Origin of the sequence: Pseudomonas sp. NBRC 111132 (assembly GCF_001320565.1) — a bacterium.
GTDB classification, from domain to species: Bacteria; Pseudomonadota; Gammaproteobacteria; order Pseudomonadales; family Pseudomonadaceae; genus Aquipseudomonas; species Aquipseudomonas putida_P.
This window is the reverse complement of sequence record NZ_BCBI01000015.1, coordinates 1-110,557: the sequence shown is the minus strand read 5'-3', so window position 1 is coordinate 110,557 and position 110,557 is coordinate 1. Positions and strand designations below refer to the sequence as shown.

Here is a 110,557-nt window from a genome sequence, read left to right as displayed (position 1 = left end):
ACAAATGGCTGAACGTACGCATCAGCGTACGCGCCAATCACGATGGCACGGGCCCTGAAATCGCCAGCTTCGACAGCATGGAACCGATGGTGCCGTTCATGCTCAATGGCACCTACAATCCCGGCCAGCTAGTGATCGTACGGGAGATCCTCAACGGCACCGACAACTATGACACGGCGGTGTTTTCGGGGGTTGCCACCGATTACAGCGTGGTGGTCGATGGCAACGCGGTGATCGTCACCGACCTGGTGGCCGGGCGCGATGGTGTCGACCACCTGACCGGTATCGAGCGGCTGCAGTTCTCTGACCGCTCGCAGGCCTCCGGCGTGGGTACCGCCGTGAACGCCGGCCCGACGGGGCACCTGGTGATTCTTGACGATGCTACCGGGGTGCGTGACGACACACCGGTCACTGGCCAACTGCTGCGGGTAACACCGTTGGCGGTGCATGATGCCGACAACGTGAGCGCGGCTAACCTGACCGGCGCAGTCAACGGCCCTGTGGCGTATTACTGGCAAGTCGAGAACCTGCCAGGCTCGGGGGTGTATGAAGACATCACCTTTGTTGCCGCTGGCGAAGTTTCGCGGGCCATTGGCACGACCTACCGGGTCACGGACGATGTGGCGGGCCTGAGCATCCGTGTACGTGCGGTGTACCAGGACGCCAAGGGCACACTGGAAATCGTCGATTCGTCGCCCAACAGCGCGCCAAGCGCCGGGCCAGCCGTGACCGGGCTGCTGGTGCAGAACCAGACGCTCACCGCCAACCCGGCGACCATCGTCGATGCCGATGGCCTGAGCAACCCACAGTTCACCTTCCAGTGGCAGGCCAACCGGGGTGTGGGCTGGGTCAACATTGCCGGTGCCATCAGCAGCACCTTTGTCCTGACCCAGGCGCAAGTGGGGCAGAACATGCGGGTGGTGGTCAGCTACGTGGATGACTTCGGCGTGCACGAAAGTGTCGCCTCCGACATCCTCGACCCGGTGGCCAACGTCAACGATGCACCGACCGGTGCCGTGCTGATCAGCGACACCACGCCAGACCAGGGCCAGACACTTACCGCGCTCACGGGCGGTATCGCCGACCTCGATGGTTTAGGTGCCTTCAGCTTCCAGTGGCAGCAAGGCACGGGCGGCACCTTCGCCAACATTGCCGGCGCCACTGCGGCCACCTTTACGCCGGGCTTCGCCCAGGGAAACCAGCAGTTGCGGGTGATCGTGCGTTACACCGATGGCTTTGGCACCCTGGAGTCGCTGACCTCGGCGGCCACCGCAGCAGTGACCGTGCCGCCAGGCGTGGTGCTGACAGGTACCAACGCTGCCAACACCCTGACCGGTGGTGCGGGCAACGACGTGATTTCGGGCCTGGGCGGCAATGACATCCTCAATGGCCTGGCCGGTGCCGACCAGCTGTTCGGGGGTGTCGGCAATGACACCCTCAACGGGGGGGACGACGCAGACCTGCTCAACGGTGAAGATGGCAACGACATCCTCAACGGCGGGCTGGGTGCGGATGTGATGAACGGCGGTGCCGGTAACGATACCTTCGTGGTCGATAACGTCGGTGACACGGTAACCGAAGCACTGAACGGTGGTACCGACCTGGTTCAGACCAGCCTGGCCAGCTACACCTTGGGCGCCAACGTCGAAAACCTGACCTACACCGGCAGCAGTGCCTTCACCGGTACCGGGAACGCGCTGGCAAACACCATCACCGGTGGCGCCGGCAACGACCTGCTCAACGGCGGTGCGGGTGCCGACCGCCTGGTGGGTGGCGTGGGCAACGACACCTATGTGGTGGATAATGCCGGCGACGTCGTGGTCGAAGCCACTGGGGCAGGGACTGACCTGGTGCGTACCACGTTGGCCAGCTACACCATGGCCGCCAACGTCGAGAACCTCACCTACACCGGGGTGGGTAACTTCAGCGGCACTGGTAACGGCCTGGCCAACATCATCAACGGCGCGGCGGGCAATGACACGCTCGCCGGCGACGGTGGCAACGACATCCTCAACGGCAACGCTGGCAATGACACCCTCAACGGCGACGCCGGCAACGATCAGCTGTTCGGCGGCCTGGGTGCCGACCGCCTGAACGGTGGTGGTGGCGATGACAGCCTCGATGGTGGCGATGGCAACGACACGCTGCTGGGGGATGCGGGCAACGACACGTTGCTGGGTGGTGCTGGCGATGACAGCCTGGACGGTGGCAACGGCAACGACTCGTTGCAGGGCGGCGATGGCAACGACACGCTGTTCGGTGATGTCGGCACCGACACCTTGATCGGGGGGGCCGGTAACGACTTCCTCAACGGTGCGGGCGGTAACGATACGGTGGTGGGTGGTGCCGGCAACGACACCATGATGGCAACCGACGGCAACGACGTGTTCCAGTTCGCGGCCGGCTTCGGCAACGACCTGATCATCAACTTCGATGCCATTGCGGCGGGTGGCCAGGATCGGCTGGACATCACCGCCCTCAACATCACCGCGGCTACCTTTGCCGCCAGCGTTACCATCGCCGATGTGGGTGCCGATACGCTGGTCAGCATCGGCGCTGCCGACTCCATCCGCCTGGTGGGGGTGGCGGATGCGACCACGGTGACTGCTGCGGACTTCATCCTGGCGGGTTGAGGGCCTGAAGGCAAAGCTGTTGGTGTCAAATGCCGGGGGCCGCACAGCGGCCCCCGGCTCATTGCCCCACCAGTTCTCCCAGCAACCGCTGCTTGTACCCCTGCAACACCTGGCTATCGCGCTGGCGCGGGTGCGGCAGGTCGATACGCAGGTCCTCGCGAATGCGCCCTGGGTGTGCATCCATGACGATCACCCGGTCGCCCAGGTACAACGCTTCTTCGATGTCGTGGGTCACCATGATCACCGTGCAGCGCTCCTGTACCCAAATGCGCTGCAACTCCTGTTGCAAGCGCACTCGGGTCAGTGCATCCAGGGCGCCAAGCGGTTCGTCCAGCAACAGCACCTTGGGTTTGTTCACCAAGGCACGGGCAATCGCCGCGCGTTGGGCCATGCCGCCGGACAACTGGTGCGGGTAGGCCTGCTCGTAACCACTCAGGCCCACCAGGTCGATGTGCTCGGCCACCAGGCGGTTCTTCTCCAGCGCCGGTAGCGCATGGTTTTTCAAGGCCAGGGCAATGTTTTGCTGCAGGGTCATCCAAGGGAACAGGCGGTGGTCCTGGAACACGATGCCGCGCTCCAGGCCTGGCCCGCGCACGGGTTGCTGGTCCAGCAGGATCTGCCCCTGGTAGTCCTGATCGAGCCCGACAATCAGCCGCAGCAGGGTGGATTTGCCACAGCCACTGGCGCCGAGGATGCTGACGAATTCGCCAGGGCGAATGGCCAGGTCGATGCCTTCGAGCACCGGTACCGGCTTGCCTTTGAGCGGGTACGCTTTGTTCAGGCCGCGAATGGTCAGCGCGCCAGTGCTGGCGGTGGTGGGTAAAGCGTGGGCGATGGCGTTCATGGTTGGGCCTTTCAATGGTTGGTGCGCCAGCGCAGCAGGCGGCGGGTGAGCAGGGTGCACAGCCAGGACATCAGGTAGCCACTCAGGCCGATGCACAGCACGCAGACCACGATGATCTCCATGCGTGCGGTGGCTTCGGCATTCATCATCAGGCTGCCAAGGCCGGCGCCAGCGGACAGGAACAGTTCGCTGCCCACCGAAGTTACCCAGGCGAAGGCCAAGGCCTGCAGTACCCCGGCGGCAATGCCAGGCAGAGCCGCCGGCAGCAGGATCAACCACAGTTGCTGCCAACGGCTGAGCATCAGTACCTGCGCGGCTTCTCGGTGCTGGGCAGTGACCTGGCGCAGGCTTTCGAAGGTGTTCAGCACCATGGGGTACAACGCCGCCAGGCTGACGATCAACAGCTTGGCGCCTTCTCCATTACCGAGCCACAAGGCAATCAGCGGGATCCAGCCCAGCATCGGTACCTGGCGCAGGGCATGGAACAGCGGCGCGATCAGGCGGTTGGCCGGTGCGGACAGGGCCATCAGTGCCCCCAGGCCGACACCGCCGACAATGCCGATGGCCAGGCCGCTGCAGGTGCGCAGCAGGCTCGCCCACAGGTTGACCAGCAATTCACCGCTGCCCAGCAGCTCGGTCAGTGCCGTGCCCACTTGGGCCAGTGGCACGAAGGCATAGGCACCGGCCGCCCCCTGGCGCGAGGCATATTCCCATGCACCGAGCAGCAACAGCGGTAACACCAGGCCACGTATGTTCTGCAGTTTCATCTCATCCTCCTCAGCGGTTTTGCCAGGCAGAAAGGCGCCGTTCCACACGGCGCAAGGTGAAATCCAGGGCAAAGCCGATCAGCCCGGTCAGTACCACGCCGACCATCACCACATCGATGCGTAGCATCTGCCGGCCCATCTCGATCATCTGCCCCAGGCCGCTGTCGGCCGCCAGCAGTTCGCAGGCCACCAGCACCACCCAGGCGCGGGTCAGGGCCACGCGAATACCGGTGACGATGGCCGGCACAGCAGCGGGCAGGGCAATCCGACCTACCAGCGTGGGCCAGCGCAAGCGGTACACCGCTGCCACTTCGAAATGACTGCGCGGGATCGCGCGGATGCCTTCGCAGGTGGCCAGTGCCACAGGGAAGAACGCAGTCTTGGCGACGATGACCACCTTGAAGGTTTCGTCGACGCCGAACAGCAGCACGAACATCGGGATCAGCGCGATGCTGGGCACCTGGCGCAAGGTATGGAACAGTGGGGCGCAGTAGGCCTCCACGGTTTTCGACAGGGCCAGCGCCGCGCCAAAGGCAAGGCCTGCCAGGGCACCACCGGTAAAGCCCAGGGCCAGCCGCGACAGGCTGCCGGCCAGGTGTTCCTGAAGCTCGCCGGTGGCCAGCAGGTCGGTGAGGCTGTGCCATACCTCCAGTGGCGGGATCAGCAGGTTGGCCGGAAACAGCCCGGCGTTGGCCACCGCCGCCCAGAGGGTGAGCAGGGCCAGGGGTGAGATGAACCAGGAAAGGGACGAGAGCACGCGCATGGCTGGCCTTGGATAAACAGAGGATACCGGGGTATCGCAAGAGCTGTGCCAGGCGGAGAAAGCCCCGGATTGCGAGGCTGAAGGTCGAGTGTGGTGCTTGAGCAGCAGCGATATGCTGCTTGAGCAGCAGTCATTCAGCAGTATCGGTGCTGGCTTCTTCGCGGGCTTGCCGGCGAAGAAGCCAGCGCGGTATCAGATCAGAAATCGTAACTCACACTGGTGTAGTAGAACGCCCCCTGCGCCCCCTCCGGACTGGTGATGGAGTATTTCGGTACGCCATACAGCTGTGCGCCCTTGAGCTTGTCCGGGTGGCTGTCGAACAGGTTGATCGCACCCGCCGACAAGGTCAGGCCCAGGTCGAAACGGTATGACACGTCAAGGTCGGTCACCCACTGCGGGCTGAAGGTCTGGTCCAGCGTCGGGTTGGCAGCGTTGCGGTTCTTCCACTCGCCATAGCGGCGCTGGGCCACGGTGACGCTCCAGCCGTCATACAGCCAGTTGGCGCTGAGGGTCAGCTTGTCCTTGGGCGTACCGTCCTCGATCAGGCCCTGGGTGTTGCGGCCGATGATCTGGTTGCCGGGGATGCCGCCCACGTCGTCCAGGCCGGTGATGCGGGTATTGTTGCGCGCGTAGCCGCCGTTTAAGTCCAACCGGCCCCAGCCGGTCAGGTCCAGTTGGTAGTGGCCGGCCAGCTCGAAGCCATCGGTGCGGGTGTCGGCGATGTTGCTGTAGAACGCCGCGCTCTGGATGTTTGCGTAGGGCGTACCGGCGAAGATCGGGCCGACCACCGACGCCGGCAACTGGTCGGACAAGGTGATGCGGTTGTCGATGTCGATGCGGTAGGCATCGAGTGTGACCGACGCGTTTGGCAGTGGCCGCCAGACCAGGCCCACGGAGAAGTTGGTCGACTCTTCCGGCTTCAGCGCCTTGCCGCCAAGCAAGGCGGCCTCGGGGCTGTCGGCGCGCAGGGTGCGTTGCTGCACCTCGACCCAGTTGCCGCTGCCCGGCGGTTGTTCCACCACCTGCACGCTGAACGACGACAGCCCGCTTTGCACCAGTGAAGGCGCGCGGTAGCCGGTGCTGGCGCTGGCCCGCGCGGCAATCTGCGGGGTGAAGTCGTAGCGCAGCGACAACTTGCCGTTGGTGGTGTCGCCAAAGTCCGAATAGTGCTCGCTGCGCACCGCCACACCGGCCTGGAATTTCTCGGTGACCTGGGCTTCGACATCGAAGTAGGCGCCGATCACCCGGCGGTCCAGCGACACCGCATCGACCTGGGTGATGCCCGAGTAGTAGCCGGGGATACGCCGGCCGGTGACAGGGTCGATCGTGTTGAACAATGGCCCATTGGACCAGCCGGCGGCGTCGCCCTCGCTGAGGTCGTAGTTTTCCTGGCGCCAGGCCAGCCCGCCGGACACGGTCAGCGGCTTGAACAGCCAGGCGTTGGCGAAGTCGCGGGTCCAGTCCAGGGTCAGGTTGGTCTGGTCGGCTTCGCGGCGGCCGGTGTAGATGGTCGACGGGCTGGCGGTGCCCCAGCTGGGGTTGATGGCGTCGTGGTCGGTGGAGTCGACGCGGTTGTCGCCGTAGTTCAGCGCCAGGTCGAAGTTGCCCAGGGTTTCGTTTTCAAAACGCAGGCCGCCGGTGACGGCAAAGTCTTCCAGGCCGTAGCGGGTGACTGGCAGGCGGCCGTCCGGGTAGCGCGCCAGGGCTACGCTGCCGTAGTTGTTGCGCAACGTGGTCGGCGGGTCGAAGAAGTTCTCGGCGTCGGTGTTCTTGTGCGCATAGGTGGCGAAGCCATAGGCACTCAAGCCTTCGCTCAAACCCATTTCAGCGTTGGCGGTAAAGTTGTACTGGTCCGAGACATTGCCCGAGCCCCAGCGCCAGTTGCGGTAGCGGTTGTTCTGCTCGCGCGGGGTGTCGATGCTGGTGGAGCCTGGGTAGAACAGGCGGTTGTCGTCGCGGGTGTCGCTGGCCGGGTCCTGGCTGCCCGCGTCGAATGCCAGGGTCAGGAAACCGTCGTTGGGCAGGGCAAAGCCCTTCCAGCCGCTGAGTTTGCGCTGCAGACCGTCGCCTTTCTTGTAGCCACCGAAGCGGTAGCCGGCGTTGCCGCCTTCGTCGCGCTCCTTGAGCACGATGTTGATCACCCCGGCGATGGCGTCCGAACCGTATTGCGCAGCGGCGCCGTCGCGCAGGATTTCCACCCGTTCGATGGCCGACAGCGGGATCAGGCTGAGGTCCACTGCTGCCGCACCACGGGCGTTGACCAGGCCCTGGCGGGTGACGTTGGCGCTGGTATGGCGGCGCTTGCCGTTGACCAGTACCAGTACCTGGTCCGAGGCCAGGCCGCGCAGCGAGGCGCCTTGGGCAATGGAACCAGCAAAGGCGCCTTGGGGCGACTGCGGGAAACTGAACGAGGGTGACAGCGCGGTAAGCGCTGCGGACAGGTCGCTGGCGCCGGTTTCCTGAAGTTTTTCACCGCTCAGCACATCGACTGGCGCGGCGCTTTGCAGGGCGGTGACGTCGCTGCGATGGGTGCCGACCACGACCACGGTGTCGAGGCGGTCGTTGGGTTCGGCGGCGAATGCGGGCATGGCGAGGCCGGCGATGGCCAGGGCGATGGCGCTGGCCAGGGGGGTGTGGTGGGGCATGGGTAATCCTTCTATACGGCGTGATGCCTTGGGGCTGCTGCGCAGCCCATCGCGACGCGAGGCCGCTCCTACAGAGGGAGCGCGGGCTCCTTGTGGCAGCAGCCCAATGGTTTTCAATCAGAAGCGGCTGGTAACGCTGAGCCCGACGGTGCGCGGGTCGCCGTAGGTGATCACGTACTGCCCGGCAGTGCCGTTGGGCCGGCCATGCACCTGGTAGCGGCGGTCGGTGAGGTTGTTGACGAAGCCCGTCACGCTCAGCTTGTCGTCATGGCTGAACCAGCTCAGCCGCGCGTTGGCCAGGGTGTAGTGGGGCTGGCTGAGGGTTTCGTCGGCGCTGCTCTGGCGGTCGGCCAGGAAATACTCTTTGTCGCGGAAACTCACGTCGCCACCGGCCACCAGCTTGCCGCCGACCTCCAGCGGGATGGTGTAGTCGGCACCCAGCGACACCACGTTGCGTGGCGAGCGCACGAAGCTGTTGCCGCTGTAGTCGCCGGTTACCGCGCCGGTGGTGGGGTTGGTGTTCTTGAAATCGGTGTACTCGGTGTCCAGGAACGACACCGCCGCGCGCAGGTGCAGGCGCTCGGTCGGCTGGCCCTCGACCTCCAGCTCCGCGCCCTTGACCTTGCCTTTGGCGCCGTTGGTCAGTGCGGTGGTGAGTACGCCGCTGTTCACTGTCAGCAGGTTCACCTGGATGTCGGAGTAGTCGTAGTAGAAGAGGTTGGCGTTGACGGTCAGGCGACGGTCGAACCACTCCGACTTCAGCCCCAGTTCGTAGGCATCCAGTTCTTCCGGGTCGACCGTGGTCAACTGCGCCAGGCTGGTCGACAGCCCGGTGTTGAAGCCACCCGAACGGAAGCCGTGGGCGTAGCGGAAGAACACCCGCAGGTTGTCGTTGATGCGGTACTCGGGGGTCAGGTCGTAGGTCCAGGCTTCCCAGGTCTTGTCTTCCTGACGGTTGCCGTTGGTGCCTACGCCGCCCAGTGGAATCAGCGGGCCGTTGGCCGTGGCGCGGGTCAACTGCACCAGGTCCAGGTCGATGTCCTTTTTCTCCTGGGTCCAGCGCAGGCCGCCGGTCACGCTGAAGTCATCGGTGAAGTCATAGGTCAAGTTGCCGAACAGCGCGTAGCTGTCGGTGCGGTGATCGTAGCCCAGGTCGCGGAACGCGGTAGTGCCCACCTGGTTCGAGCCGGTACCGTTGGGCGTGGGGCCGGGGGTGACGATGCGCTGGGCAGAACTGTCCAGGTCTTCATGGAAGTAGTGGGCGCCCACCAACCAGTGCAGTGGGCGGTCTTCCGGCGAGGCCAGGCGCAGCTCCTGCGACCACTGGCGGTAGCTGTTGTCGGTGATGGCCGCGCCGTTGACCTCGTAGGGGGTGTAGTCGGCATCGCTGGTGGAGCGGTTGCGGATGTAGTCGTAGGCGCTGATCGAGGTCAGCGTGTAGTCGCCCAGGTACCAGTTGAAGGTCAGCGAGGCGCCGTCGTGGTCCAGGCGGTAGTCTTCGTTGACGTTCAGCGAAATGTCGCGACCCTGCGGGCGTTCGTAACCGACGTTGTAGTAGCGGCCCACCGGCAGCGAACCATTGCTGCCGTCGCCTTTGAACTGGCGGCTGTGCAGCTTGAGCAGGGCGTCCAGGTCGGGGTTGAGCTGGGCCAGGAACTGCAGGCGGATGGCCTTTTTGTTCACGTCGCCATAAGTGTTGCCGTCGAAGTCGTTGTTCTGGAAACCGTCGCGTTCTTCGGAATACAGCGCTACTCGCCCGGCCAGTTTTTCATCCACCAGCGCACCACCAATGGCACCGGTGACGATGCGCTCGTTCTTGCTGCCAAAGCCGACCGTGCCATAGCCATCGGTGTCGAACGTCGGCTTTTTCGAGATCACGTTCACTGCACCGGCAGTGGTGTTCTTGCCATACAGGGTGCCTTGCGGCCCACGCAGGATCTCGATGCGTTCCAGGTCGAACAACGGCCCGCCACCGGCGATGGGGGCGTTGAGGTACACGTCATCGGCGTAGATGCCCACTGGGTAGACCGTTGCCGCACCGGTGTCGCCGGTGCCCAGGCCACGGATGTACCAGCGCGGGCGGCCGTCGCCGTCGGGGTTCTTGGCCGAGGCGTTGGGCACGAAGGTGGTGATGTCGCCCATCGAGCGCACACCGTCGGCAGTGATGCTGGTGCCTTTGATGGCCGATACGGCGACCGGGACTTCCTGCAAGGTCTGTTCGCGATGCTGGGCGGTGACGGTGACAGTTTCCAGGGCTGGTTCGTTTTTATTGTTTTCGTCGGCGGCGATAGCCTGGCTGCCGGTGCCGGCCAACAGCAGCGCGAGGCTGATCTGGCGGGCCAGTGGATGACGTTGGTGCATGGTGAATCTCCCCGTATGTAAAGCGTTGTTGGGGAGAGCTAGAGCAGGGACTGTGCCATGTTGTTAAGTTATTGATGTATAAAGATTTTATTTGAATTATTGGGCTGTGTTGCAGATTGGGCAGCAGTGGGGTGCTGGGCGAGTGCTGCTGGGGCAGCAGTGGTGGGGCTCAGATTGTCGGGGCCGCTTAGCGGCCCCAAAATCTCAAACTGCCAACCGCGACGTCGAACCGATCACACTCTCCAGCACGCGAAAATCAATCCACTCCCGCACATCGAAGCGCCGGGGTATGAACCCCCACCTGAACAGAAACTCGGTAAAGTCCTGCAACGCCCCGATCGAGCGGCTGTCCAGCGTTGTGCGCAAGCGCCGATGCGCATCGTCGCCATAGGCCGCCGCCACCCAGTACTCGCTGGTGTTCAGCTCACGCGCCAGAAAGCGCCGGGTCTCCTCCGGGTTGGCCCAGGCCCATTGCTCGGTGCGCAGCACCGTGTCGACCAGCGTGCGGCTGGCATCGAAATGGTTCTCCAGCAAGTGCCGGTCCACGGTCAGTGTACGCGGGGTGCCGTTGTTGCTGCGGATCAGCGGGTCGGGGTGGCTGCCGGTATCCACCACCACGCGCAGCCCAAACTCATGGGCCAGGTGCACGGCATGCGCGCCCTTGAGGAAGATGGCGTCGATATCGCCCCGTAGCAGGCCGATCAGCTCGTTGTTGCGGCGGCTGAAGCGGCTGGTGTCAAGGCTCACTTCGGCGCCATACAGGTGCTGCTTGGCGTCGTCGCTGTAGGTGCCACCGTAGGGGTAGTCGACCAATTCGACATCGGTCACGGCCAGGCCTTCGAGCTTCAGGGCGTTTTCCAGCCCGCGCAGGGCCTGGGCACGGGTGAAATCGATCTGCACGTTGGCCCACTTGGGTATGCCGAAGCGACGGTTTTTCAGGTCGCGGATGCTGCGTACGCCGCTTTCTTCGGTGGTGAGGATCAGCTGCACCTCATCACTCCACGACAGCCCCAGCACGCGGGTATCGACGCCGCTGGCGTAGGCCCAGATCGCCGGGATGTTGCCGCCGTGGCGCACCGAGTTCTGCAGGTGGTGGTCGTAATGGGCCTCGCGTACCTCGCGTTCGCTGGATTCGCGCAGCGACTGGATGTTGGTGCCGAACGGCGCAAAGGCCTCAGCCAGGCGCCCCGACTGCACGGCAATGCCGAGGCCGGTGGGCACCGGGCTGTGGGTGTACCAGAGGGTTTCCAGGGGCTTGGTCATGGGGTAACGGGTTTCCTTTCCATGGAGGTGGGGGCCAGCAGCTGGTCCAGTGGTTGCTGGGCGATCCAGTCGCGCACCTCGAAGCGCGCCGGGATGAAGCGCCAGCGTTCGAGGAACTCGACAAAGTCCTGCAAGGCGGTAATGGCCTGATCGTCCAGGCGGGTGCTCAGGCGCAGGTGGGCGTCAATGCCGTAGGCCACTTGCACCCAGTACTCGCTGCTGTTGGTTTCCCGCGCCAGGTAGCGGCGGGTTTCATCCGGGTGCTGATGGGCCCAGCGCTCGGCGCGCAGCACCGAGCCAAGAAGCGTGTGCACCACCTGCGGGTGCTGCGCCAGCAGGTGGCTGTCCACCGCCAGGGTGCGCGGTGTGCCATTGTTGCTGCGGATCAGCGGGTCGGGGTGGCTGCCGGTGTCGATCACCGTGCGCAGGGCAAAGGCGTGGGCCAGTTGCACGGCGCTGGCACCTTTGAGGAAGATCGCGTCCACCTCGCCGCGCAGCAGGCCGGCCAGCTCCAGGTTACGGCCTTCGCTCTGGGTGCTGGATACCGGAGTGCCGGCCACGTTGCGCACTGGGCGGTCGCTGAAGGTGCCGTCGTAGCGGTAGTTGACCAACGCTACGCCGCCCACTTGCAGCCCTTCGAGTTTCAAGGCGTTTTCCAGGCCGCGCAGGGCCTGGGCACGGGTGAAGTCGATTTGCGCCGCAGCCCAGTCGGGCAGGCCGAAGCGCCTGCCCTTGAGGTCTTTGACGGTGTGGATGCCGCTGTCTGGTCGGGTCAGGATCAACTGCGCCTCATCGGCCCACGACAGGCCGATCACGCGGGTATCGCGGCCCTGGGCGCGGGCCCAGATGGCCGGGATGCTGCCGCCATGACGTACCGAGTTCAGCAGGCTGTGGTCAAAGTGCGATTCACGCACGGCCTGCTGCTCGGCTTCGCGCAGCGACTGCACCTGGGTGCCAAGGCTGGCCAGGTCCTCCTGCAGCCAGCCTTGCTGCACGGCAATGCCAAGGCCGGTGGGCACCGGACAACGGGTGTACCACAAGGTATCGAGGGGTTGGCTCATGTTCGGGCTCCGGTCGGGGTCAGGCGCTGGCCTGCAAAAGGGTAGGGGTGGCCTGTTGCACCAGCGGCAGCACTTCCTGGCCGATGCGCAGGGCTTCTTCCAGGTGCGGGTTGGCGGCGAGGATGAAGGTGCTGAAACCGGCATCGCGGTATTCGGCCAGGCGCTCGGCGATGTTCTGGTGGCTGCCCACCAGGCCCACGGTTGGGCCAGGCTTGGCCTTGGCGAAGCCGGCCCACAGGTTGCGTGCCAGGATTAGTTCGTCGAAACCCTGCAAGCCCTGGTGATACGCGGCCTGGCGCGCGCCGCCGACCGAGTCGGAGCCGGTGATGAAGTTTTTCGCCGTGCTGCTGGCCTTGCCTTCCAGGCGCTCGAACTGCTGGCGCAGCTCGCGCCAGGCCTGCTCTTCGGTTTCGCGGGCGAACAGGTCGACGCGCAGGCCGAAGCGCACCGTGCGACCCTGTTTGTCGGCCAGCTCGCGTACCCGTTCGATATGCGGCTTGAGCTTGTCGATCGGTTCAGCCCAGTTCAGGTACACGTCGGCATGGCGCGCGGCCACGTTCAACGCGGCATCGGAAAAGCCGGAGAAGTACACGCCTGGTTTGCGTTCGTGTTGCAGGCCTGGTGGCAGGCTGCCGTTTTCCAGGCGGTAGATGTCGCCATCGTAGGAGAACGAGTCTTGCGTCCACAGGCCTTGGATCACGTCGAGAAATTCGCCCGTGCGCTTGTAGCGCAGGTCGTGTTCGAGGAAGTCGCCATTGGCGCGTTGGCTGGCCGGGTTGCCGCCGGTGATGATGTTCCAGTCCAGCCGCCCTCCGCTGAGGTTTTGCAGAATGGCCGCCTGCTGGGCGGCATAGGCGGGCAGGGTCCAGGTGGCCTGAAAGGCGATCAAAAAGCGGATACGGCGGGTTTCGCGGGCCAGCGCGGCGGCGGCAATCCACGGCTCCGGGCCGGTGGGCAGCAGCGCCCCCTCGAAGCCGGCCAGCTCGGCGGCCTTGGCCACCTGGGCGATGTAGTCGATGTAGGTAAAGCCGTCGGCCTGGCCATCGGGCAGGCGACCGGGGGCGATGTTGCCGGGGCGGTGTACAGGGTTGCCACGGTTGTGGCGGTCGGTGGACAGCTGCGGGCCGTCGGTGCCCAAGGGCAGGCGCCAGAAGAATTCGGTGGTCATGGGGGCTCCTGAAGGGGGAGAGTGTACGGATGGAGAGGGTGGTGCAACGGCTGTGCCATGCGTGGCGCATGGCCTGTGGGGCGGGGGATTGAGGCGCTAGCGGGGAGAGGGGTGCTGCTGTGGCAGCAGTGCGCCAGCAATGGATGCTGGGGTAGCAGCACGAGTGCAAATCAACCTGTAGGAGCGGCCTTGTGTCGCGATTGGGCGCGCAGCGGCCCCAGATCTCCAGCTTTGCCGCGAAGATTGCCGGGGCCGCTTTGCGGCCCATCGCGACACAAGGCCGCTCCTACAGGGATAGCGTTAATGCGCAGCTTCGGTTGCAACCTCCCCGGCGCTGCGCAGATAGGCTTCGTACAGCGCTGCATAAGCACCGCTACGCCCGATCAGATCGGCATGCGCCCCTTGCTCCACCACCCGCCCATGCTTCACCACGGCAATCCGGTCGGCATCGCGGATGGTCGCCAGGCGATGGGCGATGATGATTGCGGTACGCCCTTGGCACAGTCGGCGCAGGGCGCGCTGGATACGCCGCTCGGTGTGCACGTCCACCGCCGAGGTGGCTTCGTCGAGCACCAGCACCGCCGGGTCGGCCAAGTACGCCCGCACCAGGCACACCAACTGCCGCTGGCCATGGCTCAGGTGCGCGCCCAGTGGGCCGACTTCGGTGTGGTAGCGCTGCGGCAGGCGTTCCAGCACTTCGTCGGCACCCAGCTCGCGGGCGGCGGCCACCAACTGCGCGTCGTCGGCGTCGGGCGCGGCCAGGCGCAGGTTGTCGAGGATGCTGCCACTGAACAGCACGTTGTCCTGCAACACCACGCCCACGTTGCGCCGCAGATCGTGCTGGGCCAGTGCGCGCAGGTCGATGCCATCGAGCCTGATGGCGCCTTGCTGCACTTCGTAGAAGCGCGTCAGCAGCTGCACCAGCGTGCTCTTGCCATGCCCGGAGGGGCCGACGATGGCCAGCACCTCACCGGCGCGGATATGCAGGTCGAGCCCATCGATCACAGGCCGGGGGCTGTTGGGTGCGTAAGCAAAACCGACGCTGTCGAAGTCCACCTGGCCGCGCGCACGGGCCAGCGCCTGCGGTACCCGTGGGTCGAGCACCTGCGGGCGGGTGTCGAGCAGCAGGAAGATGCGCTGGGCCGAGGCACTGCCGGTGGCATAGCGCTCGAACAGGTCCGACAGCTCCTGCAATGGCCCAAGGAACAGGAACACGTAGAACAGGCTTTCGGCCACCTGGCCCACACTCACCTTGCCCTCGGCCAGGCCATGGGCGCCGACCAGCAGCAGTACCGCCATGCCGGTGGTGCTCAGCAATGCGGTGAACGGGGCGAACCAGCCGGCGCGCAGGCTGCCGCGAATCAGCGCTTGGTTGAAGTCCTCCAGCAGGCGCCGGTAACGCGCCTGGTTGCGCTGCTCTTGCCCGCACTGCTGGATCAGCCGCACCCCGCTGACGCTTTCTACCAGGTGCGCGGTGAAGCGGCTGCGTTGTTCGGCCACCTTGGCCCAGTTGCGTTGCGACACGCGCTTGAAACGCCAGGTGGCCACGGCCAGCAGCGGCACTGTGGCGGCCAGGCTGTAGAAGAAACTGGGCTCGATGCGCCACAGCATCACCGCCGCCAGGCCGCAGCGCAGCAAGGCACCCAGCAGCTCCGGCGGACCTTGCACCAGCAGCGGCTCCAGCGCATCCACGTCACGGTCGGCGCGGGAAATGATGCGCCCGGCGCGGGTCTGGTCGAAATAGCTCACCGACAGCGCCTGCACATGGGCAAACACCTTCACCCGCAGCGCGTTCAGCACGCCGATGGCAGCGCGTCCGGCAACGAACTGCGACACCCCGGCCAGCAGAAAACGCCCCAGCCAGCTCGCCGCCAGCCCCAGGCCCAACCACAGCACCAGGCGCTCATCCAGCAGCCAGTGGTCGGCGCTGGGCACCAGGCCATTGTCCAGCAGTTCGCGCACGAACCACGGGCGCAGGAACACGGTGAACACCAGCAGCAGTTCGATGCCGATCACTGCCAGGATCTGCCCGCGAACAGGCCGTAGCAGCGGCAGCAGGCGGTGGAACATGCCACGGTCCAGCGCCTGCCGGGCCAGGCGTTGCTCGGTGTCGATATCGCTGGCAGGGGTGTGCTGCACATCAGTCATGGTCGATCCCCAGCAGGTCGCGGTAATGGGCGTTGTGCGTGCTCAGTTCGGCATGGCTACCGGAGGCACCGATGCGGCCGTTTTCCAGCATCAGCACGCGGTCGGCCAGCAGCAGGGTGGACAGGCGGCTGGTGATCAGCAGCAAGGTCGGGCCTTGGCCACTTGTGCTGTGCAGGCGGCGGATGTTGTGCAGTACCTGGCGTTCGCCCAGTGCATCCAAGGCGCTGGTGGCGTCGTCCAGGCAGAGGATATCGGGTGCCCCAAGCAGCGCGCGGGCCAGGCACAGGCGTTGGCGCTGGCCGCCGGACAGGGTCACGCCACGGTCGCCCAGCGGGGTGTCCAGGCCGTGTGGCAGGCGCTCCAGCACATCCTCGGCGGCGGCCAGGCGCAAGGCTTCACGCAACTGCGCGTCGCTGGCCTGCGGTGCGGCCATGCGCAAGTTGGCGGCCAGGCTGTCAGAGAACAGAAAGCTCTCCTGCGGCAGTACCTGCACGCGGTGGCGCAGGTCGGCCAGGTCAAGGTCGCGCAGGTCATGCCAACCGGTACTGTCACTACCGACCTGCACGCTACCGCTTTGCACATCGGCCAGGCGTGGCAGCAGGCTGGCCAGCAGGCTTTTGCCGGTGCCGGTGGCGCCGACCAGCGCCACCACTTCGCCGGGTCGCAGGGTCAGCGAGCAGTCGTGCAGGATGTGCCGGCCCGCTTCTGCAGCACTGACGTGTACCTGGTTGAGCTTCAGCCCCAACGGCCCGGCGGGCAGGGCGGCATGGCCGCCAATGATGGCCGGGCGCTCGTCCAGCAACTGCCAGATGCGTTCGGCGCTGGCGCGGGCATCGGCAAACGTCTGCATCACCCGGCCAATGCCTTCGATACGGAACACCAGCGTGGTCGCCACCAGCAGCGAGGTGACCAACTCGCCGATGCCCAGCGTGCCGGCTGCCACGCGCTGGGCACCATAGACCAGGATCCACACATGCCCCAGCGCCACCACCGCCTGCGGCAGCGGAATGCGCGAGCTGGCGTAGGCGAGGGCGGTGCGAGCATGGCCGGTGAACACCTCGACCTGGCTGGCAAAACGGGCGATGCGCTGCTTTTCCAGGCCGAAGGCCTTGATTACCCGCACCCCACCAATGCCTTCGGCCAGGTCCTGGCTGACCTGGTCGTAGGCGGCGCCCACGGCACGGTCGAGGGTGACCAGGCGGTCGGTCTGTACCACGAACAGCCACAGCCCGGCACCGGTCAGCAACAAGGGCACCAGGCCCAACAGCGGGTCGTACCAGCTCAACAGGCCAACGGCGGCGATCACCACCAGCGGCGTTTCGATGATCTGCCGCCAGAAGGTGATCAGCGCGTCGCGCACCTTGTCGGCATCGCGGGTGGTGCGGGTAACCAGTTCACCCATGCCGTGGCGCCAGTGGTAGCCCAGGTGCAGGTACTGCACCTGGCTGAGGATGCGCTCACGCAGGCGCGTGAGCAGGGCTTGGCTGAGTACCAGTGACAACACGGCGGCGGCGTATTGCAACAGGCCGCGCCCCAGGGCAATGGCCAGCAGCAGCCACAGCCAGTGCCAGGCTATGCTGGCGTCCAGGCTGCCATCGGCCAGGCGCTGTACGGCGCGGCCGCTGCTGACATCGTCGACCGCGTGGCCGATCAGCCACTGTTGCCAGGCCAAGCCGAGGTTGCCGGCAATGTACAAGGCTGTGACCAAGGCGAAGCGCCAAGGCATTTCGCGATAGATGGCCAAGGCCCGAAGAAGAGGGTGGTTCATGTAAATGCTCGATCAGAATGCGACGCCGCCCCTTGTAGGAGCGGCCTTGTGTCGCGATAGGGGCGCAAAGCGCCCCCCGCCCAAACCCCATTTCAGCGGCGTGTAGCGCCCTGGTTCTCCTTGGCATTGAGCACAGCCGTGTACTCCCCGGGATCCGCCCCGTTCAGGTAGTAGTTGCCGACGTTGTGCAGGCGCCAGCGGATCGGGTCGTGGGTGGTGTGCACCCGGGCATTGCGCCAGAAGCGGTCGAGGTTCCACTTGCTGAGCGAAGCGCTGGCCCCCAGCAGCGAGAACAGGTCGCTGGAAATTTTCAGCGACGCCGCATCGGAATGCGCACGGGCGGTAGCCACCGACAAGATCAGCTCATCCTGCAACGCCTTGTTCTGCGGATCGCGCTCGTGTTCGTCGAACACCCGCGCCGCTTCGCGCAGCACCGACTCGGCGCCGCGTAGCGCCACGGCATACTCGCCGACCTGGCGAATCACATGCGGCTCGTCACTGGCGCGCTCGACGCCGCTTTCCACCCAGGCGCGGGCATGTTCGCGCAGGTACTCGACCGCCGCCTGCAATGCGCCTGCGGCGATGCCGGTGTCGATGGCCGCGTGGAGGATCTGCGGGAAGGTCAGACCGGTGCGTTTCATCGGCCCGCTGCGGCGGGTCAGGTAGCGTTCGTCGAGCACGATATCGTCGAACTTCACCGTGCCGCTCACCGAGTTTTGCTGCCCGAAGGCCTGCCAGTCATCGACCAGGGTCAAGCCGGGGGTGTCGCGGTGCAGCAGCACACCGACGCCGCCGTCTTCGCTGGCGGCAGTCAGCGAGATCCACTCGGCCAGGTAGGAGCCGGTGGAGTAGAACTTGCTGCCGTTGAGTACCCACTGGCCGTCGGCGCGGCGCTCGACGCGGGTCTTGAGGGCGAACTTGTTCTTGCCGCCGATTTCGGCCAGGGCATTGCCGAAGCGCTTGCCAGCCAGCACGTCGGCAATCAGCCGGTCGCGTACTTCATCCGGGTAGCCGGTGAAGATGCCACGCAGCATCACGTTGTGAATCTGCAGCAGTTGGCCGACGCCGCCGTCGGCGGTGGAAACCAGGCGCACGGTTTCGACCACGGTCTGCACCGAGGCACCCAGGCCGCCGAATTCGGCCGGCACGGCGATGGCGGTCAGGCCGCTGCTGGATAACAGCTCGGCTTGGCGGTGGGGGAGCTGGCCGTTGTTGCGCGGGTCGGCGGCCAGCTCGGCGATTTGTGCAGCAACCTGGCGGGCGGCTTCGATGGCTTGAGCTTCGCTGGTGAGGCGGCGGGCGGGGGAGGGTTCTATGGCGCTCATGAAGAGGTCTCGGGTAGGTCTGAAGGGGCCAGTGCGCCTTGGCGCGGTCCCAAGCCCTTGAGCAATATCTTTGCCACCCCCTCTTCAAGCCCCATCCTGCGCGGTCTCTACAACTTTTTGCTGCCCCAGCAGCAGCCGCCTTGCTGATCTGGCAGCACCCCACCCGCAATCTTGCTCCCAATCCAGCACCATGCGCCCTGTCACAACAGCCAGCCCCGCGTAAATCAAGGCTTCTAGCGGTTGGCACGCACACTGCAATGGTGCTTGCACGACGCCCAAGGAGCCTCCCCATGACCCTCGCAACCCCCACCGCAAAACGCCTGGCGGACGACCCGTCCGCCCTGGAGCGCATCTGGTTCACCCGCTGCCCCGTGCCTACCGCCTCTGGCATCGCCTACAAGCTCGGCTGGCTGGAACAAGAGTTCGCCCCCGACGGCCTGCCGGTCTCGACCTTGCAGGAGGCCCGCCAGCTGGGCCATCACCATTACGATCACCAGCTGCCTGGGCTGCTGCGCGAAGGCGGCAACGTACCGGCGTTGGCGGCGCGCGCTGCAGGCTCGCCCAGCCGGCTGATCGGCCTGACCTGGATCGAGGAATGGCAAACCATTCTGGTCCGCCCAGACTCCGGTATTCGCAGCGCCGCCGACCTGCGCGGCAAACGCCTGGCCCTGCCGGCCTGGGGCGACAGCCGCCCCGGCAGCATCGCTCGGGCCATGAGCCTGCACGGCTACAAAGGCGCCCTGGCTTCGGCTGGCCTGCACCTGGATGACGTGCAGTTGGTGGAAGTGGCTCTGCTTGACCAGGCCGACGCCGCCACCCCGCAGTTGGGCCTGCAACGGCTGTGGTCGGGGCTGGAGTACCTGGCGCGCGGTGACGTCGATGCGGTGTACGTGAAGGGCGCGGCAGCGGCTGATGCGGCACGCCGGTTGGGCCTGGTGGTCGGCGTCGACCTCGACCTGCTGCCCGACCCACGCCACCGCATCAACAACGGCACACCGCGCCCGATCACCGTGCACCAGCGCCTGCTCGACAACCATTTTGACCTGGTGGTGCGCTTCCTTGCTCAGACCTTGCGTGCTGCCGAATGGGCAGCCGGCAACCGTGCCGCGCTCAATCGCATCCTCGAAGAAGAAACCCGCGCTGGCAGCCAAGGCGTGGCTGACGCCTACCGTGGCGATTTCCACACCACCCTGGCGCCAGACCTGTCCGAGCAGCGCCTGGCCTTCCTTGGCACACAAAAAGACTTCCTCTACCTGCACGGCTTCCTCGAAGCCGACTTCGCCATCGCCGACTGGGTCGACCCGCGGCCCCTGCAAGCTGCCCATGAACTGCTGGCCCAGCGCCGCGCCTGACCTGACCGGAGATTGAACATGACCGTACTGATCAACGAACGCCCCATCACTGCCGAACTGCAAACCTTCATCGACCAGGTGGTGGCCGAAGCGCAAGCGGCCTTCAGCGTCTTTCGCGAAACCAACACCATCACAGCCAATGGCACGGTCGGCTTTATCGAGCGGGTGCCCGGTGAAGAACTGCTGGTAGCGGTCAACTACGGCGGCCCGTGGAACCACCACAAGCCACTGCAGGCCACGGTGACCGACTTTTCCGGCAACGTCATCGTCGGCAAGGGCAAAGGTGGCCTGGGCCGTTACACCAAGCTGTTCCAGACCCACGCCGACATCACCACCGTGTCACACGTGCACAGCCCGTACCTCGGCGCCTGGGCCCAGACCCACCGTACCTTGCCGTTCCATTATGTGCCGGTGCAGCGCTACCAACTGGCCCGCGAGCTGCCGGTGTACATCGACCGGCGCCAGGCCGAGGTGGACTTCATTCTCGACAAGATCGCCGAGAACCCGTTCAACCTGGCGATCCTGGAAGCCAACGGCGGCGCCACGGTGTGGGGCAAGCAGGGGTTGCGGGCCACGGCGGAGTTCATCCTGTTGCTGGAGGAGGGCGCGCAGATTCAGCTGTTGGCGGACGCCTTGGGTGGGTCGCGGCCTTATGGGCCGGGGGTGCTGACCCAGCAGTGGAAGATGAGCGGGTTGTATGAGCGCGCTACCGAGCTGGGCTTGGTGCCTGGCATCGATCGACGTAGCTGAGCAGATCGCTGGGGGCGCTGCGCGCCCCTGTCGCGACACAAGGCCGCTCTTACCTGAAACAAGGACTCACCCCATGGCAGTAAAGATCCTCTGGTACCTCACCACCCCCGACGGCCCCTATCCCTGGGAGCCCGAAGGCCGCTGGCACACCGATTTCGAGCACCTCAAGCAGTTGGCCATCGCCGCTGACCGCCTGGGCTACTATGGCTCGCTGCTCGGCTCCAGCCCCAACGAAAGCCTGGCTGTGTCGGCAGCGCTGATCGACGCCACCCATCGCCTGCGCTTCCTGGTCGCCCAGCACCCCGGCGAGCTGTCGCCAGCAGTGTTGGCCAAATGGGCACTCACCTTCGACCAGTTTTCCAACGGCCGTCTGCTGTTCAACGTGGTCAACGGCAACGACGCTGGCCTGGCCACCTTGGGCGTGCATTATCCGCACGATGAGCGCTACGACTTCAGTCTGGAGTATTGGCGCGCCTTCCAACGTTTCTACGCCGGAGACACCGCGGGTTACGACGGCCGTTACGTCAAGCTTTCACCCCGTTCGCCAGCCGCCGCCGATCACCCGCTGGGCGGCTGGCACCCACCGAAGCAAACGCCTGGCATCCCGCTGTGGGGCGCTGGTACGTCGGCGCCGGGCGTGGCCCATTCGGTGCAACTGCTCGATGTCTACCTGAGCTTCGCCGACACCCCGCAAAAGCTCGGCGACAAGTTTCGCCGGGTGGCGGCCGAGGCGGCGAAGATCGGCCGTGAGCTGACCTACGGCACCCGCCTGCAGGTGATCGTGCGCGAGACCGAAGAAGAAGCCTGGGCCCACGCCGAGCGCCTGTTGCAGCGCACCTCGCTGGCCACCGCGCGTGCTGCCATCGAGCGCCAGCTGCCGCCGGGGCAAACCTTCGACAGCTACGTCAGCGACGACCCGCGCATTCAGCGCAACCTCGACAGCATCCGCGCCGGGCGCCTGCCCACGGCCCGCGAACTGGAGATCTACCCCAATGTCTGGCTAGGCCCCAGCCTGTTTGGCTTCAACATCCTCGGCCCGGCCGCCGGCACCTACCTGGTTGGCAGCGCCGAGCAGGTCGCCGAGCGCATTCGTGAGTACGAGGCCCAGGGCACGTCGGCATTCATCCTCTCGGGTTTCCCGCTGATCGATGAAGCGCACCGGGTGGCTGACCTGCTGTTCCCGCTGCTGGACCTGGACCATGGCTTCGAGGTGCCGCGCCTGGCTGCGGCCGGCAAGCCGCCCGTGGCACAACCGGCGTAAGGAGAGGGTGATGAGCGAGCTGTTTTCGCGCCGGGTGTTTCTCGGCAACAGCCTGGCCGTTGGCGGCAGCCTGCTGCTTGGCGGCGGGTTGCTCAGCGGCTGCGACAGCGGCGCGCCAGCAGCCGCCAGCGCGGTGCCGACGGGCACGCCGGTGCGTGGCGGGCGACTGCGGGTGGGCATTATCGACGGTGACCAGGCCGGTAACCTCGATGCGCACAAACCGGTGGGTGGCGGCATCATCCGCGGCTGGGCGTTGTACGCCAAGTGCTGGGAATGGAATGCCGATGTCAGCACGCGCCTGGCACTGGCCGAGTTCGCCGAGCCGAACGCCGATGCCAGTGCCTGGACCATCCGGCTGAAGCCTGGGCTGGAATTTCACCACGGCAAAAGTATCACCGCCGATGACATGCTGTTCTCGATCCTGCGCCTGACCGACCCGCAACTGGCCTCGCCATTTGCCGGGCTGGTCGGCGCCATCGATCGGCAGGCTTTGCGCAAGCTGGACGCGCGCACCCTCGAAATTCGCTTCAAGCAGGGGCAAAGCTTCTACCCCCTGGACGAAACCTTGATCAGCTTCGGCGGCATCGTGCCCACTGACTACCACCCGGTGACCAACCCGGTCGGTGCCGGCCCGTACCGGCTGAAAAGCTTCATCCCCGGCCAGCGCTCGCTCTACACCCGCTTCGAAAACTACTACAAGCCCAACCGTCCCTATGCGGATGAGCTGGAAATCATCGAATTCAAGGACCAGGTCTCGCGGGCCGCAGCGCTGCGTGCCGGGCAGATCGACGTGGCCAGTGGTGTGCAGGCCGAGCACAGTGCGTTGCTCAAGGCCGACCCACGGCTGCGGCTGTATGCCTCGCCGACCACCTCGTTCACCGGCTTCAACCTGAACATGGCCAAGGCGCCGTTTCAGGATGTGCGGGTGCGCCAGGCGTTCCGCCTGCTGGCCGACCGCCAGGAGTTGGTGGCGCGTGGCCTGAATGGTTTTGGGCGGGTGGCCAATGACCTGTATTCGCCCCATGACCCCACCTTCAACCATGCCATCGCCCAGCGCCCCTACGACCTGGACCAGGCCCGTTCGCTGCTGCGTCAGGCCGGGCAGAGCGATTTGCGTGTCGAACTGACAACCACGCCGGGGGCCGGTGTCAACGCCGCGCTGGTGTTCGCTCAGCAGGCTTTGAAAGCCGGGGTGCAGGTGAAGGTCAATCAGGTGGATGGGTCCGTCTTCAATGGCCCGCAGCGTGAGCAATGGCAGCTGTCGCCGGGCTCGACTCCGGCCCGCGGCTTTCTCGCATCGGCGTTGCACAACGATGCACCGCAGGCCATCTACAACCGCAGCAATTTCCACGACCCGCGCTTTACCGACCTGTTCCAGCAAGCCCTGGCCCAGCCTGACTTGGCATTGCGCAAGGCCTTGGTGCATGAAGCCCAAACCATCCAGCACGAACGTGGTGGGTTGCTGGTCTGGGGCTTTTCCGACGTGCTCGATGCCGCGTCGGCCAAGGTGGGCGGGCTCACCCCGGAACAGACCACCTTCGCCTCCTGGCGTTTTGACGAACTCTGGTTGAACCCCAATGCCTGATACACGACACACGCCCCGCACACCGGCATGGCTGGCCTGGTTCATCGGCCGACTGGGCTATGGCCTGCTCACCGCGTGGGTGATCACCCTGGTGGTGTTCGTCGCCACCCAGGCGCTGCCCTCGGACCCGGCGCGGGTGATTCTTGGCCCGGATGCGCCGCTGGACAGTATCCTCACCCTGCAACGCCAACTGGGCCTCGACCAGCCGATCCTGGTGCAGTACCTGCGCTGGCTGGGCGCCGCATTGGGCGGCGATCTGGGCATTTCGCTGGACTCCCAGGTACCCGTGGCGCAGCTGCTGTTTGGCCGGTTGGGCCATACCCTGGCCTTGTTGGCCGGGGTGCTGGCGCTGGTGGTGCCGATGGCGCTGCTGCTGGGCGTGAGCCTGGCCCTGCGCCGCGATAGCCGGCTGGACCGCTGGGGGTTGTCGGCGTTGATTCTGCTCAAGGCCACGCCGGGCTTTTTGCTGGCCATCGGCCTGGTGCTGGTGTTTTCCATGCCGGGCATGGGCTGGCTGCCGGCGGTGTCGATCCTTGACCCGCAGTTGCCGTTGTGGCGGCAATGGCAATCGTTGGTGCTGCCGGTAGTGGCCCTGAGCCTGTCGGCACTGCCGTATCTGACGCGCATGGTGCGTGCCTCGATGATCGAGGCGCTGGAGTCCGAGTACGTGATCGCCGCCCGTCTGCGCGGCATCCCCGAGCGGCGCATCGTCTGGCGGCACACGTTGCCCAATGCCCTGACCCCGGCGATCCAGGGCGTGGCGCTGACCCTGCGCACGCTGGTCGGCGGCGCCCTGCTGGCAGAGGTGATCTTCAGTTACCCAGGTATAGGTACGGCGTTGAACGCAGCGATCCAGATGCGCGACCTGCCGATGATCCAGGGCATGGTGCTGGTCATCACCCTGGCGGTGGTGCTGATCAACCTGCTGGCCGATCTGTTGACCGTATTGCTTACCCCCAAGCTGCGTACCGCGCGCCGGGTGCGGATGATCCGCCGTATCCGCCGCGGTATCCGCCCGTGGTGGCGACGCGCGCGCAGCACCCCTGCCCAGGAGGCGACCCATGACTGAATCCCGTTGGCTGGCCGACCCGCAGGTACGGCGTGGCGCCGTGATCACCTTGTTGGTGGCGCTGTTGGCCGCGTTCGGCCCCTGGCTGGCGCCGCATGCTCATACGGCGATGGTGGGGCCGGTGTACGGCCCGCCGGCCGCCGGAGCGCCGCTGGGGCATGATTTTCTTGGCCATGACCTGTTATCGAGGCTGCTCAGTGGCGGGTTATCGGTACTGTGGATGTCGGTTGCCGCAGCCACCTTGGCATTACTGGTCGGTGGCAGCCTGGGCTTGCTGGCCGGGTTCTCGCACCGGCGCCTGGACCAGGCGATCAGTTGGGCGGCGGATGTGTCGCTGGCGTTTCCCGACCTGATCCTGGTGCTGCTGATCGTGTCCATGCTCGGCAGGGCGCCGTGGCTGATCGTGTTGACCGTAGCCATTGCCTTCACCCCAGGCGTCATCCGCCTGGCGCGCGGCAGCGCGGTGGCGGTAGCCGGGCAGGAGTTTGTCGAGGCTGCGCAGATGATGGGTTACCCGCGTTGGCGCATCCTCTTTCAGGAAATCCTGCCGAATATTCTTACGCCCCTGCTGGTGCACTTCGGCAACATGCTGACCTGGGCGGTGGGCATGCTGTCGGGCTTGAGTTTTCTGGGCTACGGGGTGGCACCGCCTGCTGCCGACTGGGGGCTGATGATCAATGAAAACCAGGCCGGCTTGCTGGTGCAGCCGTGGGCCGTGCTGGCTCCGGCGTTACTGATCGGCGTGTTTGCCTATGGCACCAATATCCTCGCCGAGGGCATTGGCCGGGTCAGCGCACGGGTCGGGGAGAAACAGTCATGAATGCGCCTTTGAAGGTCGACAGCGACGTGTTGCAAGTCAGCGAGCTGCGGGTGGAACTGGCTGGGCAGGTCGAGGTGTTGGCCGAGGTTTCCTTCAGCCTGGCGGCAGGGGAGATTGTCGGCCTGGTCGGCGAGTCCGGCTCAGGCAAGACCACCTTGGCCACGGCATTGTTGCAGCATGCCCGGCAGGGCGCGCGCATTGTTGGCGGGCAGGTGGTGGTGGCAGGGCAGTCGGTGCTGGCACTCGAAGGCGAAGCCTTGCGCCTGGCCCGTGGCGGGCTGGTCGGCTACGTGGCCCAGGACCCAGCCACGGCGCTGAACCCGGCGTTGCGCCTGGGGGCCTTGCTGCGTGAAACGCTGCTGGCGCACCAGCCCAAGCTGTCGCGCGACGCTGTGCGTCAGCGCATCGGCGAAACCCTGGTGGAGGTGGGCCTGCCCGATGACGACGCCTTCCTGCGGCGCTTCCCGCACCAACTGTCTGGCGGGCAGCAACAGCGGGTGATGCTGGCGCTGGCGTTCGTCCTGCGGCCCCGGTTGATCGTGCTCGACGAGCCTACTACCGCACTGGACGTCACCACCCAGGCCCATGTGTTGCAGACCCTCAAGCGCCTGTGCCGTGAACACGGTGTGGCGGCGCTTTACGTCACCCACGACCTGGCCGTGGTGCGTGAGCTGGTGGACCGGGTCATGGTGATGTACGCCGGGCGGCTGGTGGAGGTGGCCGGGCGCGAGGCGCTGTTCTGCAACCCTGCGCACCCTTACACCCGTGCCTTGCTCGCGGCTATCCCCGACGTTGCCCGGCGTCAGCCGCTGCAGGCGATTGCCGGGCATGCGCCGGCACCCGGGCAGCGCCCGCATGGCTGTGCGTTTGCGCCGCGCTGCGACCGGCATCGTGCCGAGTGTTCGGTGATCGAACAGTCGTTGCTGACGCTCGACGGCAAGCATCAGGTCGCCTGCCTGGTGCCGCACCAAGAACCGCTGCCCCTTGCGGGGGCGGCTGTCGAGGTTGAATCGGTGCCGAACGAAGCCGTGTTGCTAGAGGTTCGGGAGCTGGATGTCGCTTACGATCGCCAGGTGCTGTTCGATGTTTCATTGCGTGTGGGGCAAGGGGAGTGCCTGGCGCTGGTGGGCGAATCGGGTTCGGGCAAGACCAGCCTGGCCAGGGCCATTGCCGGGCTGGGCGAGAACGTTCAGGGGCAAATGCGTTACGCCGGCGAGCCTTTGGCGTTTGCCGCACGCGAGCGTGATGCCCGTTTGCGTCACCAGATTCAGTATGTGTTCCAGAATCCTTATCGGGCCTTGAACCCAAGGCAGACGGTCGGGCAAACGCTCAGCGCGCCGTTGGCGCACTTTTTCGGTGTGCGTGGTGGTGAGGCGCGGCGTCGGGTCGAGGCGGTGTTGGAACGGGTGTCGTTGCCGGCTCGGGTGGCGGATTTGTACCCGCATAGCTTGTCTGGTGGTGAACGGCAACGTGTGGCGATTGCCCGAGCGTTGATCTGCGAGCCAAGGCTGCTGGTTTGTGACGAGATTACCTCGGCGCTGGATGTGTCGGTGCAGGCGTCGATTCTGGCCTTGCTACAGCGTTTGCAGGGGGAGGGGCTGACCTTGTTGTTCGTCACCCATGACCTTGGGGTGGTGCGGGCGATTGCCGACCGGGTGCTGGTGTTGCGACAGGGGCGGGTGGTGGAGCAGGGGAGTGCCGAGCAGGTGCTTGGGAGGCCGGTTGATGCGTATACCCGGACGCTGGTGGAGCATTCGCCTCGGTTGCGTGTTGGCTTCTAGGTTCATGGCTTGGGGTGTTTGGTGCCTGTGAGATCGAGCGCCGCGCGGGCGGCGCTCGATCTCACAGGTGCTGCATACCCCAAGCCATGAACCCAGAAGCCAACACGCAACCCCAACCCATACACCCCATCCTCACCCCACAAACCGCGCCTGCCGCCGCCGCACTTCCTCGCGCACCGCCGGAATCACCCAGCGCCCGTAATCCACCGTGTCATACAGCGGGTCATAACCGCGGTTGAGAAAAGTGGTCACCCCTAGGTCGACATAATCGAGCAACGCCTGGGCCACCGTTTCCGGCGTGCCCACCAGCGCAGTGGTATCGCCATAGGCACCCACTGCGGTCGCCGTCGGCATCCACAACGCCCGATCATGCCGGTCGGCGCGGGCGGCGGCAGCGAGCAGGCGCTCGGAACCGGTGCCTTTGATGCGCTTCTGCCACGGGCTGTCTGCCGCAAACTGCGGGTTGGCTTTGATCTGCGCGAGGATCTGTTCGGCGCGCTGCCAGGCCTGTTCTTCGGTGGCAGCCAAAATCAGCCGCACCGACAGACTAACCCTGGGTGCGGCTACGCCTGCGGCGGCCGCGGCCGCCTTGAGTTTGCCGATCTGCTCGGCAACACCGCTCAGCGGCTCACCCCACAGGGCATACAAATCCGCATGCTTGACGGCGATCTGGTAGGCGATATCGGACGAGCCACCGAAGGAAATCGGGATATGCGGCTGCTGCAACGGTTTGACCGGTGAAAAAGCACCTTTGATGTTGAAGTAGCGGCCCTCGAAGTCGAACGGTTCCTCGGCGGTCCAGGTGCGGCGGACAATCTCGAGGTACTCGTCGGCACGCCGGTAGCGCTCGGTCTTGTCCAGCAGGGTGTCACCTTCTTGCGGCTCGGCGGTAATACCGGTAATTGCGTGCAGGCGGATGCGCCCGCCGCCGGTGGTATGGTCCAGGGTGGCGAATGCCCGTGCGGCCACCGTTGGCGCTGTCAGGGCCGGGCGGTGGGCGATCATGAAACCCAGGCGTTCGGTGTGCGCGGCCGCATAGGCGGCAATCTGCAGGCTGTCGGCGCTGCCTGGGCCGCTGGCGATCAGCACCCGGTCGAACCCGGCATGCTCATGGGCGCGGGCGTGGTGACGAATGAACGGCAGGTCGAAGTCCGCTGTGCGCACGCCACGGGTCTCGGACCACTGGCGGGGGAAGATCATGCCGACGAATTCAATGGACATGGCTGAGGCCTTTCAGGTTGAGGGTGATCAGAACTGGTAATCGACCTGGGCCAGCAGCGTGCGGCCCGGCATCGGTTGCAGGAAAGTGTTGGTGGAACCTGCCAGGCCACTGACGAAATTCAGCTCGTCGGTGACGTTGAGCATGCGCACCGTTACGCCCCACTGGGGCTGGCGGTAGTACACGGCAAGGTCGAGGTTGTATTCGTCCGGCACTTTCACCGTCTTGCTCAGGTTCAGGTACCAACTGCTGGTCCACCAGCCGGAAAGCTCGACGCCAAACCCCGAATCGAAGCGGTAGTCGACATAGCCGCCGGCGTTGTATTCGGGGATCTGCACGGCATCGAACTTGCCGGACGGGCGCTGGTTGAGGCTGTTGTTGTCGCCGAATACGGTGCCGTTGTCGGGGATGAACCCCGCCGAGGCAAACCCCGCTTGGCTGGTGAACTCGTTGTAGGCACTGATGCGGCTGAGGTTGAGGCCGCCGCGCAGGTGCTGGTCCTGGTAGCGCAGGGTTGCTTCCCAGCCTTTGACGATCAGCCGGGCAATGTTGTTGTTGCTATCCGGCGACTGGTCGCGGGCTTGCCGGTAGGCCGCCAGGGTCAGGAACAGCTGGTCGGGCACTGCCTCCACCTTCAAGCCCACCTCATGCAACACGCTCAGGCTCTCGAAGGCCAGCGGGTTGAGCTGGTTGGCCCCGCTGCCACTGCCCCAGCCCAGGCCGTTGGTGAAGAAGCCGGTGTTCACCGCCAGCGAGCGATCGAAGGTGTAATACAGTGTGCTGTTGTCCGTGGGTTTGAAATAGGGGCTGACCTGCACCGAAAACAACCGGTAGTTGTTCGCGTCCTTGCGCGGGTTGCCGCCGGGCAGCACGAATGGGTTTTCGATGCGTGCGTCTATCCAGCTGCGGCTGGCGCCGACGTTCAGGCCTACACGCTCGCCCAGGCGCAGGTTGTGCTGGCTGAACAGGGTCTTGGTGGTCCAGGTGCTGTCTGCGGTGTACGGCGCCACCGATTCGGCATACAGGCCGTGCCCTGCCGGGTACATGGCGGGCAGGTTGAGCCAGCCGTAATAGCTGGAGAATTGCGGCACACCGGGTTGGCCGATCCAGGCAGCGTTGCCGCCAGCTGGGTTGCGGCCGCTCAGGCCGAGCAGGTCGCCGGGGTTCTTCAAGGTCGGGTCGAGGGTCAGGTCATAGGCGTTGATGGTACTGCCGAAGCTGTTGTTGGCGGCGATTGACTCGTTGCGCTCGCGCCGATAGATCAGCCCGGTGTTGCTGTCGTCGATCAGGGTCAGGTCGCCCAACTGCCACTGGCCGCGCGCGCGGAACTCGAAGCGGTTGTCGAAGATGTCGTCCTTGCCCTGCACCTGGAACGCGCCCACGGCGTCGGTGGTGTCGGTGGAGTGTTGGTAGAAGGTGCTGTTGGCCAGGGTGATCGACGAGGTCAGGTCGCCTTCGACGCGCAGTTGCGTGGTGAAGCGCCGCGAGCGGTTTTCGTCTTGCGCGCGCTGGCCGGTCTGCGATGACAGCGAAGTCAGGCCGTTACCTGCAAGCGAGGGGTCGTAGACCCAACCACGCAGGCTGCCGGGGTTGGCCTGGGTGTTGGGCGAGGCGCCCTGGAAACTGCCGTTGACCACCGCGTACTGGCCCTGGGCATTGCGCTGGCGTTGTACCCAACCGAGGACTTGGGCATCGGCGGCGCCAGAGGACAGCACCGGCGACCACAAGGTATTGCCATTCTGAATGATCGGCGTGGCGCGGCCGGCGTAGTACTTGCCGTGGTCGACCAGGCCCTGGCTGGCGCGGTTCCAGCCGTGGGTGATGTTGTAGTCGTAGTAGTCGTCGTAGGCGGCGTTCCAGTCCACCCGCAGGTTGTCATTGCGCCAGGCGAGGGCGCCGTAGAAAGCGTCGAAGTTGTTCTCGACGTTGTCGTAGAAGTCTTCCTGACGCTGGCGGGTAATGCTTACCCGGTAGGCCAGGTTGTCGCTCAGCGGGCCGGTGTTGTCGATGCTGAACTTGGTGGCATCGCGGGACTCGCCATCGGGGATCCAGCTGCCGATCTCGCCGCTGAGCTTGGTACGAAAGCGGTTGAAATCGGGCTTCTTGCTCAGGTAATTGACGTAGCCGCCACTGCCGCTGACCGAGCCGTAGGTGACCGACGATGGGCCGGCGACGATGTCGGCGCCTTCGTAGGCGTTGAAATTGGCCGGGTGACGTACACCGTAGGCGCGCTGGCCGTCCTGGAACACCTCGGTGTTCTGCCCGCGCATCTGCGGGGCGATACCGGCGTTCTGGCCACCGCCGCGGGTGATGCCGGGGGCGTATTTGACCAGGTCGTCGGAGCTGCGGATCGGGTCGTTGGCCAGTTGTTCGGCGTTGATCTGGGTGACTGAGCGCGGGGTGTCCAGCACCTTGGCTTCCAGGCCGCCATAGATCGAAGCGGGCGGACGGGTGGGCAGGGCGTCGTCGTCGGTTTGTTCGGCCTGCACGGTGACGGTTTGCAGTTGGGTGTCTTCGGCGAAGGCCATGGGTGTGCTGGTGGCCAGGATGGCCAGCGCCAGGGCGCTAGGCTGGAATTTTGGGTGCAGCAAGGTAACGCGGGGCATTGGCTGGGCCTCGTTCAAGAGTAGGAATGTGGGAGAAACGAGGGCGCAGCCGCGCCTGCGGTTGGTATTGGGTACACGCGGTCCCTGTAGGAGCGGCCTTGTGTCGCGATAGGGCCGCAAAGCGGCCCCGGCAATCTATGTATCGACGCTGAAATCCTGGGGCCGCCTTGCGGCCCTATCGCGACACAAGGCCGCTCCTACAAAAGGCAGACCGCGTAGTAACAGGGTCAGGTTTTCAGCCACAGGCTCTCGAACCGCCAGGTACTGAACAGCGACTGCTCTGCCTGCGCGCCACCCACGCGGGTGCTGACACTGTCGAGCAGGTCGGCAAAGCCCCAGATCAACATGCCGCCGCGTTCGTATTGAATGCGTTGCGCCTGGTGCACCAGGTTCTTGCGCTTCTCCAGGTCTGGCTGGGCCATGGCGGCGAGAAAGGCCTGACTGAATTCGGGGTCGTTGAAGTGGGTCTTGTTGGCCACGGCGAATGGCGCATCGGTGTGAATCGCGCTGGCCAGGAACGGCGCACCGATGCTGCCACCGGTACTCAAGGTCCAGTCATCGCGCTGCGGCCCTTGGAAGGTGGCCAGGTCGACCTGGCGCACATTGAGGGTCACACCGATACGCCGGGCCTGCTCGGCCAGCACCAGGGCCGAAGCCAGCCCCGGCCCTGGCGTGGTCACCAACTCCACCTGCAACTGTTCATGGCCGGCTTCGCGCAGCAACTGGGCTGCGCGCTGCGGGTCATGAGGGCGTGGGCCGATGCTGTGGTCGAAGGTGGGGTCGAACGGTGCATACAGGTCGTTGGCCACCCGGCCTTGGCCATTGAGCGCACGGCGCACCAGCTCGTCACGGTCGGCCAGCAGGCGGAATGCCTCGCGCACGCGCGGGTCGTCGAACGGCGCCTTGGCGGTGTTCATGTCGAACGACAGCCAGTTGCCGCTCACCGACTTCAGCAGGCGCAGCCGTGGGTCGGCTTGCAGCACCTGCAGGTGTTCGGTGGACATGACGTTGGCCATGTCGATCTGCCCGGCCCGCAATGCCGCCAGGCGGCCGGTCTGGTCCTTGAAGTCGATGATCTCCAGTTCATCGGCATAAGGCTTGCCGGGTTTGTAGTAGTTGTCGAAGCGGGTGAACAGTGAGCGCTGACCTGGGGTGAAGCTTTTCAGTTTGTAAGGCCCGGCGCCGACCGGGTTGGTGACTGGGTGGTAGTCCACCGGCACGATGCCGCCGAAGTTGACCCAGGTCTCCGGCAGCGGCAGGTAGCTGCGCCCTTCGCGAAAGCCCAGGCGCACGGTACGGTCGTCCAGCTTGACCAGGTTGTCGCGGTCCACCCAGTGCAGCAGCGCCGCGTAGGGCGAGGCCAGCTGCGGGTCGGTGAGGCGGCGGATGGAGAAGATCAGGTCGTCGGCGTCGATGGTCTTGCCGTGGTGGAACTCCAGCCCCGGCTTCAGGCGCAAGGTCCAGCTGCTGGCATCGGCATTGGGCTCGGCGAACTCGGCCAGGGCCAGGCGCGGCTGCATCTGCTCGTCCCATTCCCACAGCTTGCTGTACAGGGCAAAGCCACGCACGATGCCGCTGCCGATGGGCTTGTGGGCGTCGAGGTTGCCGCTCTGGTTGCCGTCGATGATGCCCAGGCGCAGGCGCCCGCCATGGCGTGGCTGGTCGGCCACGGCATGGGTTGGGCCGTCGGCGGGGCCGCAGCCGGCCAGCAACCCGCCGGCCAGCACGCCGGCGTGGCCAAGGAAACTGCGCCGGCTCAGTGGGTAACCGTCCCTGGCCATGGCGTCAGGCTCCGTTGCTGGCGTGCAGTTGCACGGGTTCGGCTACAGGGCGGGCAAGGGCTGCGCGCTGGTCACGAAAGTGCGGCAGGATGTGCTCGCCGATGCGGTAGGCTTCTTCCAGGTGCGGGTAGCCGGCCAGGAAGAACAGATCGATGCCTATGCCGTGGTACTCGCGGATGCGCGCCACTACGTTGGCGTAGCTGCCTACCAGCGCGCAGCCGGGCGGGATGCCGATGTAGCCGAAGCCGGTCCACACATTGGGGTGGATGAAGAAGTCGTCGAAGGCCTGTTGCTCGTCCTTGTCGTTGTAGTCGTGCTCATAGCTCAGTTTGCGTGCCGTGCGCAGGCCCGCATGGGCAGCGCGAGCCTTGACCGTGCCCTTGGCCACGCCTTCGTCGAAGAAGCGCTTGGCCTCGGTCAGTGCCGCCTCTTCGGTATCGCGAGCGATCACGTCGATGGACAGGCCAAAGCGAATATCGGTGCGGCCCCACTACAGCGCGCGGGCGCGGATATCGGCGATCAGCGCGGCAATCTCGTCCGGGTGCTCGGCGCGCATCAGGTAGAAGTCGGCGTGCTTGGCCGCGAATTCGCGCGCTGCCACCGACGAACCTGCCGTGCAGATCAGCGGCAGCTCGGCTTTTTTCAGCGGGCCGCGCAGGCCACCGCCCTCGGCGCGGTAGTAGGTGCCTTGGTAGTGGAACTGCTCGTTGTGCCAATAGCCGCGCACCATGTCCATGAACTCGGTGGCGCGGGCGTAGCGCTGGTCATGGTCTTCGAAGTCACCGACCTGGCGCTGGATGGCATCCGAACCGCCATTGATGATGTTCCAAACCAGGCGATTGCCAGTGGCGCGTTGGTAGGTCGCGGCCTGCTGCACGGCCACCCATGGGGTGTAGTGATAGGGCTGGAAGGCGGTGACGAATTTCAGCGTGCGGGTTTCACGGGCCAGCAGCGAGCACACCGTCCACGGCTCTTCGCCGGTGGGGGCATTGACCATCAGCGCGCCGCCAAAACCGTTTATTTCAGCGGCGCGGGCGATTTGGCCGAGGTAGTCGATGTAGGTGAAGTGATCACCCACGGCAAACCCCGACACCGCACCGGTGCTGGGCCCGCCCGCATGCCAGTCGCCGCGGTTGCGCGGGTCGCCGGGAAGGAACTGGGTTTCGCCATGCAGGGGCAGGCGGGTGAAGAATTCGATGCTCATGGGCTGGCCTCCTTACTGGACGCTTGGGCTGCAATTAGGGGTGACCGGTTGGCCGCTGATGACCTGGCGGGCGAAGGGGATGGAGTCCTTCAACGAGGCATTCACCGTTTCACTGTGGCCCAGGCCTTTGTACAGGTGGCCCTGCACCACCGAGCCTGCCTTGCAGGCGTCCTGCATCAGCGCTACCTGGGTGGCGGCGGCGGGGGTCTTGTCCTCGGCGCCGGTGCCGATGAAGATCGGCTGGGCCAGCTTCAAGGTCGGGTACGACACCTGCGCCAGCCAGGGCTTGAGCTTGTCGCCCTGGTAGTCCTTCTTGGCATTGGCCGGGGTCAGGCCGGTGCCGACCACGTCGCTGACCAGTGCTGACAGGCAACTGGTGCGCGCCTGCTCGAACAGTGGCAGGGCCTTGTCGGTGTAGAAGTCGCGCGGGTCGATGCTCGGGTCATACTGCTGCGCGGCAAGCAGCGTGTAGAAGCCGTAGGCCAGGGCCGGGTCGACCTTGTTCTGGTCCTGTTCGCCGACATTTTTCGAACCCACGGTGTAGATCACCCCTGTGCCGATACTGCCCTTGACGCCCAGCTTGGGCGCATAGGTTGCCGCATAGGCCCCGGCGGCAAAGGCCCCGGCCCCCCCTTGCGACTGGCCAATGATCAACACCTTGTCGGCCAGCCCCGGTACGCCGGCGACCACGGCCTTGGCCGCATCGAGAATGCCGTAAGCGGCCATGCGGTTGTTCAGCAATGGGTGGCCGCCCGGTACACCCAGGCCCTGGTAGTCGGTGGCGACGATGGCATAGCCTTCATCCAGCCAGCGGTTGAGGTATTGCACGTCGCGGTAGCTGCGCCCGGCCCAGGACGGCGCGCAGATATCCGCCACGCCAACGGTGCCATGGCCCCAGCTGGCGACCGGCCAACCGCCCGCGGGTGCCTTGCCTTTGGGGATGAACAGCGCACCAGAAACCACGATTGGCGTCTTGCCGTCGATACCGTCCAGCGAGGTGTACAGGATGCGTTGTGCGTTGGCCGCATTGGGCAGGCTCAGCGCCTGCTCGAGCGGTTCGCTGCGCAGCAGTTTGCCGGGCGTGGCGGGGATGGCCTTGGTCCAGGTGTAGAAGGCCGACACGCGGCCATCGCCCTGTTGCGGGTCAGGTTTTGGCGCGTAGGTTTCGGCGGCCATGGCGCCGATGGACAGGGCCAGGGCGCTGAGGCCGAAGACGAGCGAAGCAGGCAGTTTCATGGGAAAGGCTCTCAAGGTTGTTGGCTGATCTGGGCGTCGAGGGACGGCCAGTAATGGGTCAGTTGCAAGTCGATCAAGGCCTGGCGGGTAAAGCCCGTGGCCAGGTCGCTGGTAATGTCGTAGGGCGTGCGAATCAGCCGGTTGGCCAGTGCGTACTGGCCCAGGGCGTCGTAATGGGTTTTAAGCTGCGCATCGCTTTTTGGCGCCCAGCGCGCTTGCCAGGCCACGGGGTCGTCCTGGTCGTCACGGCGTAGCACGCTTTCACTGACCCCCGCGCGCGATGACAGCGCGTAGTAGGCGTCGCGGTTCTGTTCCTGGGAAATCCACCAGGCCGCGCGCACCCAGGCGGTGGCCACCAGTTGCGTCAGGTCGGCGTGTTGCTGCACGAAGCGGTCGGTGCCCCACAGGTCCGAGACCAGCCGCCAATCATTGGCGCCTTGCTTGGTCGACCAGAGAATGCGCGCCACGCCTTTGTCTTCCAGGGCATAGGCTTCGTTGAGCAACACGGCGGCATCGACCTTGCCGGCGGAAACCGCAGCGGCGCCCACTTGCGGGTTGAGGTTGGCGATCTTGAAATCACTCAGTTTCAGGCCTTGGCTTTCGAGGAAGTTGCTGAAGGCGAACTCCCACGGGCGACCACGGTGCAGGGCCAGGCGTTTGCCCTTGAGGTCCTGGATGCTGCGCACAGTGGAATTGCTCGGCACCACCAGGTAGATGTTGTTGCCGCTACCGCCCGGCACCACCAGCTTGCCCGGCACCTGGCCAGACCCGGCGATGACCGAAGGCAGGTCGCCACGCACGGCAAAGTCCAGGCTGTCGTTGCTGAAGCCTTCGTTGATCTGTGGCCCGGCGCCGGCATGGGGCAGGGCGGTCCATTGCAGTTTCACGCCGCGGGCGGCCAGTTGCTGTTCCAGCCAGCCTTCCTCGATCACCCGGCCGGGGATGCCGCCGAACACCGGCGCCCCGCCCTGGGTGAAGGCGACGATGGCAATGCGCACCGCCGCCGGTGGCTCGGCTGCCAGCGCAGCCAGGCTGAGGAACAGGCCGCCCAACAGAGCAAGGGCATGACGCCAGGGATTGTTCATGTGCAGCTCCAGGCAAAGGTTCTACAGGCCAGGAGCGAAATGCATGCCAGCCCTTCGAAAATTGGCTGCAGACCATGCGTGGTGGGGCTTTCAGCCAGGGTTAGGCTGCGTGCGGCGGGCCGGGCCTGCTGGCCGGCGGGCAGGCGAGTGCTGGCGGGTTGCTGCTGTGGCAGCAATGGGCTGCTGAAAAATCGAATATTTCTAATTCGAATATATAAATATTAATTAATAATTTTTTGATCTAATTTGTTTCATGCACTATTGGCCTGCGCGTCTACTGCCAGGAATGCCCCTATGTCGCTGATCACCCACCCCAATGCCCGCGAGCTGACCAAGTCGGTACGTGCCACCGTGCTCGTGTTCAAGGACCCGCGCTCCCAGGAGCTGCTCAGCCGCATCGAGCGCCTGGCGCCCAGCGAGGCCAACACCCTGATCATCGGCGAAACCGGCACCGGCAAAGAGCTGGTCGCCCGTCACATCCACCACCTAAGCCGCCGCGGGCGTGAGCCATTCGTGGCGGTTAACTGCGGTGCCTTTGCCGAAACCCTGGTGGAAAGCGAGCTGTTCGGCCACGAAAAAGGCGCGTTCACCGGCGCCACCAGCAACAAGGCCGGCTGGTTCGAAGCAGCCAACGGCGGCACGCTGTTCCTCGATGAAATTGGCGACTTGCCGCTGAACATGCAGGTGAAGTTGTTGCGGGTGCTGCAGGAGCGTGAAGTGGTGCGCCTGGGCTCACGCACGCCGATCCCGATCAACGTGCGGCTGGTGGCAGCGACCAACGTGAACCTGGCTGATGCAGTGGTGGCGGGGCATTTTCGTGAAGACCTGTTCTACCGCCTGCATGTCGCCACGATTCGCTTGCCGCCGCTGCGAGAGCGACCGGGGGACATCCTGCCGCTCGCGGAATTCTTCATCGAGGAGCATTGCCGACGCCTGGGGTATGAGCGTGCCTCGTTGAGCCCGGATGCCGAACGCAAATTGCTGGCGCATAGCTGGCCGGGCAACATCCGCGAGCTGGAAAACGCCATTCACCATGCGTTGCTGGTGTGCCGGTATCAGGTGGTGGCACCGGCGGACCTGCACCTGGTCGATATGCGGCCACAGGTAGCGGCGCCGGTTGCACATGCCTACTTGCCGACAGCCAGCGCGGCACCACCTGACCTGGAAAGTGCGTTGCTGGCGTTGTTCGAGCAGAATGTGCCGAACCTGTATGAGCATATCGAGGAGACAGTGTTCAGGGCGGCGTATCGATACTGCCACGGCAACCAGTTGCAGACGGGGCGCTTGCTGAACATCAGCCGTAACATTGTGCGGGCGCGGCTGGAAAAGATTGGCGAACTGTCGAAGGCATGAGGTGCCTGTGTTGGGGCTGCCGCGCACTTATCGCGGGCAAGCCCGCTCCCGCAATTTCGGCGGCGTACCCAGCTACCAGCGATAGGTCAGGTCGGCGGTTACGGTGCGCCCCGTTCCCAACAGGCAGGCTACGGTGGCGAAGCAGCCGGCCACGTAGTACTTGTCGGTCAGGTTTTTCACATTGAGCTGCGCCGACAAGCCCTGCAGGCCGTTGTTGGCCTTGCCGAAGTCGTAAGACAGCATGGCATCGACCAAGGTGTAGCCAGGCACTTCGAAAGTGTTCTGCGCATCGCCAGAGGTGGCGCCGGTGTAGCGCACGCCAAGGCCGCCGCCAAGCCCGGCCAATGGCCCGCCCTGCAGGGTGTAGTCGACCCACAGCGAGGCCAGATGACGTGGGACCCGCACCGGCGCATTTCCCTTGTTGCTGACGCCCAGCGCGTTCGGGTTGTCCTTGGTTACCTCGACATCGTTGTAGGTATACGCGGTGATCAGGTTCAGCCCCGGCAGCGGTTTGGCTACGCCTTCCAGCTCCACCCCGCGCGAGGTCACTTCACCCTGCTGCACGCTGAAGCCCGGGTGCTCGACATCGGTCGTGGCCACGTTCTGCCGGCGTAGGTCGAAGGCTGCCACGGTGATGTAGTTTTCGCTGCCTGGCGGTTGGTACTTGATGCCCACTTCGTATTGCTTGGCTGTTTCCGGTTCGAACGGGGAACCATCGAAACTGTTGCCACTGGCCAGTTTGAACGACTCGCTGTAGCTCACGTAGGGGAACAGGCCCATGTCGAAGCTGTAGCCGAACGACGCGCGGGCAGTGGTGGCCTCGTCGGTGATCACCTGGTGGCTGCCATTGATGCGATTGGTGCTGTCCTGGCGCGCCCAGTCGTGACGCATGCCAAGGGTGGCGACCCAGTTGTCGAGGTGCAATTGGTCCTGCAGGTACAGCCCGACCTGGCGGTCGTCGCGGGCGGTGGACAACAGTGAGGTGTAGCGGGAAGTGTCGATCGTTACACCGCGCACCGGGTTGTAGATGTTGATCGATGGCGCGTCGCCGTGCTGCACGTCCTGGCTGCGGTGGCCGCGCAGGTAGTCGGCACCCAGCAACAGGTCATGGCGCAATGGGCCGGTGTTGAAATTGGCCAGCAGCTGGTTGTCCAGGGTGTAGTTGTCGCTGTTGTAATCGCGCAGCTCGTAATAGCGGGCCAGGGTGTTGCCATTGATCACACCGCTGTTGCGAAACAGTTGATCCTGATAGCCGTGCATGTGGCTGTAGCGCAAGTTCTGGCGGAAGCTGAAGGTGTCGTTGATGCGATGGCTCAGCTCATAGCCCAGGTTGTTCATCTCTGACTGCTCGCGGTCGAAGCCCGGCTCGTTCAGCGAGCGGTGGCGGGGTACGCGGCCGTTGGGGTTGGAGCCGTCGAACAGGGAGTAGGCCATGTTCGAGGTGAACAGGTTGGTGTTTTTCTGGTACGACGCCAGCAGGGTCAGGCTGGTGTCTTCATTCGGTGCCCAGGTCAGGCTGGGCGCGACGTACTGGCGGTCGTCCTTGATACCGTCGATTTCGTTGTCGGCATCACGGCCGAGCATCACCAGGCGGTAGGCCAGGGTGCCCTGGCTGTCGAGCAGGTCGCCGACATCCAGGCTCAGTTGCTGGCGGTCGTGATTGCCGAGCGACAGACCGACTTCACGGTGGGCGGCAAACAATGGTTTTTTCGAGACCAGGTTGATCATGCCGCCAGGCTCGCCCTGGCCGTAGATAACCGACGCCGGCCCTTTGAGTACCTCGATGCGCTCCAGGCCAAACGGCTCCGGCGCGTAATAGCCAATGTTGTTGTTGCGCAGGCCGTCGGTGTAGGCATTGCTGTTGATCTGTTGGAAACCACGCACCATCAAGGTGTTGTCGGTGGGGTTGTTGCCAGCGACGTTGGCGTGCACGCCAGCGGTGTAGCTCAAGGCTTCGGTAACGGTCTGTGCACCTTGGGCCTTGATCCGGTCACGGGTCACCACCGACACCGAGGCGGGGGTTTCCAGCAGCGCGCTGTCGGTCTTGCTGGCGCTGCTGGCGCGGGTGGCCAGGTAGCCGTTCACGGCACCGTAGGCGCTGTCGCGATAGGCATCGACGCTGGTGGGCGCCAGTTGCAGGCCCGCACCTTGTGCCGCAGGTTGCAGCCGATACTGGCGTTCGCCGCTGGGCACGGCGATCAGGCCACTGCCCAGCAACATGCGTTCCAGGGCCTGTTCGGGGGTGAATTCGCCTTGCAGCGGTGCGCTGGCCTTGCCTTGGCTGAGCACGCCATCGCCGACAATGTAGATACCGGCCGCACTGGCCAGGCGGTTGAGCTGCTGGGCCAGCGGGCCGGATGGCAGGTCGTAGCGGCGCGGGCTGTCGTCGGCCATCACCGGGGTGGCGATCAGCAACGGCAGAGCCAGCAGCAGAGGGCGCAAGGTAAACGGGAGCAGGGGCATGGGTGTTCCTTGTGGGGGCAGATGAAGCTGGGTGTTCATCTGCTAATCCGAACGAGCCGGGTAAAACCGGAACACCCCTGCGCAAAAAAACGGTGGGTTCAGCGTGGCTCGATGCTGTACCACCAAGGCAAGGTCTTGCGCACCTTGATCGGCAGGGCGCTTTCGAGCATGGCCAGGGTGCGTTCCGGGTCATTGGCTGGGAAGTTGCCCATCACCCGCAGCGCCTGCACTTGTGGAGCAACACCGAGATGACCGGGCAGGTAGGCACGCAGTTGTTCGCTGAACTCGCCAAGGCTGATGTCGTTGGCCAACAGACGGCCATCGCGCCAGGCCTGGCGCGACTCGTCCACCGCACGGGGCGGTTGTGCGCCATGGCGGTCGAAATCCGCTTGCCATCCTGCCGCAACCACCAGGCTGCCTGCGCCATCTGCGGGGTGAAGGCGCACGGCACCGTCGAACACGCTCAGGCGTGCGGCCTGGTCGCGTTGCCAGACGCTGAAGCGGGTGCCCAACGCTTGCAGGCGGCCGTAACGGGTGTCGATCACGAATGGCCGGCTGTCATGGGCGGTTTCTACCAGTACTTCACCGGCCAGCAGCTCCAGGCGGCGCAGGTTGGCGCGGTAGTCGATGTTCAATGCGGTGGCACTGTTCAGCCACAGTTGGCCGCCGTCCGGCAGGCGCAGGCTGCGCACTTCGCCGGTGCCGGTGCGCTGGTCGGCGCTGAGTGCCTGCAGCTGTCGCCTGGCGGCAGGTAGGCGCCAGCCGGCCAAGGCCAGCAGGCTGCCGCCGCACAGCAAACCGAGCAGTCCAACTGCGCGACGGCGGTCGAGGTCGGTGCGGCGCACGCTGCCCAGTGCCTGCAGTGAGGCGTCGGCCTGTAGTTTCAGCGGTGAGAAACGCTGACTGATGCGTTGCACATGGTCCCATGCCACCTGGTTGGCGTGTGCAGTCCCGAGCCATTTCTGCCAGCGCAACTGCAATTGCAGGTCTTGCGGGGCTGCAAGCAACTGCGCATACCAGTTGGCGGCTGCCTGCAAGGTGGCGTGGTCCGGGCGCTCGCTGGCGTTCATGGCAGGTCCAGTTCCAGCAGCAGGCACTGGTACATCGCCTGGGCCATGTACTTGGTCACGCTGCGTTCGGAAACCTGCAGCTGCCTGGCGATTTCCCGGTAGCCCAGGCCCTGTACGTGGGCCAGCAGAAAGGCCTGGCAGACCTTGTCCGGCAATCGCGCGAGCATTCGCTGCACCTGCTCGAGTGCCTCGAACACCAGTGCACGCTCTTCCTCGCTGGGTGCCAAGGGTTCGGGCAGGGCGGCCAAGGCCTCCAGCCAAGCCTGCTGCAGGTGCTGACGGCGCCAGAAATCGATGCACAGATGGCGGGTGACGGTGCTCAGGTAGGCGCGCGCGTGCTGCTCGGTCTGGAATTGCTGCGGCTTGCTCAGCAGGCGCACGAACACGTCATGGGCCAGGTCGGCGGCATCACTGGCATTGCCCAGGCGCTTGTGCAGCCAACCGCGAATCCAGCCGTGGTGGTTGGTGTAATAGGTGTGAATCTGCTGGCTGTAAGCGGGGTCGAGACGCGACATCGGGGCATCCTTACGCTATGCGACAAGGTCTCATATGAGAATTTTTCGCAATGGTAGGCCAGGGCTGATGAACACGGCAACACTATCTGATGGCGAGATACGATTGCTAAGCCCTGCAAGACTCGGGTTAAATGAGAGTCATTATTAAAGACGTTCTGATCGGTTCAACCCATGCCCTGCGCTGACCCTTCCCTGCAAAAAGCCGTGCACACACTTTACGAGGACCATCATTCCTGGCTGTGCGGGTGGCTGCGCGGCAAGCTCGGTTGTGTGGAGCATGCCGCCGACCTGGCCCAGGACACTTTCATCCGGGTGCTGACCCTGCGCAAGGCCGCTGAGCTGCGACAGCCACGGGCCTATTTGAGCAGCGTGGCCCGCAGCCTGATGATTGACATGTTCCGGCGACGGGCACTGGAGCAGGCTTACCTGGAAACCCTGGCGACACGGCCCGAGCTGGTAGAGGTTTCGCCCGAGGCGCGCCTGCTGATCATCGAGACCTTGATGGAGATCGATCGCCTGCTCGACGGCCTGGGCACACGCACTCGCGAAATCTTCCTGATGGCCCAGCTCGATGGCTTGAGCTATGTGGAAATCGCAAGGCGCCTGAATGTGTCGCTTACCACCGTCAAAAAGCATGCAGTGCGGGCGCTGACCCATTGCCTGCTGCTGGCTGAGGCGTGACCGGTGACAGGTGCAGACCCCTTGGATCGCAACACGCTGGAGGCTGCCGCACGCTGGTACGTCGAGCTGCGCTGCGAGGCTGACGAGGCCACGCGAGCGGCACATCGGCGCTGGCTGCTGAGTGACCCGCGGCACCAGCAGGCCTGGGAGCGCCTGGGGCGTTTGCAGGGCACGCTGCAGCAGGTTGCGCCGGGTATCGCGCGGCCCATGTTGAACAGTGCCAGGGCCAAACGGCGTGAGGTGCTCAAAGTACTGTCGGTGCTGCTGATGGCGGGCGCGGCAGGTGGGCTGGCATTGCGCGAAGGTGGCGTTGCCAGCTTGATGGCTGACTTGAGCACTGGCGTTGGCAAGCGCCGTTCATTGCAACTGGACGACGGCAGCCAACTGCAGTTGAACACCGACACGGCTGTCAACGTTCGCTATACCGCCGACATTCGCGCACTTGAATTGCTCAAGGGTGAAATCCTGGTGCAAACCGTGCCGGATGCATTGTCTCGCCCGTTCATCGTGCACACCAGGCAGGGCAGTGTCCGCGCGCTAGGAACACGCTTTACGGTGCGCTGCGACAGCGAGACCAGCCGGGTTTGCGTGCTGGAACATGCCGTGGAAGTTCGCAGCGCACGTGGCGCGGCGGTGGTGCGGGTAGGCGCAGGCCAGCAATTGGCATTTCGCCTGGAAGAGATCGGTGCCCTGACACCGGCTGCGGCCATGGCAGACGCCTGGGCCCGTGAAATGTTGGTCGTGGATGACTGGCGCCTTGCCGATGTTGTCAGCGAGCTGCAGCGGTATCGCCCTGGGTACCTGGGCTGTGATGCGGCCGTCAATGATTTGCGGTTGTCCGGGGCGTTTCATTTGAGCGATATCGACAGTGTCCTGGAAAACCTCACCACCACGTTACCTGTGCGTATTCGTCGCTTCAGCCGCTACTGGACGCGTGTCGAGGCGGCCTGAAGCCTGTCCTTGTTTTTTTGTCAGCAGGGTTATCGATTTTCGTTCTCGTTCGACTTGTAGGTAGACGCGCACCAAGCGCACTGAAAAAACTGCCGCAGGGCGAAAGGAAACCGCATGCTCGCTGTCAACGATTGCAACCGTACTCTCCCGATCAACTCGACCCAAGCCAGCCTGGCGCGGGCCGTGCATCGCGCGCTGTTCAGCGTGGCGTTGGCGACACCGCTGGCAGCGGCGATGATCGCCCAACCTGCCGTTGCCCAAACCCAGGCTGAAGCGCTCTTCGACATACCCGCTGGCGCACTTGGCACGGCACTGACGCAATTTGCCTCGGCGGCCGGTGTGACGGTGTCGTTCGAGCCGTCATCGGTACAGGGGCTGCAGTCGCCCGGCCTGCATGGCCGCTACAGCGCCGACGCCGGCCTGCGCCAGGTGCTGGCCGGCAGCCGGTTGCAGGTGCTGAAGCAGGGCAGTGGCAGCTACTCGCTGCTGCCCATGGTGGGTGATGATTCCACCTTGCAGCTCGATACCACCAGCGTTACCGGCACGGCCGTTGAGTCCGCCTATGGGCCGGTAAGCGGCTACGTCGCCAGCCGCAGCGCGACCGGCACCAAGACCGACACGCCGATTCTGGAAATCCCCCAGGCCATCAACGTGATCACCGCCGACCAGGTGCAGGCGCAAGGGGCGCGCAACCTGACCCAGGCGCTGCGCTATACCCCGGGCCTGGCCACCGGCGGCTTCACCGACCGCAACAGCATTGCCGACGAAATCACCAGCCGTGGCTTTGCCCCGACCCCGTTGTATCTGGACGGCGCCTACTTGCCGTACGCCGGCAGCCTGGGCGGTGCCCCCCAGATCGACCCCTACACGCTGGAGCGTATCGAGGTGCTCAAAGGCCCATCGTCGGTGCTGTACGGGCAAAACCAGCCGGGCGGGCTGATCAACATGGTCTCCAAGCGCCCGACCCGCGAGCAACGTAGCCAGGTAAAGCTGGGCGCCGGTAGCTACAACCGGGTCAACGGTGCCTTCGATACCAGCGGCCCGCTGGACGAGCAGAAGGTCTTCACCTATCGCCTGGTCGGCGTTGCCGACAAAGGCAACGAATTGGTCGCCCATGCCCACAGCGAGCGCTTGCTACTGGCACCCAGCCTGACCTGGGCGCCGAATGAAGACACCTCGCTGACGTTGCTCGCTCAGGTTCAGCGTGACGATGGCTTGCCCGACTACCAGACGCTGCCGATGATCGGTTCGCTCAAGCGTGGCCCGACAGGCCAGCATATCGACCGGGACTTCTTCTCGGGCGACTCGCATTACAACGATTACAAACGCAACCAGTACATTTTCGGCTACGACTTCAACCACCGCTTCAGTGACGAGCTGGCATTTCGCTCTACCGCGCGCTACACCGATGTCCGTGACCGCTACAAAGGCTTTTACCTGCGCAGTTTCGTGACAGAGGGCGATGGGGTGGACTACACCCGCGCCAACCGGGTGAAGCTCGACTGGCGCCAGCACAATATTTCGTACACCGTCGATAACAACCTGGAATACAAGTTCAATACAGGCGCCTTGCAGCACACCGCGCTGGCAGGCGTGGACTACCGTCACTTCACGCGCAAGTACGATGGCTATAACGCCTACAACGTGCTGCCCGTCGATCTCTATGGCAAGAACAACTTCGACACCAGCAGCATCACCCCGGTACTGGATACCCGTTGGGACAATACCGTGCGCCAGACCGGGGTTTACCTGCAGGACCAGATCAAGCTGGACAACTGGATCCTGACCGTAGGCGGGCGCCAGGACTGGGCCGAAATCGACAACAAAGACTTGTTGGCGCACAGCATTGCTTCCCAGCGTGACAGCAAGTTCACCGGGCGCATCGGCCTCACCTATGTCACCGAGTTTGGCCTGGCACCCTATGTCAGCTATTCCCAGTCGTTCTTGCCAACCTTGGGCACGGCGGCCCCAGAGCGTGGCGGCAAGGCGTTCGAGCCCACTGAGGGCGAGCAATACGAAGTGGGGCTGAAGTATCAGCCGTTCGAGGGCACCTTGTTCACGGCCTCGGTGTTTCAGGTGAAGCAGAAAAACGTGCTGACCGGCGATACCGAGTACCCGCAGTACGAGTCGCAAAATGGCGAGGTGCGTTCGCGTGGGGTGGAGCTGGAGCTCAAATCCAGCATCGAGAACGTTGATGTCCTGGCCGCTGCCACCTACATCGACTCGTTCTATACCAAGAGTACCTATGGCGACCAGGGCAACCGCAACGAGTCGCAGGCCCCGGTGTCTGCCTCGCTGTGGGTGGACTATCACTTCACCCAGGCCATGCTCAATGGCCTGACCTTTGGCGCCGGTGCCCGTTACACCGGCCGCAAGCCGGGCAACTCGGCCAATACCTTCGATGTGCCGGCTTATGCCGTGTATGACGCTACCGTCAGCTACGACCTGGGCAAACTCGACCCAAGCCTGCGTGGCCTGCAGGCCAGCGTGAATGTGCAGAACATCTTCGACCGCGAGTACGTATCGGACTGCAACTACGCATTTGGCTGCTACTACGGGCAGGAGCGGGTAGCTTCGGTAGAGATGACCTACGACTGGTGATCAAGCCCCGGCGCCACGCGTTATACTCCGCGCCATTTGCCTATGGCCGGAGTACGCTATGCGCCAGGTTTTGCTCATCGTCGATGTCCAATCCACCTTCAGCCCACCCGAGTGGCTGGTCGATGGCCTGCGGCGTTTGTCGGCCAACATCCCCACCATTGCCTCGGTCGAGTTGCATGATGAACAGGTCACGCCGTTCGAGCGCCAGCTCGGCTGGCACCCGGCCGCCGAGGACGAAAGCCTGGTCGAGGCCGACCAGGTATTCGTCAAGCATGGCTACGGGCAACGTGCCGAGGCGATTGAGTACATTCGGCAATTGGGTGTGGAACGGGTGCTGGTGTGTGGGTTGCAGACCGAAACCTGTGTGCTGGCCGCAGGCTTCGCCCTGTTCGACGCAGGGTTGATGCCAACGCTGGTGACAGACATGACGGTAGGGTCTTCGCTGGACCGCTCGGGCAAGCTCGGTATCGACCTGTGGAAGCACCATTTTCGGCAGGTCACCACCTCATCCGAAGTACTGGCCGAACTGGCCATGCAAGGGTAGTGCATGTAGTCACTTTGCCATCATGCGGTGACAATGCGTATCATTGTCGATTGTAAACCGCTGATCGAGAAGGATCTCCATGCTGAAAATGCTCCGTCTGGCAGCTGTTCTGCTGCCTGTAACCCTGGCCTGGTGTAGCCATGCCCACGCCTTCACCGACGGCACCGACCGTTCCGTCACCCTGGAGAAGATCGCGCAGACGTTCGTGGTACAGAAAGACGGCAGCTTCCGTCTGGATGTCGACAGCGTCATGCTGATCAACGAAGACCGCGCCATCAAGACCAATGCCCAGCACCCGTTGAGCTACAACCGGTCACTGGAAACGCTGGAAGTGGTCGAGGCTTATACGCAAAAGCCCGACGGGCGCAAAGTGCAGGTGGATGCCGCGCACATCAAGGAGCAGCAAGAGCAGGCGTCTGCCCAGGCACCGATGTTCCAGGACTCGGTCAACAAGGTGGTCATCTTCCCCGAGGTTGCGGTGGGTGACCGGCTGGTGCTGCGTTATCAACGTAACCGCTCTACGCCATTGTTCCCTGGGCAGTTCGAAGACATCACCGTGCCGCAGTTCTACCCGGTCGGGCAGTTTTCGCTGACCTACGAGATGCCCCAGGGCATGCCGCTGCAGGCCGATGCCCGTGGTTTCAAGGCGTCGCCGCCTGCCACGAGTGATGGCCGTACAGTGTATCGCTGGGACTATGTACCGGGGGCGCGGGCGCGGATCGAGACGGGGGCGGTGTCGTACCTGGATTACGGCCACTACCTGGCAGTGTCGACGTTCTTAGGGTTCAAGGACTTCGCCCAGGCCTATCAGACCAGGGCCACGGTCGAGGTCACCCCTCAGATCAGCGAGCTGGCGAAGCGCCTGACCGCCGGTGTGCCCACAGCCCGGGAAAAGGCCCTGACCCTCAGTGATTGGGTGCGCCAAAATATCCGCTATGTGGCGGTGTATGTCGGTGCTGGCGGGGTGGTGCCGCATGCCGCGCAAACCGTGCTGGACAACCGCTACGGCGACTGCAAGGACCATGTTGCGCTGCTGGAGGCGCTGCTGAGCGCGGCAGGTATCAGGAGCACACCGGCGCTGGTGAACCAGGGCAACGCCTATGTGTTCCCCAAAGTGCCGACCTTGGGTGTACTGAACCATGTGATCACCTATGTGCCGAGCCTGGACTTGTACCTGGACTCGACCGACCCGTCGATCGCGGCGGGTTACCTGCCGTTGACCGTGCTGAACAAGCGCGTGCTGCTGACGGCCACCGGCGAGTTCGGCAAAACCCCGGCCATGCAGCTGAACCAGGTTTCCAGTGATTTGCTGTTCAAGGTCAAGGCCGATGGTGCCGCCGACTTCACCAACGTTTCCACGGTGAAGGGCTGGGCCAGCGAGATGAGCCGCTTTGGCTTGCAACTGATGAAACCGGCAGACCGCGACATGCTGGTGGAAAAAGTGCTGGCCGCCTACGGCCAGCGCGGCAGTGGTTCGTTCAAGGTCGCGCCGCCCGTGGGCAATGGCGATTTTGTCAGCACCGTCGACGGGCGCACGGAAAACCTGGTCAACCTGCCAGGGCCGGTGGGCGTGGCGACCCTGACCAGCCTGGCGGGCGGTATCTCGCAGAATGTGTACAGCTTCACCCTGGAAAAGGACCGCAACCAGAGCTTTGTGTGCATTTCCAACGACACGGTGGAAACGTCGCGCTTCGAGTTCCCGGCCCAGGTCAACGTGCTGGCGATCCCCAAGCCTGTGAAGGTGCACGATGGCAATGTCGACTACAGCGCGCGTTACACCCAGGATGGCAATGCGGTGGTGGTGGAGCGGCATTTCAAGTTCAGCCGACCGGATGTGGTTTGCACGCCAGAAGACTTCACGGCCATGAAACCGGCCCTGGAGGCGATGATTCGCGACCTGCAGAGCCAGATCATCGTGCAGGCGGGGTAAATGGAAGAGGTGCAATTCGCCCTTACCATTTGCCCAGTGCCTGGTCTGTGACCCAGTCTATGAACGCCCGCACCTGCGGGCGTTTCAGTGCTTGCTGGTGGGCCACGGCATAGTAGGCGAACCGCGCCGGCCATGGCCTGTCCACCGCTACCACCAGCCTGCCGCTGCGCAGGTCTTCTTGCGCGTGGTGGTCCTGCACCAGCGCAATACCTTGCCCAGCCAGCGCCGCACGCAACAGCAGCAGGTCTTCATCGAAGCTCGGGCCGCGGCTGCAGCGGCCATCCACGGTGCAACCATGCGCCTGCAGCCACAAGGGCCAGTCGGCACGTTCGCCATCTTGCAGCAACGGATAATACAGGCAGTCCGCGGGGGCTTCGATCGCTGGCCCGCTGGCCAGCAGCGCAGGGCTTGCCACCGGCAACAGCACAGGTGCCATCAGGGCGATGCTCTGCAGCCCAGGGTAATGCCCCAGGCCATGACGCAGCGCCACATCGACGCGGTCGCGTTGCAAGTCCACCAGCTTCGCTGACGCCTCTACCCGCACCTCGATGTCCGGGTGGCGGGCATTGAAATCGCCCAGGCGCGGTACCAGCCAGGTCGCGGCGAAGGCAGGCACGGTGCTGACGGTCAGGGTGGGCGTGCGGGCCACGGTTTGCAGTTCGGCCAAGGCGCTTTCGATCTGCCCGAAGCCGCGTGACAAGCCCGGATACAGCGTGGTGCCGGCGTCGGTCAGTTGCACGCCCTGTCGGGTGCGTACCAGCAGCGTGACGCCCAGGCGCTCCTCGAGCAGGCGTATCTGCTGGCTAATCGCGCCCGGCGTCACCCCCATATGCTCGGCGGCGGCTTTCAAGGTGCCAAGACGGGCTGTTTCGGAGAACGCGCGCAAGGCAAGCAAGGGCAAGACGGCGCCCATGGGCTGCTCCTGTGTTTAGAAAATCTAAAGTTATATGGCAGAACATATCGTTTCTTATTCCAACCAGTGGTGAATAGGATAACGCTCGGATCAACTGCCAAACATTAGTTTTTCTGAGGGATTGATAGAATGTCCGTTTACGATCCGACGTTGTCGGCTGTTACTCGCGGCGCCGATGCCAGCGCGTTTGCCAACCACCCCGGTTACTGCCGTATGTTCGCCCCCCAGCGGCTGACGCTGGGCGTGTTCCTGCCATTGCGCGCCTACCAGGGCGACATGCATGTATTGCTGGGCCAGGCTGAACAGGTGCGGGCCATTGACCGGCTGGGCTTCGCTGCCGTGTGGGTGCGCGACGTGCCATTGTTCGACCCATCGTTCGGTGATGCTGGGCAGGTGTTCGACCCATTCGCCTACCTGGCCTTCCTGGCCGCTCAGACCCAACGCGTAGCACTGGCCACCGGTAGTGCCATTTTCACCTTGCGTCACCCCATCGACCTGGCAAAAGCAGCGGCGACACTGGACTGCCTGTCGGGCGGGCGGCTGGTGCTGGGTATTGCCTCGGGTGACCGCGCCGTTGAGTTCCCCGCTTATGGCCTGGCCCATGAAGCGCGCGGCGAGCGTTTTGCCCTGGCGGTGGACTATGTGCGCCGATTGCTGGCGGGGCACACGTCGATCGACTCGCCTCTGGGGTTGGTGCGCGATGCCCAGCTGTTGCCCAGGCCGCTGAGTGGGCGTATTCCGTTGGTGGTTACCGGCCGTTCGCAACAAAGCCTGGAGTGGCTGGGCGAGTATGCCGACGGCTGGCTGAGCTACCCGGACGCCAGCCACGATGCCATGGGGCGCACGCGCCTGGCCGAGAAGGTCCGCGCCTGGCGTGCCGCAATCCCTGGCGGCGGCTTCCGCCCGCACTTGACCAACGAGTGGATTGACCTGGTCGATGACCCGCATTTTCCACGCACACCCGTGCAGGGCGGCTACGTGTTGAAAACCGGGCGTCAGGGGCTGATCGACTTGCTAGGCGAGTGGCAGGCGGCAGGGGTCAACCATGCCGCGCTGGGCATTCACAAGGCGCAACGGCCTGTGGCAGATATCCTCCAGGAGCTGGCGCAAGAGGTGCTACCGCTATTCCCCAGCCTGCCGGGGCCGCAGCCAATGTGTCAGGACTGGTAGATGCCCGGCGGGCTGGGCGCTGAGTCGCAGACCGGTCAGAAATCCCAGCGGGTGGTGACCATCAGGTTGCGTGGTTCGCCATAGTAGGTCGTATCGAAGTTGCCCAGCCCGGTCAGGTAGACCTTGTCGAACACGTTGTTGGCGTTGACCGTAAAACTCAGGTGCTCGTTGTACTGGTAGCGGGCCATCAAGTCGACCAGGGTGTAGCCGCCTTGCTTGATGCGGGTGTAGTCATTGGCGACCGGGCTGTAGATGTTGCCATAGAAGCCGCTTTGCCACCTCAGCCCGCCGCCTACGGTCACCGGATCGAGTACACCAGGCAGGCGGTAGGTATTGAACAGCCGCACTACGTGTTCAGGCTTGGTGGTTGCCAACGGGAAGCCGAATATCCGCTGGTCGTCGGCATCGCGGGTACGGGCATAGGTATAGCCGGCGGTGATGTTCCAGCCGGGCGCCAGTTCGCCGGCCAGTTCCAGTTCGACACCTTTGGTGGTTGCACCGTCGATAGCTTTGTAGATGCCTTCGTTGGTTACCGGGTTGGTGCCGACGTTGGAGGCGACGTTATCTTGCTCGATGCGGAAGAACGCCAGGGTGCCGTTCAGCCGGCCATCGAACCAGGCGGCCTTGAAACCTGCTTCATAACCATCGCCTTCCACCGGTGCCAAGGTCGCGCCGTTGATGTCCTTGTACACTTGCGGCTGGTAAATGGAGGTGTAGCTGGCATAGGCCGAGTAGGTGTCGTCCAGGTCGTAGACCACGCCCGCGTAGGGGGTGACCACACCGTGTTCCTTGTAGCTCGCGTGGGTGTCGCTCAGCGAAGACGTTGGGTAATAGTCTTCATCATCGTTGTACTTGAAGGTGCTGACGCGGGTGCCAAGGATGACCGAAAGCTTGTCGGTCGGCCGCAGGCGGGTGGCCACATAGGCGCCGTTCTGGCTTTGCGTGGTGGTGTAGTCGCCGTTTTTCGGGAAGTGCTGCTCGGGCAGTTTGCCGTTCCAGTCGAAGATGGAACCGGGCACCCTCTCGAATGCGCTGCCGTCGTAGGTATCACCGGTCTGCCGCGAATGCGAGGTCATGAAGCCTGCCACCAGGTCATGCTCGCGGCCGAACAGGGTGAACGGCCCGGATACATTCAAGTCTGCGGTGTTTTGCACGCGGTGGCCTTCCCAGCGCCCCCAATACAGGAACATCCCTTCGCCGGTGACCGGGTCCGGGTTGCCGCCGCTGGCAGAAGCCAGGCGTGTGTCGTGATCGCTGATCATGTGGTTGAGGCTGAATTTGACCTTCCAGTCATTGACCAGGGCCTGCTCCAGCGAGCTGAAGTAGGTGGTGGACTGGAAGTCGCGACGGCTCCAGTCGGCTGCCGGGTTGTGTGCGCGCGAAAAGTCGGTGCGGCTGCCGTCGGAGAAGTACGTCGGGTTGCCGGTCCAGGACGACCCGCGCGGGGTAGTGGCCTGGTTGTCGATGCCGAATGTCAGCAGCGTGTCGGGTGTCAGGTCGGCTTCGACAATGCCGTAGTAGACGTCCTTTTTCTGCTTGTAGTGGTCCAGGTACGACTTGCGGTCCTGGTAGGCACCCACCAGGCGGCCGCGCACGCTACCGCTGTCGTTGAGCGAACCGGAAATGTCACCTTCGGTGCGGTAGTTGTCCCAGGAGCCGGCGCTGGCGGTGATCGACGCCTTGAAGTCGTGAGTGGGCTTCTTGCGCACCAGGTTGACCGTGGCAGATGGGTCGCCAGAGCCGGTCATCAGGCCGGTCGCGCCCTTGATGACTTCGATACGGTCATAGGCGGCCATGTCGACATGGGTTACGCCCTCGTCGTAGACCCCGTCATAGATGGTGTTGATGCCATCGTACTGGTAATTGGTGATGGCAAAGCCGCGTGCGGAGTACTCCATGCGTTCGCTGTCATAAGCCTGGACTGACACCCCAGGCGTGTTGCGCAGCACGTCGCCGATGTCTTGCGAGCCGTGGTCGTCCATGACCTGGCGAGTGATCACGCTGACCGACTGCGGTGTCTCACGCAGGGTCAGTGGCAGCTTGGTTGCAGTGGTAGAACCACCGGTGGTGTACGCACCGGTACCCTCGGTGACGTTACCCAGCCCCAGGGCATCGACGCGGCTGGGTGCCAACTCCACCACATCGCCCTCGCCGGTGTTCAACAGCAGCGAATAGCGCCCGTCACTTTCCTGTATGGCTTGCAACCCGGTACCGCCCAGCAGCATTCGCAAGGCCTGCTCTACGCCATAGCGCCCGTCGAGTGCCGGCGAACGTTTACCGCGCGTCAAGTGCGTGTCGAACGACAGCACGATGCCGGACTGCGCAGCGAACTGAGTCAGTGTTTCGCCTAAGTCACCCTGCGGCAGGTGGTAATCATGGGCTTGGCTGGCACAGGCGGCGCCGGGCCCACCGAGCAGGGCAGCCAGCATCAGGCAGGTGCGCAGGCCTGGCGCAGTGAAAGGCCTGGGGTTGAAGCGGCGGGTCATGTTTGCGTTTCTCATGTAGGTAAGTGTCGGGTTACCTATGAGTCGGATAAGCCGCAGCAAAGTGATCAGGTAGGGCGAGTTTATTTACACCGCCGTGACCGTTACCCAGTAGCGTGTGCGCGCTTGCACCTGCACCGGCAGGGACGTGGCCAGTGCCCGCAGAATCTGGTCGGTATCACTCAGCTTGTAGGTGCCGCTGATGCGTAGGCCTGCCACCGACTGCGCGCAGCGCAGCCAGCCCGGGCGGTAGCGTGAAAGGTTGGCGATGAACGTGTCCAGGCGCTGATCGTTGGCAATCAGCAAACCCTGGCCCCAGGCATCAGCTGCCAGCGCGACAGCTTCCACCGAGGAGAAGCCCTGTTCGTTGAACTGGCAACGCTGGCCGCTCGCTAGCTGAAGGGTTTGGCCCGAAGCCAGCTTCACCTGTGCCTGCTGGGCGAACACCTCAAGGCTGCTGCTGTCTTCGAACAGCCGCACGGCAAAGCGGCTTTCGCCGGCCTCGATGGTGCCGTTACGGGTAACGACTTTACAGGTCTGGCGTGCCGGCACCGTTACCATCAACTCACCTTGGCGCAGGCGCAGCCACGGCGCTTCGCGCAGGTCACCTACATCCGTTGCCGAGGCAGTGTTGAGGACCACCGCAGTGCCATTGTTCAGCAGTAGCGAACGCTGTTCGCCTACGCCGGTACGCACGTCTGCCAGCCACGCAGACTGCTTCACCTCCCGGTAGCCACCCAGGCTCAGAGCACCGCCGCCCAGAAGCACCAAGCCGGCCTTGACCACCCGCCGCCGGCTGGCGTGCCGGCCGTGTGCCGCCAGCGCCAGCACGCGTGCCGAAGCGGGGTTTTCGCTTGCTGCCATGCGCGTTTGCAGCCGCTCGGCCTGCTGCCAGGCCCAGCTATTGACGGGTGTCGCATTCAGCCACAGCTGCCAGGCTGAATAGTCACTGGCCTGCACGTCACCGCTGTTGAGCTGGCTGAACCAGTGCGCAGCCTGGCGCAACGAAGCCCGCTGCTCGGCATCCAGGTGCACGCTCACAGGCCTAGGCCAAGGCTGTAGATCATGCAGTGCTCGGCCGCTTTGGCAACGTAACGGCGCACACTGACTTCGGAAATGCCCAGCTGCGCGGCGATTTGCTTGTAGGGCATGCCATCGATCTGCGAAAGCAGAAATGCCTCGCGCACCTTGGGCCCGAGCGAGGCCAGCATGGCGTCGAGTTCGAACAGGGTTTGCAGCAGGGCCAGGCGTTGCTCGGGGGAGATGTCCAGTGCTTCGGGTTGCTCGGCGAGCACCTGCAGCCAGGCCCGTTCCAGGTGCACGCGGCGCAGGTGGTCGATCATCAGACGGCGTGCGATGGTTGCCAGGTAACCTTTGGGTTCGCGCACGGCTTCGAGTTTTACCGCAGCGTCGGCGGCAGACATGACGCGCACGAACACATCCTGAACGAGGTCTGCGGCCAGGTGGCTGCAGTTGACTCGCGGTTTAAGCCAGTTATGCAGCCATTTGCTCTGGGCCCGGTATAGCTGGCTGACTTGGGAAGTGAACGCTACGTCCGGGGTACTCATCCATGCCGCCTGAAAATGCTTGCAAATGTTAATGGTTCGCATTTTAGGCAGAGTGTTTCAGGCTTTGCAATCACTGCTCCTGTGCCGGCAAGTCAGCTCAGGCTGAGGTGGCGCGCTCGGCAGGGTCTGCTCCGCGCGCCGGGTTGTGCTTGTTTCTGCGGGTAAACAGCAGACGTATCATGGTATTCCAGCAATAGGCCACCAGCACCCCACCAGCGAGTGCCAGGGCCACCTCGAACAGCGGGTGCCTGGACACATGGTCCGCCACGGACTGGAACTGGAAATGCGTCAGGTAGATAAACAAGGTTGAAGAGGCGATCACGGCGCCTGCCCGGGCAACCAGGGCCGGGACCGGCACCGAGCGAAACCAGATCAGCGCCAGCATCGCCGGCAGGGCGATGTCGACATAGCGCGTGAACGCTTCCCAGCCAACACCGGCCACCGCCATCAGGTCCAGCTCGCCGACCACCAGCACGGCTACTGCGCTGGCCACCCATTTACGCGCGGTGGTGTCGGCGTGGTGCACGGCCATGCCCAGCACCATCACCGCCAGGAAGTGCTGCGGTACCCGGTGGAGCAGGGCACTGGCGTCGAATACGAACTGGTTGATGAGCACATCCAGCGCCACCAGCGCACAGGCCGCGATGATCAGGCAGCGGAACGGGTCGGCCACGACGACCCGGCGCACGCGCCTGATCGACAGCAGCAGGCCAATGATCACGATCATCTGCACCAGCACTTCGATGTACCAGTAGTTGAACAGGCTGACCTCGCTGGCCGGGAACCAGTTGGACACCAGCAGCAGCGATTGCCAGTGCAACCGGTCGAACACCAGCTGGATCAGTGCTGTGTACAACAGCGTCGGCACCACGATGGCTGCCAACGACCTGAGCAGCGTGCGTGCATCACCACGTGCTTCGATGGCCTTGAGCTGAAAGCGTGCCAGGCTGATGCCGGAAACCAGGAACAATACCGAGGTTTCACCGACGATCAGCCAGTGGTCGAATTCGCTCAGGTGGCCAACCACAATCAGGATGATGGCGAGCATGCGCACGAACACCGGCATTTCCATCACCCGCCACGCGCCCTTGGGCGGCGCGCTCAGCTCGGCCAGTTGGCACACTGGCAGGGTTTCCCAGCGCTCTGGCAGGTGGCCGATCAGCGCTTCCAACACCCGCGAGGCCTGCACGAAAGATATCGAGTCGCCACCCAGCTCGACAAAGCTCAACCTGGCGTCCAGGCGCGGCACCTGGAGAATGCGTGCCCAGGCCGTGCTGAGCTTTTCGGCCAGCGGGGACAACATTTGGTTGGCACTGTCGTCGAAGGGGGCAGGCAGGGCGCGTTTGTCGACCTTGCCGTTGGGCGTGAGCGGTAGGGCATCCAGGAACACGAACAGCGCCGGCACCATATAGTCCGGCAACTGGCCGGCGAGCGCCTGGCGCAGCTCGTCAGCCCGGGTAGCCTGCTGTGCGACGCAATAGGCAACCAGGCGGGTCGCCCCGCCATCCTGGTTGGCCACCACCACGCATTGCCCGATGTGTGGTTGACGGGTGATGGCGTTCTCGATTTCCGCCAGCTCGATGCGATGGCCGCGGATTTTCACCTGGCTGTCACCGCGCCCCAGAAAACTGGCGCTGCCATCGGCCAGGTAGGTGCCCAGGTCACCGGTGCGATAACAGCGGTCGCTTGCACTGCCGGTGAACGGGTTGGCGATGAACTTGGCCTCGGTCAGTGCCGGGTCGTTCCAGTAGCCCAGCGACAGGTACGGGCTGCGGATCAGGATTTCGCCGGTTTCACCTTCGCTGACCAACTGGTTGGCCGGGTTGACCACCAGCAACTGCGCATCGGCAATGCCTTTGCCCAAGGGTACGCGGGCATCGACCGCCTCCGGTTCGAGGGTATGGAAAGCCATGGCTTGCGGGGTTTCGGTGGTGCCGTAGAAGTTCACATTGACGGCATTCGGTGCGATGGCGCGCACCTGCTGGTACTGCGCCGGGCTGAGCGCATCACCGCCCCAGAACAGGTAGCGCAGTTGGCCGAGCACCTGGCTATTCATGTGTGCGCCGGTTTCGATCAGCTTGCCCAGTGGTGGGGTGAGGTGGATCACGCTCACGCCGTGCTGGTGAATCCAGCTGGCCAGCCGTGAGGGGTCGGTCAAGGTCGACTGGGCCGGGCAGGCGAGGGTCGCGCCGATCGACAGTGGCGTGAACACGTCGCGGTACACCGGGTCATGACCCAGGCCGGAAAGCAGCGAGAAGGTGTCAGCTTGGGTGAAGCCATGCTGTTGCACATGCCAGTCGATGAAGTGCACCAACGGCGCGTGGTGGGTGACGATGCCCTTGGGCTCGCCGGTGCTGCCCGAGGTGAAGGTGATGTAGGCCGGTTGCTCGGGGCTGACAGCGGGCAGCGCGACAGGTTGGCGAGGGAAGGCTTGCTGTGCTGCAGTGGGGGCTTCTGGCACCGCAGCGACAATGAACTGGCCGGCGTCCACGGTTGCCTCGCCGCAGCGCAGGACCACGGCAGGCTTCAGGGTGCTGACGATTTGCTTGATGCGCACGGCGGGGTAGGCGGCGTCGGCCACGGTGAAGGCCAGGCCGGCGCGCAGGCAGCCGAGCATGGCGTACACCAGCGCAGCGCTTCGGCTGGCGACGATGACCACACGATCGGCGCCGCTGGCAGCGTTTTCTACCAAAAATGCGGCAATGCCCTGACTGATCTGCTCCAGTTGGGTGTAGCTGCAGGTGGTGTGCTGGGCAATGATGGCAGTGGCATCCGGGCAGCGGCTGGCTTGCTTGAGAAAAGCCTGATGAATCGGCTGCTCGGCACGGTACTCCAGGCGCAGCGTCGGGTTCGGGCGCAGGTCCGGCATGATGGGTGAAGGCTCCGCATGAACGTTGGGGCTGGCTGGTAGCACAACGCTAGTGCAGGGTGGCCGATGGCGCCAATGATTGGAGGCTGCCTTGCGATAGCCGGGTTGGCACGACACTGATTTCGCAGCCAGTCCTAGTGCCCTGTGGGAGCGGGTTTACCCGCGAAGAATCCAACGCGGTGCCTGGCACCGGCTGTGCCGGTGTTCGCGGGTAAACCCGCTCCCACAGAGTGGACTGCCCCTGCTAAATCAATCGGTACTTGTTTGCAAAGCCCGAGGCCGCTGGCTGCGCTGTTCATCATCGGCGCTGGCCGCCGCCTGCAGGCAAAAATCGAACACCACCCGCGCCACTCCGTCCGCAAGCTGTTCAACCTCACCCACCAGCCCGTCACGGGTGGCATGGGCAAAGTCATCCCACAAATATTCGTCCCCCGCCAGGTTGATCTGCGTGGTCAGGTGCCGATACCCCGGTGCGCTGATGAAAAAGTGGATATGCGCGGGCCGCTGGCCATGGCGGCCCAACTGGTCCAGGCAGGCTTGGGTCGGCCCGTCGGCCGGGCAGCCATAGCCGCTGGGTACGATGCTGCGGGCGCGATAGCGGCCCTGGGCATCCGTGCGGATACGCCGGCGCAGGTTGTACTCGGCCTGGCTGGTGTCGAAGTAGGAGTACAGCCCCTGGGTATTGGCGTGCCACACATCGACGATGGCCCCGGCCAGCGGTTTGCCGTGCACGTCCAGCACCTGGCCTTCGAGCAGCATTGGCTGGCCCAGGTCGTGGCCATCGTCCAGCCGAGCTTCGCCTTCGCACAGCGGCGCGCCAGCCACGTACAACGGGCCTTCGATGGTGCGCGGTGTACCGCCGGCATAGCCGGCCTGGCGATCGCGGGCATCGCTGAGCAGGTCGAGGAAGTGCTCCAGGCCAAGCCCCGCCATCAGCAGGCCCGCTTCGTTGCGCCCGCCTAGGCGATTGAGGTAGTCCACCGCTAGCCAGAATTCGTCGTCGCTGATCGCCAGGTCTTCGATCAGCCTGGCGCTGTCCTGCAGGATGCGCAGCACGACCTGCTTCAGGCGTGGGTTGCCCTGGTCGTTGCCTATGCCTGCGGCCTTGGCGAAAAAGGCCTGCACGTCGGGGGAATGGGATATCGCTACAGTCATGGTTGCCTCACCGGTCGTTGTTGTTATTGCGGTGCAAAGGCTTGAGCAAATGCAATGCCAGGTTGGTAACACGCTGAAATCAGGCAGTTTTGTTGTTCAGGCGGGGGTGAAAGCGGGCGCAGGCTCGATCATTTGATCAACCTGCGCCAGTGTCATTGCGCAAATGCTCAAGGCTTGTCGGGGGCTTTCTTCAGCCGATAGGCAAGGGCAGGGCGGGTTACGCCGAGCAGGCGCGCGGCTTCAGAAACATTCTGCCCGCAGCGCTGCATGGCTTCCTGCATCAGCGCGTCTTCGACGGCATCCAGGCCAGTACCGCTGTCGAGAATCTGCGCCACCCAGCCAGGCGCAGCCTGGTCACTGGCCGCGACCAGCCGGCCATCGCTACCCAGGCCGATGCTGTCGATAGCCGGCGGCTCATGCGGGAACAGCGCGTCCAGGCCGATGCTCTGGTTCTCGTCGGTGATGATCACGCCGCGCTCCATCAGGTTTTCCAGCTCGCGGATGTTGCCTGGCCAGTCGTATTGCAAGCACACCTGCAGCGCTCGGTCGCTCAGACCACGGGTTTTCTTGCCGTAGCTTTGGTGCAGGCGGCCGAGAAAGTGCTCGATCAGCAGCGGGATGTCTTCGCGGCGCTCACGCAGCGCCGGAATGTGCACGGGGAACACGTTCAGCCGGTAGAACAGGTCGGCACGGAAACGCCCGTCCTTGACCGCCTGTTCGAGGTTCTCGTGGGTGGCAGCGATCACCCGCACGTCCACCGGCCGCGTACGGCTGTCGCCCACCCGCTCCAGTTCGCCCTCCTGCAGCACGCGCAGCAGGCTGGCCTGGGCTCGCGGGGTTAACTCGACGATCTCGTCCAGGAACAGCGTGCCGCCGTTGGCCCGCTCGAAGCGCCCCATGCGAGCCTGCTGGGCGCCGGTGTAGGCGCCTTTCTCGACGCCGAACAGCTCGGCTTCGATCAGGTCTGGCGGGATGGTCGCGCAGTTCAGCGCGACGAATGCCGCGCCGGCACGCTCACTGCGCAGGTGCAGGCTGCGGGCGATCACTTCCTTGCCCACCCCGGCTTCACCCAGCAGCAATACCGAGGCCTTGCCTGGGGCGACCTTGTCGGTGAGCGCGCAGCAGCGCCGGTAAACCGCCGACTGGCCAATGCCGTAGAACTGCCCTGACTCGTATTGCAGGCGCTGGCGCAGGTTGGCTACCTGCACCTGCAGCGATTGCAGCTCGTCGATTACCGGGTCGCTCTGGAAGTAGCGCAGGAAGGTCTCGGCATCGTCCCATTGCTCCACCGGCTTGCCGATGATGCGGCACTCGCTACCACCGCAGCCACGGCAGCTGACTTCCTTGTACAGCACCTGACGGCCAAGGAAGAACGAGCTGTAGCTGATGGCGTAGCCGAGCAGCATCCAGCACACCGGCTGCTCGGAATGCAGGCCTTCTGACTGGCAGTTTTCCACCTCGAAGGAATCCTGCCACTCGATGTCGGCGTAGAAGTGGCCGTTGTCCAGGTCGATTTCCAGTTGCTGCGGGCGCACCTTGACCATGCCTTTGAGCGAGTGCAACTGCGGGCCGATGAAGAACATTTCCACCGGGTTGCCGTTGGGCCGCAGCTTGCGGGCAAGCTCGGCGTCCTTCAGGCCTGACTGGTAGCCCAGGCGTAGGAAGAAGCCTTTGGCCCGTTCTTCGCCGAGCATTTCGATCAGCTCGCGACGCATGCTGGCCATGGTCGCAGCTTGCACCAGCAGCATGCGTTGTTCGTCCAGCCAGATCTTGCCTTCGGTGCCTTCGAACCGTACCCGCTCGGTCAGGTCTTTCAGCGCCGGTGCAGGTTCAGGCGCCCTGTACTGGGTAATCATTCGCTTGCGCCCCTTGCTTGTAGTTGTATGGGGATTTGGCGTGCACCCGCTCAGGCTGGGCGGGTTTATCGGTCACGCCGAAACGACCTCGGTGTTGCAGGCAAGGCCCGGGTCGCTCTCTTTTCTAAACCGCCTGAAAGCCGCGCAAAAGTCAATCGCTGGCCGCATTGGCCATTTGCTCCATCCGCCTTGGCCCGATTGAGCAAATGATCAAACGAGCAGGCTTCTGTGTGCGGGCAGGGCCACGTCCGGTTAGCGTCAGTAGAAATTAAAACTCATAAAAAACAATGAGTTGAATGAATTTTTATTTGATTTGAAAGTGCCTGGCACAGCCGTTGCTCTAGCCCTTGGCACGTCCAGCCGGAGCACCAGCGCATGACCTCAGCCACCCCTTCTTTCGAACAGATGCCGCGCTACGTCCGCGTACGCAGCGAACCGGATGCGGCCTTTGTCGAGTTCGACTTCGCCATCGGTTACCCGGACCTGTTCGTCGAACTGGTCCTGCCGCGCACTGCCTTCGCCAGCTTCTGCGCCAGCAACCGAGTGCGCCACATGGATGCCGCGATGGCCGCTGCCGTCGATGCCGACATGCAGAAGTGGCGCTATGGCGAAAGCCGCGACGCGGACGAGTGAAGCGCCGCTTGCCGGCGCATTGCATCCCCACAACAACAAGTACAGGACGCCTTGCATGAGTATCGAGATCAAGACGGCCACGGTCGAGCCGATCCGCCAGACCTTCAGCCACACCCGCCGCCGTTTCGGTGACAAGCCGGCCAGCCGTTATCAGGAAGCCAGCTTCGACATCGAAGCCGCCAGCAACTTCCACTACCGCCCGCTGTGGCAGCCCGACAAGCTGCTCAACGACCCCAGCCGCACTGCCGTGCAAATGGCCGACTGGTACGCCGTCAGCGACCCGCGCCAGTATTACTACGGCACCTACGTGCAGGCCCGGGCCCGCATGCAGGAAAACGCCGAGCACAGTTTTGCCTTCTGCGAAAAACGCGAACTGCTGACCAGCCTGCCTGCCGAAACCCGCGCCCTGATCGCGCGCCTGTTGCTACCGCTGCGCCATGCCGAACTGGGCGCCAACATGAACAACAGTGGCATTGCCGCCGACGCGTTCGGCACCAGCGTCACCCAGATGCACATGTTCCACGCCATGGACCGCCTGGCCATTGCCCAATATCTGTCGCGCATGGGGCTGTTGCTGGAGGACGACGGCCTGGCACTGCTGGCCGAAGCCAAGCAGCGCTGGCTGGACGAGCCAGCCTGGCAAGGGCTGCGCCGTTACGTGGAGGACAGCCTGGTGCTGCGCGATTGGTTCGAACTGAGCCTGGCGCAGAACCTGGTCAGCGATGGCCTGCTGTACCCGCTGTTGTTCGAGCACTACGACGCGCAACTGGTGGCCGCCGGGGCAGGGCAGCTGGGCATGCTCACCGAGTTCATGCGCCTGTGGTTCGCCGAGAGCCAGCGCTGGGTCGATGCCCTGGTCAAGACCGTGGTTGCCGAAAGCCCGCACAACCGTCAGTTGATCGAGGGCTGGGTCAGCCAATGGCGCGGCCGCGCCGTGCAAGCGCTGCTGCCACTGGCCGAGGCCGGCCCCGGCCGCGACGCGCTGGATGCCTGTGACAGTGCCTTCGGCGCACGCCTGAAAAAACTCGGCCTCAGTGGAGATGCCGCATGACTTCCCTCGTTTATATCGCCTTCCAGGACAACGACAGCGCCCGCTACATCGTCGAGGCCATCACCCAGGACAACCCCCATGCCCAGGTGCAGCACCAGCCGGCGATGATCCGCGTGCAGGCCGAAGGGCGCCTGGAAATTCACCGCGCCACGGTGGAAGACAAGCTTGGCCGTGAATGGGACGTGCAGGAAATGCTGATCGACGTGATCACCCTCGGCGGCAACGTCGAGGAAGACGAAGACTGCTTCGCCCTGCACTGGAACTGATCCGCACAACGACAAGAACAAGGGAGACCACCATGGCCGCCAAGCGCCTCAACCAGAAAGACAAGTACCGCTGCCTGACCCGTGACCTGGGCTGGGAGCCGAGCTACCAGAGCAAGGAAGACATCTACCCCTACGAGCGGTTCGAAGGCATCAAGATCACCGACTGGGACAAGTGGGAAGACCCGTTCCGCCTGACCATGGACGCCTACTGGAAGTACCAGGCCGAAAAAGAAAAGAAGCTGTACGCCATCTTCGATGCCTTTGCCCAGAACAACGGCCACCAGAACATTTCCGACGCCCGTTATGTCAACGCCCTGAAGTTGTTCCTGAGTGGCGTCACACCCCTGGAGTACCAGGCCTATCAGGGCTTTGCCCGGGTTGGCCGGCACTTTGGCGGTGCCGGCGCACGGGTGGCCTGCCAGATGCAGGCCATCGACGAGCTGCGCCACGTGCAGACCCAGGTGCACGCCATGAGCCACTACAACAAGCACTTCAACGGCCTGCATGACTTTGCCCACATGCACGACCGGGTGTGGTTCCTGTCGGTGCCCAAGTCGTTCTTCGAGGATGCCCGCACGGCGGGCCCGTTCGAGTTCCTTACCGCCATTTCGTTCTCGTTCGAGTACGTGCTGACCAACCTGCTGTTCGTGCCATTCATGTCGGGTGCGGCATTCAACGGCGACATGGCCACGGTCACCTTCGGTTTCTCGGCGCAGTCCGATGAAGCCCGGCACATGACCCTGGGCCTGGAGGTGATCAAGTTCCTGCTGGAGCAGCACGAGGACAACGTGCCTATCGTGCAACGCTGGATCGACAAGTGGTTCTGGCGCGGCTACCGGCTGCTGACCTTGGTCGGCATGATGATGGACTACATGCTGCCAAACAAAGTGATGTCCTGGGCCGAAGCCTGGGAGGTGTATTTCGAGGAGGCCGGCGGCGCGCTGTTCAAGGACCTGGAACGCTATGGCATTCGCCCGCCGAAATACGTCGAGCAGACCACCATCGGCAAAGAGCACATCAGCCACCAGGCCTGGTCGATCTTCTACCAGTACAGCCAGGCCACCAACTTCCACACCTGGATCCCTACCGACGAAGAACTGGACTGGCTGTCGGCCAAGTACCCGGACACCTTCGACCGCTACTACCGCCCGCGCTACGAGCATTGGCGCGAATTGCAGGCGCGCGGTGAGCGCTTCTACAACCCGACGCTGCCGATGCTGTGCCAGATCTGCCAGATCCCGCTGGCCTTCACCGAGCCGGATGCGCCGACGCAACTGAGCCACCGTAGCCTGGTGCACGAGGGCGAGCGCTACCACTTCTGCTCCGATGGTTGCTGCGACATCTTCGCCTTCGAGCCGGACAAGTACGTGCAGGCCTGGTTGCCGGTGCACCAGATCCTGCAGGGCAACTGCGGGGGCGGCGATGTCGAGTCGGTGGTGCGCGACTACTACAACATCACCCCCGGCCAGGACAACTTCGAGTACCAGGGCTCGCCCGAACAGCAGCGCTGGCAGGCGCTGCAGGGTGCCGAACGCAAGGTTGTCTGAAGTGCCGATCTGCCAGGGCGCGCTTGTTGCGCCCTGGTTTTCACAAGAACAAGAGGACCAACGCCATGCCCGTGACCGCCATCGGCCGCTACACCGCCCAACCCCTGGACTGCCAGGCCAATTTCCACGGCGCCCAGCTGGTGTACCTGTGCTGGGAAAACCACCTGCTGTTCTGCGCACCGTTCACCTTGCCGGTGGACCCGGCGCTGCCTTTTGCCGCCTTCATCGAACAGGTGGTCAAGCCGGCCATTGCCCTGCACCCGGATGCTGCACAGGTCGATTTTGCCGCCGCCCGCTGGCGCCTTGACGAGCAGCCGTTCACGCCTGACCTGGCCCGTGGCCTGGCCGCCAACGGTGTTGCCCACAAAAGCCTGCTGCACCTGCACACCCCCGGCCTCGAAGGCCTGGGCGGCAGCCACAACTGAGGAATGCCGCCATGAGCTATCAAGTCACCATCGAACCTACCGGTGAGCAGATCGAAGTGGAGGAGGGCCAGACCATCCTGGAAGCCGCCCTGCGCCAGGGCGTCTGGCTGCCGTTTGCCTGTGGCCACGGCACTTGTGCCACCTGCAAATGCCAGGTGCTGGAAGGCGAAGTCGACCTCGGCGCTGCATCGTCCTTCGCCCTGATGGACATGGAACGCGACGAGGGCAAGGTGCTGGCCTGCTGCGCCATCCCGCAGAGTGACCTGGTGATCGAGGCCGACATCGATGTCGACCCGGACTTCGCCGGCCTGCCGGTGCAGGACTACCGTGCGGTGGTCACCCAGCTGGTGGAACTGTCGCCGACCATTCGCGGCGTGCACCTCAAGCTCGACCGGCCGATGGCCTTCCAGGCCGGGCAGTACGTGAACTTGCAGCTGCCAGGTATCGAAGGCTCCCGTGCGTTTTCCCTGGCCAACCCGCCCCAGCAGGCCGACGAGGTGGAACTGCACGTGCGTCTGGTAGAAGGCGGCGTGGCCACCGGGTACATCCACCAGCAGCTCAAGGTGGGCGATGCGCTGGCGCTGTCCGGCCCTTACGGGCAGTTCTTCGTGCGCGGCTCACAGCCGGGTGACCTGATTTTCATCGCTGGCGGCTCGGGGCTTTCCAGCCCGCAGTCGATGATTCTTGACTTGCTGGCGCGTGGCGATACCCGGCGCATCACACTGTTCCAGGGCGCCCGTACTCGAGCTGAACTGTACAACCGCGAGCTGTTCGAGGCGCTGGCCGAGCGCCATGCCAACTTCAGCTACGTGCCTGCTCTTAGCCAGGCTGCTGAGGACGAGCAGTGGCAAGGTGTGCGCGGCTATGTGCACGACGCGGCCAGGCAGCATTTCGATGGCCGCTTCAACGGTCACAAGGCCTACCTGTGCGGCCCGCCACCCATGATCGATGCGGCCATCACCTGCCTGATGCAAGGCCGCCTGTTCGAACGCGACATCTTCATGGAGCGCTTCTACAGCGCTGCCGATGGTGCTGCCGAAGGCCAGCGTTCGGCCCTGTTCAAACGCATCTGAACACCTTCAAGCCCGGCGCCCCGAACGCGGGGGGCCGGCGTGCACCCGACCGATAACAACAACAAAGGTTGACCCGATGAACCCGACCCTAGCGAACCTGCTTCGCCTTGCCGTGTGTGCCTCGTTGTTCGGCGCCGCCAACTTGACCCATGCCACCGAAGGGGGTGGCACCTCGTATCCACTGGGGGCCGAGAACTACATGTCCGGCGCCATGCCGCCACCGGGCTTCTATGGCCAGCTGTTCGTCAACCACTATGAAGCAGACAACCTGCGTGGCAACGACGGGCGCAAACTGCCGGTGGACTTTCGTGTGCGGGCCAATGCCATCGTGCCGCGGCTGATCTGGGTGAGTGACTACACCCTACTGGGCGGTAGCCTGGCGCTGCATGCCATCGTGCCGCTGGTGGACGTCAAGGTCTCGCTCAATGGCCAGTCACAGCACAACAGTGGCCTGGGTGACGTGATCTTCGGCCCGGCACTGGGCTTTCACCACAGCGACAAGTTCCACAGCATCCTGGCCTTCGACATGATTGCCCCCACCGGCCGCTACGACAAAAACGACCTGGCCAACCCAGGGCGCAACTACTGGGTGTTCGAGCCGGTGTATGCGATGAGCTATGTCGACCCGGCGGGGCTCAACCTGGATGCCAAGGTGATGTACGACTTCAACCGGCGCAACCCAGCCACCGATTACCGCTCGGGGCAGGAATTTCATGTGGATTATGCCGTGGGGTGGGGGCTTGGGAATGGTTGGGTGCTGGGGGTAGGGGGGTACTACTATCGGCAGACGACTGACGACAACCTGGATGGCGAGCGCATCGAAGACAACAAAGGCCGCAGCTTTGCCATCGGGCCGTCGATCAAGTACAGCGGCAAGGATGGCTGGTTCGTGACGGCCAAGTGGTCGAAGGAAACCGAAGTGCGCAACCGCGCCCAAGGCGATGCCTACTGGTTGAAGTTGACCTTGCCCTTCTAAGCCTGCGTGGTCCCTGTAGGAGCGGCCTTGTGTCGCGATCGGGCTGCGCAGCAGCCCCTCGGTTTCTGCCGCGCTGCAGAGCGTGCTGGGGCTGCTGCGCAGCCCGATCGCGACACAAGGCCGCTCCTACAAACAACGCAGGTCGCTGGGCGTCAGGCCACATCCACCAGCACAATCTCGCTGTCTTCGATAGCGGTCACGCGCAGTACTGCTTCCTGCTCGATTGCCACGCCGTCGCGCGCCTTGGCCCGCAACCCGTTGACCTCGACCAGCCCCTTGGCCGGCACCAGGTAACCCCGGCGTGCGGCATCGAAGCGGTATTCGGCGGTTTCACCCGCACGCAAGGTGGCCGCCACCAACCGTGCATCGGTGCGAATCTGCAGGCTGTCTTCATCACCGGCACGGCCGCTGGCCAGGGTCACGAAGCCTTCGCCACGTTCGCCTTTGGGGAACGGCCGGCTACCCCACTGCGGTGCTTCACCGGTGCGCTCCGGCACGATCCAGATCTGGAAAATGCGCGTATCGACGTCTTCCAGGTTGTACTCGCTGTGCACGATACCGGTGCCGGCACTCATCACCTGCACATCACCGGCTTCGGTACGGCCCTTGTTGCCCAGGCTGTCCTGGTGGCTGATCGCGCCTTCACGTACATAGGTGATGATTTCCATGTCGCGGTGCGGATGCGGCGGGAAGCCACTGCCGGCTGCAATCAGGTCGTCGTTCCATACCCGCAGGTTGCCCCAGTGCATGCGTGCTGGGTCGTAGTACTCGGCGAAGGAGAAGTGGTGGTGGGCGTCAAGCCAGCCATGGTTGGCGTGGCCGAGGCTTTCGAAGGGTCGCAGTTGCAGCATGATCGTGCTCCTTGAAACAGTGGAATGACGCCATGATGCGCTAAAGAAACATCGAAAATAAGCGTAAATATCGGCTTAAAACAATCTATTTATTGGATTGAATATGCTGCCAAGCGTTATGCGCTTCATCGCCTAATCCACTGATCTGCAAGCATTCGCTGGCGATTTTCCGTCGATGCGGCGAACATGCTCGTTGTTTTGATTTTCAACGGAGTGACCGTGGCCCACGAGCAACCCCAGGCCCTCGCCGACCTTACCCCTCCTGCCCAGTTGCCCTGGTTTCGCCGCCTGGTCGCCCGCCTGCTGGGGCGTGGCCTGACCCGCTTGCAGGCCCAGCACCGTGACTCCTGGTCCCTCGGCCACGCCACTGGCTATGAGGCTGGTCGCCAGGTGCTGGTGATTCGCGATTCGCGCCCCGACACAACCGCTGTGCCTGGCCAGGACGACAACCTGTTCGACGACTGGCGCCTGCCGTTGACAGCCGAGCTGAAGAAGCGCTTCAAGGCGGATGTCGCCCAGCGCCTGCCTACCGAGGCGCAGCCCAGCGCCGCGCAATGGAAGCTGATCTTCAGTGACACCCCTTCCACCTGCGTGGTGGCAGGCGCCGGGGCAGGCAAGTCCACATCGTTGGTGCTGCGCATCCTGCTGTTACGCCATTACCTGGGCTATGAGCTGGATGCAATGACCGTGGTGACCTTCACCCGCGAGTCGCGTAAGGACTTCATCAAGCGCCTGTTGCAGGTCTTCGCCCTGTGGCAGATCAACCTGCAACCGGTGCAGGCCCGCGAGCTGGTGCGCACCTTCCATTCGCGCATCCTGCCGCTGGTGCGCAGCCTGCCGGGCTTCGGCCAGGTGCGAGCATTCGAAACACTGGGCAACGAGATGCCTGCAGGGCGTGAAGCCGAGGCTGACAGCAACCCGTTCGATCTGCGCCTGAACGACGCCCAGCGCCAGCAGCTCAACCAGTGCTACAGCAGCTTGCTGGGCGAGAGCCCGCGTTTTGCCGAGCTGGTAGGCTTGTTGCGCAGCGAAGCGTTGCAGCTCAAACCGCTGGACCCGAACAACCCCGACGTGCAGAAGCGCGCCCAGGTAACCCAATTGGCGGCCCAGCGCGACGATGAACTGTGCGACGTGATCGAGGACCTGTGGTTCGCTGCCGGTGCCTGGCCGATCAAGGGCATCGAACCCTGCCGCGAAACCGTCGATATCCGTGGCAGCCGCTTTCATGTGCATGGCCGTCTGCAAGGCCAGGGGCCGTTGGTGGTGCTGGGCTTCGACCCGGCGGAAAGCGCGCAGTACCAGCGCCCTGGCGCCAAGCTGGCAGTGCGTGCGGAGTGGGCGGTCAAGCGCACGCTGTTGCAGGCTTTCTGCGACAGGCCACTGATCTGGCTGGACAACTACGCCATGGCCCGGCGCCTGGCCGCATCGTTGGCAGGCGATGCGGTGGCTGGCCCCGGCTTCGAGTACAAGGTCAAGGGTGAATTGGCCCCGGCGCCACTGCTGGATGCATTCGTCAGCGCGGCCAACTTCATCGAGAACCTTGGCCTGGACGTTAACAACGCGGTGGCGGCCATGAGCTTCCCGTCCGGCGACAGTGATGCACGGTTCTTCGAAGCCCTGGCGCTGTATTGGAAAGCGCTGGAAATGCACCTGCTGGACCAGTCGCCGCCGGTGATGAGCTACAACCGCATGTTCGCGCTGTTCGGCGAAAACAACCCGGAAAACCTGCAACTGCTGCCCGACCCGTTGCTGCGGCCATTGGCGCACCTGATGATCGACGAGTTCCAGGATGTGTCGCCGCAGATCGTCAGTTGGCTGCGTGCCAGCCTCGCCGAAATCCGCCGACGCGGCCCGGCCATGCATACTGGGCGCCACGCCCAGCATTCGTCGCTGCTGTGCGTGGGTGACGACTGGCAGTCGATCTACGGCTGGCGTGGCAGTTCGCCCAAGTATTTCATGGAGTTCACCAAGGCCTTCCCGTCACCGGCCAACACGCGGGTGATGCTGGTGGACAACTATCGCTGCCAGCAGCAGGTGATCGACGCGGCCGAGCACCTGGTCAAAGGCACCCCGGCGATTGCCGGCAAGAAAGCCCGTGCCAGTGGCCCGGCGGCCGAGCTGCCCGGCTCGCCGGTCAAGGTGTTCGACCGTGACGAGGCCGCCCTGGGCGAAACGCTGATCGAGCATTACCAGCGCGGTGAGACGGTCATGATGCTGTACCGCAAAGGCAGCGACAGGGCCTTGATGGCCGAGCACCTGCAAGGCGTATTGCACGCCGACGCGGCGCTGCCGGCCGAACAGCGTCGGCTGCGCCAACTGACTTACCACAGTGCCAAGGGCCTGCAGGCCGATGCGGTGTTCATGCTGGGTGACTGCCAGTACCTGACCAGCTCGCCGTACAAGAATCAGGTGTATCGCCAAGCCGGCTTGGGCAAGGCTGGTGATGCGCAGCCGTTCGATACGGCGCAGAAGGAAGAGGTGCAACGCCTGGCCTATGTGGCGGTGACCCGCGCGGTGCAGCACTGCTACTGGCATGTGGAGGCCGCCAACGGCGATGCCGCGGTGGCCCCACGGGCGTCGAGCCAAGTGGATGGCAGGCAGGCCTTTTTCGAAGACCTGCGCGGGCAGTAGGGCGCTATCTGTTCGGGTCTTGCAGGCGGGTAAGCGTTTCGAGCAACGCTTCGCGCTGCTGCTCACGCCCGGCGTTCAGGCGCCGGCTGGCCAGGTCGTAAGCCTGGCTGCCAAGGTCCATTCTTTGCAATTGACCACTGCCGTCCAACGCTGGCGCGGGCAGCGCCTCGCCGATGGCTTGCAATACCGTACCATCCAGCGAAGTGACGGCTTCGTTTTCAGCGTCCAGGCAATAGTCCAGGTACTGCATGCCTTGGTACCACCGCTCATCCAGCGTGGCGAACTGGCTGGCGAAGTGCTGGGCAAGGTAACGTTGCCAGCTGGGCTGCCGCGCAACCCATGCCCTGCGCTCTGTGGCGGTTTGGTCGAATTGCCGGACGGCGTGTTCGACATTGCTTTCCACCCGTGTCGAAATCATCGCTTCGCGGCGATACAGCATGCCTTGGCTGGTTTCTGGAAAGTCGAGTGGCACTGCCAGTGACTGGCGCAAGGCCAGGCGTATTTCGATCAGGTCCGTCCCGCCAGTGAGCAGGGCGTTGTCACTCAGCTCGTCGAGGCTGTCCAGCGCAGGCACATCAATCCTTGCGGGCTGTGCCTGGGCAGGTAGCCGCTCCAGCTCCAGCAAGCGTGCCTGGCGCGCCAGGCGAGCGAGCTGGATCCGTTCGCCCAGCGCGTTGACCATTTCCCGGCGATAGAGGGTTCTGAAAAAGTTGAACAGGTAGGCGGGGCGCTCTGCTTCCTGGGCCAGTTGGCTGAACACCTGTGCTTCAATTTCGAGGGCGCTGAACGCATCGGTACCGGCGTCGCCACAGGTGGGCGGGTAGTCTTGCGCGACATTGTCCAGATGGGTGCGCAGCGCCTCATCCTGCCCGGCCTGTTCGAGCAACCGCCAGACCTGGTTACTCAGCCCGCGCAAATCCTGCTCGGCTTGCTGCGAGCGAGTCACGCGTTCGATGACATCGCGTAAATGTCGGTTTGCATCGCCCTCGAACAATTCGTTCCAAAGCTGTGTCTGTTCTGGGCTGGCATCCACGAGCCAGAACTCCTCGCTGATATCCGACAGTTGATCGTCGCTGTGCACTTCGACGCCGGCCGCGCGTAGCCGGCGGTTGCTGTTGGCATCCAGGTCGTTTTCGTTGAAGTCCCACAAGGCATCGCGGTTTGCACGCAGGGCATCGGCAAAGGGGCTGGTCAGCAACTGGTTAAGGTCCGGCACCTCGGCGATCGGGTTGTAGCTCAGGCTGAGGTGGCGCAATTGCAGGTCGGCCTGCGCCATCAGTGATGTGAGGCCGCGCGGCCACTCATGCAGGCTGCAGTTGCGCAGTTGCAGGTTGGTCAGGCGGGTCAGACCGGTCAGGTCGGGGGCCTGACCCAGCGGGTTGTTGGTCAAGCGTAGGCCGCGCAATTGGTGCAGGCCGGTGAATCGTGCTGCCAAGGCATCACTCAGCGTAATGTGGTTGTACTCCAGATCAATGTATTCGAGGGGAAGCTGTGCAAGGGTCTGCAGGTCGGCTTCGCTTAGCTGCAGCCTGTTCAGACGCAGGCTCAGCCGGCGCAGGCGGGTCAGGCCGGTCAGGTGTTGGCGCATTCCGTCGGTCAGGCTGCCCAACTGGTTGTTGCCCAGGTCCAGCTCTTCCAGTTGCGGGGTGGACGCCAGTGCACGGAACAGGCCGTCGAAATCGAGCTCTGGGCTTTGCGCCAGGCGCAGGGCGCGCAACGAGGGGAAGCTCTGGAAGAAGTCTGCAGGTAACTGACGGATGCCGATAGCACGAATGTTCAGGGTGGTGATGTGATCGAAGCGCGCCGGCAGTGATGGCAGGGCGTCGACTTCCAGGCCTTGCAGTGTCAGGCTGTCGGGGTCGTCACGGCGCCAGGCGGCATTGAACAGGTCGCGTACCTCGTTGCGTGCGTTGCGCTGGTTCTCGTTGCCTTGACTCGCCCAGTCACGCAGCGTGTTGTCGAGGCTGTTGCGCTCGGTTTCCAGCGCCCTGATCTGCGCCGCTACGTCACCGCGCTGGCGCAGTTGGCCGAGCAAGGTATTGCGCTCGCTTGAACTCAGGCTGGGGTACAGTGCCCGCAATCGTCTATTTGCCGTATTGGTCCAAGGCAGCCTTCCACTGAGTGGGTAGCCAAGGCGGCCATCGGCCAGGCGCATCGGCGAACGGTAGCCCGGCCTGATGGGTTGCTGCCCGATCAGCCGTGCCGCATGCGCCCGGTTGGCAATCGCCACCTCATACCGTTGGTGAGGATCAAGCTCAGGGTGTTCGGCCTTGAGTGCGGCATCCAGCACTTCACTGTCGGCAGTGGCCAGGTCAGGGCGATACAGCCCCAGCAAGGCCCTGCTCAAGCGGGCATGTGCCTGAAGCCGCCGGGCCTCTTCGGCGACGCGCAAAGGCACCCTGCCTTGGGCCAGGCGTAGGCGCTCACTGGCGCAGGTCCTGGCCATGAGCTGCCGGATGGCGCGCCCCGGCAGCCCCGGAAACTGCCTGGCCAGGGGGTGGGCTCGTTCGGCAGGGCTGAGCTGATCCCGTGCGCTAAGGCGGTCGAGTGCATCGGCCAGCAAGGCAGGCGGTTGCTGTGCGGCAACCTGGGTTTGGCGAAGTTCGTCGCCTTGCACACCGGAGCACGCTAGCGCTGCCTTCAGCGCTTCGTCAGTCAGGCCGTCACTGATTGGCCCTAAGCGGCGCAACAAATACAGGTCATCCCATTCCAGCGGCGTTTCATGTTCTGCGCGCCATGCGCCTGCACCGTATTCGCGCACTACCGGCCGATAAGCCTGTGGGGCCAGTGGGTGGGGGATGCGCCACTGGCCCCGCTCATACACCTGTTCGTAGACAACACCATCGATGCGAATGTAGTGGCGCCCGTCTACCGTGTAACGGCCTTGTGCGTCGGGCTCAAGGTGTTCGGCAATCGATACCGGGCTTGCACGGTCCTTCAACGTGGGGTTCCACAGGTAGTCGTTGCCATCCTTGACGATGCTCTGCATGGCATCGACGAATCCTGAGGCCTTCAGCGCTACGGTGGCGCCGCCCATGGCAGCCACTGTGACAATGTTCAGCAACACCGACTCAAGCTGGGCCACAACCGCTTCATTGTCACCTTCCTCCCACGCTGAAATGCCCTCGAACACGCTGCCCATGATCTGCGCGGCGCCGATGGTCAGCATGATCGGGTTCAGGCAGGGTACGACCATGGCGGCGACATTCAGCACGGTCATGCCCAGGTCCAGCCAGTATTCGATGTTCTGCAAGCGTACCCTGGCGTCAACATCTTCTGTGGGAACCGCCACCTGGCGAGCATCGGCCCGCAGACGTACAAGATGGCGGGATTCCAGCTGTGCCCAAGGGACATCTGGCAAGGTGCTGTCGATGGACTCCAGATGTATCGACTTGCGAGGTTGCCGCTGCGCTCCCTGGTCGGCGTTGCTGTAAAGGGCGCGCTCAAGCTGCTCGTTCAACGCTGCCTGTTGCGATTGCAGCGCCAGGGCGACGAAGCGCTTGCGGTAGTCGTCCTGCAGCAGTTGCTGGCGCAGGTACTTGCGTGCATCGCCCAGCGAGGCAAATTCCCTGAGCGCATCGCCATCTGCCGGGTTGTAGAGAAATACCGGGTCATGGGTGCGGTTTTGCGTGGGCGCGATGAACAGCAGTTCGTGGATCGGGATGCCAAACAATTGCAGCTGCCAGCAACGCAGGGGGCGGCCCTGATAGGTGGGGTCGGCGTTTTCGGCACCGAGGCCATGCAGCGCGAAAGCGCTGGCGTGGCTGAGGTGGCCTTTGCAGGCCGCAATACGGGTTTGCACGCGGAACTCGTCACGCCGTGCGGTGATGGCCAGTGACTGCAGCTCGGCTTTGTTTGCACCGCCGTAGACCTGGTCAAGGTGCTGCTGGTAGCGCTGGCCCAGGTCAAGCGCACGGCACTGGTCGATGAACCCCGCCACCGACATCCCTGCGATTGGCCTGATGTCCTGGCGGCCGTGCTGCAGGCGGCTGAAACGGGTGGTATCGGCAGTTCCTTCGAAATTGTGCAGGGCCGCTTCGAGCAGGCTGCGATACTGCGGGTCACCTTTGGGTACGATCTCGCCCAGCTCACCTGGTACTACAGGGCCACTCGGTATCCCGTCCGGTTGCCTGACGGCGGTGGCTTGATAAACGTATTGCGCCTGAGTGACCGGGGTGTCGATGCCCAGCTGCTTTTGCAGCAGTGGGGCGCAGAACGCAGTGACGCCCTGCAAGTTGCTCAGCGCAGCCTGCAGGGCCCTGCTGCTGGCGTCGCGAGTGGCGATGGCGCGCTGCACGGCCTGACGGGTGAGTGGGTCTGCCTGGCTGTACCAAGGGTAAGCATTGCCTTCGGCATCCTGATAGTCCTTGCGCAAGCGCGCCAGGATGCGACTGGCGTGTTCGCTGTGCAGCGCCTTGCTCCAGCCGGGCAGGGACTGTGTCATTTGCGCGTGGTGGTAAGGGGTGTGGCTCATGTCGTAGCTCCGTGGTCGGTCGCCGCTATGGAGCCGCAGGCGCAGGCGCGAGGTGCGGTAGATAATTGCCTGCCCGAGTCGGTGATGCACATGCGGTTGTCGGCGAGGGGCCAGCAGGTGAGCCGTGGCTGGGCCAAGGTGGTGTGCCGGCCTGACGAGTACGCGCCAGGCACCAGTCAGGGAGAGAGAGCATGCGTTCGCCGTTCAGTCCCAAGGACCATTTACTGGACCTCGACGGTATCGAGATTGCTGTGCGCTGTTGGGGCCCGGAAGAGGGGATACCGGTACTGGCCCTGCATGGCTGGCTGGACAACGCCGCCTCGTTCGAGCGCCTGGCACCGATGCTCGATGGTTGCTTCGTGGTGGCGCCCGACCTGGTCGGCCATGGCCGTTCCGACCATCGTCGTCATGACAGTGGCTATTACCTGTGGGAACACGCCCAGGACATGCTGGCTGTGGTCGACAGCCTGGGCCTGGCGCAGTTTCATGTGCTGGCCCATGGCATGGGCACTGGCGTAGCGTCGCTGCTGGCGGCCATGACCAGTGGCGTTGCCAGCATGACCTTCCTCGACGGCATGGGTGCACCGTTCACGGTGGCCGAGGATGACCGCGTGCAGCACCTGGCACGGGCCTACCGGCTCAAGCGCATGGTACAGCGCAGCCAGTTGCCGGGTTTTGCCGAGCCGGACGCGGGCCGCTTCGACGACCTGGACACCGCCCTGGCGCAACGCCGCGAACGCCTGGACACCGAGCTGTCGGAGGGTGCCGCACGGCTGTTGGCGTTGCGCGACCTGCTGCAACTGGGCGATGGCTATTGCTGGCGCCACGATCCACGGCTGGTGCTGCCCGAACCCATGCCGCTGACCGAGCGCGAAGCCTGCGACCTGCTCAGCCAGATCCGCTGCCCGTTGTACCTGCTGTTTGGCCGCCAGGGCGCATTCACTGGTGAGGCCTTTATCCGGCGTCAGGCCGCCTTGCCCAGCCAGGCGAAGGTTTCCTGGCACCCGGGCGGGCACCACTTCCACCTGGACGCCCCGGACCGTGCGCTGGTCGACCAACTGCTGCGTATCTTGACGCGCCATGAAGGGGGCGTGCTGCAACGGTTGGTTAACGAGTAGCTGATTCTGGCCACGCCGGGCGAAGCTGGGCTATGGTGGCGACGGTACTCGCACACACGGCATAAGGAGCCCGGCATGCGACCGTTCGCTATCAAGCACATAGACCATCTTGTTCTGCGGGTCCGTGACCTGCCGCGCAGTGTTGCCTTCTACACCGAGCTGCTGGGCTGCAATGTCAGCCGGGTGCGCGAAGACCTGGGCATGGTGCACCTGGCCACGGGCACAGCGATGATCGACCTGGTGACCCTGGACGGCCCGCTGGGCCAGCCAGGCGGGGCGGCACCGGGGGTGGAGGGGCGCAACCTGCATCACTTCTGCCTGCGGATCGAGCCGTTCGACGAGGCCGCACTGACGGCCTACCTGGAGGCCGCCGGGGTAACGGTAGAGCCTGCGGAAAAGCGTTATGGCGCCGAAGGCGAAGGGCTCTCGCTGTACTGCTACGACCCGGATGGCAACCAGGTCGAGTTGAAGGGGCCGGTGGCGGAGGCGGTATGAGCGGCCTGCACATTCGCGAGCACTGGATCGACACCGCGTCAGGCAAGCTGTTCGCCCAGCAGTGGGTGCCGCTGCAGGCACAGGGGGCGCCTATCGTCCTGTTGCACGATTCGCTGGGTTGCGTGGCCTTGTGGCGCGACTTCCCGGCGCAGCTGGCGCAGGCTACCGGGCACCAGGTGATCGCTTACGACCGCTTGGGCTTCGGTCGTTCCGACGCACACCCCGGCAGGTTACGCCTGGGCTTTGTCGAGAACGAGGCGCAGCAGGGCTTCACGGCCCTGCGCGAGTACTTTGACATAGCTGATTTCATTGTCTTCGGTCACAGCGTTGGCGGCGGAATGGCCGTGGCCTGCGCTGCGGCATTCGCCAGCCAGTGCATGGGGTTGATCACCGAGTCGGCGCAGGCCTTTGTCGAAGCCCGCACACTTGAAGGCATTCGGTCAGCGGACCAGCAGTTTGCCGAGCCTGGGCAACTGCAGCGGCTGGAGCGCTACCACGGCAGCAAGGCCCAATGGGTACTGCGCGCCTGGGTGGACAACTGGCTGGCCGAGGATTTTGCCGACTGGAACCTGGATACCGTTTTGGCGCAGGTTCGCTGCCCCTTGTTGAGCCTGCATGGCGATAACGACGAGTTTGGCTCGTCGGCGCACCCCGAACGACTGGTGGCGCTGGCGGGTGGGCCTGGAGTGGCGCGACTGCTGCAAGGCTGTGGGCATGTGCCACACCGGGAGCAGGCAGAGGTGGTGCTGGCGGAGGTCGTGCAGTTCTTGCAGTAACGGTTTTTTCAAGCCAACGCGGGCGATTTGCAGGCGCGGCCATGCATGCGCCGTTCTTTCAAGCGCTCACCTGGGCTGAGGCTCAACACTGGCGGCTCCTGACTACCTGGAGTCGCCCATGCGCACCCTATACGCCCCACTGTTCTTCTTCGGTTTCATTGCCGCCGCCTTGTCATTGGCAGCCCATCCGTTGTGGCTGGTGCCACTGCTGGCCAGCGCAGTGCTGCTGTCATTCGCCTGTGAGCGGCTCATGCCTTACAAGGCTGCCTGGAACCAGGCACAAGGCGATGGCCGTCGCGACCTGTGCCATGCGCTGTTCAACGAGTGCCTGACCCTCGCCAGCGTGGCAGCCATCCCGCTGCTTGCCCACTGGCTCCCGGAAACGGGCCTGTGGCCGGGTCACTGGCCGTTGGCCTTGCAGTTGCTGCTGGCCATTGCCTTGGCCGACCTGGGCATCACGCTGGTGCACTACGCCAGCCATCGCAGCCCGCTGCTGTGGCGGCTGCATGCGGTGCACCACAGTGTCACCCGCCTGTACGGCTTCAACGGTTTGATGAAACACCCTATACACCAGTTGCTCGAAACCCTGGGGGGCACCTTGCCGTTGCTGCTGCTTGGCTTGCCCGTCGAGGTGGCATCGCTGCTGGCGTTCAGTGTGTCTATCCAGCTGTTGCTGCAGCACAGTAACGTGGACATGCATATTGGCGGCTGGCGCCATGTGTTCGCCTGGGCACCGGTGCATCGCTTGCACCACCTGAAGTACGGCACTACCGGCGACGTCAACTTTGCGCTGTTCTTCCCCCTGTGGGACCGCCTGCTTGGCACGCGGCTGTACCTGCCAGGCTATACGCTGGCGGACGACGACATGGGCATCGGTGATCGGCCGGACTATCCGCAGGCGTACCTGGCGCAACTGCGTGAGCCGTGGGCAAGCGCAGATGTTCAGCCACCGGCGGTATTGCCGGCAGGCCTGCGTCAGGCGTTAGCCGAACGTACGTAGGCGCAAGCGGCGCAAAGCGGCACCTGGGCTGAGGCCGAATTGCTGGCGAACGCTGCGGGTGAAATGCGCCGAATCGGCAAACCCCGCCGCCAATGCCGCTTCGGTCAGGCTGGCGCCGCCCAGCGCCTGTTGCAGGGCCATGCGCAAGCGCTGCCACAGCACCAGCCGGCGCACGGACAATTTCAGTGAGCCGCTGAACAGGCGTTCCAGTTGGCTGAGCGACAGCGCAGCAGTGCTGGCCAGTTCCTGGGCCGGCAAGGCCTGTTCGTCGAGTGCGCGGATGCGCTCGAGGGCTTTTCTCAGGCGCGGGTCGAGCGGCCGGCGCGGCCAGTGCATGAGGCACTCTGCCAATTGCTCTGCGCTGTTGCCGGCTTGCTTGCAGGCCAGGGCAAGGTCTGCCAGGTCGAAGGCCAGCGGCTCGGCAAACACGGTTAGGCACGGTACGCCATGGCTGAGGATGGCATGGGGTTGCCGCGACGCGATGAACACCTGTGGGCCGCTGCAAATCCGCTCGCCCAGGCGCACCTCGACATCCGCACCAAGGCCCACAAGCACCTGATGCGCGTAATGCACATGGCTGTCGGTCCTGCCCAGCGTAGACCGCAGCAGGCAGTGATCGTCCGCCAACCAGATATCGCCCTGCCAGCCGGGTGTTGCCGTGTCGTCCATGCTGCCCTCTGGTGTATGGCCAGGCGGGTGGATATCCCGGCAATCCCGATTATGCTTCATTTACCTTGCTGCGATCCGAGGCGGCCCGCCTCGTCGTGCTTCGCGCAACCCAAAGCAAGCCCCAGCGCCTGGGTGCGACGGTGAAGTGGTTGTGAGGTGCTCCGGCCTGCATGACGACATGACGGAGGCAACCCATGGCGGTTCTCGACAGCGCATCCACGGGCAGTAGCGCGCCCCAACGCGGTATCACCAAGGAGGAGCGCAAGGTCATCTTCGCCTCGTCCCTGGGCACGGTGTTCGAATGGTACGACTTCTACCTGTACGGTTCTCTCGCCGCGATCATCGCCAAGCACTTCTTTGCCGGGGTCAATGAAACCACCTCGTTCATCTTCGCGCTGCTGGCGTTCGCCGCCGGGTTTGCGGTAAGGCCGTTCGGCGCCATCGTGTTCGGCCGGCTGGGCGACATGATCGGGCGCAAGCATACCTTCCTGATCACCATTGTCATCATGGGCCTGTCGACCGCACTGGTGGGCTTGCTACCCAGCTACAGCGCGATTGGCGTGGCTGCGCCGGTCATCCTGATTACCCTGCGCCTGCTGCAAGGCCTGGCCCTGGGTGGTGAATACGGCGGCGCGGCCACTTATGTGGCCGAACATGCACCCAAGGGCCGACGGGGCTTCTTCACCGCCTGGATCCAGACCACGGCCACGTTGGGGCTGTTCCTGTCGTTGCTGGTGATCATGGCGTGCCGCACCGTCATGGGCACCGAGGTGTTCGAAGCTTGGGGCTGGCGGGTGCCGTTCCTGTTGTCGATTTTGCTGCTGGCGATTTCGGTGTACATCCGCATGCAGCTCAACGAGTCGCCGGTGTTCATGAAGATGAAGGCCGAAGGCAAGGCGTCCAAGGCACCGCTGACCGAGTCGTTTGCCCGCTGGGACAACCTCAAGGTGGTGATCATGTCGCTGCTGGGCGGTACCGCAGGGCAGGCGGTGGTGTGGTACACCGGGCAGTTCTATGCGCTGTTCTTCCTGTTGCAGATGCTCAAGATCGAGCCGCAGACCGCCAACCTGCTGATTGCCGGCTCGCTGCTGATCGGCACGCCGTTCTTCATCTTTTTCGGTAGCTTGTCTGACCGCATTGGCCGCAAGAAGATCATCATGGCCGGCTGCATCATCGCCGCGCTGACCTATTTCCCGATCTTCAAGGCGTTGACCGAGTACGGCAACCCGGATGTGTTCGTTGCCCAGGAGCAGAACCCGGTCGTGGTGGTGGCCGACCCTGGCCAGTGCGCATTCCAGTTCGACCCGGTGGGCAAGGCCAAATTCACCAGCTCCTGCGACATTGCCAAGAGCCTGCTGGCCAAGCGCGCCATTCCCTATACCAACCAGGCGGCCGAGCCTGGCAGTGTGGCGCAGATCCGCATTGGTGAGCGGGTACTGCCCAGCTTTGAAGGCAGCAGCATGGCCGCCGCGGACTTCAAAGTGCAGAGCGAGGCCTTTACCGCCACCTTGAGTGGTGCGTTGAAAGAGGCCGGCTACCCGGAAAAGGCCGACCCGGCGAAGATCCACTACCCGATGGTGCTGTTGCTGCTGACCCTCCTGGTGATCTACGTGACCATGGTCTACGGCCCGATCGCCGCCTGGCTGGTGGAGCTGTTCCCGGCGCGTATCCGCTACACCTCGATGTCGCTGCCTTACCACATCGGTAATGGCTGGTTCGGCGGTTTTCTGCCGACGGTCGCGTTTGCCATGGTGGCGGCGACCGGGGATATCTATTACGGCTTGTGGTACCCGATCGTGATTGCGGTGATGACGGCGGTGCTGGGGATCTTCTTCCTGCCGGAAACCAAGGACCGTGATATCAACCACACCTGATTAATGAAGTTGCCTGTAAGTGTCTCTTCGCGGGTTAACCCGCGAAGAGACCCGCAGAGGCTATCAATCGAAATAGCCACGCAGGCCAAAGGCATATCCTGTATCCACCTCCGTCGCCTCACCCCGGCTCCAGCGCTTCTTCAACACGAACTCGAACGCCGGCTCGTACAAGCCTTCGCGCACCAGCGCCCCGGCCAGCACCTCCACGTCGTACCAGCCATTGTCCAGCTCGATGATCGGCCGTCCCGGTACCTGGTAGCGGGCCATCAGGTCACCCAGAGTCTTGGGTGTGAAGTGCTGCAGGATGCGCCAGGTATAGAGCATCACAGCACCGTGCTCGACGCGCAGCACATAGCCATTGCGCCGATGTTTCAGGCGGCTGCCGGCTTCGCGCAGGGCCGGTGTGTAGCCATCAAGGGTGAACAGGATGCGATAGGGCAGGTTGTCGACCCCGGCCAGCGGCAGCACGATGCCTTCGCGCACCGCTTTGTCGCCGCTGTCGTCGTGAGTGAAGGCGTAGGCCAGGTCGTCCGGTAGCTCGTGCTCCTGCTTGAAGCGCTCTAGCAACTGGATATCGCCAAGCAGGAAGTAATCGACCAGGTCGTTGAGGACTTCGCGGAATTCGTGGCGCATCTGTTTTCCTTATTGGTGCGCTTAGGTTGGGGGCTTTCAGTGTTTCTGGGCGATCTGGATCAAGTTGCCACAGGTGTCATCGAACACGGCCACCGTGACGGGGCCCATGTTGGTGGGTGGTTGGGTAAACTGCACGCCCGCCGCGCACAGCCGGGTGTATTCGGCCTGGATGTCACGTACGCCGAACGAGGTGGCGGGAATACCGTCCTGCTTGAGCGCGGCCTTGTAGGTTTTGGCGGCCGGGTGCGCGTCGGGTTCCAGCAGCAGCTCGACGCCATTGGGGTCATTGGGCGAAGTCAGGGTCAACCAGCGGTGCCGGCCCATGGGGATGTCGTGCCTGGGCTCGAAACCGAGTACGTAGTGGTAGAAGGCCAGAGCCTTGGCCTGGTCGTCGACGAGAATGCTGGTGACCACGATCTTCATAGGCGTACACCGTGTTCCTGATGCCGTTGGGTATCAGTAAAGACGTTTGGGGGTATTTAACCAGTTCGCTGTGGGCCTGCCGTGAGGGTGTTTCCAAATGGGTTGGTGCAGACGCCAGCATTTAAGTTGTTCGGGCAACACAATTCAAACCAGGAGTGAACACCATGCAAGAAGAACCCATGGATCAACTGCCCGATACCTCTGAAGCGTCGCTAGAGGACAATGCTCAACAACCGGAAAGCCTTTCCAGGCGCAAGCGGAGTGTCACCACTTCCGTGGGATTGCAATGCGAGGCAGGCTACAAGATGGTAGGTGACGACTGCGTGATGATAGCGTCGTTCGAGTGAACCGACGTGGAGGGGTGCAGGGCACCCCCCCCACAAAAACCTGCTCAAGCCATAGGTAAATCCTTCATCACCCAGCCCCCACTTTGCGTTCGCGAGAGGTAAAGTGTCAGGCATGATCCCAGCGCCGACAGGCGTCAATGAGGTGCCCGTGGCTGCTTATACCCTGCGACAACTCAAGTACTTCGTTACCACCGTGGAGGCTGGCAGCGTTGCCGAGGCCTCGCGCCAGCTGTACATCGCCCAGCCGTCCATTTCCACCGCCATCAAGAGCCTGGAAGAAAGCTTCGGCGTGCAACTGTTCATCCGCCACCACGCCCAAGGCGTGTCGCTGACGCCCAGCGGCAAGCGCTTCTACGCCAAGACCCGAGCGCTGCTGCAGATGGCCCACGAGTTCGAGCAGAACGCCCTGGCCGACAACGACACCGTGGCCGGGCAGATCGATATCGGCTGTTTCGAAACCGTGGCACCGTTGTACCTGCCTCGTTTGATCGCCGGCTTTCGTCAACGCTACCCTGGCGTGGATATCCGCCTGCGCGACGGCGAGCAGCAGGACCTGATCCAGGGCCTGACCGCCGGTACCTTCGACCTGGCGTTTCTCTATGACCACGACCTGGATGGCACCATCGAGGCCGAGCCGTTGATGCCACCGCAAAAGCCTTATGTGCTGCTGCCGGAAAACCACCGCTTTGCCGGCCAGGCCCAGGTGTCGCTGCGCGACCTGTGCCCGGAGCCGATGATCTTGCTGGACGTGGCCCCCAGCCGCACCTATTTCGTCAGCCTGTTCAACGAAATGGGGCTGACGCCAAACATCGTCTTCAGCTCGCCGTCGATCGAGATGGTGCGCGGCATGGTCGGGCAGGGCTTTGGTTTTTCGTTGCTGGTCACACGGCCGCACACGGAGTACACCTACGACGGGCAGCGCTTGGCAATGCTGGACATTACCGAGCCAGTGGCGCTTTCTGGGCTGGCTGCGGCGTGGTTGAAGCGCGTGCAGCTGACCAAGCCTGCGCAGTTGTTCGTGGAGTTTTGTCGGGAAGAACTGGCGAAGTTCTGAAGCTGAGCACGCCATGCCTCACCGGCAGGGGCATGGCGTGCCGGTTGCTCAGGGGTTGACCTGATAGCCGCGCCCCTGCAGGCAGCCGCTGTAGGCGCTGGCATGGGCCTGGGTTTTTGCCTGGTCCTGGCTGCGCCTGTCCTGACGCCGGTCCTGACGCTGGCGCATGCCTCCGACCGCGGCACCGGCGGCGGCCACTTCGCCGGCACGGTTCTGCCGGTACTGCTGTTTGGCGTCGTCACCTACCCGGTCATACAGCTCGTCGTGCTGGTTGCCGCGTACCTGCGCGCCTACCGCGCCGGCGGCGGCACCCGCGGCCGCACCGCGTACCCGGCCACCGACATGCGGGTCGCTGGACGTCGCCGTGCTGTTCGCGGCATTGCTGGCGACGGTATTGCAATCGTTGATATCCAGTTGCATCTGCTGGCTGCTCTGGCCCTTGAGCGGCACCACCGACTGCGCCTGGGCCGCCGATGCCGCGCACAGCAGTAGCAGCAGGTAACTCCACGTGAACGTACGCATGGCACACCTCCACTGGGCGGAAAGCCCGCTTCACAGAATAGTTCGGCGGTAAGACGGTGATAGGCAAAACGACCGGAAATCGGCTCGGCATGCCAAACGGCTGGCAGTTTTTGCCGTTTCGCCTACACCTGATAGCAAGGAAGAACGGCAAGCGCTCGACAGGAGTCGACACGCGGCACAGCCCGCATACCCCCCTGCGCACACTCCGTTTACACACGCTTTCGATCAACCCTGGCCAAACAGCCTGGGATGTACGCGTTCGCTCGGCAAAAAGCCGGCAGGGAGGTGCGCCACACGCCATTCACTCACCCGTGACAGCCGGCCGCGTTCGGGCGAACTCGGCCCAAAAACAATAAAGGAGTCCCTGCATCCGCCATGGGCACGCGCCCTGTCGATGCCAGGAGTGCAGCCGATCAAGGAGATCATCGATGAACCAGCCCCAAGGAACACTTGCCACACTGGCCATGACGGCCACCCTGTACAGCCTCGCCGCACAGGCCGGTACCTACCCGGACTATGGCTACGCGCCACCCGACAGTTACGAAGGGACCAAATTTACCCTCAGCCAAAACTATCCGACGTCACCGCCCAATGGCGTGCCGGCGTTCTTCGGCAAGTTGCCTGCCAAGCGCGACAACAACTTCGAGACATGGCGCCCGTACATGGAGGCTGCGAAGCGCTATTGCCTGGAGGGCAACGTCGAGGCTGACTGGTATGTGCAGCACAACAAGGTTCGGCAGTGGTACCACATGCCGTGGCAGCATTACGGCCCGCTGGGGCGTGAGGGCATACACGGGCTGACCAAGGAGGCGCAGATTCAGGTCAAGCAACTGGCCAGCACGCAGACGGCCACCGGTCAAACCTATGCCGTGGGGATTTATAACGACATTGGCGCCTACACCATTGGGCAAGTCTGGAAGGACCCGAACAACCCAGACCCGAGCCATACCGCCCAACCCAACAGCTTTGCCAACGGCACGGTGGTGTGCAAGGCGCTGTTCGCCGACATCGACCGCAGCACGGTGCCGTTTCTGGCCAACCCGGTGCTTTGGCAGGGCTATATCACAGACACGTTCACCTCGGCCAACCGCAAGCTCAAGGACGTGGCGTTGATCCAGATGGACGTAGCCGTGCGCGACACGCGTATTGCCGAAACCGGGTGGATCTTCGGTACCTTCCAGTACAACGGGGCCATGAGCGGCAAGGCCAGCTGGGACAACCTGGTGCCGGTGGGCGTCATGTGGGGCAACGACCCTCAGGTGACCAGCAATGACTACACTAACCCACAGCCCACCCAGACCCGTATCAACAAGGCACTGCAACAGACCGCCATCAACGCCGATACCCGTGAACTGCCGCCTACCCACCTGGGTTGGAACGGTCGACTCAATGGGCCGGTGGACAACCCCAACAGCTCCTGCCTGAGCTGCCACGCCACCGCCGAGGCGCCGCAGGTGGCGATCATGAACCCATTGTTCCAGAAAAACCCACCGAAACCGGGCTCCGCCGAGTGGATGAAATGGTTCCAGAACATCCCGGCGGGGCACGCCTTCACCCCAGGTACGCAAAGTACCGACTACAGCTTGCAGATGTCGGGTGGCCTGGTGAACTTCTACCAGTGGAAGTGCGACATGAGCGGTATCTATGCGGACGGCAGCAATGCCTGCGCCAAAGTGGCCAGCATGAAGTTGAAGATGTCGGTGCCGGGCAGAGCCGCACAGCAGCCCGTGCAGCGTGTAATGCGTGATCCAAGCCTGGAGCAGTTGCTCGAGTAGCGCTGGGCTAACCTCCGGGCAGCCGTTGCCCGGAGGTTAGCGACGATGGGCACACCCGCTGACGCATTGCGCTTTTCCCGTCTAGGCTTGCTGACGTAGGTGCTGCCTGCAGGTCTATCCGTGGGAACCAACATGACCCAGCCCCAAGATCTGATCATTTGCGAATACTGCGACACGGTGTACCAGCGTGTGCCATTGCTCAAGCACCAGCGTGCCCTGTGCCCGTGCTGTGGCGGCGTGCTGTACCGGCATACGTCGCTCACCATCGAGCAGCGGCTGGCGTTGAGTGTGACCGGTGGCGTCCTGCTGGTATTTGCCAATGCTTACCCGGTCATGACCATCGGGATGCAGGGGCTAACCCATTCGGCGACGTTGTGGGACGCGGTGCAGATCCTCAGCCACGGCAGTATCACCTTCATCGCCTTGGTCATGGCGTTGTCGATCATCTTCGCACCGCTGTTGCAGATTGCCTTGTTGTGCTGGGTGTTGAGTTTTGCCTTGGCCGGCCAGCGTGCCCCCGGTTTTGCCCTGTGCATGCGTGGCCTGGAAAGCCTGCGACCGTGGAGCATGCTGGAGGTGTGCCTGCTGGGGGCGATGGTGGCGGTGATCAAACTGGCGGGGTTGCTCGATGTAATCCCCGGTATCGGCCTGCTGGCCCTGGCCGCGCTGAGCATGCTGATCATCCATATTGCCGGCAAGGACATCCGCGACTTGTGGGAGCAGGTATGACAACCCCGGCCAACGCAGACGACCTTGGCTTGTGCCTGTGTCATGGCTGCGGCCAGGCCTGCGACATGAGTGGCGGTGCGCACACCTGCAACCGTTGCGGCGCGGCCATTCACCGACGCAAGAGCAATGCCATCAGCCGTGGCTGGGCGTTTCTGCTGGCGGCGCTGGTGTTCTATATCCCCGCCAACCTGCTGCCGGTGATGCACACCGAAATGCTCGGTAGTGGCAGCGACAGCACCATTGGCGGTGGTGTGCTGGAATTCTGGGAAGCCGGGGCCTGGGACATTGCGCTGATCATCTTCATTGCCAGCGTGGGTGTGCCCGCGATCAAGTTTTTCTCCCTCGGCCTGCTGCTGTACACCGCCCAGCGTGGTTCCACCTGGGCTTGCCGACAGCGTTCGCAGTTGTACCGCTTCGTCGAGCTGATCGGCTACTGGTCCATGCTCGACGTGATGGTGGTGGCGCTGGTGGCGGCGCTGGTGCAACTGCGCGGGCTGGGCACCATCGAGCCACGGGTGGGTATCCTGTTTTTTGGCATGGTGGTGGTGCTGACCATGTTCTCTGCAATGAGCTTCGACCCACGCCTGATCTGGGATAGCCATGCCAACGAGGGAGGCCGCATTGATGGGGCAACAGACTGACAAGCGCGACGGTACAGGTCAGGTTGACGTGCGCACACGGCGCTGGGGGGTGTCGCTGGTCTGGATCGTGCCGATTCTGGCTATCCTGATCGGCGCATCGCTGGTGGTACGCAACTGGATGCAGCAAGGGCCGGTGATCACCATTTCCTTCCACAGCGGGGAGGGGTTGGTGGCGCACAAGACCCAGGTGAAATACCGCAGCGTGGTGATTGGCGAAGTGACCACGGTGGACCTGGCCGAGGACAAGAAGAGCGTGGTGGCCAACGTGCAGCTGTCCAACGATGCCCGCTCTTTTGCCACCCAGGGCGCGCGCTTCTGGGTGGTGCGACCGCGCATCGGCGTAGGCGGGGTTTCCGGGGTGGACACGCTGCTTTCGGGCAGTTTCATCGGGGCTGATTCCGGTGAGTCGAAAGTGCCGGAAAAGTCCTTCGTCGGCCTGGAGCTGCCGCCGCCGATCACCTATGACGAAAAGGGCAAGCGTTTTGTCCTTACCGCCAGCGATCTGGGCTCGCTGGATGTCGGCTCATCGATCTACTACCGCAAGATCCCGGTCGGTGAAGTGGTCTCTTTTGCGCTGCAGGACGATGGCAAGGGCGTGGAGATTGGCGTGTTCGTGCAAGCCCCCTACGACAGCTTCGTCACCGCCGACACGCGCTTCTGGAATGCCAGTGGTGTCGATATGCAGATTGGCGCCAACGGGCTGAAGGTCGATACCGAGTCGTTATCATCGATCCTGGTGGGGGGGCTGGCCTTTGGTTCGCCCGATTTCGCCCCGCAAGCCGAGCCAGCTGCCGACCAGGCCCGCTTCCAGCTATTTGCCGACCGCGACTTGGCGCTGGCCCCTCCCCACGGCCAGGCGCAGTACCTGCAACTGCGCTTCGACCAGGCCATGCGCGGCTTGTCGGTGGGTGCGCCGGTGGAGTTCAAGGGTGTGGAGTTTGGGCGTGTTACCTCTATTCAGCTCGATTACGACGCCGCCAGGCAGACCTTCCCGGTAGTGGTGGATGCAGTAATCTACCCGCAGCGCCTGGGGCCGGTGCACCGCAAGATGCTGGCGGTGTTCAAGCACACCGAAGGCGACATGGATGGTGCGCGGGAGCTGATCGGCACGTTTGTCGAGCATGGCCTGCGGGCCCAGGCGCGCAGCGGCAACCTGATCACGGGGCAGATGTTCATTTCCCTGGATTTCTACCCCGATGCCCCCAAAGTCGCCTTCGACATGGCCGCCAACCCCATCATCATCCCCACGTTGCCGGGTAGCCTGGAGCAGTTGCAGGAGCAGCTGCAGCGGGTCGTGGAACGCATTGCCAAGCTGCCGCTGGAAAGCATCGCCGGCAACCTCGACGGCAGCCTGCGTGAGCTGCGCGCCAGCCTCAAGCAATTCAATGGCCAGACACTGCCGGATGTAAAAGTGGCGCTGGACGAAGTGCACAAGACCCTGCGCACCGCCAACTCGGCCATTTCCGAGGACTCGCCGCAGCGCGAGCGAATGGGCGAAACACTGGATGAGCTGGAACGCATGTCACGTTCGCTGCGTGACCTTGCCGATTACCTGGGCCGCCACCCCGAGTCACTGATTCGTGGCCGGCCGAAAGCGGCCGGGCCCGCAGACCTTGAGCCCTGAGGAGACAGCCGATGCAACGACTACGCAATGTTTGTGTGGCTAGCCTGCTGGTATGGCTCGGGGGCTGCAGCAGTACGCCGAACAACTACCACACCTTGGTACCGAGTGAGCCGGCGCGTGACAGTGGCCAGCGCATCCAGGTGGTCAGGGTGGTCGTCCCGCCCCAGGTCGACCGCCCACAGTTGGTGGTACGCGAAGGGCAGAGCGGCCTGGCCATCCTTGAGACGGAATGGTGGGGGGCCAACCTGGTGGATGAGTTCCGCAGCGCCCTGCAAGACCAGTTGGGTGGCCCGGCGGGCGGCGGCAAGGCGGCTTTGCGGGTGGATGTGCAGCGCTTCGACACCGTGCCGGGGCGTTACGCCTCGCTGGAGGCCGTTTGGCGCCTGAAGGTGGCGGGGCAGGCTGAGCTGACCTGCCGCACCTCGGTTCAGACTGCGGCTGACAACAGCATCACCAGCCTGGTGAATGCGCATCAGGCCAACCTTCGCAAACTGGCCGAGGCGGTGCGGGGGAGTGCCGGGCGGGGTAGTTGTTCGCCTGTGGCCTGACCCTACATAGAGCCGTTGTGGGAGCGTCTCCTGCGAACCCAGTGCTTTACATTCAGTGCGTATGATAATAGGGTTTTAATCATACGCAATGAATGTAAGTGTGCTTTCGTTCGATAAGGAGAGTCGACCCATGTTCACGACCTACCGCGCGCTGTTCCAGTCACGCGGCACCCTTGGCTTTACCCTGGCTGGTCTGTTGGCCCGCCTGCCGTTGCCCATGACCGGCATCGGTATCATCACCATGCTCGCGCAACTGCACGGCAGCTACGCCCTGGCCGGAGCGGTGGCGGCCACGTTCGTGCTGACCTACGCACTGCTGTCGCCACAGGTTTCCCGTCTGGTCGATCGCCATGGCCAGCGCCGCGTGTTGCCGGCCGCCACCGCGCTGAGCGTGGTCGGTTTGTTGTTGCTGCTGGCGTGCGTCACCTGGCAGGCGCCGGCCTGGTGCCTGTTCCCCGCTGCTGCGCTGGCCGGCTGCATGCCCAGCCTGTCGGCAATGGTACGGGCGCGCTGGACGGCGCTGTACCGCGATACGCCACAGCTGCAGAGTGCCTTTTCGCTGGAAACGGTGCTCGATGAGGTCACGTTCATCGCCGGCCCGCCCCTGTCGGTCGGGCTCAGCGTGGCCTTGCTGCCCCAGGCCGGGCCATTGGCCGCCGCGCTGTTGCTGGCCATCGGGGTATTCGCCTTGGTCGTGCAAACGGGCAGCGAACCCCCGCTGCAGGCTGATGACTCGACCGGCCACCAGCGGGTTGCGGTGATCGCTCAGGCGGACGTGCGCCTGCTGGTCCTGTTGATGGTGGCCATGGGCGTGATCGTGGGCAGCGTCGATATCGTCAGCGTGGCATTCGCTGAACAGGCCGGCATGCCGGCGGCAGCCAGTGTCGTGCTGTCGTGCTATGCCATTGGCTCGTGCGCGGCGGGCCTGCTGTTCGGTGCCGTGAATCTGGCGGCGCCTTTGCACAGGCTGTTGTTGCTCGGCGGCCTGGCGACGGCGGCCAGTACCGTGCCGCTACTGTTGGCAGGCAACCTGTTCGGGTTGGCTGCTGCCGTGTTGCTGGCCGGGCTGTTTTTCGCACCAACCCTGATCGTGGCCATGGCCCTGGTGGAGCGTCTGGTGCCCGCCAGCCAACTGACCGAAGGCATGACCTGGCTGCTGGCCGGCTTGAATGTTGGCGTGGCATTGGGCGCTGTGGCGTCAGGGCAGGTGGTCGACGGGTTGGGCGCCAGCGCCGGTTTCCAGGTGGCGTTGGCGGCCGGGGCGTTGGTGTTGCTGGTTGCCCTGTGGGGCTATCGGCGCTTTGCTCAGGCTCGCCGCAGCGGCACCTCGCGCAGCAACCAGGACAGTGCGAAGGCCACGCTGGTGATCCCCCCAGCCAGCATGAACACGCCATGCATCGCCCCGGAAAACGCCAGCAGGTAACTGTGTTGCAGGGCGGCGGGCAGGTCGTGCACGGCGGCTGGTGAAAGGCTCGCCGGGCCACCGGCGCTGGCGGCGAAATCGCTGGCCAGGCCGCCTAGCAGGGCATGCGAGAACAACGCGCCGAACAGCGAAACGCCGATGGCGCCGCCAATCGAGCGGAACAAGGTCGCCCCGGAGGTGGCCACGCCCATATGGCGCGGCTCGACGCTGTTCTGCACCGCCAGGATCAACACCTGCATGACCATGCCCAGGCCGGCGCCCAAAAGGCCCATGTACAGGTTCATCAGCGCCATGGGCGTGTCCAGCTCAAGCCGGCTCAGCAGGCCCAGGGCAACCACTTGCAGCAGGGTGCCAAGGATCGGGAAAACCCGGTAGCGGCCCCAGCGGCTGATCAGTCGCCCGGTAATCGCCGACACCACCAGCAGGCCACCCATCAACGGCAGCATCTGCAGCCCGGCACTGGTCGGCGTGGCGTCTTTCACCACCTGCATGTACAACGGCAGGAAGGTAACCGCGCCGAACAGCGAGACCCCGACGATAAAACCGATCAGCCCGGCAAGCACGAAGGTGCGGTGGCGGAACAGGTGCAGCGGCATGATCGGCTCTGCGGCGCGGCGTTGCTCGAGGACGAAACCGACCAGGCCGATCAGGGCGAACAGCGACAGGCACAGCATGTCCAGTGACTGCCACGCCAGCAGGCTGCCGCCCAGGCTGGTGATGAGCACCAGGGCACCCAGTGCCACGGTGAGGAAGAATGCACCGATGTAGTCCACCTCATGCCGCACCAGGGCCACATGCGGGCGAAACACGCTGCCGATCACCAACAGCGCCAACAGGCCCAGCGGCAGGTTGATGTAGAAAATCCAATGCCAGGACAGGTGCTCGACCAGGAAACCGCCGATCAGTGGCCCGACCACTGTGGCGAGGCCGAACACGCCACCGAACAGGCCTTGGTAGCGGCCACGTTCGGCGGGCGGGATGACATCGCCGATCGCGGCCATCGCCACCACCATCAGGCCACCACCGCCCAATCCCTGCAGGGTACGAAAGGCAATCAGCTGGGCCATGGTCTGCGCTGCGCCACACAACGCCGAACCCAGCAGGAACACCACGATGGCGACCTGAAGCACACGCTTGCGGCCGAACTGGTCGCCGAACTTGCCATACAGTGGCACCACCACCGTGGAGGCCAGAAGGTAAGCGGTGACCACCCAGGACAGCCAGCGCAACCCACCCAGGTCGCTGACGATGGTGGGCAGCGCGGTCGATACGATGGTCTGGTCGAGTGCGGCCAGGAACATCACCAGCATCAGGGCTGCCAGCAGCAGTGGGATGGAGGTTTGCGCGTCCGTTGCGGCGGGGGAGGTATCGGTGGATATCGGTTGCACGGGGCTGACCTCAACGGTGTGTGGCGTGGGCCTGGGCATGCTGTTGGCCGGCATCCAGCAGGCCTGCCAGGGCAAAGCGGTACAACTGCGCTGCAACGGCGTCGGCCGGCATTTGCAGAATCTCGTGCAGCGCGCCAGAGCCACCGCGCGGGCCGATCAACAACATTGCCCAGGGCGCCGTGACGCAGAGGATGCAGCGGGTCAGGGCGGGGTCGCTTGCAGGGATACCGCTGATTTCGCTGAACAGAGCCTTGAGCAGCGACAGCCGCAACGGCGCTGCCGCCTGCAGGTGCGCCTGGCCATGGGGGCTGGGGGCGAGGATTTCCGCGGCCAGTACCCGCAGGTGCCAGTTGTCCTGGGCTGATGTGGCTTTGTGCACCACCAGCTCTACCAGCACGCGCAGCTTGTCCGCGGGTGGTTGGTTGCCTTGGGTGATGCGTTGCAGGTCGCTGAGGTCGAGGAAACGCTGGCGTGCTTCGTCGAGCACGGCCAGGTACAGGCCGTTGCGGCTGCCAAAGTGGTAGTTGATCGAGGCCAGGTCGACCTCGGCCTTGGCGGCAACGGCCTTGTTGCTGGTTTCGGCATAGCCAAGCGCGGCGAACAGTTCGCCAGCGGCTTCGAGGATGCGGGTGCGGGTGACGGCGCCGTCCTTGCGGGTTTCGCGGGGAGCTGTGGACATGGGGCTGCTCTGCGGGCCAAGGGAATGAGCAGAGCGTCGCGCACACGTAATTTAAAATCAATTTAAATTTAATTTATGTGATGTAAGGCTTAAGGCCCTGGGGCTGCTTTGCGGCCCATTGTGACGCAAGGGGCGCAAAGCGCCCCCAACGATCTCAACCAAAAAACATCAGTTCAAGCGCTTGCCGTTCTGCTCTTCGCCATTACTGGCCGCCTGCTGCAAGCCTGCAGCCTTGTCCATCGGCAGGTGGTCGAATTCGCGCAAGCCATCCTTGCGGTACGGGTCACCGATCCAGCGCGGTGCTGCCACGAACTGCGGGCTCACCAGGCTCTTGGCCGGCTCATAGCGGTCATAGCTCAGCCCGGCCAGGTCGGACAGGGTATGGATCAGGTGCGAGCTGCTGTAAGGGCGGCTGGCCATCGCCTGCAAGTCGCGTGGGTGCTCGGCCTGCCAGCTGGGCGAGGTCCATAGCAGGAACGGGATGGTGTACATCGGCCGGGTCGGCGCGCCTTCGTTGCGCCCCAGGCGGTCGTGGTCACCGGAGCTGTACACATCTTCACCGTGGTCGGACAGGTACACCAGGAAGCCATTGGGGTTGCCGGCCGAGTAGCGTTTAATCAGGCTCGACACCACATAGTCGTTGTAGCGCACCGCGTTGTCGTAGAAGTTGTAGGTTTTTACCTGGTCCGCCGTCAGCTGGCCGGGTACACCTGTGTTGTCGGTAAAGTGGGCATAGTCGTCGGGATAGCGGAAGCGATAGTCCATGTGCGTGCCCAGCAGGTGCACGATGATGAACTTGTTCGGCGCAGGGTCTTGCAAGGCCTTCTCGAACGGCGCCAGCACCACATCATCGTACTGGCTGGCATTCTGGTTGCGCTGGTTGTTCAGGTATACCGGCGCATCGGTCTGCTGCGAGAAGGTGGTGAGCATGGTGTTGCGCTTGGTCATGGTCTGCTGGTTGGTGATCCAGAAGGTCTTGTAGCCTGCCTGTTTCATCAGGTTGATCAGCGACGGGTCGGTGAGGAAGCGGTCCGGGTTCTGCTCGTCGCCGAAGGTGAGGATCTGCTGCATCACTTCGATGGTGTACGGGCGTGGCGATACCACGTCGCGGAACACCGTCAGGCCCTTGTCGCTGGCGGCCAGCGCGTCGAGGTTGGGCGTGGTGTCGCGGTTGTAGCCGTACAGGTGCATGTGCTCGCGGGTGGTGGACTCGCCCAGTACCAGCACCAGGGTGCGCGGCGCGGTGCCGCTGCTGTCACGCAGGTTTTGCAGTGGGGGCAATGCGGCGTTCTGGGCCAGCAAGTCCTGCATGTTGTCCAGTTGCTGGCGATACTGACGGTAGCCGACCAACAGTTGCCAAGGCACTGCGGGCTCCATGCGTTGCTGCACTTTTTCAGCGGCATCGGCGAAGTTGCGTTCCTGGGTGACCATCTGCTTGTAGAACGGGTACACCAGGTTGGCCACCAGCAACAGGGCCACCACCGGCAGGCGGCTGCGCAGGGGCAGGCTGACGGGGCGTACACGTTTCCACAGCAGTACTGCAACCAGCGTGTACAGCAGCAGCGCCAGGCCCAGCCACACGCTGAAGTACTGGCTGAAGTATTCGCCGGCCTCGGCGGTGTTGGACTCGAACATCACGAAGATGACGCTTTGCGAGAACTCCTGACGATAGATGCCGAAGTAACTCAGGCCCACCAGCGATGCGGCCCACAATACCAGGCCGATGACAGCCGCCGTGGCGCGGGTGAAGCGGGGCAGCAGCAGCACCGGGGCCAGCCACAGGCTGCTGAGGAAGAACGCATCGCGAAAACCGGCAAAGCCGGTGGTGCCACTGAACAGCAACAACGCCTGGGTGACGCCGGAGAAGTACCAGAAGAACAGCAGAAGCCAGCCCAGGCCGGCCCAGTCCACGCGCTTGTGCGCGGCGGGGGATGTAGTGTGTGACACGTATGCCTCGTCGTACCTTGGCGGCCAGCAGATGTGCCTGTGGCCGGAAAAGGCGTGACGCTAATCGGTTGACTGTGAAAATAGCGTCAACACGGTGATGAACATGGCTTGGGCGCTGGCTTCCCAAGGCGAAGGCTTATCAATACAATCGAGACAAATTCTTATTTGCATCACTGCCGGCAGGGAGAAGGCATGTCCACAACGGCCTCTGACGCAGCACCCCACGCGCATCTTCACGCCCTTTACCGTGACCACAACAGCTGGCTGCGCGGTTGGTTGCGCCATCGGCTGAGCAACTCCGCCGATGCAGCGGACCTTGCCCAGGACACGTTCGTCCGTGTGCTTCTGGCACGCTCATCCGGCACCCTGCAGGAACCCCGCAGGTACCTGGCGACCATCGCCCGTGGCCTGGTCATCGACCTGTATCGGCGCCGCAGCCTGGAGCAGGCCTACCTCGATGCACTGATGGCGCGCCCGGAACTGCACGCGCCTTCGGCCGAGACCCGCGCACTGATCCTCGACAGCCTGCTGGCCATCGACCGCATGCTCGATGGCCTGGGTGCGCGTACCCGGCAGATTTTCCTTGCCGTGCAACTCGATGGGCTCAGCTACGAAAAAGCCGCCGATCGCTGTGGGGTTTCGGTCAGCACGGTGCGCAAGCATCTGGCCAGAGGCCTGATGCACTGCCTGCTGCTGGAAGAAGCATGAAGCGCACCCTGGCCCAGGCAGTGGACTGGTATGTGCGGTTGCATGACAGTGCGGTCAGCGACACTACACGCCGCGAGTGGCAGGCATGGCTGGCGGCGGACCCGCAGCATGCCCAGGCCTGGCAGCGCATCGAGCAACTGCAGCAACGCTTGGGCCAGGCCCCGGCAGGCCTGGCGGGGACAACGCTCGAACAGGCACGGCAACAGCGCCGCGCCGCCGTTAAGATGTTGGCCATGCTGCTGGGTGTGGGGGTCGTCGGCTGGCGGGGCTATCAGGTCTCGCCCTGGGGCGCGGACTACAGCACGCGGGTAGGGCAGCGCCGCCACTTCACCTTGGCCGACGGCAGCCGGCTGGTGCTGGACACCGACTCGCGGGCCGATGTGCAGTTCGATGGCACGCAGCGGCTGATCGTGTTGCACCAAGGCGAAATCCTGGTCGAGACGGCCAAGGATACGCGCCCGCTCAGCGTACTAACAGCCGAAGGCCGTGTGCTGGCCTTGGGCACGCGCTTTACGGTACGCCAGGGGGCGGGCATTTCCCGGGTCACGGTGGAGGCCCATGCTGTCGAGGTTCAGCCACGGCTGGCCATTGGTCAAACCTTGCGCGCCGAGGCAGGCCAGGCAGTGAGTTTTACCGCTGACACTGCGGGGCCGTTGCTGCCGGCCGTGGCGCAGGGTTCGGCGTGGACGCAAGGCATGCTGGTGGTGGTCGATTGGCGGCTGGAAGACGTCGTGGCGGAGCTTTCCCGTTATCGACACGGCTATCTGGGCTGTGCACCGGAGGTCGCTGGGTTGCGACTGTCGGGCACATTCCTGCTGGATGACAGCGAGGGTGTACTGGCCAACCTGGAGGACTCCCTGCCGGTAAGGCTGCGGCGCCTGACGCGCTATTGGGTGCGGGTAGAGGGCAGGGCGGCCTGAAAATATTTCGCGTGGAGGGGTAACAGTTTTTCTTTCCTGTTTCGGCTCTACCTGCACATGCGCATCAGTCGCAGTTATTGCCAACCTTTTCAGGATCCCCTTCATGCTCGTACGTCCCTCACTTCTTGCCCTGAGCCTGACCGGCTCGTTGTTGGTGGTCACGCCCGCCTGGGCCATCGCCTACGACATTCCGGCTGGCAGCCTGGCGGCATCGCTCAGTCAGTTCGCCGCCGCGAGCGGGGTCATGATCACCTTCAGTTCGCAAGACACTGCCGGCCTGCGCTCGCCCGGCCTGCAAGGTGACTATGAGCTGGAGCAGGGCTTTGCCCGCCTGCTCCAAGGTAGCGGCCTGCGCGTCGTGCAGGCCGGGGAGAAGCGCTACGTATTGGCCAGGGCCGACAGCAGTGGGGCCATGGAGCTTGGTGCAACCAACATCGACGCGGCGGGCCTGGGGGCTGTCACGGAAGGAACCGGCTCCTACACCACCGGTTCCAGCAACAGTTCGACCAAACTGGCGTTGTCGCTGCGCGAAACCCCGCAGACCGTCAGCGTGATGACGCGCCAGCGCATCGAAGACCAGCAACTGAACACCCTCAGTGACGTGCTCAAGCAAACCCCTGGCCTGAACGTGCAGAACATCGACAGCGAGCGGGTGAACATCTACTCGCGTGGCTATTCGATCGACAACTACCAGTTTGACGGTATCCCCACCACCCTGATCGTGCAGACCAGTGCCAGCCCGCAGAGCATGATCGACACGTCCATCTATGACCGAGTCGAAATCGTTCGCGGTGCCACCGGGCTGATGACCGGGGCCGGCGACCCGTCGGGCAGCGTTAACCTGATCCGCAAGCGTCCGACGGCAAACTTCCAAGGTGCTGTCAGCGCCGGAGCGGGGTCTTGGGACACCTATCGAAGCGAAGTCGATCTATCCGGCCCACTGACCGCCGACGCCCGCCTGCGTGGCCGTGCCGTGGTGGCTTACCAGCAGGGCAACAGCTACATCGACCATTACCAGCAGGAAAAACAGACCTATTACGGCATCCTCGAAGCCGACCTCAGCGACAGCACCCTGCTGACGGTAGGCTTCGACTACCAGAAAAACGACCCGCGTGGGGTTTCGTTCGCCAGCTTCCCGCTGTTCTACGATGACGGCGAGCAGACCGATTTCTCGCGCTCGACCAATGCGGCCTCGCGCTGGAGCTATCGCCAGCAGGACACCCTCAATACCTTCGCCACCCTGGAACAAGACCTGGTCAACGACTGGAAGCTGAAGGTGTCGGTAAACAACATGTACAGCACCCGTGACTACTCGCTGGCGTCCGCCAGTGGCGGTTTCCCCAACAAGCAAACCGGGGAGGGTGCTTACCTGTATGGCGGCGACGGCTATGGCTCGCAACGTCAGTTGGGTATCGATGCCATCGTTCAGGGGCCGTTCCAGTTGCTGGGGCGCCAGCACGAGCTGTTGGCCGGTGTGAGCGGCTCGGCGTTTCACGACTACAGCAACCCGGACGACGATGACCTGGAAATGAAGCCGGTCAATATCTACGACTGGGACAACAACACCGACCGCCCGGTCTCGGTGGGCAAACTGATGAACGATGACACCACCATCCGCCAGGATGCTGCGTACATGGTGGCGCGTTTCAAGCCGACCGACGACCTGTCACTGATCTTGGGCGCCCGTGTCGGCGATTACAGCTACAAGAAAAAGGCCATCTACAACGCGCCCTACACCCGTTCGACCAACCATCAGGCCACCCGCGAATCCGGTTTTGTCACGCCCTACGCGGGCGTGGTCTACGACCTGAATGCACAGCATTCGGTGTATGCCAGCTACACCAAGATCTACAAGCCACAGTCGCTACGCGACAGCAGTGGCGCCACGCTTGAGCCGCGCGAAGGCGACAACTATGAAATCGGCTTGAAAAGCGAGCTGCTGGACGGGCGTGTCAATACAGCCATTGCCCTTTACCAGATCAAGCAGGACAACCTGGGTGTGCTCAGTGGCGGCTTCGTCGAAGGGACCGATCGCGAGCGCGCTTACAAGGCGGTGTCCGGTGCCACCACGCGGGGTATCGACCTGGAAGTCTTCGGCGAGATCACGCCCGGCTGGAACGTCACTGCAAGTTACAGCCACAGCCTGACCAAGGATGCGGACCATGAGCGTATCAACACCATCGCCCCGGCGAACATGGTCAAACTGTGGACCACCTACCGCCTGCCGGGCGAGCTTGATCGCCTGACCGTGGGTGGCGGCATGAACTGGCAAAGCGGCCTGAGCCTGACTGATGCGCCGTGGCAGATTGGCCATACGGTCAAGGCGACCCAGGGCCAATACGCGGTGTTCAACCTGATGGCGCGTTATGACGTCACCCAGCACCTGACGGCGACCGTTAACGTGAACAACCTGTTCGACAAGAAATACCTCAGCGCGCTGGACCCGACCTTTTACACCGGGTTCTATGGCGAGCCGCGCAATGTGATGCTCAGTACCAAGTACAGTTTCTGAGCCTGCGCCTGGCAGGGCTGAGCGCCTGGCCGGCGCAAGTGCCGCCAGGCGTGTTCAGGCAGTAGCCATCTGGCTTTTGCCCAGCGCCGTGTTCACTGCCAGCCAGCCATTCACAGCGTCTTCCCCGGCTTCTGCGAACACCCGCTCCAGCAACTTCACCTGCTCGCGCCGCAGCATCTGCTCCAGGCGCGCGCCTTCCTCGGTCAGGGCCAGCAAGCGCTTGCGTTTGTCGGCCTCGCAGGCCGCACTCTCCACCAGGCGCATTTCCGTCAACTGGCGCATTGGCATGTTCAGCGCTTGCTTGCTGACCCCAAGCAAGGCCAGCAAGTCCTTCACGCTCAGGTTCGGATAGCGCGCGATGAAGAACACGATGCGTTGATGCACCCGGCCCAGGCCACGGCGTTCGAGCATTTCGTCGGCCTTGGCGGTGAACGCCTGGTAGCCGAAGAAAAAGGCCTCCATCGCCTGTTGCTGGGAGGCAGGGTTTTTAAGGTCAATCATATTGACTAATCCACGGGTAGCAGCGTAATTTCAGTCAAATAGTTTGACGTATTTTCCTTCTGCCTTGCTACCGGTGATCCCCATGGCTTTCTCTGAACGTGTCACGCGCCTCAAGAGTTCCCTGATCCGTGAAATCCTTGCCGCTGCCCAGCGCCCTGGGGTGATGTCGTTCGCTGGCGGTTTGCCGGCCGAAGCGATGTTGCCCAAGGTCGACTGGGCCGACATGCCGGTCAACATGGGCCAGTACGGCATGAGCGAGGGCGAGCCGGCCCTGCGCGAAGCACTGGCGGCCGAAGCACGGGCACTGGGGATTGACTGTCAGGCCAGCCAGGTGTTGGTGGTGAGTGGTTCGCAACAGGCCCTGGACCTTGCGGCCAAGCTGTACATCGACCAAGGCACGCAGATCATGCTCGAAGCGCCGACCTACCTGGCGGCGCTGCAGATCTTCCAGCTGTTTGGCGCCGATTGCCTGGCCTTGCCGATGCAGGCCGATGGCCCGGACCTGGCGCAACTGCGTGGGTGCCTGCAGCGCCATCGCCCGGCCTTCATTTACTTGATCCCGACGTTCCAGAACCCCTCGGGCCTGCGCTACAGCGAAGCCAAGCGCGACGCGGTGGCGGCCTTGCTGGATGAGTTCGGGGTGACGTTGATCGAGGACGAACCCTATCGCGAGCTGAGCTTCGATGGTGGCAGCGCCCAGCCGATCGTCAGCCGCTTGCGTAACGCCAGCTGGATATACACCGGTACGGTGTCCAAGACCTTGCTCCCCGGCCTGCGGGTGGGCTACCTGATCGCCAGCCCCGACCTGTTCCCGCATTTGTTGCGGCTCAAGCAGGCTGCCGACCTGCACACCAACCGGGTGGGGCAGTGGCAGGTGCTGCAGTGGCTGGGCAGCGACAAGCTGCAGCTGCACCTGAAGACCTTGCGCGACTACTACCGCACGCGCAGGGATGCGTTCCAGTTGGCGCTGGAAGCGCATTTTGCCGACCTGGCCGACTGGCACAAGCCGGATGGCGGGCTGTTCTTCTGGCTGACCCTGAAACAGCCACTGGATACCCGCACCCTATTGGCAGACGCATTGGCGGTGGACGTGGCATTTATGCCGGGTGAGCCATTTTTCCCTGAACCGGACCGGCATCACGGCCATCTGCGCCTGAATTTCAGCCACGTTGCCCCGGACCAGTTGGACGAAGGGCTCAGGCGTTTGGCGCAAGTGCTGCGCAATGCGCAGGCTGCACGGGTATGATGTTGCCAGCAAAACCGCACTGACAGGCCCCGTGGACTATGAACCGTCGTAAGAAGATCAAGCAGCTATTGGAGGCGCATGCCAAAAAGGCCAATGCCAAACTGGCGCCGCGCAAGCCCAAGTACATTTGCAAGGCTGACCGATTGAAAATGGAGGCCGAGGCGGCCGGGGACGTCGCCAAACCGGCTGACTGACGCAGACGGTGCAGGAGCGGCCTTGTGTCGCGATTGGGCCGCTCCTACAGGGGGGCGTCAGTTTCAGCGGCGGTAATAACGGTGTTCGTCGTAATGACGCTGGTGCATGGCCCGCTCATGGCGGCGCTCCCAGTCACGGCGCCGTTCCCAGTCGCGCCGACGCTCCCAATCCCGCCGGGCTTGTTCACGCCGCCACTGTTCGCGGCGCCAGTCGCTTCGGTGGTCGTGCCAGCGGTCGTCATCATGCGCCAGCAGCGTGGCCGGCTGTAGAACGGCCGCATTGGCCACCCTCGACCAGGGGTTGCCGGCTGGCTGCAGGGGTGATTGAACAGCAGGGGCCACGGCCTCGGCTGCTTTCATTTGTGTTGCCGATGCCGTGCCCACCGCCGCGAACGAGAACAGGCCGAGCAGCATCAACCTTGCGACATGCATTTTCATGAGCGAAGCCAACCTCTGATAACAATTGAGCCATCTGGCCAGCAGGTGGTCGGCGAACCTTTTTCGCGTCCCGCTACCTTTCTGTGCCTCCCACATAGACAGGCAATGGAGAAAAAGTTCGCTGCAGCAACAAGTTGTAGGACTTTTCCTGCAGCGGGTACTTACACAAACGCCCGCCCGCCACGTCGGCGATCTTCCTTCAACAACCCCTCCACCTTGCGCAAGGCCTGTCCCAGCACTGCTTGGTCTGGCGCTCCACCCAGCGAGAGGCGCACAGCTTCCGGTCCTTGCGGTGCCACGCTGAACGAATCCGCCCCTGCCACGCTCACCCCCACATCATCCAACGCATGGGTGAACCGCTCCTGTTGCCAGTGCGCGGGTAGTGGCAGCCATACGTGCAGCCCGGTGGGGTGCGCCTGGAACTCATGGCTCAGCAGCGTGCGTGCCAGGTGCTGGCGGGCGCGGGCTTCACGCTGGATTTCCTGTACCAACCCCTTGGCGGTGCCATCGCGAATCCATTGCTCGACCAGCGCCAGCAGCAGGGCGGAACAGCCCATGCTCGATGCACGCAGGCCGTTGAGCAGCCCTTGCCCGTCATCGCCACGCGGTGGCAGCACGAAGGCGGTGCGCAAGCTTGGCCACAGGCACTTGGACAGCGACGCCAGGTAGTACGTGTTGGCCCCCCCGGTCAGGCACGCGATGGGTGCCGGCGCGTCGTCGAGCAGATAGCGGTACGGGTCGTCCTCGATCAGCGTGATGCCGCGCTTGAGCAGCACCTCGGCAATCGCCTGGCGCCGGGCTACGGGCATGGTGTGCGCGGTAGGGTTGTGGAAGGTGGGGTTGAGGTACAGCAGGCGCGCACCGCTTTGCTGAAAAGCCTGTTCCAGGTGGTCGGGGCGCATGCCGTCGGCGTCACTGGCTACCTCGACAATGCGCAGCCCCAGTTGCCGGGCGGCCAACAGCAGGCCGGGGTAAGTCAGTGGGTCGCAAAGAATGGCGTCACCCGCGCGGGCATGGGCGCTGAGGATGGCGAAGATGGCCGCCTGCGACCCCGAGCACAGCGCCAGGCCGCGCATGTCCAGATCACCCAGTGCCGGTTCCAGCCAGCCCTGTGCGGCCTGCAGCAGCGAGCGGGTGGCCGGTTCGTCCTGGTAAAGCGACAGTGCTTCGATGCGGTTGCGCTGCAGCGCCTGTTCCAGCCCGGCGCTCACCAACTGAGCCATCGAGCCGTTGGCCGGCTGCGGCGGGATGTTCATGGTCAGGTCGATGCCTGCCAGGGTGGTTGTTTGTCGGGCACCCAGGATGAACGACCCGCGGCCACTGTAGGAAGCAATCAGGCCACGGTCGCGCGCTTCGGCGTAGGCGCGGGTCACCGTGGTCAGGTCGACGCCCAGGTGCGCAGCCAGTGCACGTTGCGGCGGAATTTGCTCGCCATCCTGCAAGACTCCAGATTGTATGGATTCTGCAAGCATATCTGCAATCTGTATGTATCTTGGGCCTGACTTCGGCTTGAAAGGCTTTGTCCAGCGCATTTGCGCCGCTTCTTCTGGCGCTCCGGCAACAGGCATAGATCTTCCTCTCGGTTGTAAGTCCATACGCATAGGCATATCATGGCATACAGTTGTTAACAAATCCATACAATATGGAAAGCGTATGGTTTATTTGATGTGCACCGGAACGGCGCGGCAGGGTTGCAACGATAAGCGCTTCCGGGCTGCCAGTCATGGAGATGTTCGATGAATGACTGTCATCTGATCTGCGCCAACCGCCTCGACGATGGGGCTGTGGTCTGGCTTGATGCCGGGCATGAGTGGGTAGAGACACTGCAACAAGCCGGCACCTTCGATGCGCAGGCGCTGGTATCGGCAACCCTCGCTGCCGAGGCTGCCGTGCTGGCCAACCAGGTCGTGGCACCGACGCCTTGTGAGGCCTGGCTGGTCGATGGCCGGCCAGAGCCGAAAAGCCTGCGTGAACGGTTGCGCGCCCGTGGCCCTTCGGTACGCAGCGACCTTGGCAAGCAGGCTGCGGGCACACCGCCAAGCAGCATTGCACGCATGCGCCCGGTGTTGCCGGTCGAGGCGGGGCAGGCAGGGGTGTATCGCTACGACCGCTTCGAGCGTGAGTTCCTCAAGGACCGCGCCCGCCAGTTCGAGCAGCAGGTTGCCCGTCGCCTGAGTGGCGAGCTGGATGAAGAGGCGTTCAAGGTCTACCGGCTGATGAACGGCCTGTACCTGCAACTGCACGGCTACATGCTGCGTGTGGCGATCCCCTACGGCACCTTGAGCGCGCTGCAACTGCGCCAGCTGGCCTATGTGGCGCATACCTACGACAAGGGCTACGGCCACCTCACCACCCGGCAGAACATCCAGTTCAACTGGCCGCGCCTGGCCGATACGCCGGAGATACTGTCGGTGCTGGCCGATGCCGACCTGCATTGCATCCAGACCAGCGGCAACTGCATCCGCAACGTCACCACCGACCATTTTGCCGGCGCCGCCGAGGATGAAGTGCTCGACCCTCGGGTACATGCCGAGATCCTCCGCCAGTGGTCCACCGAGCATCCGGAATTTACCTACCTGCCACGCAAGTTCAAGATCGCCATCACCGGCAGCCCCAAGGACCGCGCGGCCGTGCGCTTCCATGACATTGGCATCCTGGCGCAACGCAACGCGCAGGGTGAAGTCGGCTTCCAGGTGTATGCCGGCGGTGGCCTTGGGCGTACCCCGATAGTTGGCACCCGCGTGCGCGAATGGTTGCCGGAGCGCGAACTGCTGCGTTACGTCGAGGCCATCTTGCGGGTGTACAACGCCCTGGGACGGCGCGACAACCTGTACAAGGCACGTATCAAGATTCTGGTGCGTGAGCTCAAGCCTGGGCGTTTCATCGAAATGATCGAGGAGGAGTTCGCCAGCCTGCCGGCCGACCACCAGTACTTGGAGCCGGCCATCGTTCAGGGCATTCATGCCCGCTTCGTGCAGCCCGCCTTCGAGGCGTTGCCCGGCCTGTGTGACAGCTTTCTGCGCGCACGGGCGGACGACAACGCGTTCGCCAGCTGGGTACGGACCAACACTCACCCGCACAAGAAACGTGGCTACATCAGCGCGGTCATTTCGCTGAAACCACCCGGCGGTATCCCCGGCGACATCAGTGCCGAGGAAATGCTCGCCCTGGCCGACCTGGCCGAGGCCTACTCGCTGAACGAGATTCGCGTCTCCCACGAGCAGAACGTGGTGCTGCCGCACATTCGCCTGGTGGATCTGTACAGCGTGTGGCAGGCCTTGCGCCAGGCCGGGCTGGCAACCAGCAACATTGGCTTGTTGTCCGACACCATCGCCTGCCCAGGCATGGACTACTGCAGCCTCGCCACCGCCCGCTCGGTGCCGGTCGCCCAGCGCATCGCGCAGCGTTTCGACGCGGCCCGGCAACAGGACATCGGCGAACTCAAGCTCAACGTCTCCGGCTGCATCAATGCCTGTGCCCACCACCACGTGGCGCACATCGGCATCCTCGGCCTGGACAAGGCCGGCCATGAAAACTACCAGATCACCCTGGGCGGCAGCGCCGAAGAGGACGCGGCGGTCGGGACCATCCTGGGCCGCTCGGTGCCCTTCGAGGAGGTGCCCGACATCGTCGAGGCGATCGTTGCCATCTACCTGCAATTGCGTGAAGACGACGAGCGCTTCCTCGACACCTACCGCCGTGTCGGTATCGAGCCGTTCAAGGAGGTGCTGCGTGATGCTCGTTGACCATGAGGGCCAGGTTCAGACCGATAACTGGCGTTATCCGAGCAGCGACGCGCTGCCGACCTTTGCTGCGCGTACGGTGCTGCAGCCGCAGCAGTGGGACGACTACCACATGCGTTTTGGCCAGCCAGCCGAGGGCCTGTGGCTGGCCGCCGACCAGGACCCGGCGCAGGTGCGGGCACTGCTCGGCCAGCTGACATTGATCGTGATCGAGTTCGCCAAGTCACGCGATGGCCGTGGTTTCACCCTGGCCAGGCTACTGCGCGAGCGGCACGGTTTTACCGGTGACCTGCGCGCCGCCGGGCCATTGCTGCCGGACCAGTTCGCCATGCTGCTGCAGTGCGGTTTCACCAGCGCACTGGTTTCGCCCAGCGTGCCGGCGCAGCGCTGGCACGCTGCCGCAGCCAGCCATCGGCAGGCCCGCCCACGCACTTTGCTGCAACGTCTTTCACAACGGAGCGAGGCATAGCCATGTTCAGCCTTACAGCCTTGGAGCTGGCCCGTATACAGTTTGGTTTCACCATTACCTTCCACATCATTTTCCCGGCCATCACCATTGGCCTGGCAGCATTCCTGGCGGTACTGGAAGGCCTGTGGTTGTGGAAAAAAGATAACGCCTACCTCGACCTGTACCACTTCTGGTCGAAGATCTTCGCCGTCAACTTCGCCATGGGCGTGGTCTCCGGGCTGGTCATGGCCTACCAGTTCGGCACCAACTGGAGCTTCTACTCGCAGTTCGCCGGCAGCATCACCGGCCCCTTGCTGACCTACGAGGTGCTGACGGCCTTCTTCCTTGAAGCGGGTTTCCTGGGCGTGATGCTGTTCGGCTGGCACAAGGTCGGCCGTGGCCTGCACTTTTTCGCCACTGTCATGGTGGCTGTGGGCACGATGATTTCTGCCACCTGGATCCTGGCGTCCAACAGCTGGATGCAAACGCCCCAGGGGCACGAAGTGATCAATGGCGTGGTGGTGCCGGTGGACTGGTTTGCCATCATCTTCAACCCATCGTTCCCGTACCGCCTGGCGCACATGGTGACGGCGGCAATGCTGTCGACCGCGCTGTTCGTCGGCGCCTCGGCGGCCTGGCACCTGTTGCGTGGCAACCGTACCCCGGCGGTGCGGCGGATGTTCTCGATGGCATTGTGGATGCTGCTGTTCACTGCGCCGCTGCAGGTGCTGATCGGTGACATGCACGGCTTGAACACGCTCAAGTACCAGCCGGCGAAGGTCGCTGCGATGGAGGGGCACTGGAGCAATACACCGGGCCAGGGCGTGCCGCTGATCCTGTTCGGCATCCCGGACATGGAAGCTGAAACCACCCGCTACAAGGTTGAAATCCCCAACCTGGCCAGCCTGATCCTGACCCACAGCCTGCACGGGCAGATCCCAGGCTTGAAAGACTTCGCCAAAGAAGACCGGCCCAATTCGACCATTGTGTTCTGGTGCTTCCGGGTCATGGTCGGCCTGGGCATGCTGATGGTTGTGCTGGGCCTGTATGGCGCCTGGCTGCGCTGGCGCGGGCGGCTATACACCTCACGGGGGCTGGCGCGGTTTGCCTTGTGGATGGGGCCTTCGGGCCTGGTGGCCCTGCTGGCCGGCTGGTATGTCACCGAAATTGGCCGCCAGCCGTGGGTGGTGTACGGCCTGATGCGCACCAAGGATGCGGTCTCCGACCATTCGGCGCTGACCTTGTCGGTGGGCCTGGTGGTGCTGGTGGTGATGTACATCGGGGTATTCGGCACAGGTGTCGTCTACATGCTGCGCCTGGTGCGCAAGGGGCCGGAGGTACACGACGACCACCAACAGCCGGTGACCGCCAACCAGCGGCCGGCCCGCCCGTTGTCGGCGGTGGACGAGCCGCTGTATCCGCATTCACCCAACCACATTGACTGACCGGAGACGCTGTCATGGGTATTGATCTTCCGCTGATCTGGTTCCTGATCATCGGCTTTGGCGTGATGATGTACGTCATCATGGACGGTTTCGACCTGGGTATCGGCATCCTGTTCCCGTTCATCACCGACCGCGAGCAGCGCGACACCATGGTCAACACCGTGGCGCCGGTGTGGGACGGCAACGAAACCTGGCTGGTGCTGGGTGGGGCAGGGTTGATGGCGGCCTTCCCCAAGGTGTATGCCATTTTGCTCAGCGCGCTGTACATTCCGGCGCTCGGCCTGCTGGCTGGGTTGATCTGGCGTGGGGTGTCGTTCGAGTTTCGCTTCAAGGCCGATGAGGCGCACAAACCGTTCTGGGACCGGGCCTTCATGGCCGGGTCGTACGCTGCGGCGTTCTTCCAGGGGGTGATGCTGGGGGCGTTCATCGAGGGGCACTCGATCGTCGACGGGGTGGCCACCAATGGCCTGATGAGCTGGCTTACGCCGTTCAACGTGTTCTGCGGGGTTGGGGTGGTGGTGGCCTATGCGCTGCTGGGCGCCACCTGGCTGGTACTGAAGACCGAAGGCCGGCTACAGGCAAGCATCATTCGAGCCTGTACACCGATCACCCTGGCGACGGTGGCGGCCATGCTGATTGTCAGCATCTGGACCCCGCTGACGCATCCGGCGATCTTCGAACGTTGGTTCAGCCTGCCCAACTTCTGGTTCTTCCTGCCGGTACCGGTGCTGGTGCTGGTGGCCACCTGGGCGATTCTCAAATCGCTGCGTGGCGCACCCCATGCCGGGCCTTTCGTCTGGTCGCTGCTGCTGGTGTTCCTCGGTTTCACCGGGTTGGTGATCAGCATCTGGCCTTACGTACTCCCGCCCAGCCTGACCATCTGGGAGGCGGCGGCGCCACCGCAGAGCCTGGGCTTCGCCCTGGTCGGGGCGCTGCTGATCATCCCATTCATCCTGGGGTATTCGGCCTGGTCGTATTATGTGTTCCGCGGCAAGGTGAAGGACGGCGAGGCCTATCATTGAGCCGTCGCGGGTAAACCCACCTCCCACACGGCTAGCGATCCTGCGCGAACACCTCGCGCAGGTGTGCCCGATAACTGTCGAACGCAGCAATCACCCCTGTCACTACCTCTGCTTCTTCTTGCTCACCCAGCACCAGGGCATCCAGCCTGGCAACAAACGCGCGCCAATGCAGCGCCCGGCCATCCGGGTGCGCTGCCAGGTGGCGGGCGCCCTGGTCACCGTCCAGCCCCAGGCGCTGGGTGTGCTTGAACAGGAACGCTGCCCCCAGGTTCGACCCTTCACTGCAATACAGCCAACCCAGGGCCTGGGCCGGGCTGGCACGTATTTGTCGAGGGGGCGTTGGCAGCGGCAGGCCCAAATCGAGCAGGTCGTCCTCGACCGCCGCAAAACGCGACAGCTCAACTAACCCGGGCAGGCGCTGGTTGAGCTGTTCATCCTGATACAGCGCCAGCAGGCTGCCATGAAAGCGGTGCTGCACCTGCAGAAAGCGGCCATACCGCTCGCGGTTTTCAAAAGGCCGCGCCGCCATCACCATTTGATCGACACTGTCATGGTCCCGGCTGCTGGCGGCCTTGAGGCGTTTGCAGCGGCTTGGCTCCGTAAGGGGGGAGAGGGCAGCGGTCATTGGCGTATCCGTGGCAACAGGGCAGTGCCTCCATCATGCTTGCCTTCCCAGGTACGCAGCAAGTATCACCTCGTTCACCAATCCCGCCCTTGGCCCAATAATTCCAGCGCATGCTGGCGCAACTCCAGCAACCGTGGGTCATCTCGATGCCGCGGGTAACCCCGCTCGACCTTCAGCTCGGCCAGCACCCGCGCTGGCCGTGGCGAAAACACCAGCACCCGGTCACACAGCAACAGCGCCTCTTCGACATCATGGGTCACCAGCAACGAACTGTAGCCTTGCTGCTGCCACAGGCGGATCAGCTCGCCCTGCATGGCAATGCGGGTCAGCGAGTCGAGCTTGCCCAGTGGCTCATCGAGCAGCAGCAGCCGAGGTTCGTTGATCAGCGCTCGGGCCAATGCCACACGCTGGGCCATACCGCCCGACAACTGGCGCGGGTAGGCATCACGAAACTGCAGCAGGCCGACCTTGTGCAAGGTCTCGTCCACCCGATGGCGCTGGGCCTTCAGCTGGCCACGGGCTTGCAGGCCGAGGGCGACGTTGTCCCACACGCTGCGCCATGGGTACAGCGTCGGGTCCTGGAACACCAGCACGCGCGAGTGGTGTGGGGCAACAATGGCCTGGCCGTCCGCCAGCAAGCTACCACTTTGCGTTGTTTCCAGCCCGGCAACCAGGCGCAGCAGGGTGGACTTGCCGCAACCGGACGGGCCAAGCAGCGCCACGCTCTCACCAGGCGCCAACTGCAGGTCGACCTTGTCCAGTACGGGCAGGCGCTCACTGCCCAAATCAAAGGCGTGGCTCAGCCCACGGATATCCAGCGCCATGCCGGTGTCCTGGGCCAGCACCGCTTGTACGCCACTCACCATTTCACTGCTCCCTTTTGCCAGGCCAGCACCCGGTCACGCACCAGGAACAACAGCGTGATCAGCCCCGAGCACAGCAATGCCATCACCAGCAGCGCTGCATACATGTTGGCGTAGGCAGCCCAGCCCTGCGCCCATTGCAGGTACCAGCCAAGGCCGGCCTTGACCCCCATCATTTCGGCCACCACCAGCACCGAGAACGAAGCCCCCAGGCCCATGAACAGGCCGACGAACACATGGGGCAGGGCAGCGGGGATCGCTACCCGCCAGACCAGGAAGCGCCCGCTGGCACCCAGGGTGCGCGCCACTTCGTAATAGGCCTTGTCAACGCTGGCCACCCCGGACCAGGTCAGCACCGTGACCGGGAACCAGGTGGCCAGGGCTATCAGGAACACGCTGGCGCTCCAGCTGGAAGGGAAGAAGAAAAAGCAGATTGGCAGCAGCGCCGTGGACGGCACCGGCCCGAGGATGCGCAGCACCGGGTGTACCCAGTAGCCGATCCGGTGCGACCAGCCAATCGCCACGCCGGCGATGAAACCGGCCGCACCGCCGATGACTACACCGTTGAGCAGCAGCCACAGCGAATGCAGCAGGCTTTCGCCAAGCCGCGACCAGTCATCGACGAACACTTCGATCAGCGCCTGGGGCGGCGCGAAAAACGGTACCGGCAGCAATACCACCTTGGCTGTGACCAGCAGCCACAGGCCAAGCAACAAGGGCAAGGCGACCAGCCACGCAGCGGCCGGCCGCAACCGAGCGACGCTGCGGGTAAACACCCCCGGCAACAGTGCGAGCAGCGCCAGCAGCCCGCCGGCCACTGCGCCCGCCAAGGCCAGTTCGCGGGTGAATGGCCAAGGTTTGCCACCGTCCGGGTAGAACTGGGTGAACAGCGCGAAGGCGACCCAAGCCAGTGCCGCAAGCAGGCCGCCACGCCATACGGCGATGGCGGGTGCTTTGGCGGTTCGGCTTTGCTCAAGCGAATACGTTGGCATGGATGCTCTCCGCGAATTCCAGCGGGTCGGTGCGTGGGCGCAATACCTCGATGTTCTTCAGGTCACGGGCGTACACGGCAATTTCCTTCACGAAGGTGTTACCCACCGAGTAATAACCGTGGGTGTGTTCGGTGAGGATGGCGCGTACTTCTTCCTTGGAGGTGTTGATGGCGAACTTGAGGAATTCTTCGGCCACCGCGTCGGGGTTACGCGATGCCCACGCATGGGCCTGCAGAATCGAGTGAGTGATGGCGGCAGCGACCGGGGTGTCATTGCGCGCCAGCTGGCCGCTGACGCCGACCACGCAGCAGCTCATGTTGGCGTATTCCTCGACCATATTGGTCGCCAGCTCGCGGAACCCTGGCTGCTGCTTGACCCGGTACATGAGTGGGTCCGAACCGCTGGCAGCCTGGATCTCGCCCTTTTGCAGGGCAACGCTGAGCAGATCGATGGGGTAGACCCGCCAGGTCACGTCGCGCACCGGGTCGACGCCATGGCGCTTGAGCATCAGCGAGAAGAAGTTCTTGTCCGCTGCCGCCATGTCGGTGACGCCGATGGTGGTGCCTTTCAAGGCCGCGAAGTCCTGCGGGCCGCCGTCCAGGGTCAACAGACGCAGGCAGCCGCCATGGGTGCCGGCGGTCAGTTTGACATCGAAGCCCTGTTCCAGCGCTTTCAGCCAGCGCAGTGCCAT

At 63.9% G+C, this 110,557-nt stretch carries 86 protein-coding genes and 2 pseudogenes; 45 read left to right on the top strand and 43 right to left on the bottom strand.

Going from position 1 to position 110,557, the window contains the following annotated elements; translation table 11 throughout:
- Positions 1-2,633, top strand: a pseudogene (locus APH35_RS09980) (calcium-binding protein); the annotation flags it as partial.
- 58 nt (positions 2,634-2,691) lie between these two features.
- On the opposite strand, the gene APH35_RS09975 reads toward APH35_RS09980, so the two are convergent.
- From APH35_RS09975 to APH35_RS09925, 11 genes are all read right to left on the bottom strand, one after another.
- Complete coding sequence (locus APH35_RS09975; protein ID WP_012272973.1) at positions 2,692-3,477, bottom strand: ABC transporter ATP-binding protein; 786 nt, start codon at positions 3,475-3,477, stop codon at positions 2,692-2,694.
- Between the two features lie 11 nt (positions 3,478-3,488).
- Positions 3,489-4,244, bottom strand: coding sequence for an ABC transporter permease (locus tag APH35_RS09970; protein WP_012272972.1), 756 nt, complete (start codon positions 4,242-4,244; stop codon positions 3,489-3,491).
- A gap of 10 nt (positions 4,245-4,254) precedes the next feature.
- Positions 4,255-5,007: an ABC transporter permease gene (locus APH35_RS09965; RefSeq protein WP_060492925.1), complete on the bottom strand. Its 753-nt coding sequence runs from the start codon at positions 5,005-5,007 to the stop codon at positions 4,255-4,257.
- A gap of 197 nt (positions 5,008-5,204) precedes the next feature.
- Positions 5,205-7,652 (bottom strand): TonB-dependent receptor plug domain-containing protein, encoded by a 2,448-nt coding sequence (locus APH35_RS09960; RefSeq protein WP_060514718.1) that lies wholly within the window; start codon positions 7,650-7,652, stop codon positions 5,205-5,207.
- A gap of 117 nt (positions 7,653-7,769) precedes the next feature.
- The gene (locus APH35_RS09955; protein WP_012272969.1) at positions 7,770-10,013 is read right to left on the bottom strand and encodes a TonB-dependent receptor; all 2,244 of its coding nucleotides are present in this window, start codon (positions 10,011-10,013) and stop codon (positions 7,770-7,772) included.
- A gap of 204 nt (positions 10,014-10,217) precedes the next feature.
- Complete coding sequence (locus APH35_RS09950) at positions 10,218-11,276, bottom strand: ABC transporter substrate-binding protein (protein ID WP_012272968.1); 1,059 nt, start codon at positions 11,274-11,276, stop codon at positions 10,218-10,220.
- On the bottom strand, positions 11,273-12,337 hold the full coding sequence (locus APH35_RS09945) for an ABC transporter substrate-binding protein (RefSeq protein ID WP_060514717.1): 1,065 nt from the start codon (positions 12,335-12,337) through the stop codon (positions 11,273-11,275). Before APH35_RS09945 ends, APH35_RS09950 begins: the two co-directional genes overlap by 4 nt.
- A 19-nt stretch (positions 12,338-12,356) precedes the next feature.
- Positions 12,357-13,505, bottom strand: a complete 1,149-nt coding sequence (locus APH35_RS09940; protein ID WP_012272966.1) for an LLM class flavin-dependent oxidoreductase — start codon at positions 13,503-13,505, stop codon at positions 12,357-12,359.
- Between the two features lie 300 nt (positions 13,506-13,805).
- Positions 13,806-15,653, bottom strand: coding sequence for an ABC transporter ATP-binding protein (locus tag APH35_RS09935; RefSeq protein WP_060514716.1), 1,848 nt, complete (start codon positions 15,651-15,653; stop codon positions 13,806-13,808).
- Positions 15,646-17,421: an ABC transporter ATP-binding protein gene (locus APH35_RS09930; RefSeq protein WP_060514715.1), complete on the bottom strand. Its 1,776-nt coding sequence runs from the start codon at positions 17,419-17,421 to the stop codon at positions 15,646-15,648. The genes APH35_RS09935 and APH35_RS09930 overlap by 8 nt, the downstream gene beginning before the upstream one ends.
- A 92-nt stretch (positions 17,422-17,513) precedes the next feature.
- The gene (locus APH35_RS09925) at positions 17,514-18,746 is read right to left on the bottom strand and encodes an acyl-CoA dehydrogenase family protein (RefSeq protein ID WP_012272963.1); all 1,233 of its coding nucleotides are present in this window, start codon (positions 18,744-18,746) and stop codon (positions 17,514-17,516) included.
- A 290-nt stretch (positions 18,747-19,036) separates the two neighbouring features.
- Here APH35_RS09925 and APH35_RS09920 point away from each other — a divergent pair, with 290 nt between their 5' ends.
- The 7 genes from APH35_RS09920 (at position 19,037) to APH35_RS09890 (ending at position 27,364) form a co-directional block, all read left to right on the top strand.
- Positions 19,037-20,098 carry an ABC transporter substrate-binding protein gene (locus APH35_RS09920; RefSeq protein ID WP_012272962.1) on the top strand — a complete coding sequence of 354 codons (1,062 nt, stop codon included), beginning with the start codon at positions 19,037-19,039 and terminating at the stop codon, positions 20,096-20,098.
- 18 nt (positions 20,099-20,116) lie between these two features.
- Positions 20,117-20,848 carry a class II aldolase/adducin family protein gene (locus APH35_RS09915; RefSeq protein ID WP_012272961.1) on the top strand — a complete coding sequence of 244 codons (732 nt, stop codon included), beginning with the start codon at positions 20,117-20,119 and terminating at the stop codon, positions 20,846-20,848.
- 73 nt (positions 20,849-20,921) lie between these two features.
- On the top strand, positions 20,922-22,109 hold the full coding sequence (locus tag APH35_RS09910) for an LLM class flavin-dependent oxidoreductase (RefSeq protein WP_060514714.1): 1,188 nt from the start codon (positions 20,922-20,924) through the stop codon (positions 22,107-22,109).
- Positions 22,110-22,119: 10 nt separating this feature from the next.
- Positions 22,120-23,694 carry an ABC transporter substrate-binding protein gene (locus APH35_RS09905; protein WP_060514713.1) on the top strand — a complete coding sequence of 525 codons (1,575 nt, stop codon included), beginning with the start codon at positions 22,120-22,122 and terminating at the stop codon, positions 23,692-23,694.
- Complete coding sequence (locus APH35_RS09900; RefSeq protein WP_060514712.1) at positions 23,687-24,763, top strand: ABC transporter permease; 1,077 nt, start codon at positions 23,687-23,689, stop codon at positions 24,761-24,763. Before APH35_RS09905 ends, APH35_RS09900 begins: the two co-directional genes overlap by 8 nt.
- Complete coding sequence (locus tag APH35_RS09895; RefSeq protein WP_060514711.1) at positions 24,756-25,583, top strand: ABC transporter permease; 828 nt, start codon at positions 24,756-24,758, stop codon at positions 25,581-25,583. Before APH35_RS09900 ends, APH35_RS09895 begins: the two co-directional genes overlap by 8 nt.
- On the top strand, positions 25,580-27,364 hold the full coding sequence (locus tag APH35_RS09890) for a dipeptide ABC transporter ATP-binding protein (protein ID WP_060514710.1): 1,785 nt from the start codon (positions 25,580-25,582) through the stop codon (positions 27,362-27,364). The genes APH35_RS09895 and APH35_RS09890 overlap by 4 nt, the downstream gene beginning before the upstream one ends.
- A 132-nt stretch (positions 27,365-27,496) precedes the next feature.
- Here the strand turns inward: APH35_RS09890 and APH35_RS09885 are convergent, their stop codons facing one another.
- The 6 genes and pseudogenes from APH35_RS09885 to APH35_RS09860 form a co-directional block, all read right to left on the bottom strand.
- Positions 27,497-28,585 carry an LLM class flavin-dependent oxidoreductase gene (locus tag APH35_RS09885; protein WP_012272955.1) on the bottom strand — a complete coding sequence of 363 codons (1,089 nt, stop codon included), beginning with the start codon at positions 28,583-28,585 and terminating at the stop codon, positions 27,497-27,499.
- Between the two features lie 27 nt (positions 28,586-28,612).
- Positions 28,613-31,189 (bottom strand): TonB-dependent receptor, encoded by a 2,577-nt coding sequence (locus tag APH35_RS09880; RefSeq protein ID WP_012272954.1) that lies wholly within the window; start codon positions 31,187-31,189, stop codon positions 28,613-28,615.
- A 227-nt stretch (positions 31,190-31,416) separates the two neighbouring features.
- Entirely contained in the window at positions 31,417-32,970 is a 1,554-nt protein-coding gene (locus tag APH35_RS09875; RefSeq protein ID WP_060514709.1) for an ABC transporter substrate-binding protein, read from the bottom strand.
- A gap of 4 nt (positions 32,971-32,974) precedes the next feature.
- Positions 32,975-34,174 (bottom strand): annotated as a pseudogene (locus tag APH35_RS09870) (LLM class flavin-dependent oxidoreductase).
- 12 nt (positions 34,175-34,186) lie between these two features.
- Positions 34,187-35,410 carry a lipase family protein gene (locus APH35_RS09865; protein WP_060514708.1) on the bottom strand — a complete coding sequence of 408 codons (1,224 nt, stop codon included), beginning with the start codon at positions 35,408-35,410 and terminating at the stop codon, positions 34,187-34,189.
- 11 nt (positions 35,411-35,421) lie between these two features.
- Positions 35,422-36,495, bottom strand: a complete 1,074-nt coding sequence (locus APH35_RS09860) for an ABC transporter substrate-binding protein (RefSeq protein ID WP_012272950.1) — start codon at positions 36,493-36,495, stop codon at positions 35,422-35,424.
- Between the two features lie 294 nt (positions 36,496-36,789).
- Between APH35_RS09860 and APH35_RS09855 the strand changes: the two genes are divergently transcribed.
- Positions 36,790-37,848, top strand: coding sequence for a sigma-54 interaction domain-containing protein (locus APH35_RS09855; protein WP_012272949.1), 1,059 nt, complete (start codon positions 36,790-36,792; stop codon positions 37,846-37,848).
- A 72-nt stretch (positions 37,849-37,920) separates the two neighbouring features.
- Here the strand turns inward: APH35_RS09855 and APH35_RS09850 are convergent, their stop codons facing one another.
- The 3 genes from APH35_RS09850 to APH35_RS09840 form a co-directional block, all read right to left on the bottom strand.
- The gene (locus APH35_RS09850; protein ID WP_060514707.1) at positions 37,921-40,311 is read right to left on the bottom strand and encodes a TonB-dependent siderophore receptor; all 2,391 of its coding nucleotides are present in this window, start codon (positions 40,309-40,311) and stop codon (positions 37,921-37,923) included.
- A gap of 98 nt (positions 40,312-40,409) precedes the next feature.
- Entirely contained in the window at positions 40,410-41,381 is a 972-nt protein-coding gene (locus APH35_RS09845; protein ID WP_060514706.1) for a FecR family protein, read from the bottom strand.
- Entirely contained in the window at positions 41,378-41,896 is a 519-nt protein-coding gene (locus tag APH35_RS09840; RefSeq protein ID WP_060492911.1) for a sigma-70 family RNA polymerase sigma factor, read from the bottom strand. Before APH35_RS09840 ends, APH35_RS09845 begins: the two co-directional genes overlap by 4 nt.
- 171 nt (positions 41,897-42,067) lie before the next feature.
- On the opposite strand from APH35_RS09840, the gene APH35_RS09835 reads away from it, so the two are divergent.
- The 5 genes from APH35_RS09835 to APH35_RS09815 all read left to right on the top strand — a co-directional run bounded on the left by APH35_RS09835 (position 42,068) and on the right by APH35_RS09815 (position 48,603).
- Positions 42,068-42,577, top strand: coding sequence for a sigma-70 family RNA polymerase sigma factor (locus APH35_RS09835; protein ID WP_012272945.1), 510 nt, complete (start codon positions 42,068-42,070; stop codon positions 42,575-42,577).
- 3 nt (positions 42,578-42,580) lie between these two features.
- Positions 42,581-43,528, top strand: coding sequence for a FecR domain-containing protein (locus APH35_RS09830; RefSeq protein WP_060514705.1), 948 nt, complete (start codon positions 42,581-42,583; stop codon positions 43,526-43,528).
- Between the two features lie 114 nt (positions 43,529-43,642).
- Complete coding sequence (locus APH35_RS09825) at positions 43,643-46,129, top strand: TonB-dependent siderophore receptor (protein ID WP_082425750.1); 2,487 nt, start codon at positions 43,643-43,645, stop codon at positions 46,127-46,129.
- Between the two features lie 58 nt (positions 46,130-46,187).
- Complete coding sequence (locus APH35_RS09820) at positions 46,188-46,673, top strand: isochorismatase family cysteine hydrolase (RefSeq protein WP_012272942.1); 486 nt, start codon at positions 46,188-46,190, stop codon at positions 46,671-46,673.
- Positions 46,674-46,752: 79 nt separating this feature from the next.
- Positions 46,753-48,603 (top strand): DUF3857 domain-containing transglutaminase family protein, encoded by a 1,851-nt coding sequence (locus APH35_RS09815; protein WP_060514704.1) that lies wholly within the window; start codon positions 46,753-46,755, stop codon positions 48,601-48,603.
- A 22-nt stretch (positions 48,604-48,625) separates the two neighbouring features.
- On the opposite strand, the gene APH35_RS09810 is transcribed toward APH35_RS09815, so the two are convergent.
- Positions 48,626-49,516, bottom strand: coding sequence for a LysR substrate-binding domain-containing protein (locus APH35_RS09810; RefSeq protein WP_060514703.1), 891 nt, complete (start codon positions 49,514-49,516; stop codon positions 48,626-48,628).
- A 150-nt stretch (positions 49,517-49,666) separates the two neighbouring features.
- On the opposite strand from APH35_RS09810, the gene APH35_RS09805 reads away from it, so the two are divergent.
- Entirely contained in the window at positions 49,667-50,686 is a 1,020-nt protein-coding gene (locus APH35_RS09805) for an LLM class oxidoreductase (RefSeq protein ID WP_060514721.1), read from the top strand.
- Positions 50,687-50,721: 35 nt separating this feature from the next.
- Here the strand turns inward: APH35_RS09805 and APH35_RS09800 are convergent, their stop codons facing one another.
- The 6 genes from APH35_RS09800 to APH35_RS09775 all read right to left on the bottom strand — a co-directional run bounded on the left by APH35_RS09800 (position 50,722) and on the right by APH35_RS09775 (position 60,617).
- A complete protein-coding gene (locus tag APH35_RS09800; protein WP_060514702.1) occupies positions 50,722-53,172 on the bottom strand; it encodes a TonB-dependent siderophore receptor in 2,451 nt (816 codons plus the stop codon).
- 84 nt (positions 53,173-53,256) lie between these two features.
- Complete coding sequence (locus APH35_RS09795) at positions 53,257-54,210, bottom strand: FecR domain-containing protein (protein WP_256213749.1); 954 nt, start codon at positions 54,208-54,210, stop codon at positions 53,257-53,259.
- On the bottom strand, positions 54,207-54,737 hold the full coding sequence (locus tag APH35_RS09790) for a sigma-70 family RNA polymerase sigma factor (RefSeq protein ID WP_012272936.1): 531 nt from the start codon (positions 54,735-54,737) through the stop codon (positions 54,207-54,209). Before APH35_RS09790 ends, APH35_RS09795 begins: the two co-directional genes overlap by 4 nt.
- Positions 54,738-54,834: 97 nt before the next feature.
- Positions 54,835-57,606 carry an amino acid adenylation domain-containing protein gene (locus APH35_RS09785; RefSeq protein ID WP_060514701.1) on the bottom strand — a complete coding sequence of 924 codons (2,772 nt, stop codon included), beginning with the start codon at positions 57,604-57,606 and terminating at the stop codon, positions 54,835-54,837.
- Between the two features lie 249 nt (positions 57,607-57,855).
- Positions 57,856-58,761 (bottom strand): catechol 1,2-dioxygenase, encoded by a 906-nt coding sequence (catA, locus tag APH35_RS09780; RefSeq protein WP_012272934.1) that lies wholly within the window; start codon positions 58,759-58,761, stop codon positions 57,856-57,858.
- Between the two features lie 167 nt (positions 58,762-58,928).
- Complete coding sequence (locus tag APH35_RS09775) at positions 58,929-60,617, bottom strand: sigma-54-dependent Fis family transcriptional regulator (protein ID WP_060514700.1); 1,689 nt, start codon at positions 60,615-60,617, stop codon at positions 58,929-58,931.
- A gap of 375 nt (positions 60,618-60,992) precedes the next feature.
- On the opposite strand from APH35_RS09775, the gene APH35_RS09770 reads away from it, so the two are divergent.
- From APH35_RS09770 to APH35_RS09740, 7 genes are all read left to right on the top strand, one after another.
- On the top strand, positions 60,993-61,250 hold the full coding sequence (locus APH35_RS09770; protein WP_012272932.1) for a phenol hydroxylase subunit: 258 nt from the start codon (positions 60,993-60,995) through the stop codon (positions 61,248-61,250).
- Between the two features lie 55 nt (positions 61,251-61,305).
- Entirely contained in the window at positions 61,306-62,301 is a 996-nt protein-coding gene (locus tag APH35_RS09765; protein WP_060514699.1) for an aromatic/alkene monooxygenase hydroxylase subunit beta, read from the top strand.
- On the top strand, positions 62,298-62,567 hold the full coding sequence (locus APH35_RS09760; protein ID WP_012272930.1) for an MmoB/DmpM family protein: 270 nt from the start codon (positions 62,298-62,300) through the stop codon (positions 62,565-62,567). Before APH35_RS09765 ends, APH35_RS09760 begins: the two co-directional genes overlap by 4 nt.
- Positions 62,568-62,599: 32 nt before the next feature.
- Positions 62,600-64,114, top strand: a complete 1,515-nt coding sequence (locus APH35_RS09755; protein ID WP_012272929.1) for an aromatic/alkene/methane monooxygenase hydroxylase/oxygenase subunit alpha — start codon at positions 62,600-62,602, stop codon at positions 64,112-64,114.
- 65 nt (positions 64,115-64,179) lie between these two features.
- Positions 64,180-64,539, top strand: coding sequence for a phenol hydroxylase subunit P4 (locus APH35_RS09750; protein ID WP_060492904.1), 360 nt, complete (start codon positions 64,180-64,182; stop codon positions 64,537-64,539).
- Positions 64,540-64,550: 11 nt separating this feature from the next.
- Positions 64,551-65,612 carry an NADH:ubiquinone reductase (Na(+)-transporting) subunit F gene (locus APH35_RS09745; RefSeq protein WP_060514698.1) on the top strand — a complete coding sequence of 354 codons (1,062 nt, stop codon included), beginning with the start codon at positions 64,551-64,553 and terminating at the stop codon, positions 65,610-65,612.
- A gap of 76 nt (positions 65,613-65,688) precedes the next feature.
- Positions 65,689-66,588, top strand: coding sequence for a SphA family protein (locus tag APH35_RS09740; RefSeq protein WP_012272926.1), 900 nt, complete (start codon positions 65,689-65,691; stop codon positions 66,586-66,588).
- 152 nt (positions 66,589-66,740) lie between these two features.
- Here the strand turns inward: APH35_RS09740 and APH35_RS09735 are convergent, their stop codons facing one another.
- Entirely contained in the window at positions 66,741-67,439 is a 699-nt protein-coding gene (locus APH35_RS09735; protein ID WP_012272925.1) for a pirin family protein, read from the bottom strand.
- A 186-nt stretch (positions 67,440-67,625) separates the two neighbouring features.
- Between APH35_RS09735 and APH35_RS09730 the strand changes: the two genes are divergently transcribed.
- Complete coding sequence (locus APH35_RS09730; protein WP_060514697.1) at positions 67,626-70,070, top strand: UvrD-helicase domain-containing protein; 2,445 nt, start codon at positions 67,626-67,628, stop codon at positions 70,068-70,070.
- Positions 70,071-70,074: 4 nt separating this feature from the next.
- On the opposite strand, the gene APH35_RS09725 is transcribed toward APH35_RS09730, so the two are convergent.
- A complete protein-coding gene (locus APH35_RS09725; protein WP_060514696.1) occupies positions 70,075-74,544 on the bottom strand; it encodes a dermonecrotic toxin domain-containing protein in 4,470 nt (1,489 codons plus the stop codon).
- A gap of 191 nt (positions 74,545-74,735) precedes the next feature.
- Here APH35_RS09725 and APH35_RS09720 point away from each other — a divergent pair, with 191 nt between their 5' ends.
- From APH35_RS09720 to APH35_RS09705, 4 genes are all read left to right on the top strand, one after another.
- Positions 74,736-75,662: an alpha/beta fold hydrolase gene (locus APH35_RS09720; protein ID WP_060514695.1), complete on the top strand. Its 927-nt coding sequence runs from the start codon at positions 74,736-74,738 to the stop codon at positions 75,660-75,662.
- 75 nt (positions 75,663-75,737) lie between these two features.
- Positions 75,738-76,157, top strand: a complete 420-nt coding sequence (locus tag APH35_RS09715; RefSeq protein WP_060492899.1) for a VOC family protein — start codon at positions 75,738-75,740, stop codon at positions 76,155-76,157.
- Positions 76,154-76,933, top strand: a complete 780-nt coding sequence (locus tag APH35_RS09710) for an alpha/beta fold hydrolase (RefSeq protein ID WP_060514694.1) — start codon at positions 76,154-76,156, stop codon at positions 76,931-76,933. Before APH35_RS09715 ends, APH35_RS09710 begins: the two co-directional genes overlap by 4 nt.
- Positions 76,934-77,051: 118 nt before the next feature.
- Entirely contained in the window at positions 77,052-77,933 is an 882-nt protein-coding gene (locus APH35_RS09705) for a sterol desaturase family protein (protein ID WP_060514693.1), read from the top strand.
- Here the strand turns inward: APH35_RS09705 and APH35_RS09700 are convergent.
- Positions 77,916-78,602, bottom strand: coding sequence for a helix-turn-helix domain-containing protein (locus APH35_RS09700; RefSeq protein ID WP_060514692.1), 687 nt, complete (start codon positions 78,600-78,602; stop codon positions 77,916-77,918). The two genes, APH35_RS09705 and APH35_RS09700, sit on opposite strands and share 18 nt — an antisense overlap.
- Before the next feature lie 194 nt (positions 78,603-78,796).
- Between APH35_RS09700 and APH35_RS09695 the strand changes: the two genes are divergently transcribed.
- Positions 78,797-80,476, top strand: coding sequence for an MFS transporter (locus tag APH35_RS09695; RefSeq protein ID WP_012272917.1), 1,680 nt, complete (start codon positions 78,797-78,799; stop codon positions 80,474-80,476).
- 63 nt (positions 80,477-80,539) lie between these two features.
- On the opposite strand, the gene APH35_RS09690 is transcribed toward APH35_RS09695, so the two are convergent.
- Both APH35_RS09690 and APH35_RS09685 read right to left on the bottom strand, forming a co-directional pair.
- Positions 80,540-81,109: a hypothetical protein gene (locus APH35_RS09690; RefSeq protein ID WP_012272916.1), complete on the bottom strand. Its 570-nt coding sequence runs from the start codon at positions 81,107-81,109 to the stop codon at positions 80,540-80,542.
- Between the two features lie 36 nt (positions 81,110-81,145).
- The gene (locus APH35_RS09685) at positions 81,146-81,532 is read right to left on the bottom strand and encodes a VOC family protein (RefSeq protein WP_012272915.1); all 387 of its coding nucleotides are present in this window, start codon (positions 81,530-81,532) and stop codon (positions 81,146-81,148) included.
- A gap of 164 nt (positions 81,533-81,696) precedes the next feature.
- Here APH35_RS09685 and APH35_RS09680 point away from each other — a divergent pair, with 164 nt between their 5' ends.
- Both APH35_RS09680 and APH35_RS09675 read left to right on the top strand, forming a co-directional pair.
- Positions 81,697-81,879 carry a hypothetical protein gene (locus APH35_RS09680; protein ID WP_041166532.1) on the top strand — a complete coding sequence of 61 codons (183 nt, stop codon included), beginning with the start codon at positions 81,697-81,699 and terminating at the stop codon, positions 81,877-81,879.
- A gap of 148 nt (positions 81,880-82,027) precedes the next feature.
- Positions 82,028-82,933, top strand: a complete 906-nt coding sequence (locus APH35_RS09675) for a LysR family transcriptional regulator (protein ID WP_041166739.1) — start codon at positions 82,028-82,030, stop codon at positions 82,931-82,933.
- Between the two features lie 48 nt (positions 82,934-82,981).
- On the opposite strand, the gene APH35_RS09670 is transcribed toward APH35_RS09675, so the two are convergent.
- Positions 82,982-83,455: a YMGG-like glycine zipper-containing protein gene (locus tag APH35_RS09670; RefSeq protein WP_012272913.1), complete on the bottom strand. Its 474-nt coding sequence runs from the start codon at positions 83,453-83,455 to the stop codon at positions 82,982-82,984.
- A gap of 428 nt (positions 83,456-83,883) precedes the next feature.
- Between APH35_RS09670 and APH35_RS09665 the strand changes: the two genes are divergently transcribed.
- The 6 genes from APH35_RS09665 (at position 83,884) to APH35_RS09640 (ending at position 90,195) form a co-directional block, all read left to right on the top strand.
- A complete protein-coding gene (locus tag APH35_RS09665; RefSeq protein ID WP_060514691.1) occupies positions 83,884-85,230 on the top strand; it encodes a hypothetical protein in 1,347 nt (448 codons plus the stop codon).
- 132 nt (positions 85,231-85,362) lie between these two features.
- Positions 85,363-85,959 (top strand): paraquat-inducible protein A, encoded by a 597-nt coding sequence (locus tag APH35_RS09660; RefSeq protein WP_012272911.1) that lies wholly within the window; start codon positions 85,363-85,365, stop codon positions 85,957-85,959.
- Entirely contained in the window at positions 85,956-86,600 is a 645-nt protein-coding gene (locus APH35_RS09655) for a paraquat-inducible protein A (protein WP_012272910.1), read from the top strand. The genes APH35_RS09660 and APH35_RS09655 overlap by 4 nt, the downstream gene beginning before the upstream one ends.
- On the top strand, positions 86,584-88,224 hold the full coding sequence (locus APH35_RS09650) for a PqiB family protein (RefSeq protein WP_012272909.1): 1,641 nt from the start codon (positions 86,584-86,586) through the stop codon (positions 88,222-88,224). The genes APH35_RS09655 and APH35_RS09650 overlap by 17 nt, the downstream gene beginning before the upstream one ends.
- Positions 88,225-88,235: 11 nt before the next feature.
- Positions 88,236-88,772: a PqiC family protein gene (locus APH35_RS09645; RefSeq protein ID WP_012272908.1), complete on the top strand. Its 537-nt coding sequence runs from the start codon at positions 88,236-88,238 to the stop codon at positions 88,770-88,772.
- Between the two features lie 130 nt (positions 88,773-88,902).
- The gene (locus APH35_RS09640; RefSeq protein WP_060494628.1) at positions 88,903-90,195 is read left to right on the top strand and encodes an MFS transporter; all 1,293 of its coding nucleotides are present in this window, start codon (positions 88,903-88,905) and stop codon (positions 90,193-90,195) included.
- On the opposite strand, the gene APH35_RS09635 is transcribed toward APH35_RS09640, so the two are convergent.
- From APH35_RS09635 to APH35_RS09625, 3 genes are all read right to left on the bottom strand, one after another.
- Entirely contained in the window at positions 90,078-91,583 is a 1,506-nt protein-coding gene (locus APH35_RS09635; RefSeq protein ID WP_082425752.1) for an MDR family MFS transporter, read from the bottom strand. The genes APH35_RS09640 and APH35_RS09635 overlap by 118 nt on opposite strands.
- Positions 91,584-91,593: 10 nt before the next feature.
- Positions 91,594-92,262: a TetR/AcrR family transcriptional regulator gene (locus tag APH35_RS09630; protein WP_012272905.1), complete on the bottom strand. Its 669-nt coding sequence runs from the start codon at positions 92,260-92,262 to the stop codon at positions 91,594-91,596.
- Between the two features lie 168 nt (positions 92,263-92,430).
- Positions 92,431-94,209, bottom strand: coding sequence for a phosphoethanolamine transferase CptA (locus APH35_RS09625; RefSeq protein WP_012272904.1), 1,779 nt, complete (start codon positions 94,207-94,209; stop codon positions 92,431-92,433).
- Positions 94,210-94,401: 192 nt separating this feature from the next.
- On the opposite strand from APH35_RS09625, the gene APH35_RS09620 reads away from it, so the two are divergent.
- The 3 genes from APH35_RS09620 to APH35_RS09610 all read left to right on the top strand — a co-directional run bounded on the left by APH35_RS09620 (position 94,402) and on the right by APH35_RS09610 (position 98,349).
- Positions 94,402-94,917 (top strand): sigma-70 family RNA polymerase sigma factor, encoded by a 516-nt coding sequence (locus APH35_RS09620; protein ID WP_060514690.1) that lies wholly within the window; start codon positions 94,402-94,404, stop codon positions 94,915-94,917.
- The gene (locus APH35_RS09615; protein ID WP_060514689.1) at positions 94,914-95,837 is read left to right on the top strand and encodes a FecR domain-containing protein; all 924 of its coding nucleotides are present in this window, start codon (positions 94,914-94,916) and stop codon (positions 95,835-95,837) included. Before APH35_RS09620 ends, APH35_RS09615 begins: the two co-directional genes overlap by 4 nt.
- 103 nt (positions 95,838-95,940) lie before the next feature.
- Positions 95,941-98,349, top strand: coding sequence for a TonB-dependent siderophore receptor (locus tag APH35_RS09610; RefSeq protein WP_060514688.1), 2,409 nt, complete (start codon positions 95,941-95,943; stop codon positions 98,347-98,349).
- A 54-nt stretch (positions 98,350-98,403) separates the two neighbouring features.
- Here APH35_RS09610 and APH35_RS09605 read toward each other — a convergent pair whose 3' ends face one another.
- Positions 98,404-98,850, bottom strand: a complete 447-nt coding sequence (locus APH35_RS09605) for a MarR family winged helix-turn-helix transcriptional regulator (RefSeq protein WP_012272900.1) — start codon at positions 98,848-98,850, stop codon at positions 98,404-98,406.
- Between the two features lie 82 nt (positions 98,851-98,932).
- Here APH35_RS09605 and APH35_RS09600 point away from each other — a divergent pair, with 82 nt between their 5' ends.
- Both APH35_RS09600 and APH35_RS28245 read left to right on the top strand, forming a co-directional pair.
- Complete coding sequence (locus APH35_RS09600) at positions 98,933-100,096, top strand: aminotransferase-like domain-containing protein (RefSeq protein WP_060514687.1); 1,164 nt, start codon at positions 98,933-98,935, stop codon at positions 100,094-100,096.
- A 38-nt stretch (positions 100,097-100,134) separates the two neighbouring features.
- A complete protein-coding gene (locus tag APH35_RS28245) occupies positions 100,135-100,290 on the top strand; it encodes a DUF2986 domain-containing protein (RefSeq protein WP_082425748.1) in 156 nt (51 codons plus the stop codon).
- Between the two features lie 63 nt (positions 100,291-100,353).
- Here APH35_RS28245 and APH35_RS09595 read toward each other — a convergent pair whose 3' ends face one another.
- Positions 100,354-100,728 (bottom strand): hypothetical protein, encoded by a 375-nt coding sequence (locus tag APH35_RS09595; protein WP_012272897.1) that lies wholly within the window; start codon positions 100,726-100,728, stop codon positions 100,354-100,356.
- A 161-nt stretch (positions 100,729-100,889) separates the two neighbouring features.
- Complete coding sequence (locus APH35_RS09590) at positions 100,890-102,200, bottom strand: aminotransferase-like domain-containing protein (RefSeq protein ID WP_231118559.1); 1,311 nt, start codon at positions 102,198-102,200, stop codon at positions 100,890-100,892.
- A gap of 264 nt (positions 102,201-102,464) precedes the next feature.
- On the opposite strand from APH35_RS09590, the gene APH35_RS09585 reads away from it, so the two are divergent.
- Genes APH35_RS09585 through cydB form a run of 4 tightly spaced genes read left to right on the top strand, consistent with a single transcriptional unit; the run spans position 102,465 to position 107,386 of the window.
- Positions 102,465-104,474, top strand: coding sequence for a DUF2849 domain-containing protein (locus APH35_RS09585; protein WP_060494537.1), 2,010 nt, complete (start codon positions 102,465-102,467; stop codon positions 104,472-104,474).
- On the top strand, positions 104,464-104,940 hold the full coding sequence (locus APH35_RS09580; protein ID WP_012272894.1) for a DUF934 domain-containing protein: 477 nt from the start codon (positions 104,464-104,466) through the stop codon (positions 104,938-104,940). The genes APH35_RS09585 and APH35_RS09580 overlap by 11 nt, the downstream gene beginning before the upstream one ends.
- A 2-nt stretch (positions 104,941-104,942) precedes the next feature.
- Positions 104,943-106,364 carry a cytochrome ubiquinol oxidase subunit I gene (locus APH35_RS09575; RefSeq protein ID WP_012272893.1) on the top strand — a complete coding sequence of 474 codons (1,422 nt, stop codon included), beginning with the start codon at positions 104,943-104,945 and terminating at the stop codon, positions 106,362-106,364.
- Between the two features lie 14 nt (positions 106,365-106,378).
- Complete coding sequence (gene cydB / locus APH35_RS09570; protein WP_012272892.1) at positions 106,379-107,386, top strand: cytochrome d ubiquinol oxidase subunit II; 1,008 nt, start codon at positions 106,379-106,381, stop codon at positions 107,384-107,386.
- 31 nt (positions 107,387-107,417) lie between these two features.
- Here cydB and APH35_RS09565 read toward each other — a convergent pair whose 3' ends face one another.
- From APH35_RS09565 to APH35_RS09550, 4 genes are all read right to left on the bottom strand, one after another.
- Entirely contained in the window at positions 107,418-108,011 is a 594-nt protein-coding gene (locus APH35_RS09565) for a biliverdin-producing heme oxygenase (protein WP_012272891.1), read from the bottom strand.
- 74 nt (positions 108,012-108,085) lie between these two features.
- The gene (locus tag APH35_RS09560) at positions 108,086-108,877 is read right to left on the bottom strand and encodes an ABC transporter ATP-binding protein (RefSeq protein WP_060514686.1); all 792 of its coding nucleotides are present in this window, start codon (positions 108,875-108,877) and stop codon (positions 108,086-108,088) included.
- Positions 108,871-109,866 carry an ABC transporter permease gene (locus APH35_RS09555; protein WP_012272889.1) on the bottom strand — a complete coding sequence of 332 codons (996 nt, stop codon included), beginning with the start codon at positions 109,864-109,866 and terminating at the stop codon, positions 108,871-108,873. The genes APH35_RS09560 and APH35_RS09555 overlap by 7 nt, the downstream gene beginning before the upstream one ends.
- Positions 109,847-110,557, bottom strand: a 711-nt coding sequence (locus tag APH35_RS09550; protein WP_060514685.1) for an ABC transporter substrate-binding protein, incomplete at its 5' end; no start/stop codon positions are given. The genes APH35_RS09555 and APH35_RS09550, both read right to left, overlap by 20 nt.

Excerpts from the sequence above, each read along its gene's own strand:
- APH35_RS09940 (WP_012272966.1), bottom strand. The coding sequence starts at position 13,505 with ATGACCACCGAATTCTTCTGGCGCCTGCCCTTGGGCACCGACGGCCCG.
- APH35_RS09565 (WP_012272891.1), bottom strand. The coding sequence starts at position 108,011 with ATGACCGCTGCCCTCTCCCCCCTTACGGAGCCAAGCCGCTGCAAACGC.
- APH35_RS09815 (WP_060514704.1), top strand. The coding sequence starts at position 46,753 with ATGCTGAAAATGCTCCGTCTGGCAGCTGTTCTGCTGCCTGTAACCCTG.
- APH35_RS09970 (WP_012272972.1), bottom strand. The coding sequence starts at position 4,244 with ATGAAACTGCAGAACATACGTGGCCTGGTGTTACCGCTGTTGCTGCTC.
- APH35_RS09615 (WP_060514689.1), top strand. The coding sequence starts at position 94,914 with ATGAAGCGCACCCTGGCCCAGGCAGTGGACTGGTATGTGCGGTTGCAT.
- APH35_RS09605 (WP_012272900.1), bottom strand. The coding sequence starts at position 98,850 with ATGATTGACCTTAAAAACCCTGCCTCCCAGCAACAGGCGATGGAGGCC.
- APH35_RS09965 (WP_060492925.1), bottom strand. The coding sequence starts at position 5,007 with ATGCGCGTGCTCTCGTCCCTTTCCTGGTTCATCTCACCCCTGGCCCTG.
- APH35_RS09945 (WP_060514717.1), bottom strand. The coding sequence starts at position 12,337 with ATGAGCCAACCCCTCGATACCTTGTGGTACACCCGTTGTCCGGTGCCC.
- APH35_RS09560 (WP_060514686.1), bottom strand. The coding sequence starts at position 108,877 with ATGGTGAGTGGCGTACAAGCGGTGCTGGCCCAGGACACCGGCATGGCG.
- APH35_RS09920 (WP_012272962.1), top strand. The coding sequence starts at position 19,037 with ATGACCCTCGCAACCCCCACCGCAAAACGCCTGGCGGACGACCCGTCC.
- APH35_RS09735 (WP_012272925.1), bottom strand. The coding sequence starts at position 67,439 with ATGCTGCAACTGCGACCCTTCGAAAGCCTCGGCCACGCCAACCATGGC.
- APH35_RS09745 (WP_060514698.1), top strand. The coding sequence starts at position 64,551 with ATGAGCTATCAAGTCACCATCGAACCTACCGGTGAGCAGATCGAAGTG.
- APH35_RS09785 (WP_060514701.1), bottom strand. The coding sequence starts at position 57,606 with ATGCCGGACCTGCGCCCGAACCCGACGCTGCGCCTGGAGTACCGTGCC.
- APH35_RS09620 (WP_060514690.1), top strand. The coding sequence starts at position 94,402 with ATGTCCACAACGGCCTCTGACGCAGCACCCCACGCGCATCTTCACGCC.
- APH35_RS09740 (WP_012272926.1), top strand. The coding sequence starts at position 65,689 with ATGAACCCGACCCTAGCGAACCTGCTTCGCCTTGCCGTGTGTGCCTCG.
- APH35_RS09715 (WP_060492899.1), top strand. The coding sequence starts at position 75,738 with ATGCGACCGTTCGCTATCAAGCACATAGACCATCTTGTTCTGCGGGTC.
- APH35_RS09850 (WP_060514707.1), bottom strand. The coding sequence starts at position 40,311 with ATGCCCCTGCTCCCGTTTACCTTGCGCCCTCTGCTGCTGGCTCTGCCG.
- APH35_RS09880 (WP_012272954.1), bottom strand. The coding sequence starts at position 31,189 with ATGCCCCGCGTTACCTTGCTGCACCCAAAATTCCAGCCTAGCGCCCTG.
- APH35_RS09905 (WP_060514713.1), top strand. The coding sequence starts at position 22,120 with ATGAGCGAGCTGTTTTCGCGCCGGGTGTTTCTCGGCAACAGCCTGGCC.
- APH35_RS09640 (WP_060494628.1), top strand. The coding sequence starts at position 88,903 with ATGTTCACGACCTACCGCGCGCTGTTCCAGTCACGCGGCACCCTTGGC.
- APH35_RS09910 (WP_060514714.1), top strand. The coding sequence starts at position 20,922 with ATGGCAGTAAAGATCCTCTGGTACCTCACCACCCCCGACGGCCCCTAT.
- APH35_RS09645 (WP_012272908.1), top strand. The coding sequence starts at position 88,236 with ATGCAACGACTACGCAATGTTTGTGTGGCTAGCCTGCTGGTATGGCTC.
- APH35_RS09960 (WP_060514718.1), bottom strand. The coding sequence starts at position 7,652 with ATGCCCCACCACACCCCCCTGGCCAGCGCCATCGCCCTGGCCATCGCC.
- APH35_RS09595 (WP_012272897.1), bottom strand. The coding sequence starts at position 100,728 with ATGAAAATGCATGTCGCAAGGTTGATGCTGCTCGGCCTGTTCTCGTTC.
- APH35_RS09865 (WP_060514708.1), bottom strand. The coding sequence starts at position 35,410 with ATGAAACTGCCTGCTTCGCTCGTCTTCGGCCTCAGCGCCCTGGCCCTG.
- APH35_RS09770 (WP_012272932.1), top strand. The coding sequence starts at position 60,993 with ATGACCTCAGCCACCCCTTCTTTCGAACAGATGCCGCGCTACGTCCGC.
- APH35_RS09800 (WP_060514702.1), bottom strand. The coding sequence starts at position 53,172 with ATGACCCGCCGCTTCAACCCCAGGCCTTTCACTGCGCCAGGCCTGCGC.
- APH35_RS09900 (WP_060514712.1), top strand. The coding sequence starts at position 23,687 with ATGCCTGATACACGACACACGCCCCGCACACCGGCATGGCTGGCCTGG.
- APH35_RS09590 (WP_231118559.1), bottom strand. The coding sequence starts at position 102,200 with ATGCTTGCAGAATCCATACAATCTGGAGTCTTGCAGGATGGCGAGCAA.
- APH35_RS09825 (WP_082425750.1), top strand. The coding sequence starts at position 43,643 with ATGCTCGCTGTCAACGATTGCAACCGTACTCTCCCGATCAACTCGACC.
- APH35_RS09705 (WP_060514693.1), top strand. The coding sequence starts at position 77,052 with ATGCGCACCCTATACGCCCCACTGTTCTTCTTCGGTTTCATTGCCGCC.
- APH35_RS09875 (WP_060514709.1), bottom strand. The coding sequence starts at position 32,970 with ATGGCCAGGGACGGTTACCCACTGAGCCGGCGCAGTTTCCTTGGCCAC.
- APH35_RS09660 (WP_012272911.1), top strand. The coding sequence starts at position 85,363 with ATGACCCAGCCCCAAGATCTGATCATTTGCGAATACTGCGACACGGTG.
- APH35_RS09915 (WP_012272961.1), top strand. The coding sequence starts at position 20,117 with ATGACCGTACTGATCAACGAACGCCCCATCACTGCCGAACTGCAAACC.
- APH35_RS09580 (WP_012272894.1), top strand. The coding sequence starts at position 104,464 with ATGCTCGTTGACCATGAGGGCCAGGTTCAGACCGATAACTGGCGTTAT.
- APH35_RS09710 (WP_060514694.1), top strand. The coding sequence starts at position 76,154 with ATGAGCGGCCTGCACATTCGCGAGCACTGGATCGACACCGCGTCAGGC.
- APH35_RS09895 (WP_060514711.1), top strand. The coding sequence starts at position 24,756 with ATGACTGAATCCCGTTGGCTGGCCGACCCGCAGGTACGGCGTGGCGCC.
- APH35_RS09690 (WP_012272916.1), bottom strand. The coding sequence starts at position 81,109 with ATGCGCCACGAATTCCGCGAAGTCCTCAACGACCTGGTCGATTACTTC.
- APH35_RS09730 (WP_060514697.1), top strand. The coding sequence starts at position 67,626 with ATGCTCGTTGTTTTGATTTTCAACGGAGTGACCGTGGCCCACGAGCAA.
- APH35_RS09810 (WP_060514703.1), bottom strand. The coding sequence starts at position 49,516 with ATGGGCGCCGTCTTGCCCTTGCTTGCCTTGCGCGCGTTCTCCGAAACA.
- APH35_RS09670 (WP_012272913.1), bottom strand. The coding sequence starts at position 83,455 with ATGCGTACGTTCACGTGGAGTTACCTGCTGCTACTGCTGTGCGCGGCA.
- APH35_RS09930 (WP_060514715.1), bottom strand. The coding sequence starts at position 17,421 with ATGAACCACCCTCTTCTTCGGGCCTTGGCCATCTATCGCGAAATGCCT.
- APH35_RS09835 (WP_012272945.1), top strand. The coding sequence starts at position 42,068 with ATGCCCTGCGCTGACCCTTCCCTGCAAAAAGCCGTGCACACACTTTAC.
- APH35_RS09860 (WP_012272950.1), bottom strand. The coding sequence starts at position 36,495 with ATGAACAATCCCTGGCGTCATGCCCTTGCTCTGTTGGGCGGCCTGTTC.
- APH35_RS09755 (WP_012272929.1), top strand. The coding sequence starts at position 62,600 with ATGGCCGCCAAGCGCCTCAACCAGAAAGACAAGTACCGCTGCCTGACC.
- APH35_RS09750 (WP_060492904.1), top strand. The coding sequence starts at position 64,180 with ATGCCCGTGACCGCCATCGGCCGCTACACCGCCCAACCCCTGGACTGC.
- APH35_RS09695 (WP_012272917.1), top strand. The coding sequence starts at position 78,797 with ATGGCGGTTCTCGACAGCGCATCCACGGGCAGTAGCGCGCCCCAACGC.
- APH35_RS09840 (WP_060492911.1), bottom strand. The coding sequence starts at position 41,896 with ATGTCGCGTCTCGACCCCGCTTACAGCCAGCAGATTCACACCTATTAC.
- APH35_RS09890 (WP_060514710.1), top strand. The coding sequence starts at position 25,580 with ATGAATGCGCCTTTGAAGGTCGACAGCGACGTGTTGCAAGTCAGCGAG.
- APH35_RS09650 (WP_012272909.1), top strand. The coding sequence starts at position 86,584 with ATGGGGCAACAGACTGACAAGCGCGACGGTACAGGTCAGGTTGACGTG.
- APH35_RS09575 (WP_012272893.1), top strand. The coding sequence starts at position 104,943 with ATGTTCAGCCTTACAGCCTTGGAGCTGGCCCGTATACAGTTTGGTTTC.
- APH35_RS09950 (WP_012272968.1), bottom strand. The coding sequence starts at position 11,276 with ATGACCAAGCCCCTGGAAACCCTCTGGTACACCCACAGCCCGGTGCCC.
- cydB (WP_012272892.1), top strand. The coding sequence starts at position 106,379 with ATGGGTATTGATCTTCCGCTGATCTGGTTCCTGATCATCGGCTTTGGC.
- APH35_RS09585 (WP_060494537.1), top strand. The coding sequence starts at position 102,465 with ATGAATGACTGTCATCTGATCTGCGCCAACCGCCTCGACGATGGGGCT.
- APH35_RS09790 (WP_012272936.1), bottom strand. The coding sequence starts at position 54,737 with ATGAGTACCCCGGACGTAGCGTTCACTTCCCAAGTCAGCCAGCTATAC.
- APH35_RS09765 (WP_060514699.1), top strand. The coding sequence starts at position 61,306 with ATGAGTATCGAGATCAAGACGGCCACGGTCGAGCCGATCCGCCAGACC.
- APH35_RS28245 (WP_082425748.1), top strand. The coding sequence starts at position 100,135 with ATGAACCGTCGTAAGAAGATCAAGCAGCTATTGGAGGCGCATGCCAAA.
- APH35_RS09955 (WP_012272969.1), bottom strand. The coding sequence starts at position 10,013 with ATGCACCAACGTCATCCACTGGCCCGCCAGATCAGCCTCGCGCTGCTG.
- APH35_RS09655 (WP_012272910.1), top strand. The coding sequence starts at position 85,956 with ATGACAACCCCGGCCAACGCAGACGACCTTGGCTTGTGCCTGTGTCAT.
- APH35_RS09975 (WP_012272973.1), bottom strand. The coding sequence starts at position 3,477 with ATGAACGCCATCGCCCACGCTTTACCCACCACCGCCAGCACTGGCGCG.
- APH35_RS09725 (WP_060514696.1), bottom strand. The coding sequence starts at position 74,544 with ATGAGCCACACCCCTTACCACCACGCGCAAATGACACAGTCCCTGCCC.
- APH35_RS09665 (WP_060514691.1), top strand. The coding sequence starts at position 83,884 with ATGAACCAGCCCCAAGGAACACTTGCCACACTGGCCATGACGGCCACC.
- APH35_RS09760 (WP_012272930.1), top strand. The coding sequence starts at position 62,298 with ATGACTTCCCTCGTTTATATCGCCTTCCAGGACAACGACAGCGCCCGC.
- APH35_RS09885 (WP_012272955.1), bottom strand. The coding sequence starts at position 28,585 with ATGTCCATTGAATTCGTCGGCATGATCTTCCCCCGCCAGTGGTCCGAG.
- APH35_RS09855 (WP_012272949.1), top strand. The coding sequence starts at position 36,790 with ATGTCGCTGATCACCCACCCCAATGCCCGCGAGCTGACCAAGTCGGTA.
- APH35_RS09685 (WP_012272915.1), bottom strand. The coding sequence starts at position 81,532 with ATGAAGATCGTGGTCACCAGCATTCTCGTCGACGACCAGGCCAAGGCT.
- APH35_RS09680 (WP_041166532.1), top strand. The coding sequence starts at position 81,697 with ATGCAAGAAGAACCCATGGATCAACTGCCCGATACCTCTGAAGCGTCG.
- APH35_RS09925 (WP_012272963.1), bottom strand. The coding sequence starts at position 18,746 with ATGAGCGCCATAGAACCCTCCCCCGCCCGCCGCCTCACCAGCGAAGCT.
- APH35_RS09720 (WP_060514695.1), top strand. The coding sequence starts at position 74,736 with ATGCGTTCGCCGTTCAGTCCCAAGGACCATTTACTGGACCTCGACGGT.
- APH35_RS09775 (WP_060514700.1), bottom strand. The coding sequence starts at position 60,617 with ATGATTACCCAGTACAGGGCGCCTGAACCTGCACCGGCGCTGAAAGAC.
- catA (WP_012272934.1), bottom strand. The coding sequence starts at position 58,761 with ATGACTGTAGCGATATCCCATTCCCCCGACGTGCAGGCCTTTTTCGCC.
- APH35_RS09555 (WP_012272889.1), bottom strand. The coding sequence starts at position 109,866 with ATGCCAACGTATTCGCTTGAGCAAAGCCGAACCGCCAAAGCACCCGCC.
- APH35_RS09935 (WP_060514716.1), bottom strand. The coding sequence starts at position 15,653 with ATGACTGATGTGCAGCACACCCCTGCCAGCGATATCGACACCGAGCAA.
- APH35_RS09610 (WP_060514688.1), top strand. The coding sequence starts at position 95,941 with ATGCTCGTACGTCCCTCACTTCTTGCCCTGAGCCTGACCGGCTCGTTG.
- APH35_RS09630 (WP_012272905.1), bottom strand. The coding sequence starts at position 92,262 with ATGTCCACAGCTCCCCGCGAAACCCGCAAGGACGGCGCCGTCACCCGC.
- APH35_RS09845 (WP_060514706.1), bottom strand. The coding sequence starts at position 41,381 with ATGAACGCCAGCGAGCGCCCGGACCACGCCACCTTGCAGGCAGCCGCC.
- APH35_RS09600 (WP_060514687.1), top strand. The coding sequence starts at position 98,933 with ATGGCTTTCTCTGAACGTGTCACGCGCCTCAAGAGTTCCCTGATCCGT.
- APH35_RS09700 (WP_060514692.1), bottom strand. The coding sequence starts at position 78,602 with ATGGACGACACGGCAACACCCGGCTGGCAGGGCGATATCTGGTTGGCG.
- APH35_RS09820 (WP_012272942.1), top strand. The coding sequence starts at position 46,188 with ATGCGCCAGGTTTTGCTCATCGTCGATGTCCAATCCACCTTCAGCCCA.